The following is a 113,118-nucleotide window of genomic DNA, read 5'->3' on the forward strand; positions in this document are numbered from 1 at the left end:
GATGTGAGGCACCAGGGAAGGAACGCGCGCGCAGAGAGGGGGAACCCCGGGTGGCGGCCCGGGGTTCCGTGGGCGTTTATGCACGGCTTGCCGACCTGCATAGGGTGTCCGAAAGGAGCCTTTCGGAACACATCGCCCAATTTCTATGTAATAACAGGACGGCCTCGAGGTCAACCGGTTTCGGCGATCCGGAATATGTCAAGAATATCAGGGGGCCAGGACGAGCTTTTCGAGGCGGAGGATGCGGGGGTCGTCCTTGGGCAGGAGGAAAGCCACCCCGAGGCGGAAGGGGAAGTCGTCGTCTTCGTCGTTGCGGTCCATCCAGAGGACCTGCACGGGGAGGGCGAAGTTGTCGTCGTCGCCGGGCCCCTCCGCCAGCTCGAGGTGGAGGACCAGGGAGGGGTCGTCTTGGGGGGAATAGAAGACGTGGTAGGTTCCGAGCCGGACCTGGGCGGCCTCGAGCCCGGCGCCCTTCCGGGCGAAGTCCGTGATCCGGGCGCCGACGGGCCCGGCCACCGGCGCCCCGTTCTCCCCCCGCCGCAACTGGAGGGTCACGGTGACGGTACCCGGAACCCGGGCGGCGCTTCGTCGCTCAGCCTTCATCTGCTCCCCTTTCGCCGGGGCGCCGGGCGGCCGCGGGGCCTTCCGGAGCCGTCATTTCTCGGAAGGCCGGAAGCCTTCCGGGTGGTACCCGGGCCGGAGCCGGTAGATCCCGGGAAGATGGCGATAGTGCTCGTCGAAGTCCAAGCCGTAGCCCACGAGGAAACCCCGGGGGACGTCGAAACCGACGTAGTGGACCGAGACATCGGTCTCGCGCCGTTCCTTCTTGTCGATCAGGCAGCAGATGCGCACCGACCGCGGCTTGTGCAGCTTGAGGACCTCTTCAAGGTAGCGCAGCGTGGTGCCGGTGTCCACGATGTCCTCCACCACGAGGACGTCCCGGTCCTCCACGTCCACCTCGATGTCCTTGGTGATATGGACCTCGCCCGTGGACCGGGTCCCGGAGCCGTAGCTGGCCAGCCGGACGAAGTCCACCACCAGGGGGCCCCGGATGTGGCGGACGAGGTCGGCCATGAAGATGAAGGCCCCCTTGAGGATCCCCACCACCACCAGGGGACGGCCCTCGTAGTCGCGGGAGATCTCGTCCCCCAGCTCGCGCACGCGGGCCCGGATCCGGTCGGGCGAGATGAGTTCTTCGAGTTCGTCGGCGTCCTGGTGGATCACTGGTGCTCCTCAGTCGTGTTGACTTCTCCCATAAAATACTTATGTTCAAATGTCAAAAGCCGCTCGGCGGCTGCCATCCCGCACAGGCCATATTCCGGCGCCGTCCGCGCCAGGAACGGAGGACACGTCAAATGCCCATCTACGAGTTCGCCTGCCGCAAGTGCGGCCAGAAGTTCGAGACCTTCGTCCTCTCCTTCAGGGACCTCAAGGAGGTCTGCTGCCCCCACTGCGGGAGCGAGAAGGTCCAGAAGGTCATGTCGGCCTTCAGCCGATGTGCCTCTTCCGGCCTCGGCGGGGGGTGCGGCGGCGGTAGCACCTCCCGCTTCACCTGAGGCTGATCCCGTCCGGCGGTCCGCCGGACCTTGCTGACCCCCGGGCGGCGGCGCTGTGCGCCGCCGCCTTCTTTATCGTGGAGGCGCCCCGCCCCCGGCGGGAAGGGAGAGGTAGAAGAGCCGGAACGACTCCCGGCCTTCCCGGCGCCGGCGGCCGAGGAGGCCGCCGAGGAGGTCCCAGGACCGGTCCCCGGTGTCGTCCGACCATTCCATGTTGAAGAGGAAGGAGAAGGCCACCCGGTGCCAGGACCGGGTCCACGTGTGGCGGTAGAGGCCCCAGAGGGCCTTGGAGCGGCCTGCGCCGTCCGGCCCTTCCCGCGATTCGTAGAGCTTCAGGAAGGGACCGTAGACGCGGTGGAGGCCGGCCTCCTCCGTGGGGAGGATGGCGGGGAAGTAGAATTCCCGGCTGCCGTCGGCCGCCCGCCGGTGGGTGAAGAAGGGCCAGAGGCGGGTGAAGGAAGCCCCCGCGGTCCCGTCACCTTTCCGGTCCCGGACGAGGTGCGAGAGGAGGAGCCACCGCTGCTCGCGCCTCTCCCCCCCCGTCCGCGCGTCCCGCGTCCATTCCCCGGAAAAGATCGGCCAGAGGACGAAGACCGAGGTGGTCTCGGGCTTCCGGGTGCGCCCGAAGAGGGGCCAGAAGCGCCAGCTGTCGTAGGTGGGCCCCTTCGCCCGGGTGACGAAGGGCCACGGCGCATCCCACCGGGTGAAGTCGCGCTCGCCGTTCCGGTAGGTCTGGAAGAAGGGCCAGAGCACGATCCACCGGGACCGCTTCGGGCCCTGGTCCCGGACGACGAGCGGGAACACCATCCTCCGGTGGACCGGGTCGTCGGTCTCGAGGTCGCGCCATTCGTCGATGAATATGGGCCAGAGGGCGTAGCGCCGCTTCATGTGGCCCCGGCTCTCGAAGTCGCCCCAGAGGGGCCAGAGGCGCCAGCCATGGTCCCGGGGGCCGGTGACCCGCTGGAAGATGGGCCAGAGGATCGAGTACTGGTGGTGTCCTTCCCACTCGGAGTGGCTGTAGAGCGGCCAGAGGGCGAAGGTGATGCGCTCCCGGCCGAACCGCTCGAGGAAGGTGCCGTAGAGGGGAAAGAGCCCTCCGTAGCCCCGGCCGTCGGCGGTGGTACCCCAGTAGGCGGGCCAGAGGTGGTGCCGGGTGCCGGCTCCCGCCTTGGCCTCGGCGCCCGACTGCCCGGTGAAGAGGGGGATGAAGCGCCAGCGGCGCCCGTTCTCCGTCTCCTGCCAGTTGCCCAGGGGATAGAGGAACTCGAAGACCCGCTTGCCGGGCGTCCGGCTGTAGGAGCAGAGCGGCCGAAGCGCCCAGCCGGAGGTGCCGGCCCCGGGCCCGGAATAGTGCAGGAAGACGGGCCCCACGGCCTCCGTCTCGGAGAAGTCCCGGCCCGGCCAGGAGAGCCGGTAGAAGAGGGGCGAGAGGTTCAGGATGGCCGGCGGGTCGGCCCGTTCCTCGGCGGGAGAGGCCCCCGCCGGCCCTTCCGGCGCGGCCCCGGCCGCCCCCGCCCAGGCGAGGGAGAGGCACAGGCCGAGGCAGAGGACGGGCAGGCGTCGGCGCATGGCGTCCGCCGGGCGGTCAGCGGACCGCGGTGCCCACCAGGGTGCCGATGATGGTCACGGGGATCTGCTCCTGGACGCCTTCGGCCGCCTTGTTGACGTTCCGGAGCGCCTTCTTGACCTCCACGTAGAGGCTCTCGTCCTTGAGGAGCTTGCCCATGGTGCCGTTTCCGGCCTCGAGGCCCATGGCCACGGCCTGGAGGGTGCGGACGGTGGCCCGGGTGTCCTCGTAGAGGCTCTCGTCGGTGAAGAGGCGGCCCATGGTCCCCTCACCCCGCTCCACCTTGGCGGTGAGGCGGCGGAGGGAGGCCACGGTCTGCTCGGCCTCCCGGTAGAGCCGGTCGTCTTTGACCAGCTTTCCCAGGGTGCCCCGGCCCTGCTCGATGTCCGCGGTGAGGCGCTTGAGCGACCCGGAGGCGGAGCGGAGGTTGGCCAGGGTCTCCCGGACGTTTTCGATGTTCTCCTCGGAGCCCACCACCCGGCCGAGCCCGTTGGCCACCTTCTTGAGGTCTTGGAGCACGGGGCCCATCTCCACGAAGAGCTCGTCGAGGTCCCGGGGCCGGACCACGCGGGCCACCGCCTCCCCGGGCCCGAGGACCCCGGCCTCGAGGTCCCCCTGGCGGATCTCCACGAATTTGTCCCCCAGGATGCCCTTGGTCCGAACCCAGGCCTCCGCGTCGCGGGCCACGGCATAGGGGGCGTAGATGGAAAGATCCACCCGGGCGCCGCCGTCTTCCACCCGGACGGCGGTGACACGCCCGATCTCGACCCCGGCCATCTCCACCCGGCTGTTCGGGGCCAGGCCCGCGGCGGTGTCGAGGTGGAGGACCAGGGGGTAGCCCTCCCGGGGGGCGAAGGCCTCGCCGCCGAGGCGAAGGCTCATGTAGCCGAGCACCAGGAGGGCGAAGAGGACGAACACGCCCACGACCATTTCCGTCTTGTGCCGCCCGCTGTTCATGACACCTCCCCGGCCGGTTCGAGATCGTGCTGCGGCCACGATAAACCGCGGAGGAATCGGTTGACAATGGGGTGGTCCACCTGGGAGAACTCGAAGGGGTTCCCCTCCGCCGCGATGATGCCCTCGTAGAGGAGGGCGATCTTGTGGGCGATCCGGAAGGTGCTCCCGATGTCGTGGCTGATGACCACGCAGGTGAGGCCGAGGCGCTTCTGGGTCTGGATCACCAGGTTGTCGATGGTCTCGGTCATGATGGGGTCGAGGCCGGTGGTGGGCTCGTCGAAGAGGAGGATCTCCGGGTCCAGGGCGATGGCCCTGGCCAGGCCCGCGCGTTTTCGCATGCCGCCGGAGAGTTCCGAGGGCATCTTCCGGCCGTGGCCCTCGAGGCCCACCAGGGCCAGCTTCTCCTCCACGATCTCCCGGATCCGGTGCTCGGGGAGGCGGCGGTGTTCGCGAAGGGGGAAGGCCACGTTCTCTCCCACCGTCATGGAGTCGAAGAGGGCCGCGTCCTGGAAGAGGTAGCCGAAGCGCTTTCGGACCTCGAAGAGCTCCTTTTCCCGGAGCGTGCCGATATCCACCCCGTCCACCAGGATCTGGCCGGCGTCCGGCTGGACGAGCCCGATGATGTGCTTGAGGAGCACGCTTTTCCCGCCGCCGCTGCGGCCCACGATGACCGTGATCTTGCCGGCCGGGACGTGGAGGTTCACGCCCCGGAGCACCGGCTGCCCGTTGAAGCTCTTGTGCAGGTTGGCGATCCGGATCATGCGTGCCGGCCCAGGGCCTTCCGGCTCAGAAGAGCAGGGAGGTCAGGATGTAGTCGCCCACGAGGATGCTGATGGAGCTGAGCACCACCGCCCCCGTGGTGGCCCGGCCCACCCCGCGGGCGCCCTTCTCTGCGTGGTAGCCCTTGTAGCAGCCGATCAATGCAAGCAGGATGCCGAAGACCGCCGACTTGTAGAGGCCGTTGGTGATGTCGCCCAGGACCACGGTCTCTTCCATGCGTTTCACGTAGATCCCCGGGTCGATGCCCAAGAGTTCCACCCCCACCAGGTGCCCGCCGACGATCCCGATGGCGTTGGAGATCCCCGTCAGGAGCGGCAGCATGAGGAAGGCGGCCCAGACCCGGGGGACCACCAGGTAGTGGAAGGGATCCACCGCCATGGCGGCCAGGGCGTCGATCTGCTCGGTGACCCGCATGGTGCCGATCTCGGCGGCCATGGCCGAGCCCGCCCGGGCGGTCACCATGAGGGCGGTGAGCACCGGCCCGAGTTCCCGGGTCATGGAAAGGGCCACCGTGGCGCCGAGCAGGCTTTCCCCCCCGAATTTCCGGAACCCGTAGTAGCCCTGGAGCGCCAGCACCATGCCGGTGAAGAGCCCGGTGAGCAGGACCACGGTGGTGGAGCGGGCCCCGATGAATTCCATCTGGCGCAGAAAGTTCCGCCAGCGGTAGGGCGGCCGGAAGAGGGCGGTGACGGACCGGGCGAAGAAGAGGGCGATGCCGCCCATCTCGCCCAGGGCGCCCAGGACGCGCCGGCCCAGGCCGGAAAGCAGGGCCACCGGCCACGTTCCACCGGCTGGCCTCGATGGGGGCATCCCGCCCTTTGTGCGGTCCGGAATCGGCATGGCGTGGCGGGATCCGTGCCGCCCGCGGCGGCGTTCCCATCTGGTGGCGGCCGGATTCCTTACCCTGTATATTCCACTTTGGGCCGGGGTTCAACGAAACCGGGCATTCCGGCCCCGCCCCGGGCACCCGTCCCGGGCCCGCGCCCGGCCGAAAGGAGACGCCGCCGCCATGCTCCAGGTGGAAGACCTCTGGGTGGACGTACAGGGGAAGGAGGTCCTCAAGGGGATCAACCTCCACATCGGCACCGGGGAGACACACTGCCTCTTCGGGAAGAACGGCTCCGGAAAGACCACGCTCCTCATGACGCTCATGGGTTTTTCCGGCTACCGGGTCAAGCACGGCCGGATCCGCTTCAAGGGGGAGGACATCACCCACTGGCCCACCAACGAGCGGGCGCGGCTGGGGCTCGGGATCTCCTTCCAACGGCCGCCGACCCTGCGGGGCGTGAAGCTCCGGGATCTGCTGGCCTACTGCGGCGGGGCAGCCGGCCCGGCCGAGGAGCTCGCCGAGGCCTACCGCTTCGAGCACTTCCTGGACCGTGAGGTGAACCTCGGCTTCTCCGGCGGCGAGATCAAGAAGTCGGAGCTCCTCCAACTCCTCGCCCAGGACCCGGACCTCACCCTGCTCGACGAGCCCGAGTCGGGCGTGGACGTCGAGAACCTCCAGGTCATCGGCGACATGATCCGGCGCCTCCTCCAGAAGGACCGGCACCGGGGCCGGGAGAAGTCCGGCCTCATCATCACCCACACCGGCTTCATCCTGAACTACGTGACCGCCGACCGCGGCCACGTCATGATGAACGGGCAGATCTACTGCCAGGGTAACCCCCTCGAGATCTTCGAGGGCATCCAGCAACACGGCTACGAGGAGTGCATCCGATGTCGGCGCTGAACCCGCCCAGAGACGGCGAGGAACTGCTCCGGGCCTTCCGGCCCGCCGATGCGGCCCCCCAGGTCCGGGGCCTCGAGGAACTGGGGGCGGCGGAACTCGCCAAGCTCCGCCAGACGGGGTTGGACCTCGACGGCAAGGCCCGCTCCGGCACCTTCGTCCAGGTGAACCGGGGCGTCGCCCACTGCCAGGGCCCTCCGGAGGGGGGGGAACTGCTCCCGGTGACGGAGGCCCTGGAGCGTTACGACGGCCTCGAGGATTACTGGTGGCGGGTGGTCTCCCCGGAGAAGGACGCCTTCACCCGGGAGGCCGACCGCCACCTGGACAACGGCTACTTCATCCGAGCGCTTCCGGGCGAGAAGGTGGTCTATCCCGTCCAGACCTGCCTCTACATCCGCGATTCGGACGTGGCCCAGCGCGTCCACAACGTGATCATCGCGGAGGAGGGCTCGGAACTCCACATCATCACCGGATGCGCCACCCACCCCGACCTCACCTCCGGGCTCCACATCGGGGTCTCGGAGTTCTACGTGAAGAAGGGCGCCCGGCTCGTCTTCACCATGATCCACAACTGGGGCGAGGAGGTCTACGTCCGGCCCCGAACCGGGATCCGGGTGGAGGAGGGCGGGGTCTTCCTCTCCAACTACGTCTCCCTCCACGGGGTCAAGTCCATCGAGACCTACCCCACGGCCGTCCTCGCGGGTCCGGGGGCCCTGGCCCGTTTCCACTCGGTGATCGTGGCGCCGGCGGGGGCCGACATCGACATCGGCAGCCGGGTGCGCCTCGAGGCCCCCGGTACCCGGGCCGAGATCATCTCCCGGAGCATCTCCTACGGCGGCCGGGTCATGGCCCGGGGGCACCTGGTGGGGAAGGCCCCCGGGGTCAAGGCGCACCTCGAGTGCCAGGGCCTCATGCTGGGGGAGGGCGGCGCCATCCACGCGGTGCCCGAGCTGGAGGCCCACGTGGCCGACGTGGAGATGTCCCACGAAGCCGCGGTGGGCCGAATCGCCCGGGAAGAGATCGAGTACCTCATGGCGCGGGGCCTCGACGAGGAGGAGGCCACCTCCGCCATCGTCCGGGGGTTCCTCAACGTGAAGATCGAGGGACTACCGCCGGAACTCGAGCGGGAACTCGAGGACGCGGTGGCCCGCTGCGGCCAGGGGATGTGAGCCCCCGGTCCCGGCGCCGGCCCCGGAGGTGGCCCGAGCCGTGAAGATCGCCCTGGTCCAGTTCAACCCCACGGTGGGGGCCTTCGACGACAACGCGGCCCGCATGGCCCGCCTCTGCCGCGAGGCCGCCGGCCGCAGGTGCGACCTCGCGGTGTTCCCGGAACTGGCCGTGTGCGGCTACCCGCCCAGGGACCTCCTGGAACGGCCGGGCTTCGTCGAGGGGGCCCGTCGCGCCCTCGACGCCCTCGTGGCCGAGGTCCGGGGCATCGGCGTCCTGTGCGGGACGGTGGAACGGAACGAGGCCGGTCGGGGCCGGGCCCTCCAAAACGTCGCCGTCCTCTTCGAGGATGGGCGGCGGCTGGCCCGGTACGCGAAGCGGCTGTTGCCCACCTACGACGTCTTCGACGAGGCCCGGTATTTCGAGCCCGGGACCGGGGGGGAGCCGGCGGTCTTTCGCGGCACCGCCCTCGGGATCACCATCTGCGAGGATATCTGGAACGATCCGGAGCTCTCCACCCGCCATTCCTACCCCGTGGACCCCGTGGCGGAGCTCGCCGCGGCGGGGGCCGAGGTCTTCGTCACCCTCTCCGCCTCTCCCTACGACACCGAAAAACCGGCCTTCCGCCGGGAGATCCTCCGCCACCTGGCCCGGAAGTACCGCCGCCCCTTCCTCTACGTGAACCAGGTGGGCGGTCAGGACTGCCTCGTCTTCGACGGCGGCAGCCTGGCGGTGGACGCGGAGGGCCGGCTTACCGCCCGGGCCGCCGATTTCGAGGAGGATCTGGTGGTGGTGGACACCGGGTCGGGCCGGGGCGATCTCCACCCGGTCTCGGAGGGCCGCGAGGAGGAGGTGATCCGGGCCCTCGCCCTCGCCCTCCGCGACTACACGGCCCGGTGCGGCTTCCGCAGCGTGGTGCTGGGGCTCTCCGGCGGGATCGACTCGGCGGTGACCGCGGCCGTGGCCGCCCGGGCCCTCGGGCCCGAGAACGTCGTCGGCCTCCTCATGCCCTCGCCCTACACCTCGGAGGCCAGCCTGGAGGACGCCGCGGCGCTGGCCCGGAACCTCGGGATCCGCACCGAGACTCTGCCCATAACCGGGGTCTTCGAGGCCTACCGGGAGACCCTGGCGCCCTTCTTCGGCGGCCGGGGGGCCGACCTCGTGGAACAGAACCTCCAGGCCCGCATCCGGGGGGGGCTCCTCATGGCCGTCTCGAACCAGTTCGGCCACATGGTCCTCTCCACCGGGAACAAGTCGGAGATGGCCGTGGGCTACTGTACCCTCTACGGCGACCTGAGCGGCGGCTTCGCCCTGATCTCCGACGTGCCCAAGGGGCTGGTCTACGACCTGGCGCGCCACATCAACCGCGACCGGGAGGTGATTCCCCGACGGATCCTCGAGCGGCCGCCCTCGGCCGAGCTCCGGCCGGACCAGCGGGACCAGGACGACCTGCCGCCCTACGACGTGGTGGACCGGGTGATCCGGGGCTATGTGGAGGAGAACCGGTCCCCCGGGGACCTGGCCCGGGAGGGGATCCCCCCGGCCGTGGTGGGCGACCTCGTCCGGAGGATCCATCGAAGCGAATACAAGCGGTGGCAGGCCCCGCCGGGGCCGAGGATCACCACCCGGGCCCTGCGCTGCGGGCGCCGCTACCCCATCGCCCACGGGTTCCGGGACTGGGAGACAGCCTGATGGAAAAGGGCATCTACATCCGGGACATCCAGCCGAACACCACGGTGGAAGGGACCTTTTGCGTGCAGAGCCGCCGGCTCCTCGAGACCCGGAACGGCGCCCCCTACCTGGCCCTCACCCTCATGGACCGGACGGGGGACATGGAGGCCCGGGTCTGGGACCGGGCCCGGGAACTCGCCCCCGTGTGCGGGGAGGGGAGCTACCTCCGGGTCCGGGCCGAGGCCCAGGTCTTCCGCGATGCCACCCAGCTCAAGGTCCTCGACTTGGAACCCGTGCCGGAGGCCGATGTCACCCCGGCCGACTTCCTCCCCGCGACGCCGGAGGACCGGGAGGCTTTGTGGGAGGAGCTCAGGCGGCTGGCCGGGGAGATCGGCGACGAGGTCCTCCAGGGCCTGGTCCGGGCCGTCTTCTCCGACCGCGACTTCCGCCGGGCCTTCTACGAGGCCCCGGCGGCCAAGCGCATGCACCATGCCTACCTCGGCGGTCTCCTCGAGCACACGGTGGCGGTGGGGAGCCTGGCCCTGGACGTGGCCGGGCGCTATCCCCGGCTCGACCGGGACCTCCTCCTCGCCGGCGCCCTGCTCCACGACATCGGCAAGGTGGTGGAGTTCCGCTTCGACCGCCCCCCGCTGGACTACACGGACCAGGGGCGCCTCATCGGCCACATGGTGCTCGGGACCTCCCTGGTGGACCGCTTCGCCGCGGCCGCCGGCCTGCCCGCCGATCACCACCGGCTCCTCGCCCTGAAGCACCTCGTCCTTTCGCACCACGGGCAGAGGGAGTTCGGGGCCCCGGTGCTCCCCATGATGGAGGAGGCGGTGGCGCTGAACCTCATCGACGACCTGGATGCCAAGCTGAACTACCTCTCAGGCCTCCGGGGCGAGGTGGAGGGCGAGGGCTACGGGTGGACCCCGTACCAGCGGCTGCTCGATCGCTACTTCTTCCTGCCGGGTGCCGCCGAAGAGGCGGCGGAGGCGCCCGCCGCGGAGCTGCGGGGCCGCGGGGCGTGACCCCGGCGGACGGCACCACGGCGGTCACGGGCCCGGCGGCCCGCCTGCTTTCGCGGATCCTCCGCCGGGACCTCCTGGCCCATGCCTACCTCGTGACGGGCCCGGGGGAAGACCGCCGGGAGGCGCTCGCCGCCGGCTTTGCGGGGGTTCTCCTGTGCCGGTCGCCGGGGCTCGACGAGGCGGGACCGGCCCCGTGCGGTACCTGCCCGGCCTGCGGCAAGTTCCGGCGCCGCACCCACCCCGATTTCCTGGAGGTCCGCCCGGACGGCGCCATGATCCGAATCGACCAGGTCCGGGCGCTCTGCGCCGCCCTGGCCTTCGCCCCCCTGGAGGGAGAGCGGCGGGTCTGCCTCGTTCACGGCGCGCACCGGATGAACCCCGAGGCGGCCAACGCCTTCCTGAAGACCCTCGAGGAACCCCCGGCCGGGACCTTCTTCCTGCTTACCGCCCCGACGGCCCGGTCGGTGCTCTCCACCATCGCCTCGCGGTGCCAGCCGGTGCGGACCCGGGCCGCCCGTCCCGCCGAGACCGCGGCGGGGCTCCCCGGGGAACCGGGAGCGGCCCTGGCGGCCGCCGTGCTCGCCGATGGGGACCCGGAGCGGGCCGCGGCCTACCTCGCGCCTCCCGTGGCGGAGATGCGCCGCCGGCTCCTCGATGCGGTCTCGGCCGAGGCACCGGCGGACCCCGCCCGCCTGCTCGAGCTGGCCGCCGGCCTGGCGGAGGACCGGGAGCAGCTGGCCGCCGCCCTGGGCGTCATGCGGGCCCTGGTGCGGGACCTGCTCCTGGTCCAGGGCGGCGGGGGGGTGTCGGACCTGGAACTCGCCAACCCGGACTTCGCCGCCGCCGTCCGATCGGTGGCGGCCCGCCGCGACGCGGCGGACCTGGCCGCCTTCTCGGCCTGGCTGGACCGGGCCGAGGTGTGGCTCGAGCGGAACGTGGCCCCGGACTTCCTGGCCGAGGGGATGCTCCTGGCCTGGTGGGGCGCCGGGGCCGCCTGAGCCCGCCGCGGCCGCTCTTTTGGCCGCTTGCCCGATCTGGTAGTATGGGCTTCCATGCATGCACGGCCGAGGACGGCGTCGCGGCGGTGCGTCCCAGGGTGTCGGCATATCGGCGTTCCTGGAGCCCGCCGCGTTCCTGGAAGGGAGGCCTTGTCCTTGGCGACTTTTTGCGGCGCCATCACCGCTTGACATGACGGACAACGAACACGACAGATCAGCCGGACCAGGGCCCCTCGGAACGGGGGACGAGGACGTCACCGGCGAGGCGGCGCCGGCCACCCGCCGGGTGCGCCTGGTGGCGGTGCGGCGCCGCCCGGGCTGGCCGCCCGCCCACTACGAGGCGGGGGATCTCGATCTCACTCCGGGCGAGTGGGTGGTGGTGCCCACCGACCACGGCCCCGAGGTGGGGGTGGTGGCGGGACGGCCGCTGGAGGTGGAACTTCCCGCCGGCGCCCCTCTCGCCCGGGTGGAACGGCTGGCGAGCACCCGGGAGATCGACCTCTACTACCAGAACCTCGAGGCCGAGAAAGAGGCCCGAGAGGTCTGCCGGGAACGGGTCCGCGCCCTGGGCCTTGCCATGAAGCTCGTCCAGGTGGAGCGCTACTTCGACGGGAGCAAGGTGGTCTTTGCCTACTCCGCCGAGGGCCGGGTGGACTTCCGGCAGCTGGTCCGCGACCTGGTGCGCGCCCTCCACACCCGGGTGGAGATGCGCCAGATCGGCATCCGCCACGAGGCCAAGGCCGTGGGCGGCGTCGGTCACTGCGGCCGGGTGCTCTGCTGCGCCGGTTTCCTCGGCACCTTCGACCCCGTCTCCATCCGCATGGCCAAGGCCCAGAACCTGCCCCTCAACCCCGGCAAGATCTCCGGGCGCTGCGGCCGGCTCCTCTGCTGCCTCAACTACGAGTACGAGACCTACCGCGATCTCCGAAAGGGGATGCCCAAGATGGGCCGCCGATGTCTCACGCCTGCGGGCGAAGGCAAGGTGATCCGCCAGGACGTGCTCCAGCAGACCCTCAAGGTGCTCCTCCCCGACGGGTCCCAGGTGGAGTACACCCTGGACGAACTCCGCCGGTTCCAGAACGGGGAGCCGCCACCCCCGCCGCCATCCCCGGAGCCGCCGCCCCCGCCCGCCGCTCCCGAGCCCCCCGTCTCCTTGCCCGAGACCTCCGCCGCCCAGCCCGAGGGCAAGGCCCGGGGCCGCCGGCGTCCCAAGCGGCGCCGCAAGAAGAAGGCGGCCGCCGAGGCTTCGGCGTCGGCCGGGAAGACGGAGGCAGCGGCCGCCGAGGGGACCCCGCCCGCCCGCCGCGGCCGGTCGAGGCGGCCGGGACGGAAGCGGCCCCGCCGCCGGAAGAAGGAGGAGGGGAGCTGAGGCCCGCCGCGGCGGCTCCCCGGCGTCATGAGCCAGCGTTTCTACGTCACGACACCCATCTACTACGTCAACGCCGATCCCCACATCGGCCACGCCTACTCCACCGTGGTGGCCGACGTCCAGAACCGGTTCCACCGGCTCCGAGGGGAGGAGACCTTCTTTCTCACCGGCACCGACGAGCACGGGGACAAGATCGTCCAGGCGGCCGCCCGGCGGGGGCTCGATCCGAAGGCCTACGTGGACGAGGTGAGCGGCCGGTTCCGCGCCACCTGGCCCCTCCTGGACGTGGCGCCCGACCGCTTTATCCGGACCACCGACCCGGAGCACGTGGCCACGGTGCAGCGGATCCTCCAGGAGGTCTACGACCGCGGCGACATCGTCTTCCGCGAGTACGAGGGGCTCTACTGTTTCGGGTGCGAGCGGTTCTACGTGGAACGGGAACTCGAGGACGGTCGGTGCCCGGATCACGGGACCGAGCCGGTCCGGCTCAAGGAGCGGAACTACTTCTTCCGGATGAGCCGCTACCAGGACTGGCTCATCGACCACATCCGGGCCCACGAGGACTTCATCACCCCGGAACGGTACCGGAACGAGGTCTTGGCCTTCCTCCGGGAACCGCTGGAGGACCTGTGCATCTCGCGCCCGACCTCGCGGCTCACCTGGGGCATCCCGCTCCCCTTCGACCCGAACTTCGTGACCTACGTCTGGTTCGACGCCCTCATCAACTACCTCACCGGGCTCGGGTACCCGGACGACCCCCGCTTCGAGGCCTTCTGGCCCGTGGCCGAGCACGTCATCGCCAAGGACATCCTGAAGCCCCACGGGATCTACTGGCCCACCATGCTCCGGGCCCTGGGGCTCGCCCCCTACCGCCGCCTCCACGTGCACGGCTACTGGCAGATGCAGGAGCGGAAGATGTCCAAGAGCCTCGGCAACGTGGTGCGCCCGGCGGAGCTCGTGGAGACCTTCGGCTGCGACGCCGTCCGCTACTGCCTCATGCGCGAGATGGCCTTCGGCCTCGACGCCAACTACAGCGAGGAGGCCTTCCGGACCCGGGTGAACGCCGACCTCGCCAACGACCTCGGCAACCTCGTCAGCCGCACCCTCACCATGGTCCAGAAGTACGCCGGGGGGCGGGTGCCGGCGCCGGACGGGTCCGAAGGGCCCGAGGCGGAGCTGGCGGCGGCCTGCCGGGCCCTCGCCGCGGACTACGAGCGGGAGATGGCGGCCTTCGCCGCCCACCGGGCCCTGGCGCGGGTGTGGGAGGTCCTGAACCTCGCCAACCGGGTCATCGATACCACCGCGCCCTGGGCGCTGGCCCGGGATCCCGGCCAGGCGGGCCGGCTCGCCTCGGTGCTCTACGCGCTCCTCGAGACGCTCCGGGTGGTCTCGGTGCTCCTGGCCCCCGTCATGCCCGGGACGGCGCGGCGCCTGCGGGAGGGCCTGGGCCTTGCCGCAGGCGGCGATCTCCGCCTGGAAGAGGCCCGGCGGTGGGGCGTGCTCCGCCCGGGGACGGCCACGCTTCGCCTCCCGTCCCTCTTCCCCCGGATGGAGCGGAAGGGACGGGCCGGGGACGCGGCATCCGCCGCAAAGAGGAGGACGAAGACCATGGACAAGGCGGAACGGGCGCCGGGCGAGACCGGTGCCGGACTCATCGACATCGAGACCTTTGGGAAGGTGGACCTCCGGGTGGCGGAGGTGACGGCCGCCGAGCCGGTGGCCGGCGCCGACCGGCTGCTCCGGCTCACGGTGCGGTGCCCGGAGGAGCGGACCATCGTGGCGGGGATCGCCCGGGAGGTGCCCCCCGCCGACCTGGTGGGCCGACAGGTCATCGTGGTGGCCAACCTGAAGCCCGTCAAGTTGCGGGGGGTCCGCTCCGAAGGTATGCTCCTCGTGGCCAAGGACGAAAACGGCCTGCACCTTTCCACGGTGGCCACACCGGCCGCGCCGGGGACCCGGCTCTCCTGACACGCCCCCGTGCCGGGGAGGCCGCACCGCGGCCGGCCGGTGGGTCTCATTTCCCGGCGGCCGGCCCCGGCTCCACCCCGCGCGTTGCACCCATGGACCGCACCGACATCCCCCGACAGCAGACCGTCATCCTCGGCACCGCCGGCCACATCGACCACGGCAAGACCACCCTGGTCCGGGCGCTGACGGGCATCGACACCGACCGCCTCAAGGAGGAGAAGGAGCGGGGCATCACCATCGAGCTCGGCTTCGCCCACCTCACCCTGCCCGACGGGCGGCGGATCGGCGTGGTGGACGTCCCCGGCCACGAGCGCTTCGTGAAGAACATGGTGGCGGGTGCCATGGGGGTGGACCTCGTGGCCCTGGTGGTGGCGGCGGACGAGGGGGTCATGCCCCAGACCCGGGAACACCTCGAGATCACCCAGCTCCTCGGCGTCCGAAAGGGCCTCGTGGTCCTCACCAAGATCGACCTCGTGGACCGCGACTGGCTGGAACTCGTGACCGAGGACGTCCGGGAGTACCTCTCCGGCACCTTCCTGGCCGACGCCCCCATCGTGCCCGTCTCCAGCGTCACCGGCGAGGGGCTGGACGCGCTCCGCGCCCGTCTCGCCGAGCTGGTGGCCGAGGTCGAGCCCCGGATCCCCGCCGGGCCCTACCGGCTGCCGGTGGACCGCGTCTTCACCGTGAAGGGCTTCGGCACCGTGGTGACCGGTACCACGGTGTCCGGGCGGATCCGCGTGGGGGACGAGGCGGTGGTTTATCCCCGGGGTCTCGAGACCCGGATCCGTGGCATCCAGGTCCACGGGGCCGAGGCCGGGGAGGCCCTCGCCGGGCTCCGGACCGCCCTGAACCTCCAGGGGCTGGAGAAGGGGGACCTGGCCCGGGGTGACGTGGTGGCGACGCCGGGGAGCCTGCATCCCACCTACCTCCTGGACCTCGAGTTCCATCACCTCGCCAGCGCCGCCCGGCCCCTCAAGTACCGGAGCCCGGTCCGCTTCCACGTGGGGACGGCGGAGGTCATCGGCCGGGTGCTCTTCCAGGGGGACGAGCTCGAGCCCGGCACCGACGCCTTGATCCAGGTGCAACTGGAGGCGCCGGTGGCGGCGCTCCGGGGCGACCGCTACGTCATCCGGAGCTATTCTCCGGTCCACACCATCGGGGGCGGCCGGATCCTGAACCCGCTTCCCCGCCGGCGCAAGCGGACACGGCCCGAGCACTGGGCCGAGCTTGAGCGGCTGGCCCGGGCCGACGCCGGGGACCTCATCGCCTACCACCTGGAGAAGGCCGGCCTCCGGGGGCTCACCGAGGCCGAGCTCGCCATGCGGACGGGTCTCTACGGGAAGACCCTCCACCGGGAGCTCGAGCGGCTCCTCGGCGCCCGGCGGGTGGTCCGGCACGAGGGCGAGGGCCGCCGCCTCCTCGACGGCGGGCTCTACGAGGACCTCAAGCGGCGGGCCACGGAGTTCCTGGCCCGCTACCACGAGGCCAACCCCCTCCAGGCGGGGGCGCCGAAGGAGGAACTCCGCTCGCGCCTCATGCCGGGGGACGGGGGCGGGCGCATCTTCCAGCGCCTGCTCTCGGACCTCGCCCGCTCCGGCGACGTGGTCCTGGAGCGGGACCGGGTGCGCCTCCCGGGGCACCAGGTGGCCCTGGGGAAGGAAGAGGCGGCCTTCCGGGACCGCATCGAGGTCCTCTTCCGGAAGGCGGGGCTCCAGCCGCCCTCCCGGGCGGAGGTGGTGGGCAAGTTCCCGGGGAAGGAGGAGGCCGCGGCGCGTGTCTTCGACCTCCTCGTCCGGGAAGGGGTCCTGGTGCACCTTCGGGAGGGGCTCTGCATCCACCGCGAGGCCCTGGAACAGGCGCGGGAACTCGTGGTCCGCCACCTCCGGGAGAAGGGGGAACTCTCCGTCACCGACTTCCGGGAGCTGACGGGCGGCCTCTCCCGCAAGTACATGATCCCCCTCCTCGAGTACCTGGACAACCAGAAGGTCACCCTCCGGGTGGGCGACGTCCGCCGGCTCCGCTCCGGTGCCTGAGGCCGCCGTGGGGCGCCTTCACGAGACCTTCCGGCGGGCCTTCGAGGACCGCGAGCACCGGCGCAGCGGCGGCATCCGCACGGCCCGGCCGCCCTCGCGCGCCTTCGCCGCCACCTTCGAGCTGGTGCCGGGGCGGGCCTCCCGGAGCCAGGCCTACGACGCCAGCGTGGCCTTCGCCCGCGACGCCGCCCGCGACGGGCGCCTGGCGGCCCTCTCCATCACCGAGAACGCGGGGGGGCACCCGGCGCTCTCCCCGCCGGTCCTCGGGCGCGAGATCCGGGACCTCGGCATGGAGCCCATCATCCACTTCTCCTGCAAGGACAAGAACCGGAACGAGATCGAGAGCCACCTCTTCGAGCTGGACCGCTACCATCTCCGGAATCTCCTGGTGGTGACCGGGGACTATCCCCGGTTCGGCTACGAGGGGCAGGCGAAGCCCGTCTTCGACCTGGATTCCGTCTTGGCCCTGGGGCTCATCGAGGCCATGAACCGGGGCATCGTCCTGGACCCCCGGGCGCCGGGGGGCGGGCAGCGGCTGCCGCGGCTCGACTTCTACGCCGGGGCCGTGGTCTCGCCCTTCAAGCGCCTCGAGGCCGAGCTCGTCCCCCAGTACGCCAAGCTTCGCCGGAAGGTGGCCGCCGGGGCCCGGTTCATCATCACCCAGATGGGCTTCGACGTCCGGAAGTACGACGAGGTGCTGCGCTTCATGGCCCACGAGGGGCTCCGGGTGCCGGTGCTGGCCACGGTCTTCCTCCCGGACCTGCGCCTGGCCCGGCTTCTCAACCGGGGGGTGGTACCCGGGTGCGTGGTGCCCGACGCCGTGCTCGCCGCCGTGGAACGGGAGACCGGGGCGCCGGACGGGGGGCACGGGGCCCGGATCGAGCGGGGGGCGCGCCTCGTGGCCATCCTCAAGGGCCTCGGGTTCGACGGGGTGCACCTGAGCGGCACCGGCCTCACCTACGACGACGTCTCCCGGGTGCTGGACCGGGCGGCGGAGATCGGGGACGAGTGGCCGGACCTCGTCCCGGAGTTCCTCCACCCCGGCGCCTGGGACTTCTGGTATTTCCAGGAGGACCCGGCCACGGGCCTCAACAGTGACCGGCCCACCCCGTTGCGGCGCCGGCGCCTCCACCCGGCCGCGGCCGCCGGGTTCCGGATCAACCGCCTCGTCCACCGGCTCTTCTTCCGGGCCGAGGGGCCCCTGTTCGGTATGCTCCGGGAGATCGCCCGGAGAATCGAGGGCTCGCCCCTGGAGGGGGCCTTCACCCGCCTCGAGCACTGGGTGAAGGAAGGGCTCTTCGATTGCCAGCGCTGCGGGGACTGCACCCTCGACGCCCTGGCCTTCCTCTGCCCGCAGTCCGGGTGCGCCAAGTTCCTCCTGAACGGCCCCTGCGGGGGCAGCCGGGACGGCTGGTGCGAGGTCTGGCCCGGCCGGCGCCGGTGCATCTACGTCCGGGTCTACCAGCGCCTCCGATCGGTGGGCGGGGTGCAGGCGCTCTCCGCGATGCCGCCGCTTCCGCCTAGGGATTGGTCCCTCTACCGGAAGGCCTCCTGGCTCACCTTCTTCCTCGGCCGGGACCACCACCGGGCCGGGCGCGACGCGGACGGGGAGGGCGGGGGGTAGGAGGTCCCGGGGCCGCCCGGCGGCGCGCCGAAGAATTGGCCCGGCTCTTGCTTCCCCTCGGGAGGAGGGCCCGACCCCGGGCGGCGGGCCCGGCTGTTGACAAGGTCCGGCTTTGGGTGTTCAAGACACAGGAAATGTTCTGGGGAGTGACGCGGCAGATGGGGGAACTCAAGAAGGTCAGGCCGTCGCACCGGACGGAGAACATCGCCTACGCCATCCGTGACATCGTCTGCGTCGCGGAGCGGCGGGCCGAGCAGGGCGGCGACCTCATCTACCTCAACATCGGAGATCCGATCCAGTTCGACTTCCGGACCCCTCCGCACATGATCGAGGCCGCCTACGAGGCCATGCGGGCGGCCCACACGGGGTACTCGAGTTCCCTCGGCGTCCCGGAGGCCGTGGCGGCCATCCGCCGAAAGGCGCGCCAGAAGGGCATCGAGCCCTACGAGATCCTGGTGACCAACGGGGCCAGCGAGGCCATCGACTTCGCCCTCTCGGCCCTGGTGAACAAGGGGGAGAACGTCCTCGTTCCCTCCCCGGGCTATCCCCTCTACAATGCGCTCCTTTCGCGCCTCATCGGGGAGGCGCGGCCCTACGCCCTGGACGAGGCCAACGGCTGGCAGCCTGACGTGGACCACATGGCCCGCCAGATCGACGAGCGCACCCGGGCCATCGTCCTCATCAACCCCAACAACCCCACCGGGGCCGTCTACAGCGAGGAGACGCTCCGCCAGGTCATCGCCTTGGCCCGGGCCCACAACCTCGTGCTCCTGAGCGACGAGATCTACGATCAGCTCATCCTGAACAGCAAGCCCCACATCAGCCCGGCGGCCCTGGACCCGGAACTGCCCATCATCACCTTCAACGGCCTGTCCAAGTGCTACCTCGCCCCGGGTTTCCGGATCGGCTGGGCCGTGGTGAGCGGCGCCCCGGAGCTGGTGGAGGACTACACCGAGGCCATGCGGAAGATGGCCCGGGCCCGCCTCTGCGCCTCGCATCCCAAGCAGTTCGCCATTCCCAGCGCCCTCGAGGGGGATCAGACCCACATCCAGGAGGCGGTGTCAAAACTCCGCCGCCGCCGCGACCTCACCGTGGAACGCCTGAACGCCATCCCCGGAATCTCCTGCCAGCGGCCGGACGGGGCCTTCTATGCCTTTCCCCGCCTCGAGGTCCCGGTCTACGACAAGGACTTCGCCATCGATCTCATCCGCGAGACCGGGGTGGTGGTGGTCCACGGGAGCGGATTCGGCACCCTGCCGAGGACGCCGCACTTCCGGATGGTCTTCCTGCCCCCGGAGGACGTCCTTTCCGAGGCCTTCGACCGCCTGGAGTCCTTCATGCGGCGTTACGCCTGATCCGGGCCGGTCCCGGCCCTCCACTTCCCAAATGCCCGCGCGGAGATCCCGGCCGCGGCCGCCCGGGTTTTCCGCCCCTCCGGCCACCCCGGTTGTGCCTTTCCCCGCCTGCGCGCTCGTGCCGTCCGGCCTCCGTTCCCGGCCGCTGCCCCGGGCTTTTTATCCTATTTCGCCCGTCCGCCGACATTGAAGGTAGGAATATTCCATGTTATAAAAAGAAATGAGCAAAATACCACGATAAATTTCTCCCCTCATGATGAGCGCCGTAAACCTGGTCCCATGAGAGGAAGGCCGGTATGAAAACCCTTCTTTTTCTGTTTTTCTGCGCGATCTTGCTGGCCGGCGGGCCTGCCGCCGCCGGGGGCTACAGCGGCTCGGCCCACGGTGACGCCACGGGCGGCGTCAACCGGGCCTCCACCGCGGCCCTGGGCTACGCCGTGGGCAACTGTGCCCATTGCCACGAGATGCACGCCAGCATGAAGGGCATGGAGCCCGACCCGGCCGGCGGTGGCCCCTCGGTGCTGGCGCTCTTCGCCGCGGAAGAGGCGGTCTGCTACTACTGCCACGGCACCACCAGCCACAACACGCCGCCCCTTTCGCGGGACGTGGAGGCCCAGTTCGCCAAGACCTACCGGCACCCGGTGGAGCGGGCCGGCCGCCACCTGGTGAGCACCCTCGAGCACGGGGCCGACCTCGACGCCGCGAACCGCCACGCCGAGTGCGCCGACTGCCACAATCCCCACACCATCGGGAAGCCCGGGACGGCCTATCACCAGTACAACAGCGCCGCCCCGGCCGACAACAACCTCGTCTCGAACCTCCTCCTCGGGGCCTGGGGGGTGGAGCCCACCTGGCCCGGGGCCGCCTGGACGGTGCCCACCACCTTCACGGAGCTGCGCCCGACGCCCGCCGCCCCGGCCGCCGGCGTCCAGAAGGAATACCAGCTCTGCCTCAAGTGCCACTCCTACTACGCCTTCGGCTCGGCGGAGAACACCGGCACCGGCGTGACCAGCGTCTCCAACGTCTCCGGCGAGTACGTCCTCACGGACCAGGCCCTCGAGTTCGCCCCGGGCAACAAGTCCGGCCACCCGGTGGTGGTCACCTTGAACAACCGCACCGCGTCGGACGCCCCCAGGGCCCTGGTGGCCTCAAAGAACGGCCCCCGGCTCAAGGCCCCGTGGAGCGCGGCCGTCGGGGACCAGACCATGTGGTGCAGCGACTGCCACGGCGACGACGCCGCCGCGGCCCCCGAGGGTCCCCACGGCTCGAACACCCGCTACATGCTGGCCGAGGGCTACACCTGGCCGGTCCGGCCCGACACCGGGAAGTTCTGGACCCTGGGAGACGTGAAAAACGACCAGGGGAGCTGGCCGACGAGACTCCTCTGCGCCAAGTGCCATCCCATCAAGAACAACGGCAAGTTCCTGAACCAGGTCCACGACAAGGGAGATCATCAGGACAAGTACACATTCGGCACCATCCAGTACCAGGGCGCGCCGTGCGTCTCCTGTCACGTCGCCGTGCCCCACGGGTCGAAGCGGGGCCGGCTCATCGCCTACTCGAGCGACCCCGATCCCTATGCCGCCTTCCAGGCGGACGGCACCAAGATGCCCACGCTTTTGGGGTTCCGTAAATCATCGAATCCCGACCAGTACGACAAGAAAAACTGCTACAGCACGGTCAAGGCCTGCGACGACCACAAGGATTACAATCCTCCCTACGATCCCTGACCCGGCGCGGCGGCCGGCCCCCGATCCCTTCACATGACATCCCTTCGCCAGCGGCTTGAAGCGGTCTTTCTCGGGCGGGCGGTGGTCACCACCCTCCTCGGGGCGTGGCTCGCCTGCGCGGTGGTGCAGGCCGCGGTGCCGGAGGGCCCCCTCCCGGGGCGGCTGGCGGCGCTGCGGGCGGCGAACCGCTGGGCCTTTGCGGCCTCGGCCCTCGTGGGCCTCGTCTCGCTCGCCCTGGCCATGGACCGGATCCTCCGGCGGGAGCGGTGCCCCGGGCCCCGCGGGCGGGCCGAGGCGGTGGGGAGGGGCCTCGACGAGGCGGAGTGGCGGCGGCGGCGGGCGCGGATCGCGGCCGGTCTCCGCCGCCTCGGCTACGCCGCCCGGGGCGGGGCCGGGGCAGGGGAGGCGCTCCGGTTCCGGCGGCGGGGCTCGGCGCGGTGGGGCACGCTGGTCCTCCACGCGGGGCTCTTCCTCGTCCTTTCCGCCTTCCTCTACCGGGGGCTCCTCGGCCAGCGGGGCGAGGTCCGGCTCATGGAGGGGGACCGGCTCCCGCGCCTCACCCGCGGCGCCTTCGCGTGGACCGAGACCGGGCTCCTGGCCGGGCCCTTCGACCTGGACTTCGGCCTCGCCCTGAACGAGGTCCGGCCCGTCCCGGATGCGGACGGCGGCCTCCGCGACGTCCGGAGCCGGATCGAGCTCCTGGACCCCGGCGGCGGGAGCACGTCCCTCGAGCTGGATCTTTCGGCCCCGGTCCGGCGGGGCGGGGTCCGCCTCTACCAGACCGACCGCTGGGGGTTTGTCGCCACCTTCTTCCTGCGGGGGGCGGGGCGGTTCCTCGCCACCCACTACTTCCTCGATCCGCCCGGGCGTCCCGGGGGGGGCTTCACCGGGGGCGGGGACTTCCCGGAGACGGGGCTTCGCCTCCGGATGGCCTTCCACCCCGACCTCCTGGACCCCGGCAGCCTGGAACCCCGGCGCCCCGGCGGGCACCTGGTGGTCTGGCAGGGGGGGCGGAAGCGGTTCGAGGGGCGGATCCTCTTCAGCCAGCGGGTCCGACTCGGGGACGAGGGGCTGGTCTTCGGGCGGGTGGCCCGGTGGACGGGGATCGTGGCGGCCCGGCACCAGGGCCGCCTGTTCTTCTACCCGGGGCTCTTCGCCTCGGCCCTGGGAGCGGCCCTGGTCTACCTGGTGCGGCCGCGGGAGATCCACGTGGTGCGCGGCGCGGACGGCCGGGTGGCGGCGTGGTTCTGGGCGCCCTATCCCGGCCGCTTCCCGGCGGCGGAGCGGGCGGCGGCCCGGTCGGCCATCGCGGCGGCCCTGGACGGAGGACGAGATGGCGGCGTGGCCTGAGGCCGACTGGGAGATGCTGCTCAGCTGGGCGGCGGTGGCGGGCTACGCCGTCTCGGCCGTCGCACTCGCCCTCGGCTCGGGCCTCGGGCGGGAGGGGCTCCGGCGGGCGGCGATCTGGCTCCTGGCGGCGGGGTTCGGGTGCCACGGGCTGGCCCTCGGGCTCCGCTGGGCCGTGGTGGGCCATGGCCCCTACACCACCACGTACGAGGTCTATTCCTCCAACGCCTGGGTGATCGCGGCCCTCTTCCTGGCGGCCGCGTGGCGGGCGCCGCGGCTCTTGGCCGCCGGGATCGTGGCGGTGCCCGGGGCCATGTTCTTCCTCATGCTGGGGCTGGCGAAGTACGAGGGCCTTCCCGGGCTCCCCACGGCCTTCCACTACGGGTGGCTCGCGGTGCACGTCCTCTTCGTGAAGCTCGCCATCGCCGCCATCCTGGTGGCCCTGGGATGCAGCCTCTGGCTGCTGCGCCGGCCGGGACGGGGGGCGGCGGCCGGCGAGCTCGACCGCTACAACTACCGGTTCATGGGGCTCGCCTTCTTCTTCTGGACCGTGGCCACGGCCTCGGGGGCCGTGTGGGCGGATCTCCGCTGGGGGCGGTACTGGGGATGGGATCCCATCGAGACCTGGTCGTTCATCGTCTGGATCGGGCTCGGGCTGAATCTCCACCTCCAGCGTTTCTACGGCTGGCGGGGCCGCCGGGCGGCCTGGCTCACCGCGGCCTGTTTCGGCTTCTTCCTGCTCGCCCTCTTCGTGATCCCGCTGGTGGGGGGGAGTCTCCACACCATGTACGTGGTGGGGGAGGGGGCCTCATGAAGCGGGCGGCCTTCTGGGTGGTGAACGGGTTCTGCCACGACCTGGCCACGGGTCTCTGGGCGGGCTTTTTGGCCGTCCTCTTCCTGCTCGCCGCCGGCCTTCCCCCGGCGGCGACCCGGTGGGGCCTCTTCCGGCTCTGCCTCGCGGCGCTCTGCCTGGTGGCGGTCACCGGGGCGCTCCGGCTCGTGGAATACCGCCGGCGCGGGGAGGCGCGCCCGCCCGCCCGGCTGCTCCTCGCCAAGCACGTCCTCCTGGGACTCCTCTTCCTGGGCGGCACCCTGTGGGGCTACTTCCTGGCCGGGAGGGGGGCGCCATGAAGCGGCTCCGCGTCCTCCTCGCCACGCCACCCTACCACTGCGGGATGCTCGAGGCCGCCGGCTCCTGGCTGCCCCTGGGGCTCGTCTACCTCGCCGGGGCGGTCCGGGCGGCCGGCCACGAGGTCCGGATCTACGACGCCATGTCCCGCTACCACGGATGGGAGGAGATCGGCCGGACCCTCGAGGACTTCCGGCCCGACGTGGTGGCCCTGGGGGGCATCACCGCCACGGTGACCGACTGCGTGGACTTCTGCGCCCTGGCCAAGGAGTTCGACCCCCGGGTGGTCACCGTCCTCGGTAACGTCCACCCCACCTTCATGTGGCGGGAGCTGCTCGAGGCGGACCGGGCGGTGGACTTCGTGGTGCGGGGCGAGGGGGAGGCGGCCTTCGCGGACCTCGTGGCCTGTCTCGCCGCCGGGGGCGACCCCGCCCGGGTGGCCGGCATCGCCCTCCGGCGCGAAGGCCGGGCCGAGGCCACACCGGAGCGGCCCTTCGCGGCGGACCTCGACACCCTGGCTCCGGCCTGGGACCTCGTCGATTGGCCGCTCTACACCTACCATCCCCGGCCGGGGTCGCGGCTCGCCATCGTCTCGTCGTCCCGGGGCTGCATCGGGGGATGCCGGTTCTGCTCCCAGCGCCTCTTCTGGCAGGGCCGGTGGCGGGCCCGCTCCCCCGAGGGCTTCGTGGCCGAGCTCGAGCACCTGCGTCGGACCTACGGGGTGGACGTCGCCATGATCAGCGACGAGTACCCGACCCGGGACCGGGCCCGGTGGGAACGGATCCTCCGCCTCCTCGCCGAGCGCGACCTCGGGGTGGAGCTTCTCATGGAGACCCGTGCGGACGACATCCTGCGCGACGCGGACCTCATGGACCTCTACCGGGCCGCCGGCGTCAGCCACGTCTACGTGGGCGTGGAGGCGGTGGACCAAGAGCGGCTCGATCTCTATGGCAAGGACATCAAGGTGGAAGGAGGCCGCCGGGCCATCGAGATCCTGAACGCCGCCGACATCGTCTCCGAGACCTCCTTCGTGGTGGGGACCCCGGACGAGACCCCGGCCTCCCTGGAACGGACCCTGGAACTGGCCAAGTACTACGACCCGGACATGGCCTTCTTCCTGCCGCTCACCCCGTGGCCCTACACCCCGCTCCACGACCTCTACCGGGACCGGATCGAGGACCGGGACTGGCGGCACTACAACCTGGTGGAGCCCGTCATCCGGCCCGAGACCATGGACCGGGCCGAGCTCCGGCGGCGGATGCTGGCCGCCACCGGGGCCTTCTTCGCCCACAAGTTCGCCCGGCTCCACCGTATGACGCCGGCCAAGCGGGCCTTCATGACCACGGTGCTGCGCCTTCTGGTGGAGCGCTCGTATCTCTCAGGCGAGATGGCGGCCACGCTCCTCCCCTTCCGGAAGCTGCTCGGGGCCTTCAAGGAGGCCGAACGATGAGGACGGCGTCGCAAAGAGGCACCAAGCGGGAGGCTTGGCGGCGCTTGGCGGCGGTGCTGCCCATCGCCTCGTCCCTGCGGCGCCCCCCGAGCACACCGCATTCCTCGTCGCCCTCGCACCTGGCAATCGGCGATCTCTGCTCGGCCGTCCACTCATCAAAGGATTTCTGGCGAGGCCGCCGGCGATGAGGGGCGACTACGGGCTGGAATCGGCCTTCGTCCGGCAACTGGACGAGGAGATCGCCGCCTTCGTGGCCGCCGGCCTCGACCACCGGGACGAGGCGGGCTTCAACCGCCTGGCGCTGGCCGAGTTCGAACTCCAGTACCACACCGTGCACCCGTACCGGGACTTCTGCCGCCGCCTGGGCCGCACCCCGGAGACGGTGACCCGCTGGTCCGAGATCCCGCCGGTCCCCTCCCTGGCCTTCAAGCGGTTCGTGCTCACCACCTTCCCCCCGGAGGTGGCGGTCCAGTCGTACATGAGCAGCGGCACCACGGACCCCACCCGCCGGGCCAGGGTCTACAGGGACCGGCGGGCGGTGGAGCTCATGGTGGCGGCCAACGCCCTCCTGGCCCGGAGCTACCTCTTCCCGGACGTGGAGCGGATGCGGATCCTCTTCTTCGCCCCGTCGCCGCGCCTCGTGCCCGGCATGGGCATGGCGGTGGGGCTCGGGGAGGTCGAGCGGATCTTCGGGGCGGCGGGGAGCGCCTTCCTCGTCGGGCGGCGGGGGCTCGACCTCGAGCTCCTGCTCACGGCGCTGCGCGAGGCCGAGGCCACCGGGCGCCCCCTGGCCCTGGTGGGGGCCACCTCTGCCCTCATCTACTTTTTCGCCGCCTGCGAGCGGGAGGGGCTGCGCTTCGTCCTCCCGCCCGGAAGCCGCGTCTGCGACGGCGGCGGCTACCAGGGCCAGTTCGGGGAGTGCAGCACGGCGGAGTTCTGGGAGCGGTGCCGCCGCGTCCTGGGCGTCCCCGAAACCCACTGCGTCAACGTCCTGGGCATGGCGGAGACCAGCACCAACTACTTCGACAACGTGCTCCGGAACCACCTGGACGGGGTCGAACGACCCCGCTACAAGGAGCTTCCGCCCTGGACGCGCCTGGCGATCATCGACCCCGAGACCCTGGAGCCGGTGGCGCCGGGGGAGGCGGGGCTCCTTTGCCACTACGACCTCACCAACCGGGCGCAGATGTTCGCCGTCCAGACCGACAACGTGGGCCTGGCCGTGGAGGACGGCTTCGAGATCCTCGGCCGGTGGCGGAAGCGGGACGGCCGGGTCTACCTCGACCGGACCTTCCGTCACCCCGGCGGCCCGGTGGTGAACAAGCTCACGGAGTTCCTGCTGCGGCGGCGGCTCGACCGGATCGGCCGGGTCCATGCCCGGCTCGCGGCCAAGGCATGATGGCGTCGCAAAGAATTAAAGACAATTAAAGACATGCGGAGGCGGTCCATGGAAGAGAGAGACCTGGAGATCGGCCTGGAGATGATCGGGGCGGACGAGATCGGCGGCGGGTGTTCCACCGTGGCGGACCGGATGTTGGAAGCGGCCGAAGCACAGCCGGCCGAGGCGGACCGGGCGGCGGGGCCGGGGGAGCCCCGGGCGTCCCGGGACGAGGCCGCCGGGCGCTGACGGCGCTTCCGCTCCGGCGGACACCTTTCCCGAGAAATGGTACAGGCCCGGCGCGGGCGCCGGGGGTGAGGGGTCCCCCGTGCGCCGTGTGCCGGGTCGGCAGAGGCCGGCGTGGACCCCGACGACATCACGTGAGGGAGGATGGAGATGAACCTACGGAGATTCTTGGCAGTGACCTTGGCGGCCGTGTTCTGGCTGCCGGCGGCCGTGTGGGCCGGTGAGTGGGGCTACGAGGGGCAGACGGGGGTCTACCCGCCCGACGAGTGGGGCCACGTGGCCCCGGCATGCGACGGGAGCCGGCAGTCGCCCATCGACATCGTGACCGCCGAGGTCCAGCCGGTGGACCACGTGGGGCTCCGCATCCACTACAAGCCGGACACGGTCTCGGTCCTCAACAACGGTCACGCGGTGACCGCCTATCCGGATGACCGATATATAGAGGTGGAGGGCGCCGACGGGACCTGGGAGCGCTACCGGCTGGTGCAGTTCCACTTCCACACCCTGAGCGAGCACACCGTGGACGGCCGGCACTTCGACATGGAGATGCACCTGGTGCACGCCAACGATGCCTACCTGGCGGGGCAGCCGGGCGGAAAGCTCTCGGTGATCGGGGTCTTCATCCGGAAGGGTCGAGAGAACAAGGCCCTCCGCGACATCTTTGACGATCTTCCCGAGGCCGTTCATCACGAGGCGGGCGAGGGGGAGATGCTGACCGCCCGGGTGCCCGTGGACTTCGACAAGCTCCTTCCCCGAAAGAGCGCGGTCTTCGCCTACCCGGGCTCTCTCACCACCCCCGGTTGTGACGAGATCGTCTCGTGGTTCGTCTTCGAGCGGCCCATCCAGATGTCCGTGGCGCAGATCGAGGCCTACCGGGAGCTCTACCGCGACCCGGAGACCGGGGAACGCTACGACACCAACCGGCCCACCCAGCCCTTGAACGGCCGGGTGGTTTCCTACGGCCCGCTGGATTGAACCGGCCCGCCGGGCCGGCCCGGCCGAACCTCGGGCCTCGTAACGAGGCCTTAGGGGGAGGCCGGGGTAGCTTCAGCAAAGACGGCCGGTCCCGGGGTCCCTGGGCCGGCCGTCTTTGCCTCGCCGCCGGGGTGGACGCCCCGGCCGGTTTCGGCTAGCCTGTCCGGGGCGGACACCCGGCCGCGCGCGGCCCGGTGGCGCTTCGGGGCCGCGCGCGGCCCGAGGGAAGAAACGATCGTCATGCCGAGACCTTTCGCACCGAGGCGTTTCGCCGGGCGGGCCGCGGCCGTCCTGGGCCTCGTGGTGCTCTCGGTCCTCGCGGGGGCGCCCCGTCCGGCCCGGGCGGGTCCCGCGGGGGTGGAAGGGGCGACATGGCGCCTCGAGTTCGACAACGACGTCTTCCTCGAGAAGGACAACCAGATCTCCAGCGGGTGGTCCATCCAGCACCACACCGCCGCCGCCCGCCGCTGGGCGGACGTGGGCGGCGGCCATGGCTCCCTCGGCCGCCTGGGCGGCGCGATCCCCACGCTGGGGGGCGAGGGGCTCCTCCGGCGGTCGGGGATCGCCGTGGGCCAGATCATCCAGACCCCGGACGACGTCTCTCGGCGGGATCTCATCCGGGACGACGTGCCCTATGCCGCGGCCCTCACCTTGCAGGCCACCTGGTATGCCTACGACGACGAGGAGTTCCGGGGTTTCGAGGTCACGGCCGGGGTCTCGGGGCCGCCGGCCCTGGGCGAGGAGGTCCAGAAGGCCACGCACCACCTCCTGGGCGACAAGGACCCCAAGGGCTGGAACAACCAGATCGAGACCGAGCCGCTCCTCAACCTCAACTACATGCGCAAGCGGAAGGTGTGGCACGGGGGGCGGCCGGAGGGCTGGTCGGCCGACGCCGCCGTGGACGGCAACGTGGGCCTGGGTAACCTCTTCACCCAGGCCAGCGTGGCGCTGGAGCTGCGCCTCGGGCGGAACATGCCCGGCGGCTTCGTCTACGTGCCCGACCCCATCGGGCTCAGCATGCACTACGTGGCGCTCCTCGAACCGCCGAGGCCGGAGCGGGCGGCCCTCTACGCCTCGCTGGTGCTGCGGGGCACGGCCTTCGCCCGGAACCTCTTCCTCGACGGCACCCTGCTGCGGCCCGGGCCCGGCGTGGACAAGCGGCCGCTGGTGGGCATGCTGATCGCCGGCCTCCACTACGAGCGCCGGGACTGGGGGCTCCACCTCGGCATCTTCCTCACCACCGACGACGTGGACACCGGCCAGGCCAAGGCATCGGAAGGACACGAGCGCCTGGGGACCATCGACCTGGAGTGGCGGTTCTGAGCGGGCGGCCCCCGGCCCGGCGCCCGCGCTGGAGGAAGTGGAATCGGGTATGAACCTCTGCGACCTGGCCTTTTCCTTCGTCTTCTTCTCGCTCCTCGGCTGGCTGCTGGAGGTCGCCTACCGTTCCGCCGGGGCCCGGCGGTTCGTGAACCCCGGGCTGCTCCGGGGGCCGTACCTCGTGCTCTACGGGGCGGGCGCCCTGGTGCTCATGGCGGCGGCGTCCCGGCTCGAGGCGGCGGGGGCGGGGCTGGCCCTGCGGGCCCTGGTCTACCTCGTCCTCACCACGGGGCTCGAGCTGGTCTCCGGGCTCGTCGCGGAGCGGTTCTTCCACGTCCGCCTGTGGGATTACTCGGACCAGCCCCTCCATTTCAAGGGCCTCGTCTGTCCCCTGTTTTCCCTCTATTGGCTGATCCTGGCCTTCGCCTTCGAGTTCCTGCTGTTGCCGCCGTACCGGGTCTGGCTCGCGGGGCTCCCCCAGGGGGCCAAGGGCCTTTCGGCCGGCGTGGGGCTGGCCGTCATGTTGGCGGATTTCCTGGCGGTGGCCGGGCGTGCCTTCCTGCGGGGGGGGGCGGAGGAGGCCGAGGCGGCGGCCGAGGCGTTCCGGGCGGCGGCCGGCCCGGTGCTTGCGATCCCGGAGGTGGCGGCCTTGGCCCGTTATCCCCATCACCGCGGCAAGACCCGCCTGGATCACGTCCGGGAGGTCGCCTGGCTGAGCTTTCTCTGGGGCCGGCGCCTCCGCCTGGACACCGAGGCCATCGTCCGGGGGGCGCTCCTCCACGACCTCTTCTTCTACGACTGGCTGCGGGAGGGCCCGCGGCTCCACGGTCTCCGGCATCACCGGATCGCCCTGGCCAACGCCCGCCGGGTCACCCGGCTCTCCCCGAAGGAGGCGGACATCATCCTCAAGCACATGTGGCCGCTGACCCTGGCGCCGCCCCGCCACCTCGAGTCGCTTGTCGTCTCGCTGGTGGATACCTATTGTTCCTTCCGCGACTACCTGAGTCCCGCCGGTGCCCGCCGCCGCGGGGCCCCGGGGGCGGAACCGCGGGAGACCCGGACATGAATCGAGGGAACGGACAGCCCTATTACGCCGGGATCGATATCGGCTCCACCACGGCCAAGGTGGTGCTCCTCGACGCGGAGGGGGAGGTGGCCTTCGCCCGTTACCGGCGGCACCAGGGCCAGACGGTGGAGACCACCCGGGAGATCTTCCGGGAGGCCGCCCGCGAGCTCGGCGACGTGGAACTCGACCTGGCGGTGACCGGGTCGGCGGGCATGGGCGTGGCCGAGGTCTTCGGGCTTCCCTTCGTCCAGGAGGTGGTGGCCTCGGCCCACTACGTGGGGCGCTTCCACCCGGAGGCCAAGACCTTCATCGAGATCGGCGGCGAGGACTCGAAGATCATCTTCTTCGACACCGGCGGCCGTCCCGACATCCGGATGAACAGCAGCTGCGCCGGGGGGACCGGCGCCTTCATCGACCAGATGGCGGTCCTCCTCGACGTGGACGTCGCCGACTTGAACCGCCTGGCCGAAGGCGCCCGCAAGATCTACCCCATCGCCTCCCGGTGCGGGGTCTTCGCCAAGACCGACGTCCAGGCCCTCCTGAGCCGCCACGCCTCGAAGGAGGACGTCGCGGCCTCCGTATTCCACGCGGTGGCCCTCCAGGTGGTCACCACCCTGTGCCGCGGCCGGGAGGTGGAGCGGAAGATCCTCCTCGGCGGCGGGCCCCTGACCTTCATCCCGCGCCTTGGCCGGGCCTTCGCCGAGGTGCTGGAGATCGACGATCCCTCGGCCTTCCTCCTCCCGGAACGGTCGGAGTTGATCCCGGCCATGGGGGCCGCCATGATCCGGAACGGCGATCCCTTCCGGGCGCGGATCTCCGCCCTCCTGGCCGTGCCCCGTGGCCGCGGCCCCGGCGCCGCCGGGGGGCGTGCCGGCCGGCTGCCGCCGCTCTTCACCGGCCGCGCGGAGTTCGATCGATGGCAGGCGCGGCACGACCGGGCACGGGTTCCCCGGGTCGACCCGGCGCAGGTGGCGGGCCAGGACCTCTTCCTGGGGATCGATTCCGGCTCCACCACCACCAAGATCGCGGTGGTCGACGGCTCGGGGCGCCTGGTCTTCGGCCACTACGGCCCCAACAACGGCGACCCCCTCCGGGCGGTGAAGCAGGGCCTCCGGGCGGCCCGGGAGGCCTTCGATGCGGCCGGCTGGCGCCCGCGGGTCCTCCGGGCCGCCGCCACCGGCTACGGGGAGGGCCTCGTCCGCTCGGCCTTCGGCCTCCATGACGGCGTGGTGGAGACCCTGGCCCACCTCCGGGCGGCCCGGCACTTCGCCCCGGACGTCTCCTTCATCCTCGACATCGGCGGCCAGGACATGAAGGCCATCACCATCGCCGACGGCGCCGTGGCCGACCTCCAGGTCAACGAGGCCTGCTCGTCGGGGTGCGGGTCCTTCATCGAGACCTTCGCCAACTCCCTGGGGTTCAGCGTTCAGGAATTCGCCGAGATAGCCTGCGGCCGGTGTGCCCCCTTCGACCTGGGCACCCGGTGCACGGTCTTCATGAACTCGAAGGTCAAGCAGGCCCTTCGGGAGGGGGCCTCGGTCGCCGACATCTCGGCGGGCCTGGCCTACTCGGTGGTGAAGAACGCCCTGTTCAAGGTGCTGAAGCTCAAGGACCCCGCGCAACTCGGGAAGAAGATCGTGGTCCAGGGGGGGACCTTCCGGAACCCCGCGGTGCTGCGGGCGGCGGAACTCCTGCTGGACGCGGAGGTGGTCCGCCCCGACGTGTCGGAGTTGATGGGGGCCTACGGCGCGGCGCTGCTCGCCCTCGACCGGTACCGGTCCGGCCGCGCCCAGGCCGCGCCGCTGGACGTCTTCGAGGGGATCGAGGCCCAGGCCGCCTACACCCGGCGGGAGCTCCGGTGCCGGGGGTGCGAGAACCGGTGCCGGGTCCTGGAGCTCCGCTTCGGCAACGCCAACCGGTTCTACACCGGCAACCGGTGCGAGCGGCACTTCAGCAACGACCCGGACCGGAAGCGGAAGGGGACCAACCTGGTGGACGAGCAGCTCCGGTTTCTCTTCGACCGCTGCACGGAGCCGGAAGGCGAGCCCCGCCTCACCTACGGCATTCCCCGCTGTCTCAACATGTATGAGAACTTCCCGTTCTGGAATGCCTTCCTCACCACCTGCGGTTTCCGGGTGGTGCTCTCCTCGCCCTCCAGCCTGAGGCTCTACGAGAAGGGCGCGGCCACGGTCATGTCGGAGAACATCTGTTTTCCGGCCAAGCTGGCCCACGGGCACGTCTTCGACCTGGCCGCCCGCGGCGTGGACCGGATCTTCTACCCCACCGTGGTCTACGAGCAGAAGGAGTTCGAGGGGGCCGACAACAGCTTCAATTGTCCGGTGGTGACCGGCTACCCCGATCTCATCAGGAGCGCCGTGGACCCGGAGAAGCGCTTCGGGATCCCGCTGGACAACCCGGCCGTCAGCTTCAAGGACCCGGGGCTTTTACGCGACCAGCTCTACCTCTTCTTCATGCCCTTCGGCGTGGACTACCGGACGGTGTCCCTGGGCGTGAAGCGGGGCCTGGCGGCCCAACGGGCCTACCGGGAGCAGCTCGGGGCCCGTGCCCGGGAACTCATCGACGAGGCGGAACGGGAGGGCCGGACGCTGGTGGTCCTGGCCGGGCGCCCGTACCACGTCGATCCCCTGGTCAACCACGGTGTGCCGGGGCTTCTGGCCGGCCTCGGGGTGGACGTGGTCAGCGAGAACGCCGTCCTGGCGGCCAGCGGCCAGGTCTCCCTGGAGGGGGTCAACGTCCTGACCCAGTGGACCTATGCCAACCGGCTCTACGCGGCGGCCATGTGGGTGGCCCGCCACGCCGGCACCCGGATGGTGCAGTTGACCTCCTTCGGTTGCGGGCCCGACGCCGTGACCGCCGACGAGGTCCGCGACATCCTCCGGCGCAGCGGCAAGATCCACACCGTCGTCAAGATGGACGAGATCGCCAACCTCGGGGCGGTCCGGATCCGGCTCCGTTCGATGCTCGAGGCGGCCCCCCGGGAAGACGGGCGGAGGCAATCCCCGCCGCCCCCCGCGCCGCGGCGTCTCCGGCCTGTTCCGTCCCGGGCCGGCCGAAAGGTCCTCATCACCCCGTATTTCTCCCCCTTCTACTCCCCGCTGCTGCCCGCGGCCTTCCGGCCCCTCGGCTGGCGGCTGGACGTCCTGCCGCCGCAAGACCGGGAGACCGTGGAGCTGGGCCTCAAGATGGTCAACAACGACATCTGCTACCCGGCCGTCCTGGTGGCCGGGGACATCCTGAAGGCCTTCCGGTCCGGCCGGTACGACCCGGAGCGGACGGCGGTGGTCCTCACCCAGACGGGCGGCCAGTGCCGCGCCTCGTCCTACGTCTCGTTGGTGCGGAAGGGCCTGGCGGCCTTCGGCCTGGAACGGGTTTCGGTGATCCCCGTCCTCGCCGAGGGGATCGATCCCGAGGCCGGCCTGGACATCGACTTCAAGGGCCTGGTCAAGCGGCTCGCCCTGGGCCTGGTCTTCGCCGACCCGCTGACCCGGATGTATCTCTCCGTGGTGGTGAGGGAGAAGACCCCCGGGACGGCCCGAAAGCTCCATGCCAGGTATCTCGCCGCCATGGAGCCCGCCATCGAGCGCGCCGACTACCCCGCCCTCCTCGAGGTGCTCCGGGAGGCGGTGGCCCACTTCAACCGGGTGGAGACCTGCGACGGGCCGGTGCCCAGGATCGGGATCGTGGGGGAGATCTTCGTCAAGTACAACTTCTTTTCCAACAACGACCTCATCGACTGGCTTTCCGCCCAGGGGGTGGAGGTGATCCTGCCGGCCCTCCAGAGTTTCTTCGCGCAGCGGTTCATCAACGAGACCTACGACCAGAGGGCCTTCTTCAAGCGATCCCTCGTCGACCGGATCCGGCACCTCCTGCTCGAAATCTACACGAAGTACCACCTGGGGCAGATCGACCGGGTCATGTGCGGCTTCCGCTTCTACCGGAGGCCCCACAACCTCCGGGAGCTGTCCGAGGTCACCGCCGAGGTGGTCAGCCTGGCCAACCAGTTCGGCGAGGGGTGGCTGCTGACGGCGGAGATCATCGCCATGCTCCGCGAGGGGGTGGGCAACATCGTCTGCCTCCAGCCCTTCGGCTGCATCTCCAACCACATCACCGGGCGTGGCATGGAGCGGAAGCTGAAGGAGCTCTATCCCCACCTGCAGCTCCTCTCCCTCGACATGGACGCGGGGACGAGCGAGGTGAACGTCTTGAACCGCCTCCACTTCCTGGTTTCCGGCGCCCGGGAACAGGCGGAGAACGGCGCGGCGCCGGCAGGAGAGGGGCGGACGCTCCGGAGGCTCGCCGTGCCGTCCATGTGGCCGCGGCGGCTGGAGGGGCTCAACAACTACGCCGCGCTGGAGGTCGAGAAGTGGCGGGCCTGGGTCTCCGGGCTCGACCTGCGGGAGAAGGCGCAGGTCATTCGCCGGCGGATGGGGTGGTGAGCGGGGACCGCCGCGCGGGGCGTTCCGCCGAGCGGGGGCGGGCGGAAACGGCGGCCCGGACCGCAGGCGTCACAGTGCCGGGGGTGCGCGTCCCGCCCGGAGCCGGGCCCTCCGGGGGGCATGGGGCCCCAAGGCCCCGGATTCGTGCGGCACCATCCGGGAAACGGGCATGAAGAGATTGGTCGTCCTCACATCCACCTTTCCGAGGTGGCGGGGTGACACGGATCCGCCGTTCGTCCATGAGTTGTCGAAGCGGCTGACCTCCGCGTTCGAGGTGCATGTCATCGCACCCCGCTACCCCGGCGCGAAGGCCGAGGAGGTGATGGACGGGATGCACGTGCACCGTTTCCGTTACTTTCTGGGCCCCCTCGAGCGGCTGGCCGGGGCCACCGGCATCCTGCCCACCCTCCGGAAAAATCCCCTCTACGCCGTGCTCGTTCCCTTCTTCGTCGCGGGGGAATTCCTGGCCCTGTACAGGCTGGTCCGGAGACTGAGGCCGGCCGCGATCCACGCCCACTGGCTCATCCCGCAGGGATGGGTCGCCGCCTGGGTGTCGCGGCTGCTCGAGGTCCCCGTCCTCGTCACCGTCCACGGGGGGGATGTCTTCGGGCTGCGGATGCGGCCGGCCATGGCCGCCAAGCGGATGGCCGTGCGTCGCGCGGCCGCGGTGACCGCCGTCAGCCGCGCCGCGGGAGCGGCGGTGACCGAATTGTGGCCGGCGGCGTCGCCGGCGGTGGTCCCCATGGGGGTCAGCGCCGCCCGCTTCGACGGGAGCGGCGGCGGGGGGGTCCGGGAACGGTTCGGCATCCGGGGGCCGTTGCTCCTGTTCGTCGGCCGGTTGAGCGAGAAGAAGGGGGTTCGGTATCTGCTCCAGGCGATGCCCGCCGTCCTGGACCGTTTTCCCGATGTCCGGCTCCTGATCGTCGGCGGTGGCGAGGAGGAGCAGGCGCTGAAGGAGCTGAGCGCTTCCTTGGGGTTGGCGGACAGGGTGATCTTCGCCGGTCCCCTGCCGAATCCCGAGTTGCCCCCCTTCTATGCCGCGGCCGACATCTTCGTCGGCCCCTCCATCCGGGCCCGGGGCGGCGACACCGAAGGCTTCGGCCTGACCTTCGTCGAGGCCGGGTTGAGCGGCTGTATCCTCGTGGGCAGCGATGTCGGCGGCATCGGTGACATCATCCGGGAAGGCGAGACGGGTTTCCTCGTCCCGGAAAAGGACCCGGAGGCCCTGGCCGCGAGACTCGTCTCCCTGCTGGAGGACCGGCGGGGCTGGGGCCGGATCGCCGCCCGCACCCGGCGGGAGCTGGCGACGCGGTTCGACTGGGGGGTCGTGGCCGCAAGGTACGCCGATATCTTGCAGAAGCTCTCGGTGACGGCCGCGCCGTAAAAAGTTCCCCGGGCAGACGGCGACCGTCCCCGCACGTTCCTCCCCAGGCCGTTTCCTCGGGCCCTGGCCGTGGGGCGAGGAGGGATCCGAATCCTGAGCTGCGCCGCAAGGGCCTCCTCCCCACGCGGGGAGGCCGCGTCGGTCATCGCCGAGGTGCACGCGGCCACGAGCCGGTGGCGGAAGGCGCGCTCGGTCCGGGGCGCGGCGCCCGCCCGGCGCTTCGAAGGGGGCCGGCTCATGCGCGGGCCGCCTTCGGCGAAGGGGAGAAAGAAAAAACCCATCGCCCCGGAGAATCACTCTGGAGAGACGGGTTTGTCTTTTCTAAATGGTGGAGGCGCCGGGAATCGAACCCGGGTCCGAAGGCATTCCACACAGGCTTCTACGTGCGTAGCCGGCGTATCGATGTTCGCCCTCCCCGGCCCACCCCGGCGGGGTCTGGAGGGGCTAGCCCACTGAGATTTCGCCTTTCAGGGGGCGGGCGCCCGTGAAAGGCTAGCCTGCTGAGGTGTCGCCCCGTCCGGCCTTGCAGGCCCGGCCGGATGGGGCGTGGCCGCCTTAGGCGGCCAGTGCGAACTCGTAGTCAGAGTCGGCGTTTGTGTTTGTCCTGCCTTTTAACGAGGTGACAGGGCCTCGGCACGCCACCTGCGCTTCCATACCCCCGTCGAAGCCGGATCGCCCCCATGGGAGACTACGGAAGTTTCGGTACGAAGCTACTTTAAGGTCTCCCCGGGGCGCTGTCAATCGGCGGGCGGTCAGCGGATCTTGTATCTCCGGCGGATCTCCCGCTCCTCCGTCCGCCGCTTGAGGGTCTCGCGCTTGTCGTAGCGCTTTTTCCCCCTCGCGAGCCCCAGTTCCACCTTGGCCTTGCCGTCCCGGAAGTAGAGGCTCAGCGGGACGAGGGAGAGGCCCCGTTCCTGGACCTTGCCCGCCAGGCGGTCGATCTCCCGGCGGTGGAGGAGGAGTTTCCGGGGCCGGAGCGGGTCGAGGTGCTGGTGGTGGGCGGCGAAGGGGTAGGGGGAGATGTGGACGTTTTGCAGCCAGGCCTCGCCCCGCTTGAAGACCACGTAGCCGTCGGCGAGATTGGCCCGGCCCTCGCGGAGGGACTTCACCTCGGGGCCGAGGAGGACCAGCCCCGCCTCGAGGGTGTCCTCGATGTGGTAGGCGAAGCGGGCCTTTCGGTTCCGGGCGACGATCTTGACGTGGTCCTTGGCCATGGCGATGGGGGCGGCGGCCCTGGGCTTCACGGGCGCCAGCCAGCTACCTTAACGGGTCCGGGGGCGCTGCGCCAGTCTCGCGATGATGGCGCGGCGGCCGCCGTTCAGAAGTCCAGGGGCTTGGCGACGATCTCCCGGACCTTGAGGTCGAAGAGGCGGTTGGAGGAGGCGGGCTTGAGGAGGACCACGGTGTCCGCGCCCCGGCCCGTTCCGGCCACGGCCAGGAGGTCGTCCGGGGTGACGAGCCCCGAGTCGGCGGCCATGAGGGCGATCTCCACGCAGACCTTGATCCCCTGGCCGAAGATCCGGAGGGTGTTGGCCACGAGGTCCTGCTGGCTGTAGCCCTGGCGCTCGCGGATGGCGGTGCCGATGCTGCGCAAGGGCATGGTCCCGGTATGCACGCGGGCCCCCAGCTCCTCCAGCTCCCGGCGGGTCTCCGCCGGCATCTCCACCGCGCCGGGTTCCTTGAAGCCCACGTTGTGGGTCACCACCACGAGGCGGAGGCCCCGCGCCGCCAGGCGCCGGGCGGCGGCGAGGCCCGTCCCGCCCCGGGTCGAGGCCACCACCACCTGGGTGACGCCGGTGCGGTCGAGGGCGGCCTCGAGGGCGTCGAGGGCCGCCTCGGTGTTGCCGGGTCCGGGGCTTTCGAAGCCGATCATGGTGCGTTCCTCCTCGTCCGTGTGTCTCAGCGGGCGGCCCGCCGGGGCGCCCGGGTCTCGGCCTCGGGATCCGCCGGGGCCAGGGGTTCGTACTCGATCCGGAGGCCGGGGTAGCCGATCACCGCCTCGATGTCCTCGGTGAGTTCCGGCGACAGGCGGACGTTCAGGTCGTCGGGGAGCGCCACCAGGACCCGGCCCTCACCGGGGAGCACCACCCCGAGCCGCACCGGGTAGGGGCCGGGATGCCGGCGGAGGACCTGCCGCAGGGGCTCGAGGTCCTCCGGCGCCAGCCGGTCGCCCCGAAGCTCCAGGGTGAGGCCGGAGATCCGGCGCCGGCGCGCCTCCTCCAGGGCCTCCACGGTCTCGGCCAGTACCTTGTGGACGCCGCGGTCATCCTCCTTCTTGTAGGTGCCTTGCACCCAGACCGGGCGGTCGCCTTCCAGGAGTTCCGCCGCCCGGACGTAGACCTCGGGGAAGCAGACCACCTCGATGGAGCCCCGGAGGTCTTCCAGGACGATGAAGGCCATCCGGTCGCCCTTCTTGGTGGTGATCTCCTTTCGGCTCCGGATCACCCCGGCCAGGCTCACCGGGGTCCCGTCGGGGAGCTTGGCGACGTTTTCCGTGTGCGCGGTGGTGAGGCGGTCGAGGTCGGCGGCGTACGGGTCCAGGGGGTGGCCGCTGATGTAGAAGCCCAGGGCCTCCTTCTCGGCGCGGAGGCGCTCGAGGTCCGGCCATTCCGGGACGTCCGGGAGGATCAGGAGCCGCGCGGGCTCCGGGGCCGCCGCCCCCGCCGCCATGGCGTCGAAGAGGGACATCTGGCCGGAGAGGCGCTCGGCCTGGCGGGACTGCCCCAGCTCCAGGGCCTGGTCCAGCGCCTCCATGAGCTGGGAGCGGCGGTGCCCAAGGGCGTCGAAGGCGCCGCACTTGATGAGGCTCTCGATGACCCGCTTGTTGACCTTTCGGAGATCCACCCGGCAGCAGAAGTCCTCGAAGGAGGCGAAGGGGCCTTCCCGCCGGGCCTCCAGGATGGCCTCGATGGCGCCGGCCCCGACGTTCTTCACCGCGGTGAGGCCGAAGCGGATGGCGTCGTCCTCGATGGTGAAGTCCAGGTCGCTCCGGTTGATGTCCGGCGGCAGCACCCGCACGCCCTGGGCCTTGGCCTCGCCGATGAACTTCACCACCCCGTCGGTGTTGCCGAGCTCGTTGGTGAGGAGCGAGGCGAGGAACGGGAGCAGGTAGTGGGTCTTGAGCCAGGCCGTCTGGTACGCGATGAGGGCGTAGGCCGCCGAGTGGCTCTTGTTGAAGCCGTAGCCGGCGAACTTCTCCATGAGGTCAAAGATGGTCCGCGCCTTGTCCTCCGGGATGCCCCGCTCCCGGGCCCCGGTGAGGAAGCGGTCGCGCTGGGCGGCCATCTCGGCGGGGATCTTCTTCCCCATGGCCCGGCGGAGGAGGTCCCCCTCGCCGAGGCTGTAGCCCGCGAGCACCTGGGCGATCTTCATCACCTGTTCCTGGTAGACGATGACACCGTAGGTCTCCTGGAGGATGGGTTCCAGCTCCGGGAGGAGGTAGGTGACCTCCATCTCTCCGTGCTTGGCCTTGACGAACTGGTCCACCATGCCGCTCTCCAGGGGGCCGGGCCGGTAGAGGGCGACGAGGGCGATCATGTCGGTGAAGGACGAGGGGCGCATCCGGCGCAGGAGGTCCTTCATGCCGGAGCTCTCCAGCTGGAAGACGCCGGTGGTGTCGCCGCTGGAGAGGAGCTCGTAGGTGGCGGGGTCGTCCAGGGGGATCCGGCCGATGTCGATCTCTTCCCCGTAGTGGTCCCGGATGAGGCGGAGGGCCACGTCGATCACCGTGAGGGTCTTGAGGCCCAGGAAGTCGAACTTGATGAGGCCGGTCTTCTCCACGCACTTCATGTCGAACTGCGTGACGGTCTCGCCGGCCTGGCCCTTGGTGAGCGGGAGGTATTCGTGCATGGGGCGGTCGGAGATGACCACCCCGGCGGCGTGGGTGGAGCTGTGGCGTGGGAGGCCCTCGAGGGCCCGGGCCACTGTGAGCAGCTCGGCCACCTTCGGGTCGTCCTCGGCGAGCTTTGCCAGGCGGGGCTCCATCTGGAGGGCCCTTTCCAGGGTGACGCCCAGCTGTTCGGGGACGAGCTTCGCAATGCGGTCCACCTCGGGGTAGGCCAGCCCCATGGCCCGGCCCACGTCGCGGATCACGGCCCGGGCCTTCATCTGCCCGAAGGTGATGATCTGGGCCACGAAGTCCTCGCCGCCGTACTTCTCCGCCACGTAGCGGAGGACCTCGTCACGGCGCCGCATGCAGAAATCCACGTCGATGTCCGGGAGGGAGGCCCGCTCCACGTTCAGGAAGCGCTCGAAGAAGAGCCCGTAGCGGACCGGGTCGATGTCGGTGATCCGCATCGAGTAGGCCACCAGGGAGCCCGCGGCGGAGCCCCGCCCCGGCCCCACGGGGATCCCCTTGGACTTGGCCCAGTTGATGAAGTCGGCCACGATGAGGAAGTAGGACGGGAAGCCCTTCTCCTTGATGACGGCGATCTCTTCCTCGAGCCGTTCCCGGTAGGGGGCCTGGGCCTCGCCCTCGATGCCGAGTTCCGCCAGGCGCTCCTCGAGGCCCGCACGGGCCATGGCCTCGAACTTCGCCTCGTAGGTCTCGCCTTCTGCCAGGGGATAGACCGGGAAGCGGTGGCGGCCGAGCTCCAGCTCCACGTTGCAGCGCTCGGCGATTTCGGCGGTGGCGGCCAGCGCCTCCGGGTAGTCGCGGAAGCGCTCGGCCATCTCCTCGGGCGAGGTGAAGTAGATCCGGTCGGTGGTGAACCGCATCCGGTTGGGATCGTCCACGGTTCGGTTGGTCTGGATGCAGAGCAGGACGTCGTGGGCCCGGGCGGCCTCGGCCGTGAGGTAGTGGCAGTCGTTGGTGGCCACCAGCGGGAGCCCCAGCTCCCGGGCCAGCTCCGCCAGCTCCCGGTTGATGACCGCCTGCTCGGGGATGCCGTTTTCCTGGAGCTCGATGTAGAAGCGGCCCGGGAAGATCCGGGCGTAGGTCTCGGCCAGCGCCCGGGCCCCCTTGCGGTCGCCGTGGAGGAGGGCCGCCGGGATCTGGCCGTGGAGGCAGGCGGAAAGCGCGATGAGGCCCTCGTTCCAGTCGCGGAGGAGGTCGAGGTCGATCCGGGGCTTGTAGTAGAAGCCCTCGAAGTGGGCCGCGGTGACCAGCCGGAGGAGGTTCCGGTAGCCCGTGGCGTTCTCGGCCAGGAGCACCAGGTGGTAGGCGGCCTCGCCGGCGCTCTTCGCGCTTCGGTCCTTCCGGCCCTTGGGGGCCACGTAGCACTCGCAGCCGAGGATGGGCTTGATGTCGTGCCGGAGGGCCTGCTGGTAGAAGTGCAGCGCCCCGTACATGTTGCCGTGGTCCGTGATGGCCAGGGTGTCGTAGCCCAGCTCCTTGGCCCGCGGGAAGAGGTCCTTCAGGCGGATGGCGCCGTCGAGGAGGCTGTATTCCGTGTGGAGGTGGAGGTGGACGAACTTCTCCATGGCCTCGCCTATTCCCACTCGATGGTGGCGGGCGGCTTGGAGCTGACGTCGTAGCAGACGCGGTTCACCCCCCGGACCTCGTTGATGATCCGGTTGGAGATCCGGGCCAGGAGGTCGTAGGGGAGGCGGGTCCAGTCGGCGGTCATGGCGTCCACGCTGTCCACCACCCGGAGGGCCACCACGTGGTCGTAGGTGCGTTCGTCGCCCATGACGCCCACGGTCCGCACCGGGAGCAGCACGGCGAAGGCCTGCCAGGTGCGGCGGTACCAGCCGGAGGCCTTCATTTCTTCCAGCACGATGGCGTCGGCCTCGCGGAGCACGGCGAGCCGCTCCGGGGTCACGGCGCCGAGGACCCGGATGGCGAGCCCCGGCCCCGGGAAGGGGTGGCGGTGGATGAGTTCCTCGGGCATACCGAGCTGGGCCCCCACCTCGCGTACCTCGTCCTTGAAGAGCTCCCGGAGGGGTTCCACCAGCTCGAGCCGCATGACCTCCGGGAGGCCGCCCACGTTGTGGTGGCTCTTGATGGTGGCCGAGGGCCCCTTGAAGGAGACGCTCTCGATGACGTCGGGGTAGAGGGTCCCCTGGGCGAGGAAGCGGACGTCGCCCAGGCGCCGGGCCTCCTCCTCGAAGACACGGATGAACTCGGTGCCGATGATCTTGCGCTTCTTCTCCGGGTCGTCCACCCCGGAAAGACGCTCGAGGAAGCGGGCCGAGGCGTCCACGTAGCGGACGTCGAGTTCCGACTGCTCGAAGAAGGCCAGGACCGTCTCGGCCTCGTTCTTCCTGAGCAGGCCGTTGTTCACGAAGATGCAGGTGAGGTTTCGGCCTATGGCCCGGTGGATGAGGAGGGCGGCCACCGAGGAGTCCACGCCCCCCGACAGGGCGCAGATGACCCGCTCGCCGCCCACCCGCCGGCGGATGTCCGCCACGGCGGTCTCCACGAAGGAGGCCATGTCCCACGAGGCGCTGCAGCCGCAGACGCGGAAGAGGAAGTTGCGGAGGAGGTCGCGGCCGATCTCGGTGTGGACCACCTCGGGGTGGAACTGGACCCCGAAGATGGGCCGCGCCTCGTGGCGCATGGCGGCCACCGGCGAGGCCCCGCTCCGGGCGATCCGGACGAAGCCGGGGGGCAGGGCCTCGATCCGGTCCCCGTGGCTCATCCAGACCTGGTGGGTGGCCGGCGCCGGGGCCAGGCCGCGGAAGAGGTCCCCGGGCTCGTCGATCTCCAGGGCGGCGGGGCCGTACTCACGGTGATCGCTATGCTCCACGGTGCCGCCGAGGAGGTGGGTGGCAAGCTGCATCCCGTAGCAGATCCCCAGGACCGGGAGCCCCAGGTCGAAGACCTCCGGGGAGATTACGGGCGCCCCGTGGTCGTGGACGCTGGAGGGACTGCCGGAGAGGATGATGCCCCGGGGGGCGAAGGCCCGGATCGCTTCGATCGACATGTCATAGGGGTGGATTTCGCAGTAGACCTTGGCCTCCCGCACCCGCCGCGCGATGAGCTGGGTGGTCTGGGAGCCGAAGTCGAGGACGAGGATCTTTTCGGCGTGGAGGTCGGACATCCGGGGCTCCTGTCGGGGTCAGCGATGGCGCCGCACGGGGCTCGGGGCGCGGGCGGCTTGTAAAAACTAAATTATCACGATTAGATAGAGATCCATGGGCGGCGGCGCCCAACCCTTCATATGTACCCCATCGGGGCCCCGGCGCCAACCGGCGCGGAGGGTCTAGGGGCCGGCCGGTTCCAGCCGACCCTTGGCGAGGGCGCGGCTCCGCCGGGAGCCGTTGGAGACGAAGGTGTCCGGCGGCATCCCGCCCCGGGCGAGGAGGTCCCGCAGCCGGCCGACGTAGCGGTGTTCCTCGGCCCCGCCCCGGGCGAAGCGGGCGTGGAAGGCCGCCCCGGCCGGGCAGCCCGTCTCCACGGCGATGACGAAGCGTCCGGGCCGGGCCACGACGATGAGCGGGTAGAGGCGGCAGGCCCAGGGGGCGGCGGCGTAGATCCGGCAGAGCCCCGTCTCCTCCCGGTAGTGCCGGCAGACGCGTCCCACGTGGTAGCGGCCGTCCGGCGTCCGCCGGAACATGACCGGCAGCAGCACGGGGGTCAGGTTGACGGCGGCGAGGATCTCCCGCGGCGGATAATCCCGTTCCGTGACCATGGCGAGGTGGTCGAACCGGCAGCATTCCCGGCAGCTGTCCGGGCAGAAGAAGGGGAAGCGGGGGAGCGGCGGGGGCGCCGCGGTCTTTCGGGGGGGCGGGGGCATGGATCCCAAGCCGGCCGGACCGCCGGGGCCCGGCGCTATACCTCGATGACCTCTCTCGGGGCTGTGGTCAGGACCTCCGCCCCCGTCTCCGTCACCAGGAAGGTGTCTTCCAGTCCCACAAGACCCCTTCCGGGGAAGATCAGCTTCGGCTCCACGGCCACCACCATGCCCGGGGCGAGACGAGCGGGGTTGTCGCGGCAGAGGAGGGGAAGTTCGTCCACCTCCAGGCCCAGGCCGTGGCCCACGAAGGGGACCCGCTCGGCGCCGCTGCCCATGAAGTGGTCCCCGAGGCCCGCGGCCTCCATGGTCTCCACCGCCAGCCGGTAGAGGTCGCCGCAGACGGCCCCGGGCCGAAGGCGCGCCGCCAGGTCCTCGAGGAGCCGCCGCACCGCCTCGAAGGCGGCGCGGAGGTCGCGGGGGAGGCGCCCCGCCACGAACATCCGCGTCTGGTCGCAGAGGTAGCCGCGGTCCCAGCCGCCGATGTCGACGCTGACGGGTTCGTTGCGTCCGATCCGACGGAAGGAGGCCCCCTGGCCGAAGGCCGGCCCGGGCCCCTCGCCGCCCGCGGGGGTCTGGGTCCAGGCGGGCACGGCCCCGGCCGGGCCCGAGAGGATCTGCCCCATGCCGATCTCCTGGTTCCAGCCCCGCATACGGAAGAAGCCGGGATGGCCGCGGCGGCGGAGGCGGGCCTCCACCTCGGCGGCGAGCTCGAGTTCCGTCATTCCGGGCCGCAGGACGCCCGGGACCGCCGCGACCGCCTCGGCGGCCTGCGCGGCGGCACCGCGGATGCAATCCACCTCCCAGGGGGACTTCACGGCCCGGAGCTCGCGGAGGAGGGGCGTGACGTCCCGGACCTCGGCTTCGGGCCAGACTTCCCGGCTGTAATGGAGGTAGAGCCGGGCCGGCAGGACGTCCATCTCGAGCCCCAGGGTGCGGACATCGTCCCACCCCTCGTTCCGCAGGATGCCGGGCAGGCGGCTCAGGCCGGCCAGGGGCGCGATCCGCTCGAGGGGAGATTCCCGCCGGGCGCGGTCGAGGCACCGCCGGACCAGGAAGAGCGGCGTCCCCCGGGCGGGCACCAGGAGGTGGGCGTCCTGGACCGTTCCGGCGAGGTAGGCCAGGTCGGCGTTCTGCCGGACGAGGGCCAGCTCCACCCCCTCGTGCCGGAGCCGTTCCTGGAACCGGCGGATCCGGTCCCGGGCCTCGGCGGCCGGGACCCGGGCGTCAGCGGACACGGGTCTCCATGTCCTGGAGCCGCTCGGCCACGGCGAGAACGGTCCGGGCGTAGGGCCGGCTCGGGTTGTAGCTCAGGATGACGGCCTCCTGTTTTTCTCGGTCCATCTCGGGCTCCCAGCCGTGGCACCGGAGGTAGTTGGCCATGCTGGCCAGGGCGTCGGGCTTTTCGAAGAGGTCCACCCGCCCGTCGCCGTCCTCGTCCACGCCGAAGCGCAGGGCATTGGTGGGCATGAACTGGCACAGGCCGATGGCACCGAAGATGGAGCCCCGGATGGAGAGGAGGTCTTGCCCGTTCCGGGCGGCGTACTCGATGAGGGCCTTGAGTTCCTCGTAGGCCCAGCGGGCCTTTTTCCGCAGGAGGCGCCGGGTCTTCTCCACCGTCTCCGGGCGCAGGAGGCGCCCGGGGATCCAGGGCCGTACCCGCTCGAGATCCCCGGCGGCGGCCATGCTGGCCAGGATGTTGAAGGCCCGGCCGGCTCCGAGGTACCGGCCGAGGTCCGTCTCCACCAGGAGAATGGCCACCTTGATCTCCTTCGGGACCAGGAACCGGGCCTCGATGCTCACCAGGAGGTCCCGGTTGCGGTCGAGGAAGGCGTGGGCCCGGGCCAGGCGCTCGGGGCGGAGGAAGCGGGCGTAGTCGATGCGGCTCTCGTCGTGGGTGAGCTTGCGGGGCATGACCCTGGGGTCGAACCGGACCTCGGGCCGCTCGAAGAGGCTGTGGACGAAGGCGGGCGGGTAGCCGTCCCGGATGAGCCGCTGGCGCAGCGGGGCGAAGACCGCCTTGCCCGGCGCGGCGGCGGCCGGAACGGCCAGGAGCACCAGGGCCGCCACGAGGAGGGCGAGCACGGGGCGGAGCCCCGCGCCCACGGGATGGCGCGGCCGGGGCGGCCGCCGGCGGGGTTCAGGCGCCAAGACCCTTCACCCAGATCTTGCGGTTTCTCGGCCCGTCGAACTCGCAGAGGAAGACCCGCTGCCAGGTTCCCAGCAGCAGGCGGCCGCCTTCCACCAAGACGTGGACGGAGGCGCCCGTGAGCGTGGCCTTCACGTGGGCGGGGGAGTTGCCTTCCATGTGCCGGTAATCGAAATCCCACGGGACCACGTGGTTGAGCACCTCCATCACGTCGCGCCGAACGGCCGGATCCGCCCCCTCGTTGATGGTGACGCCCGCCGTGGTGTGGGGCACGTAGACCGCCAGGAGGCCGTCGGCGAGGCCGATCTCGCGCCGGGCGGCCTCCACCTCGCCGGTGATGTCGACGAGCTCCGTCCTGGATCGGGTCTGGACCGTGCGGATGACCATGATGCCGTCCTCCTCGGGGGCTTCGCTCATGGCGTTCCCATTCAAAATTACGGCACCCCGGAGGGCCTGTCCAGGGGTGGAGCCCGTCGCCGCCGAGCCCCGTCCGGCCGGTGCGGGGGGAGGGGGGGCGGGTGCTGACAATAAAAAATGTCGATATATTTCAAAATCAAGAGTTAAACTGGGATCCAGTTCCAGTTTGGTGGGCCATGCATCCGAAAATGAGGAAAATTTCAGAAACAATCGAAAACGGCCGATCTTGTGTATCATGCCCGCCCTTGATACAAGAAAATGTGACAGGGGGGACGGAATTACTTGGATAATGTCATCCACCCGGAGGGAAAGGCCGCCCTTCGCGTGAAGGAGGTCCTTCGTCTCTCCTCGCTTCCCCACGTCGTGCTCCGGCTCCTCGAGGCGACGCTGGACGAGGATGCGAGCGTGGCGGATATCGCCCGCGTGGCGGGGAACGACCCCGGCCTCACGGCCCGGATGCTCCGCTTGGCCAACTCCCCCTACTTCGGCGTCAGCCGGAAGATCTCCACCATCGAGGACGCGGCGGTCATCCTCGGCCTCCAGGCGGTCCGGAACCTGGCGGTCACCATCTCCGTCTACGAGTTCTTTTCCGGCGTCCGCGACACCCCCGGTTTCTCCCTGCCCGTCTTCTGGTGGCACTCGCTGGCCACGGCCATCGTGTGCCGGTCCCTCGCCGAGGCGGCCGGGTACCCGGAGCCCTCCGAGGCCTTCATGGCGGGGCTCCTCCACGACGTGGGCAAGCTCGTCATCCTCCAGGCCGACGCCGCCGCCTTCCGGAGCGTGCACCACGGGGCGCACGGCGACCAGCGGCTCGTGGAGGCGGAGCGGGCCGTCCTGGGGATGGACCACGCCGCCGCCGGGGCCGACTTTCTCGAGCAGTCCCGGCTCCATCCCTTCTTCTGCGACGCCGTCCGCTACCATCATCTCTCCCCCGGCGAGGTTCGCGCGGCTTCCGGTCTCGTCCGGATCGTCCACCTCGGCGACCGCTTGGCCCACCGGCTTCCGGCGGCGGACGAGGCGGAACTCCGGGCGCTGGCCGCGGTGCTGGACGAGGCCATGGGCCCGGTCCCGGTGGCCCTGGCCGACCTCCGGGACCGGCTCGAGCGCGAGATCCGGCGCCTCGCCGCCGATCTCGGGGTCCGGGTGCTTCCCCCGGAGGAGGGCGAAGGGCCCCGGGCCGCCGATGCCACGGAGACCCAGGCCCGGCTCCGGGACCGGGTGGAGGACCTCTCCCTCCTGGTGGCGAGTCTCCAGTCCATGGTGGCCGCCACGGACGAAGACCAGCTCTTCTCGGCACTCTTCCAGTCCCTGGCCGTGCTCTTCGACTTCGAGACGGTCTTCCTGGCCACGGTGGAGGACCAGGGCGTCCTCTACGGGCAGCGGGCCTTCGGCTCGCGCCGCGACGACCTGGCCCGCCGGCTCCGGATCGCCTGCGAGCCCGGGACCGTCTGGGAGGCGGCCTTCGAGGCCGACGCGCCGGTCTACAGCGGGGACTACTTCCGGGAACACCCCCCCCGGGTGATCGACCGCCAGGTGGAGGGGCTCCTGGGAACGGCCTATGCCGTCATCCCCCTGGTCGCCAACGGCGAACGGGTCGGGAGCGTGGCCGCGGGGCTGGATCCCTCCGACTGGGACCGGGTCCGCCGGCACGTCTCGCTCCTTCGGCTGCTGGCCCACCAGATGGCGGCCGCCGTCCGCGGCTACCGGTACCGGCTCAAGTGGCGCCGGGAGCGGCAGTTCAACGATACCCTGCTCGAGGCCGTTCCCGTGGGGGTCGCGGTGGTGGACCCGCAGGGCCGCCTGCTCTACGCCAACCCCGAGGCCCGGCGTCTCCTCGCCGGGGGGCCGGGCGAGGCGCCGGCGGAGGGCGGTGACGTCTGGCGGACCCTCGGGGCCGACCCGGGGGTCTGGGACGAGCTCCTGGCCCGCGTGCACGCGGCGGGCACCGGGGAGGTACACTTCCGCGCCGGGGGCGGTGCCCCGGAGGCTCTTCCCCGGTGGTTCCACGCCCGGGCGGCCAACCTCACAGGGTTCGGTGACCGGGGCTACCTCCTGGTGCTCCAAGACGTCACCACCGCCCGGCAGCTCGACGAGGAACGCAAGGGGCGCTCCCGGTGGCTGCGGGAGGAACTGGCGGCCAAGACCCGGGAACTCGAGGAGGCCCAGGCCCAGGCCCTCAAGGCCCAGCGCCTGGCCACGGCGGCGGAGGTGGCCCGGAAGGTGGCCCACGAGGTCAACAACCCCCTCGGCATCATCAAGAACTACCTCCGCCTCCACCGGATGAAGGCCGCCGCGCCGGGGGAGGAGGCCACCTTCGAGGCCATCAACCGGGAGATCGACCGAATCGCCGCCATCGTCCGGCAGCTCGAGGTGTTCTCCAAGGGGGCGCCATCCGCCGGCCAGGGCCGGGAGCCGGCCCAGCCGGGCTCCGTGGTCCGGGCGCTGGACGACTTGGCCCTGCTGCTGGCCGAGCCCATGCGGGAGAAGGGGGTCGATCTCCGCCTGGAGGTCGACGAGGGATTGCCCCCCGTGCAGCTCTCCGACGACGCCTTGAAGCAGGTCCTCATCAACCTCATCAAGAACGCGGAGGAGGCCATTGAGGGGGCCGGGACCATCCGGGTCCGGGCCACCCGGCACCCGGAGGAGGCGGACCGGGTCCTCATCGAGGTGGCCGACACGGGGCCCAGCGTGGACGCCGAGGTGAAGGAACGGCTCTTCGATCCCTTCGTCACCACCAAGGCCGGGGAGAACGTGGGTCTCGGCCTCTCGGTGTGCTACGGCCTCGTCACCGGGGCCGGGGGACGGATCCAGCTCAAGGAGACGCCGGGGGCGGGTGCGGTCTTCGAGATCGTCCTGCCCGCGGCGGCTTCGGGGCGCTAGGAGAAGGGATCCCACAGGGGAGGAGTGTGTCATGGGTGATCACAAGGCCAAGATCCTCGTCATCGACGACGACAGCGGCATGCGCCAGAGCCTCGAGATGCTGCTCTCCTACCTGGGCTACCAGGTGGCCACGGCGGAAAGCTGCCGGGGGGGCATCGAGCTGCTCACCCGCACGACCTTCGACGTGGTGGTCACGGACATCGTCACGGAGGACGGGCTGGGTTTCGAGGTCATGGACTACGTCAACGAGCACTGCCCGAGGACCCGCGTGGTGGCCATGACGGGGTTCTCCTCCGTGGACTCCGTCATCGAGGCCCTCCGCCACGGGGCCTACGACTACGTGGCCAAGCCCTTCGACTTCGACCTTCTGCACCACTCCATCAAGCGGGCACTGGAGCACCTTCGCCTCCAGGAGGAGGTGCGGCGGTCCACCGAACGGTACCAGGCATTGGTGGACGACCTGAACGACGGCTACTTCGTGGTGAGCGGGGGCCGGCTCGTCTATGCCAACTCCACCTTCGGCGACCTCATGGGGCGGCGGCCGGAGACCATGCTGGGGACGCCCTTCCTCGACCTCGTGGCGCCTGCCGACCGGGACCGGATGCGGGCCTTCATGGCCAGCCTCACCAGCGGCGAGGACCGTTCCGTTCTGGAGGACGTGGTCTTCGCCCCCGGCGGCGACCGGGAGGTCACCGTGGAACTCAAGATGAGCCGGGCCCGGACGGGTGCCGGCCGGGAGGAAGGGCTCATCGGCATCTGCCGGGACGTGAGCGAACGACGGGCGCTCTGGGAGAAGCTGGTCCGGTCGGAGAAGCTCGCGCTCCTCGGCGAGATGGTGGCGGGCATCGCCCACGAGCTCAACAACAAGCTGACGCCGGTCCTCGCCTATGCCGACATGCTGGCGGGCCAGCGCCTCGACGAGGAGACCGCCCGCCGGATCGGCATCGTGCGCGACTGCGCCCTCGGCGTCCGGAGCATCGTGGAGTCACTGCTCCTTTTCTCGCGGCAGGAGAAGCCCCGGAAGACCATGGTGAACCTCAACGACGTGGTGCGGACCACCTGCGAGCTGGTGGAGTGTTCCTTCAGCGGTTCCGACGTGCACCTCGACATGGACCTCGACGCGGACCTGCCCGCCGTCCTCCTGGACCGCCAGCAGATCGAGCAGGTGATCCTCAACATCACCAAGAACGCCTACGAGGCCCTTCCGGGCGGCGGCCGCGTCCGGATCGAGACCCGCCGGGAGGCCGACCGGATCCGGGTGTCGGTCACCGACGACGGCCCCGGGATCCCGCCGGAGGTCCAGGCCCACATCTTCGATCCCTTCTTCACCACCAAGGAGCGGGAACGGGGCACCGGCCTCGGACTCAGCATCTGCCATGGGATCGTCCGGTCCCACCAGGGCGAGATCGAGGTCGCGAGCGGTGCCGGCGGCACCACGTTTTCGTTGTATTTTCCGGTGGTCCGGGAGGAGGAGGCGGCGGCCCCGGCCGCCGGGGAGGTGCCGCCGCCGCCCCGGCGGGAGGACGGTCGCCGGGTCCGGATCCTGGTGGTGGACGACGAGCCTCCCATCGCCCAGCTGCTCGGGGAGCTCCTCATGGAGTTCTACGACGTGACCCTGGCAGGCAACGGCCGGGAGGCCTTGGCCCACCTCTCCCGGACGCCCTTCGACCTCATCATCTCCGACATCAAGATGCCGGCCCTGGACGGCATCGAGCTCTACCGGCGCCTGGAACAGGACCGGCCCGAGTACCTCGACCGGATCATCTACGCCACCGGGGTCACCTTCGACGACCGGACCCGGGCCTTCCTCCAGGAGACCGGGGTCCCCTGCCTCAACAAGCCCTTCAAGGCCGACCAGATCCTGGAGATGGTGCACCGGCACCTGGCCCCGGAGACCGGGAAGGCGGTGCCGTCTTCGTTTTCGGCGCGGCTGGCGGCCTGCGGCGCCGGAAACGCTCGATCTGGCTGAGGTAGTAAGCCCGGTCCGGCCCCGCCCGTTCCAGGGCCCGGCGTTCCACCTCCAGGGCCTCCGCCGTCCGTCCGTTCCGGAAGAGGGCCTCGGCCAGGGTGTCGAGGACGTGGGGGGCGGGGGCGATCTTCGCCGCCCGCCGGGCGAGGCGAAGCGCCGCGGCGGGGTCCCGGTAGGCGGGGTCGTCCGCCGTGGCCCGGAGCCAGGCCAGCCCGTTCAGGACCTCCGGGTCGTCCGGGGCCGTCGCGAGCATCCGTTCGTAGAGCCGGAGGGCCCGCCCGTAGTCCCCGACTTCCTGGAGCTCGGCCGCGAGGCGGAGGGTCCAGCCCGGCGGGCGCGCCGCCCGGTCCAGGCGGTCCAGGGCGAGCCGGAAGACGTTGTCCTCGGCCGCCGCCCGCCAGGCGGCGGTCGGGAGGGCCCAGGCCGCCGTCCCCAGGGCCAGGGCGGTCGCCGCGAAGAGGGCCTGGGCCCGGCGGAGCCGGAGCCGGTGCTCCGCCACCAAGGCCGGGCGGCGGGCGGCGGCGGCCAGGAAGGCCACCCGCTCGGCGATGCTGAAGTGGTGCCAGTTGGGGCGGTCCCGGACGCCGCCGGCCAGGGCGGAGACCTTCTCCAGCGCCCCGGCGAGGTGGCGAGGGTCGAGGCCCGCCTCCAGGACGTGGGCATCCGCCTGGCGCTCGAAGTGGCGCATGAAGTAGCCCATCACGAAGCGGAAGTAGCAGAGGAACAGTCCGAGTACCGGCAGGCCGGCGGCGAGGCCGGAAAGGCCGCTTCCGTCTCCCTCCAGGGTCTCCAGGAGCCACGGCCCGGCCGGGCTGGCCAAGAGGCCGGTCCAGGCGGGCTCCGCCCAGAGGTAGAGCAGGGCCCCGAAGGCGGCCAGGAAGGCGAGGTGCCGGAGGAGGTGCCGGTGGCGGACGTGGGCCGCCTCGTGGGCCACCACCGCCTGGAGTTCCGCCGGGGTCAGGGCCTGGAGGAGGCAGGGCGTCAGGAGGAGATACCGCCACCGGGGCACCACGCCCAGCACGGCCGCCGTGCAAATTCCCGGCTCTCCGGGCGGCCAGAGGAGGACCTCGGCGAACCGGAGGCCCTCCCGCCGGAGCACCGCGTCCACCGACGCCCGCCAGGGCCCGTCGGGCAGCGGGCGGCACCTCCAGAAGCGACGGACCAGCTTCGGCACCGCCGCCACGGCCAGCAGGAGGAAGGCGGCGGTGAAGGCCGCCTCGCCCCAGGGACCGCGTAGGGCCCGGTGGAGGGCCGGCCAGGGCAGGGCGTCGAGGATGTCGGCGGCCACGGCCAGTACGGCGTAGGGCACGAAGACGGGCAGGAGGAGGCGGAGGCGGGCCCAGCAGAGGGCGGCGGCGGACGGGAGACCGGGGCCGAGGCGGCGGGCGGCCGCCCGCTCGGCGCCCCACAGGAGGCAGAGGTGGAGGCAGTAGTCCGCCACCCCGGCGAACTCCACCACGGAGGGCCACCGGTCCAGGAAGGGGAGCAGGGCGAGGAGGTGGGCCTTGGCGTCGAGCCAGTAGAAGTCCAGGCCCGCCACGGCCAGGGCCGGGATCTCCAGCCGGGCCGCCGGCCGGCCGGGCACCCCCTCGCCGCGGCCCGCCACCCAGGTGCGGCAGAGCGCCCACCACAGGCCGGCCTTGAGGATCCAGGCCGCCCCCGCCGCGGCCGGGGAGAGGGCGGGGCGGGCCGGGGCCGGGGCCGCGGCGGCGAGGAAGAGGACGGCGACGAGCTGGAGGATCCGGCCGTAGGGCATGGCGGGAGCATAGCACCGGGCCGCGCGGGGGCAAAGGCGCTGCCGGCTCATCCCGCCCGGCGGCCGAAGAAGATGGACTCGGAAGAAGGACGCCGAGTGGGGATGGGCCAGCGAAAAAACGGGGGGCCGTTTCTCCACGGCCCCCCCAGAAGCGGTCGCCCGCCGGCGGTCGCTAGAAGAGGAACTGGTACATCACCCGGAAGCGGTAGTCGTCCTGGTCCCCGGGGCTCAGCTCGGGGGTGACGCCGAAGGCCGCCGCCTCGGCCGCGGTCACCTGGGTGAATTCGCGGCGGCCCCAGGCGACGTCCGCCGTGACGTACTGGTTGAACCCGTGGAGGTAGTAGTTCACCCCCAGGACGTACTGCTGGAGGTTGTCCTCCACGGCCTCGCCCCCGTCCTCGAAGGTGACGAGCCCGAGGCCGCTCTTCAGGGAGGCGGCGGCGTCGTTGTCGCGGATCCGCTCGAAGTAGGCGGCCTTGGCCACCAGCTCCAGCCGCTTGGGAATCACGAAGTAGCCGAGGTTGATCCGGGCGGCCAGGCGGTCCCAGGTCTCCTGGTCGCTGGAGGCCGTGGTGCCCTTGCCGGGATCCTGCACGAACTCCTCCCAGCCGGCCTCGAGATCCAGGGACAGGCCTCGGAACCGGAAGAGCAGGGCGGTGTCGAATCCGTAGTTCCGGGTGTCGTGCCAGGTCTTCGGGTTCGTGGTGGCGGCGTCGAGCTGGTGGTAGGCCTTGACGCGGTCCGTGGAGTGGAAGCCCCCGATCACCAGCGCCGCCAGGGGCCGGGTGTTGTAGCCGTAGTCGCCCTGGCTGAAGTAATTGTTGAACCCGCTCGGGCCCAGGGGGCCCTTGGGGTCGGACCCCGGCAGGAAGTTGATCCCGATCCGGGCCACGTAGAGCATGTCGGCGTCCTGGCTGGACCAGGCCCGGGTGTCTCGGCCGTTGAAGACGCCCACGCGGTAGTCGATGAAGTCCTTCCGGCCGAGGAGGTCCAGGTCGCCGTTCAGGACCACGCCCTGGGAGCGGTAGAGGAGCATCCCCCCGGTGGGGAAGCCGCAGGAATCCCGGTGTTTGCTCACCCGGAGCCGGGCGTTGTCCCCCGGGAAGTCGTAGAGGCGGTTGCCGAAGAGGTCCTTGTCCATCTCGGAATCACCGGTGAAGATGGTCCGGTCCGTGCCGTTCTGGCGGAACCCGGACTGCCAGTACTCCATGCCGAAGGGGATCTTCATGCGCCCGAACTGGACCCGCAGGGCGCGGAACTTCTGCCACTGGACGAAGGCGTCGTGGACGTTGACGGCGCTCTGGGGCTCGAGCTGGACGTGGACGAAGTAGCGCCAGTCCGGGGAGGGGGCGGTGCCGTCCACGAAGAACCGGAGCCGGCGCATCACGAAGGAGCTGTAGTTCTCGTCGTTGTCCGTGACGTCGTCCGCCAGGGCGTCGTCCGGGACGGCGTAGGTGTAGCGGAGCTGGATGCCCGTCCGGAAGCGGAACTTGTAGGAGCTGCCGGAGGCGGGGTCCGTGTACTCGATGCGGAAGCCGTTTTTCCAGTAGGCCTTGGCGGCGCCGGACGGCGCGGCGGCCCGGTCGCGCTCGAGCCGGCCGAGGCGTTCCTGGAGGTCCCGGACCTGGGCCTTCAAGGCCCGGATCTCCCCGTCGTCCGCCGCCCGGGCGGACACGGGGGACCATGGACTCAGGCCTGCGAGGAACGCGAAAAGGGACAGGACGGCGGTCTTCATGGTGTTTTCGATGTGCATGGGGATCCCTCCATACCCTGGGGTCGGACGCCGGATCGGTGCAAAGCCCCGGCGGCCGGCGCCCGTGGAAAAAGGAACTGGTGAAGCGGAACCATCCCTCTTCTCCGCTTATCGGATGCCTGCCGGGGAGCTTGAGCGCCGTGGCCGGACGGGGACGGGGCCCGGAGAGGGGGGATGCTGGTCCGCCCATCAGGACTCGAACCTGAAACCTGCGGATTAGAAGTCCGCTGCTCTATCCAGTTGAGCTATGGGCGGAGGAGAGGCCCGGCCGGCTCCGGACCGTGGTTTCGTCTATAATCTCTTCGGCACACCTTGTAAAGGAAGCCCCCGCGCCGGGCCGGGGTTGCCCGGCGTCCGGTCTCCAGCCTAGAATGGGGATCATGCCCGGCGCGGCCCGGCCGGGCCGCGCCGGAGGAGGCGCATGCCCCACCTTCCCGCCATCTCCGCCGCAATGCCGACGCCGGACTGGCCCCGCGGCGCCATTGTCCGCCGCTCCCCCGGCGCGGCCCGGGGTACCCGGGGCGGGGCGTCCGAGCCGGGGCGCTCGGAGCCGACACCTTTGTCCTTCCCTCGCCTCCATCGGCGGGTGCAACCCTATGCCGCCGCACCGGGGCCGGAAACCGGGCGGATCATCGACGTCTACGTCTAAAGGGGGACGACGTGGATCCGGCGGCGCCGGATCAGTGCAGCTGCCGCGGGTTCCGGAAGAGGCGGAGGCGGCCGTCCGGGGCGATCTCCGCCAGGAGCTTGTGGGCCCGTCGGGCGATCTCCAGCATGTGGCGGGTGCCCTCGCTCTTGCCGTCCCAGAAGCAGATCACCACGTCGGCGGAGCGGAGGATGACCTCGTTGCGCATCATGGTTCCCTTGAGACCGTGTTTTTCCCACTGGGAAGGGATGATCTTGACCTCCAGGCCCGCCTCGGCGCCGTAGCGTTCCCCGAGGCGGTCCGCGCCGGGGGCGTTCCCGGAAAGGATCACGTCGCCCGGGACGAGCAGGTGGTCGAGCACGTCCCGCACCAGTTCATAGGAATCGATGCTCCTCGAACCGCATACCGCTACCTTCGCCACGGGTGCCTCCTTGCGCCAACTTCGGTTGACGCGGCTTCTGGGGGGTGGTTATTGATTGTCACAGTTTCGTCCGCCGCATCCGGTGATCCCGGCAGTCTGGGCGGAGACCGCCTCGCCGATGGGGTGGGACGCGTCACGCACGATCCACCGAAATATAGGCCACCGGCGGACCGGATGTCCACCGGCCGTGAAAGGAAGGAAGACCGACATGACATTGGACGATCTCCGGACCGGGGAGAAGGGGAGGGTGGTTCGCCTCGAGGCCACGGGGCCGTTCAAGAAGCGGCTGCTCGAGATGGGGTTCGTGGCCGGCGCCGAGGTGGAGGTCATCCGCTACGCCCCCCTCAAGGACCCGGTGGAGTTCCGGGTGAAGGGCTACCACGTCAGCCTTCGCCACGAGGAGGCGGCCCGCATCGTGGTGGAACCGGCCTGAGGCGCCGCGCCCCGCGGGCATGCGGCGGCTACTGCTCGTCGGGGCCGGCGATGTGGTCCCGGATGATGTCCTTCACGTTTTCCAGGGTGTAGAGGACGTCGTGGATGGTGGCCTGGGGGTGCTCTTCGCAGAAGTCGTCCACCACCGCCAGGATCCGCTCGGTGAGGTCCTCGAACTGGTCGATGGTGAGGTTGCTGGCGGGTTCGTTGGCGAGCAGCCGGTCGAGGTCGATGCCGTGGTCCCGGATGAGCTCTTCCTTGATCATCTCGAGGCGCCGCACCCGGCCCCGGGTGAGGCGCTTCTTGTCGTTGATGCTGACGATCTTGTCCATGGACGGCCGCTCCTGGGTTTCCTGACCCATTCTAGCGCACCGCCGGGGCCCGGGGCAAGCCTCCGCGGGGGTCAGACCAGCTCCATCCAGACCTGGTTGGCGAGCCGCCGGCCGCGCCGGGTGAGGCGGATCCCGGCGGCGTCCGCCTCGAGGAGCCCGGCCTCCACGAGCCGCACCAACCGCCGCCCGTAGTAGGCCGCCGGGTCCAGGCCCCAGCGCCGCCGGAAGCGTTCCGGGTCGATGCCGTCCCGGGTCCGGAGGGCAAGGACCACCGCCTCGCGGAACCGGGCCTCCGGGTCGAGTTCCTCCCGTTCCTCCCGGGGGTCTTCACCCCGGAGGACCCGGTCGATGTAGGCCAGGGTGTCCGGGACGTTCCGGACGCGGGCCGGCGGAAGGAAGGAGGCGGCGGCGGCGCCGAGGCCGAGGTAGGGGCCTTCGTCCCAGTAGTTCAGGTTGTGGCGGCAGGCCCCGCCGGGCCGGGCGAAGTTCGAGATCTCGTACTGCCGGTAGCCGTGGGCCTCGAGGATGTCTTCCGCCAGGTCCGTGAGCCGGCTCCGGAGGGCCTGCCCCGGCAGGCGGAGCCGCCCGGCCTGGACCGCGGCCGCCAGCGGCGTCCCGGCCTCCACCGACAGCTCGTAGGCCGAGACGTGTTCCGGCCCCAGCTCCACCACCGCCTCGAGCGCGGCCATCCATTCCGCGGGGTCCTGCCCCGGCCATCCGAAGATGAGGTCCACCCCCACCCGGAGGCCAGCCCCGGCGGCGGCCGCCACGGCGGCCCGGCCCTGGCTCGCGTCGTGGGGGCGGCCGAGGACGCGGAGGGCCCGGTCGGACATCCCCTGGAGGCCGATACTCACGCGGTTGACGCCGGCGGCCTTGAGGCGGGCGAGGCCTTCCCGGGTGGTGGACTCCGGGTTGGCCTCCACGGTGACCTCGGGGGCGTCACCCCACGTGAAGGCGGCAAGCAGTTCCCGCACCAGGTCCGCCAGGGCATCGGCGGGGAGGGTGGTGGGGGTCCCGCCCCCCACGTAGAGCGTGGAGAAGGTCAGCCGCCGCACCTCCGGCGCCTCGGCCATCCGCCGGGCCTCCGCCCGCAGCGCCTCGAGGTAGCGCGCCTTCACCCGGCCGGACGCCGGCGCGGAGACGAAGTCGCAGTAGGGGCACTTCGTGGCGCAGAAGGGGACGTGGACGTAGAGGCCGGCCATCAGGCCGTGGAGGCCGCGGTGTCTTCCGCCCGAAGCGCGGTGTAGAGGTCCGTGGCGGCCTCGAAGTCGCCCGGGTAGTGCTGGTCGAGGAAGTCCGCGAGCCGTTCCCGGACCTCCCTCGCCGTGGAGGCCGCGAGCAGGTCCCCCGCCAGGCGGCGGCACGCCTCCTGGTCGGAGAGGCGGATCATCCGCTTCACCCGGGGGATGGCCAGGGCGTTCATGCTGAGCTCGTCGAGCCCCATGCCCAGCAGCACCGGGACGTAGGTGGCCTCGCCGGCCATCTCACCGCACATGGCCACCTCGATGCCCGCCTGGTGGGCGGCCTCGGTGGCCTGGCGGATGAGGCGGAGCACCCCGGGGTGCAGGGGCTCGTAGAGATGGGCCACGTGTTCGTTCACCCGGTCGATGGCCAGGGCGTACTGGATGAGGTCATTGGTGCCGATGCTGAAGAAGTCCACCTCGCGGGCCAGGACGTCGGCCATGGTCACCGCGGTGGGGACCTCGATCATGATGCCCACCGGGAGGTCGTCCCGGAAGGGGACCCCCTCCCGCCGCAGCTCCTCTCGGGTGGCTTCGAGGTGCTCCTTGACGGCCAGGATCTCCATGTGGCCCGAGATCATGGGGAAGAGGATCCGGACGTCGCCGTGGACGCTGGCCCGGAGGATGGCCCGGAGCTGGGTGCGGAAGAGCTTCGGCTCCTTGAGGCAGAGCCGGGTGGCCCGGAGCCCCAGGGCGGGGTTGATCTCGTCGCCCAGCGAGACGGTGGAGACGAACTTGTCGCCCCCGATGTCCAGGGTCCGGATGGTGACGGGGTAGGGGGCCAGGCGCTCGGCCACCTCCCGGTAGGCCCGGTAGAGGGTGTCCTCGGAGGGGAGAGACCGGCTGGCCAGGTAGAGGAACTCGGTTCGGAAGAGTCCGATCCCCTCGGCCCCGTACTCGATCACCGTGGGGATCTCGTCCAGGAGCTCGATGTTGGCCTTGATCTTGACCCGGTAGCCGTCCCGGGTCTCCGCCGGGAGGTGGCTGTGGTGGATGAAATCGAGCCGTTGCCGGATGCACTTTTCCCGCCGCTCGAGGAAGTGGCGGCGCATGGTCTCGTCGGGGCCCACGATGACCTCGCCGGTCATCCCGTCCACGATGACCTGCTCGCCGGGGGCGATGGCCCCGGTGGCGTTCTCGAGGCCCACCACGGCGGGGATGCCCAGGGACCGGGCCATGATGGCCGTGTGGGAGGTGCGGCTGCCAACGTCGGTGAGAAAGGCCAGGATCCGGTCGGGACGCATCCGCGTGGTATCGGCCGGGGAGAGGTCGTGGGCCACCACGATGGCGGGCTCGTCGATCTCGTCGATGTCCGTCTCGCGCTGCCCGGTCAGGAGGCGCAGGAGCTGGCGGCTGACGTATTCCACGTCTTCCACCCGGTCGCGGATGTAGGGGTCTCGGATCTGGCGGAAGAGGCCCCGGACGTGTGCCAGGGCCTTCTCCAGGGCCCACTCGGCGTTGACCCCCTCCTCCTCGATGATCCGGAGCGTCCGGTCGTAGAGCATCCGGTCCTTGAGCATGAGCCGCTGGGACTCGAGGATCCCGGAGTGTTCCCGGAGCTCCTCGGGCAGGTCCTGGATGAGGTCCTCGATGTTGGCGGCGGCCCGGGCGACGGCGTCCTCGAAGCGGGCCTGCTCGGGGGCGACCTCCGCGGGCTCGATGCGCCGCCGCGGGTACCGGAGGCGGTCCCGGTTCAGATGGAAGACGGGGCCCAGGACGATCCCCGGCGAGACGCCGATGCCCTTCAGGACGGTGGGCCGGTGGTTTTCCGGGGGGTGGGCCATCAATCCAGTTCTCCGAAGCTGTCGGTGACCAGCTGGCACAGGGTGTCCACGGCGAGCTGCGCATCGGGCCCCGAGGCCCGGATGATCAGCCGGGTGCCCTTGGGACAGGCCAGGGTGAGGACCTCGAGGATGCTCTTTCCGTCCACCGCCTCTCCGTCCCGGACCAGCCAGACCCGGGAACGGAACCCGCTGGCCATGCGGGCGAACCGGGCGGCGGGACGGGCATGGAGCCCCAGGCGGTTGGATATGGTCACTTCTCGTTCACACTGCATGCAGGCGGCCGTTGGAGCGTCCTGGATCCGTGGCGGCCTTGAGATGCATTGGGCCGGGTTGCCCGGAATTCCAGGCCATGGGCGGGCATGATCCGCCGTGGCGGACTCACCCCGCCGCCCTTCGGGGCGCTCGAGGACGGGCCATCCGCCCAGGTTGGCAACTCGTCGATATACTTGGGAGTATTCATCGACATCGTTGCCGCCTTGCATCCGGCCCGTTCTTGGACGCCCACGGGTCCGGGGCGAAAGACGACTGTTCCCAACATAAAGGTTCGCCCCTTCGCCTTCAAGCACCGGGGCCGGATCCGGCTTGACGGTGGGTTGCGCCATTCAGTATCCTGCAGACTGGCGTGATCCTCAGCGGCGCCCCGTACCGGCCGTTCCGGCCGGGTGCCTCGCCCGGGCGTCCGGTGCCGCCAGGGGGCTTGGCCTTTGCGCGCACGGCCAGGGCCCCGCTCCGTCTCGGTCATCGACAGCAGAGGTCCCGCCCCGGGGCCGGACCCGCCCCGCGGGGAGGACCATCCACAACGGGAGGGGACGACTTATGGACGCAGAGCGGATCCGGAACCTGGCCCTGGTTTCCACCACCGGCGCCGGGAAGACTTCCCTGGCGGAGGCCATGCTCTTTTCCGCCAAGGCGGTCTCCCGCCTCGGGAGCGTGGACGAGGGCACGGCCACCCTGGACTTCGAGGCGGAGGAGACCAAGCGGAAGCTCTCCATCACCACGGCCTTCCATCCGCTCCAGTGGCGGAAGACCACCGTCCAGCTCATGGACACCCCCGGCGAGGACAACTTCGTCGGCGAGACGAAGGTGGCGCTCCGGGTGGCCGACAGCGTGGTCTTCGTGGTGGATGCGGTGGATCCCGTCAAGCCCCAGACCCTCAAGGTCTGGTCCATGGTCCGGGAGCGGGGTCTCCCGGCGGTCTTCTTCGTGAACCGGATGGACCGGGAGCGGGCGTCCTTCGACGCCGCGGTGGAGACCTTGAAGGAGGCCCTGGAACTCCGGCTCGTCCCGGTGGCGGTCCCCATCGGGGCCGCCGAGTCCTTCCGCGGCCTCGTGGACCTCGTCCGGATGAAGGCCTTCCTGGCCAAGGACGACGGCACGGTGGAGGCGGCGGAGATCCCCGCCGAGATGGCCGAGACCGTCCAGGAACTCCGAGGGAACCTGGTGGAATACGCGGCGGAGTCCGACGACGGCCTCCTCGAGAAGTTCCTGGAGGGCGAGGACCTCACCCCGGAGGAGATCGTCCAGGGCCTGCGGGCTGGCATCTCGGGCGGGGGCTTCGTCCCCGTCTGTTGCGGGGCGGCCGTCCGGAACATCGGGGCCTCGACCCTGCTGGACCTGGTGGTGGACTTTCTCCCCTCGCCCGTGGACCGCGGCCCCGTCACCGGCCGGGACCCGAAGACCGGCGAGGAGGTCACCCGGGAGCCCACGGCGGAGGCCCCCTTCTCCGCCCTGGTCTTCAAGACCATCACGGATCCCTACGCCGGGCGCCTGTCGGTGCTCCGGATCTTCTCCGGCACCCTCCGACCCGACGGGAACCTGCTGAACCCCAACTCCGGCGCCACCGAGCGCTACGGCCAGGTCCTCTCCCTGGAGGGGGCCTCCCAGAAGCCCGTGGAGGCGGCGGGGCCCGGGCAGGTGGTGGCGCTCGCCAAGCTCAAGGAGACGGCCACGGGGCACACCCTGTGCGCGCCGGAGGCCCCCATCCGCCTCGAGTTCGTGGAACTTCCCACCCCGGTGCTCTCCTACGCCATAAAACCCAAGAGCCGGGGCGACGAGGAGAAGATCGCCCAGGCCCTCTCCCGCCTCCAGGAGGAGGACCTCACCCTGAAGGTCCGGCGCAACCCCCAGACCCGGGAACTGATCATCTCCGGCATGGGGCAGATCCACATCGACACCCTCGTGGAGCGGATGGCCCGCAAGTTCGGGGTCCAGGTGGCCTTGTCCGAGCCTCGGATCCCCTATCTCGAGACCATCTCCACCACCAAGAAGGGCGTGATCTACCGCCACAAGAAGCAGACCGGCGGGGCCGGCCAGTTCGCCGAGGTGCACTTCGACATCTCGCCCCTGCCCCGGGGCCGCGGTTTCGAGTTCGAGGAGGCGCTGGTGGGGATGAACGTTCCCCGGAACTTCGTCCCGGCGGTGGAGAAGGGGCTCCACGAGGCCATGGAGAGCGGCCCCCTGGCGGGTTACCCCGTGGTGGACGTCAAGGTCCGCTTCTACGACGGCAAGTCCCACGAGGTGGACTCTTCCGAGATGGCCTTCAAGATCGCGGCCATCCAGTGTTTCAAGAAGGGGGTCCTGGAGGCCAGGCCGAAGCTCCTCGAGCCCATCGTCAAGATGACCATCACCGTACCGGACGACGCCGTGGGCGACATCATCGGCGACCTGAACGGCCGCCGCGGCAAGGTCATGGGCATGAAGCCCGGCCACGGGTTCCAGGTGGTGGAGGCCCTGGTGCCCCTGGCCGAGGTCCAGAAGTACGCCCTCGACCTCAATCGCTCACCGCCGGCCGGGGCACCTTCACCATGGAGCCCGCCCACTACGAGGCGGTGCCGCCCAACCTGGCCGAGAAGATCGTCGCGGCGGCCAAGGCGGCCAAGGAAGAGGGCTGACTTGTACCGGGCGGGGGTGCTCACGGTGAGCGACAGCGCCGCCGCAGGTACGGCGGACGACCGCGGCGGCCCCCTGCTCTGCGGGCTGCTCCGGGAGGCCGGGCTGGAGGTGGCCGAGCACCGGGTCGTCCCCGACGAGGCGCCGGCCATATCTGCCCAGCTCGTGGACTGGTGCGACCGGCTTCGCCTCGACCTCGTGGTGACCACGGGGGGGACGGGGCTTTCGCCCCGGGACGTCACCCCGGAGGCCACCCGGCCCCTCCTCGAGCGGGAGATCCCCGGCATCGCCGAGGCCATGCGGGCGGCCGGCCTCCGGGCCACGCCCCGGTCCATGCTCTCCCGGGCGGTGGCCGGCGTCCGGGGCCGGACGCTGGTGGTGAACCTCCCCGGAAGCCCCGGGGCGATCCGGGACGGGATGGCCGTCCTCGCCCCCGTGCTCGAACACGCCATCGCCAAGATCCAGGGCGATCCCTCGCCCTGCACCCCCCGAGGGGTCTCCCCCGTGGGGCGGGGGCCGTCGGCCGAGGAAGCGCCGTGATCCCCATCCAGGACAGCACCCCGCGGCACTGTCCTCCCGTGGCCACCTGGACGCTCATCGGCGTCAACCTCACCATCTTCCTCTTCGAGACCTGGATCCCGGAGCCCCTCCTCCAGCGGCTCTTCTACCTCTTCGGCGTGGTCCCGGCCCGGTTCGTGCACCCCGACTGGGCGGCCTGGAACGGGTTCCCGGCGGATTCCCTCTGGCCTTTCGTGACGGCGCTCTTCCTCCACGGGGGATGGATCCACGTCCTGGCCAACATGTGGACCCTCTGGATCTTCGGCGACAACGTGGAGGACGCCATGGGCCCCTGGCGCTTCCTCGCCTTCTACCTCGCCTGCGGCATCGCGGCGGACCTCGCCCAGATCGTCGCCAACCCGGAGGCCACCGTCCCCATGGTGGGGGCCTCGGGCGCCATCGCGGGGGTCATGGGGGCCTACTACGTCCTCTATCCCAGGGCCCGGATCGTCCTCCTGGTGCCCGTCTTTTTCCTGCCCTTCTTCTTCGAGGTCTCCGCCTTCTTCTACCTGGCGTTCTGGTTCTTCGAGCAGGTCTTCAGCGGGAGTCTCTCCCTCGGGGCCCGGGCGGTGGGCGGCGTGGCCTGGTGGGCCCACATCGGTGGCTTCCTCTGCGGGGTCTTCCTGCACCGGCCCTTCCTGGCCGTGAGACGCCGGTGCGGCCCCGGCCGGGATCCCTACCGGCCCCTGGGGTTTTCCCGTTACTCGGAGCGGTATTGATGCTTCGCGGTCTGCGGCCCGTGCCCGCCGGCCGGGCGGCCTGAAGGAGGAAGCGACATGAGCGGCATGGATGTCTTGTTCCTGTTTTTCGTCTTCTCCGCCCTCCAGCCGGTCCTGCGGCAGAAGATGCTCGAGGCCGCCCGCCAGCGGATGCTCCAGAAGATCGAGCGGGAGCGGGGCTCCCGGGTGATCCTGCTGGTCCACCGACAGGAGACCATGAGCTTTCTCGGCTTCCCCATCATGCGCTACATCGACATCAACGACTCGGAGCAGGTCATCCGGGCCATCCATCTCACCGACGACGACATGCCCATCGACCTCGTGATCCACTCCCCCGGGGGGCTGGCCCTGGCCGCCCTCCAGATCGCCCGGGCCGTGTGCCGCCACCGGGGGAAGGTGACGGCCTTCGTCCCCCATTACGCCATGAGCGGCGGGGCGCTCATCGCCCTCGCGGCGGACGAGATCGTCATGGACGAACACGCGGTCCTCGGCCCGGTGGATCCCCAGATGGGGGAATTCCCCGCGGCCTCCCTGGTCCGGGTGCTGGAGGAGAAGCCCGCAGAACGGATCGACGACCGGACCTTCATCCTGGCGGACGTGGCCCGCAAGGCCCTCAGCCAGATGCGGCAGAACGTCGAGGACCTTCTCCGGCACCGGTACGACCCGGACACGGCCGGCCGCATCGCCGAGGCCCTCTCCCAGGGGCGCTGGACCCACGACTATCCCATAACCGCCGGGGAGGCGCGGGAGATGGGACTGCCGGTGCGGACGGACATGCCCCAGGACATCTACCGGCTCATGGAGCTCTTTCCCCAGCCGCTTCGCCGGGAGCCGTCGGTGTTCTTCTCCCCCGTGCCCTATCGGGGCCAGGACGGAATGCCGGGGAAGGCGGCGTGAGGAGGGGCGGAAGGCGCGGGCGGCGGGGGTTGCCACGGTTCGGCGTATCCAGTATATAGGAAGCGCCTTTTGCGCCCGTAGCTCAGTTGGATAGAGCGCCGGACTACGAATCCGTAGGTCGGGAGTTCGAATCTCTCCGGGCGCGCCAGAAACGTCGAAGGGGCTTTCTGCCGGCCGGCCGAAGGCCCCTTTTTTCTCAGGGCCCGGGCCGGATCCCGGGTCGGAGGATCACATGAAGGTCGACATCACGAAACAGGAATTCCGACTCTTGCTCGACATGCTCTCCGTGGCCGGGTGGATCATCGATTCCTACCGCGACCGGGACGACCCGGCGATCCAGCCCTACGACATGCTGATCCAGAAGTTCCTGTCCCTGGCCGAGGGTTTCGGGTTCGGCGACCTCGTCGAGTACGACCGGCGGGAAAAGAAGTACTATTTCTCATCCGTCTACGAGGACATCGGGACCGACACGGCCTTCGTGAACGACTTCGTCGACATGTCCTTCTGGGAGGAGCTGGCCGTCCGCCTGGCCCGGCGGGACCTCCTCGAGGAGGTGGGGGGCGAGGCGGCCCTGGAGGAGATGGAGCCCGACGAGGCGGCCCGCCGGGAGGACGAGTTGGCGGACCGCTACTACGCCGAGTTCGAGCGCAGCGGGCTCGATCGCCTGCGCCTCGTCCGGACCCAGTAGGCCGCCGCCGTCAGGGGGCGGCCTTTCGGAAGCGGGCCTCCGCCCGCGCCCTTCCCCCCGGGTCGAGGAGGCTTGCCGCCGCGATGGCCGCCGCGGAGAGGACGAACCCGGGCACGATCTCGTAGAGGTCGAAGAGCCCTCCATGGAGGCGGCTCCAGACCACCACGGTGAGGCCCCCGGCGGCGATCCCGGCCAGGGCGCCGTTACGGGTCATCCGCGACCAGAAGAGGGAGCCGAGGAGGGCCGGGCCGAAGGCCGCCCCGAAGCCCGCCCAGGCGTGGGCCACGAGGTCGAGGACCGATCGGCCGGGGCCCAGGGCGATCCAGGTAGCCGCCGCAGTGACGGCCGCCACGGCGGCCCGGCCGATCCAGACCAGTTCCCGCGCCCCGGCGCCGGGCCGGGCGAGGGCCTTGTAGAAATCCTCCGTGAGGGCCGAGGCGGCCACCAGGAGCTGGGAATCCGCGGTGCTCATGACGGCGGCCAGGATGGCGGCCAGGCAGATGCCCGCGGGCAGCGGGTGGAGCAGCCGGCCGACCAGGGCGATGAAGACCTGCTCGGCGTCGGCCAGGGCCACGGGGAAGACGATCCGCCCGGCCCACCCGGCGGCGAGGGCGCCCGCCAGGCAGAGGGCCGCCCAGGTGGTGGCGATCCGGCGGGCCCGGGGCGCCCCCCGGGGGGATTCGAGGGCCATGAACCGGGCGAGGATGTGGGGCTGGCCGAAGTAGCCCAGGCCCCAGGCCGCCAGCGAGATCACCTCGATCAGCCGGGCGGGGTCGGCGGGCGCCGGGGGCCAGGGCAGGTGCCCCGCGGGCGCCCGGGCCAGCGCCACCGCGGGGACCACCGCCAGGGCCAGGAGCATCAGGAGGGCCTGGAACACGTCGGTCCACGAGACCGCCAGGAAACCCCCGAGGAAGGTGTAGACCAGGATGGCGGCGGCCCCGGCGGCCACGGCCCATCGGGCGGGGAGGTGGAAGACGGCCTCGAAGAGCTTGCCCCCCGCCAGGAGGCCCGAGGCGGTGTAAAACAAAAAAAAGAAGAGGATGAGCAGGGCCGAGGTCACCCGGAGGAGGCGGGAGCCGTCGTCGAAGCGTCGTTCCAGGTATTCCGGGATGGTGAGGGCCCCGGCGGCCACGGTGAAGGCCCTGAGGCGAGCGGCCACCAGGCGCCAGTTGAGCCAGGTGCCCGCCAGGAGCCCCAGGGCGATCCAGGCGGCCCGCGGCCCCGCCGTGTAGGCCAGGCCCGGCAGCCCCAGGAGCAGCCAGCCGCTCATGTCCGAGGCACCGGCGCTGAGCGCGGCCGCGAGACTGCCCAGGCGCCGTCCACCGAGGAGGTAGTCCTCCAGATTCCGGGTGCGGGCCATGGCGAAGAGGCCGATGGCGAGAACCGCCGCCAGGTAGGCGAAGAAGGTGAGCCAGATGGTCTCGTCCCGGGTCATCTTCCAATGCCTCCTCCGGTGCCAAGGGGCACTCCAGGATACCGTGCAGGGGGGCGGCGGGGCAACGCCCGGGCGGAACGGGCACGGACGCGGTGAAGGCGGGGCCGGCGGCCGTCCTCCGGGCGGGGCTTTTTCCCGCCCGGGGTGCCTGCTATAATCGCGCCCGGGGCCCGGCATCGTGCCCGGCCGACGGCCGCGTTCCATCTCACAGCAGGAGGTGCCGCCATGCAGGCCAAGATCTCCGCCGCTCTCCCCACCGGGGTCTACGTGGTGACGGTCCGCCACGGAGACCGCATCAACGGCATGACCGCGGCCTGGGTGACCCAGGTCTCCTTCAAGCCGCCCATGGCCGGCGTCGCCGTGGCCCCGGCCCGCTACACCCACGACCTCATCCAGGAGGCGGGCCGGTTCTGCCTGAACGCCCTTCCCGAGGGGGCCGCAGACCTGGCCCGGCACTTCGGCTTCAAGAGCGGCCGGAAGGTGGACAAGTTCAAGGCAGTGGCCTACTCCAGCGCCCTCCGGGGGTCGCCCGTCCTCGAGGCGGCCTGCGCCTACGTGGAGTGCGAGGTGGACGGCAGCTGCACCACGGGGGATCATACCTTCTTCTACGGCACCGTGATCGATGCCGGTGTCCTCAAGGAGGGGACCCGCCCCCTGGTCTTCCGGTGGGAGGATTTCTTCGGCGGCAAGTAGGACGGCGCCGCGACAATCACCAAGCGAGACGCTTGCACGACGAAAGGACGAAAGGAGGCGGCATGCAGGAGGAGACGACGGCAGCGGGACCCCGGCGGGGCCGGCCGGAGGAAGAGGGCACAGGGCTCATGGACGAGATCCTCTCGGCCTTGCCGGACGGGGCGCGGGTCTACGCCGAGCGATACGGCCGCGAGGCCCTGGCCGCCCTGAGCCTCTGTCTCCTGGGGGTCATCCTGTGGGCCGGGTTCTCCACCTACCGCCAGCGCCAGGAGGACCGGGCCGCCGCCCTTGTGGGCCAGGCCCTGGTGGAGCGTGAGCCCGGTCGGCGGGCCGGGGTCCTGGAGCGGCTCGAAGCCCGGTGCCCGGGGACGGACGCGGGCCGCCAGGGCCTCCTCCTCTTGGCCGGCGCGCTGCGCGAGCAGGGCATGGACGAAAAGGCCCGGGAGGCCTTCGAGAAGGCGGCCCGGGTGTACGACGCCGACCACCCGCTCGGGGCGGCCGCGCGGATGGGACTTGCCGGTCTCGCCGAGGCGGGGGGGCGGCCGGCGGCCGCGCGGCGGCGCTACCGGGAAGTGGTCGAGGCCGAAGTCCCCGGCTTCGGCGAGGTGGCGCTCCTCGATCTCGCCCGGCTCGAGGCCGCGGCGGGCGACGTCGAGGCCGCCCGCCGGCACTACCAGGCCTTTCTCGAGAGCGGCGGGGATGGCACAGCGCTCCGGGACTTCGCCCGCTATCGTCTTGCCACCCTGCCGGGCGGCGGAGTGGAGGCCGGGGACCGCGGGGCCACCCCCGGTTCCTGACCCGCCGGGGCGGTGGTGCACCGGCTCAGGCGGCCAGGGGTTCCCCCGCCGGGTAGGATCCCAGCCACTTGAGGGAGGCGCAGCCCTCTTCCACCGCCGCCACGCCGTCCCGGATGTCCGGGTCCGAAAGGTGCCCCGCCAGGTCCACGAAGAAGAGATAGCGCCAGGGTTCGTTCTTCACCGGCCGGGACTGGATCTTGGTGAGGTTGATGGAACGGTCCGCCAGGGGCTTTAGCGTCCGGTAGAGGGCGCCGGGGCGGTTTTCGAGGCTGAGGAGCAGGCTCGTCTTGTCGTTTCCCGTGGGGCCGGGGCAGTTTCGGCCGAGCACGAGGAACCGGGTGGTGTTCCCGGCGTAGTCCTCGATGCCCTCCGCCACGATACGAAGGCCGAACCGTTCGGCGGCGGCGGGGGCTGCGATGGCCGCCGCCCCCGGGTCCTCTGCCGCCCGGGCGGCCGCCTGGGCGGTGCTCCCGACCGCCTCCACGGGGATGCCCGGGAGGTTCCGCCGCAGCCACATGCGGCACTGGGCCAGGGACTGGGCATGTGAGAGAACCCGCCGGATGTCCTCGAGCCGGCCGGACCGGTTCATGAGGGCGTGGGAGACGGGGAGAAAGACCTCGCCGCAGACCTTGACGTCGAACTCCACGAGGCCGTCCAGGGTCTGGGCCACCGAGCCCTCCACGGAGTTCTCTATGGGCACCACCCCGTGGTCCATCCGGCCCCTGGCCACCCCGTCGAAGACCTCCGTTATCTCCGGTACCGGGAGCAGCTCGGGGGCATGCCCGAAGAAGCGGGTCGCCGCCAGGTGGCTGAAGGTGCCCTCCGGGCCCAGGTAGCCGACACGCTCGGGGCGCTGGGCGTTTCGGCAGGCCGAGATGATCTCCGTGAAGACCGCCTTGAGGCTCTCGGCCGGGAAGGCCCCGCCGTTGCGGGAGAGGATGTTCCGGATGACCTCCTGCTCCCGGGCGGGGTCGAGGGGATCCTGGCCGGCTTCCGCCTTGGCGCGGCCGATCTCCAGGGCCACGTCGAGCCGCTCCTTGAGGAGCCGGACGATCTCCCCGTCGACGGCGTCGATGCGGGCCCGCAGCTCCCGAAGGCGTTTCGAGAGGTCGGTTTCGGTCGTCATGGAGAGGGTTTCCTTTCCTATTCCCGCGGCCATGAAGGCCCACGGGCCCCGGGCGTCTTTTCGTCCCCGGCCGCCAGCGAATCCCGAAGGTCTTGCAGGGCGGACCGGATCTCGCGGAGCGCCTCGATGAATCGCCCGGCGGGGGCCTGCTCGGGCGCGGCTTCGGCCGCCGCCTCCTCCCGGAGGCGTCTTCGGGCGCCGGAGATGGTGAGCCCCTCCTCGTAGAGGAGTTGCTTGATCCGGAAGACGAGGCGGATGTCTTCGTTCCGGTAGAGCCGCCGCCGGGCGACCCGCCTCGGGCGGATCTGGTGGAACTCGCCTTCCCAGTACCGCAAGACGTGGGGAGCGACGCCGGTCATCCGGCTGACCTCCCCGATGCGGTAGTACTTCTTGGCGTTGTCCAGGGCCTGACTCACCCGTACCCGTCCCCTCGGCGGCGGAGGGCTGAAGGTGCCGCCGGCCGTCTCCGGCACGGCGGCCAGTCACCGTCGCCCGTGGGTTATGGTAGCGGATTTTCCCGCGGAGCGGAACGGTCCGTGCCGGAAAGGCCGCCTCGGCCGTTGACGGCGGCCTTGAGGTTCCGGCTGGGATGGAAGACCACCGTCCGCCGGGGCGCGATGAGGATGGGTTCCCCGGTGACGGGATTGATGCACCGGCGCGCGCCCTTTTCCTTCGCCGAGAAGGTGCCGAACCGGACGATCTTGACCTTCTCCTCCGACCGGAGCGCCGCCTTGATCTCCCCGCACAGGGCCTCGACCAGTTTCAGGCTGCAACGGACGGAGAACCCGAGCCGCTCGCTGACGGCCTCCGCGATCTTGCGCTTGGTGAGCGTGGTCATCTTCAGGTCCTCAACCGGGCCTCGAAGTGTTCGAGCAGGCGCGCCACGAGGGGATCGTGGACGCGGGAGACCTCGTCTTCGGTGAGGGTCCGGTCCGGGGCCCGGTAGCGGAGCCGGAGCCCCACGCTCTTGGCCCCCCGGGGTATGGGCGGGCCCGTGTAGAAGTCGAAGACCTCCACCCGCTCCAGGGCCGGGACCTCGTGCCGGGTGACGAAATCCACCAGCGCCCCGGCGGGGACGTCCGCCGGCACGATGACCGCCAGGTCCCGCTCCACGGCGGGGTGGCGCGGGATCGGGGCGTAGCGGCGCACCGTCCCGAAGCCGCCGCGGGCCACGGCCTCCGCCGAGACCTCGAACAGGAAGACGTCCTGGCGGATGTCCCATGCCGCCAGGACGTCGGGATGGACCTGGCCCACGTGGCCGTAGGGGTGCCGGCCGGAAGGATCGACAAAGGCCGCTGCGGTTCCCGGCGCGAGGTAGGGGACGTCGACCTCGAGGGAGAGCCGCCACGGGCAGCCGAGCCCGTCCAGGAGGGCCTCCACCACGCCCTTGACGTCGTGGAGGTCGACGGGATCCGGGGGGAAGGCCCATCCCGGGGGATGACGCCGCCCGGTCCAGAGGCCGGCGATCTGGAGGTGTTCCTCGGGCTGCCGGCCGTCTCCTACCGCCCAGAAGACCTTCCCGACCTCGAAGAGGCGCAGGTCCAGGCACCGGCGGGCGATGTTGCGGGAGGCGGCGCCGAGCAGCGAGGGCACCAGGGAGGTCCGGAGGATGGACTGGTCCTCGCTGAGGGGGTTGCGGAGCCGGACGGGACGGCTGCGGGGATCTCCGGGCGGCAGCCGGAGTCGGCCCGGAGAATCGGGGGCGTCGAAGCTGTAGGAGACGATCTCGTCGAGGCCGCAGGCGGTGAGGAGCCGGCGGGTCTCCGTCGCCAGGCGCTGGAGGTCGCCGGCGGGGCGGGTCTCCAGTGCCCCTGCCGGGGTCCGGGTCCGGATCCGCCCGTAGCCGTGGAGGCGGGCGATCTCCTCCACGAGATCCACCGCCTCCCGGACGTCGTGTCGGAAGGACGGAGGCCGCACCCGGAGGGTCTTTCCGCGGCCGGTGCCGGCCGCCTCCACCTGCATGGAGGCCCGGCGGAGCAGGCGGGCCATGGTGGCGGCGGAGAGGTTGGTCCCGAGGAGGCGGTTTGCCCGCGAGGGCCGGAGCGCGATCTCCGGGGGCGCAAAGGGCGCGGGATAGAGATCCACCGGGGGGGCCGCCACGCGGGCGCCGGCCACCTCCGCCAGGAGGCGCACGGCCCGCCCCAGGGCCGCCGGGACGCCTTCCGGGTCGGTCCCCCGCTCGAAGCGGTAGGAAGACTCGGTGGAGAGCCGGAGCGCCCGGGCGGTGCGGCGGACCTGGCGCGGCTCGAACCAGGCGCTCTCCAGGAGGATCCGCGTCGTGGCCCCGGTGACCTCGCTTTCGGCGCCGCCCATGACCCCGGCGACGGCCACCGGCCTCCGGCGGTCGGCGATGACCAGCATGCCGGCCTGGAGGGCGCGGACCTTCCCGTCGAGGGTGGCGATGTGCTCCGCCTCGGCGGCGGGCCGGACGACGATGGCGGGTCCGTCCAGGCGGTCGAGGTCGAAGGCGTGGAGGGGCTGGCCCGTCTCGAGAAGGACGTAGTTGGTGACGTCCACCACGTTGTTGATGGGGCGGATGCCGCCGGCCCGGAGGCGGCGCTGCATCCACGCCGGGGAGGGGCCGACGCGGATTCCCTCGAGGACGGCGGCGGCGTACCGTCCGCAGGCCTCGGGGGCGTCGATGCGCACCGGGATCACCGGGCCGCCGGCGCCCGCCGCGGGAGCCGGCGGCGGGGAGAGGTCGGGACCGCCCGGTTCCAGGCCGTAGACGGCGGCGACCTCCCGGGCCACGCCGAGCACGCTCAGGCAGTCGGCACGGTTGGGGGTCACCCCGATCTCGAGGATCCAGTCCTCGAGGCCCAGGAGGTCGGCCAGCGGGCGGCCGGCCAGCGGGCGGCGCCCGGCGGCGGCCAGATCCACGATGCGGTCGGCGACCTCCCCGATGCCCAGCTCCGCCTCCGAGCAGAGCATTCCCTCGGAACGCGCCCCGGCGACGGTGGCCGCCGCCACCCGCCGCTCGTCCGGGAGCACGGCGCCGGGGAGGGCCAGGGCCGTCCAGAGGCCCGGGGCGGCGTTGGGCGCCCCGCAGACCACCTGGAGCCGGCGGTTCCCGGCGTCCACCCGGCAGAGTTTGAGGCGGCCGTCTTCGGCCAGGGGCCCGGCCTCGATCACCCGGACGGCCACCACTCGGGCGAGCCCGTGCCAGGCGTCCTCGACGCCTTCCACCTCGAGGCCCGCCATGGTGAGGTCCGTCGCCAGGCGCTCCACGCCGACGCGGAACGGGACGAACTCTTTGAGCCAGGAGGTGAGGACGCGCATGACCGGGTCTTTCTCAGAACTGGTGGAGGAAGCGGACGTCGTTGTCGTAGAAGAGGCGGATGTCGTCGATGCCGAACTTGAGCATGGCGATCCGTTCCACCCCGAGGCCGAAGGCGTAGCCGCTCACCTCTTCGGGGTCGTAACCCACGTTTCGAAACACGGCGGGATGGACGAGGCCCGCCCCCAGGATCTCGAGCCACCCGGTCTGGGAACAGACCCGGCAGCCCTTTCCCCGGCACATCACGCATTGGATGTCCACCTCGGCGCTGGGCTCGGTGAAGGGGAAGAAGCTCGGCCGGAACCGGACCTCGGTGGCGGGGTCGAAGACCCGGTGGAGGAAGTGGGTGAGGGTGCCCTTGAGGTCCGCGAAGGAGACGGCCCTGTCCACCATGAGGCCCTCCACCTGGTGGAACATGGGCGTATGGGTCACGTCCGAGTCGCAGCGGTAGACCTTGCCCGGGGCGATGATGCGAAGCGGCGGCCGCCGCCGTTCCATGGTCCGGATCTGGATGGGGGAGGTATGGGTCCGGAGCAGGACGTCGTCGTCCACGTAGAAGGTGTCCTGCATGTCCCGGGCCGGGTGGTCGGGGGGGATGTTCAGGGCTTCGAAGTTGTAGGAGTCGAGCTCCACCTCGGGGCCTTCCTCCACCGCGAAGCCCATCTCCGAGAAGATGGCGCAGATCTCCGCCATCACCTGGGTGATGGGGTGGAGCCGCCCGAGGTGCGGCCGGCGGCCGGGGAGGGTGGGGTCGACACCGCCTCGGAGCCGGTCGGCGGCGGCCGGGGCGGCCGCGGCGAGTTCCGCTTCCCGGTCCCGGAGGGCGGTCTCGATGTCCTTCTTGAGGAGGTTCGCCTCCCGGCCGGCCGCCGGGCGCTCCTCCGGGGGGAGGGCGCCGAGGCCCTTCAGCAGGCGGGTGAGCTCTCCCTTCCGCCCGAGGTAGCGGACGCGGACGGCTTCGAGGTCTTCCGGGGTGCGGGCGTCCTGGACGGCGGCGAGGGCGGCCCGGCGTATCTCACCCAGGCGTTCACGCATCTTTGGCCATGCCGGCCAGGGTGGAGAAGGCGGTGGCATCCGTGACGGCGAGATCGGCCAGGATCTTGCGGTCGATGCGGACCCCCGCCTTGTTCAGCCCCCCGATGAAGCGGCTGTAGGACAGGTCGTTGGCGCGGCAGGCCGCGTTGATCCGCACGATCCAGAGGCGGCGGAAGTTGCGTTTCTTGGCCCGCCGGTCGCGGTAGGCGTAGCAGAGACCCTTCTCCACGGTCTCCTTGGCCTGCTTGAAACACCGGCGGCGGGCCCCCCGGTTCCCCTTGGCCATCAAAAGGATCTTGCGCCGACGGCGGCGGGCCTTGAAACCTCTCTTCACTCGTGGCATGACGTGTGGACTCCTTGATCGATGGCCTTTCGGGAGGCCGCCGGCGGCGGGGTCCTTCGGGGCACCGCCTCATCCCTCGAAGTCTCCGCGCCGTGGGGCCTGCGCCTCGCGTGCGGCCATCTCTAATCTTGTCTGGTTCAGCGTCCTCTCGGTTGACGGCGTCGCAAAAATCGCCAAGCGGGACGCTTGACGGCGGTGCCTCCCATCGCATCGTCACTGCGGCGTACCCTTGCGTACGCCTCGGTCCTCGCGAGGGTTGCGCCTTGCGTTTGGCGATTCTCGCTTAGCCCTCCACTCAGAGACCTTTTGCGACGCCTATCAGAGATAGGGCACCATGCGCTGCACGGAGCGGACCCGGGTCTCGTCCACCAGCTGGTCCTGGCGGAGACGGCGCTTCCGCTTCCGGCTCTTGTGGGTCAAGAGGTGGCTCTTGCCCGACTTGAAGTGGGCGTACTTGCCCGACCCGGTCTTGTGAAAGCGCTTGGCGGCGGCCCGCTTTGTCTTGATCTTCGGCATCTTCAGTTCTCCCCGTGGCGGTGCGTGTTCGCCGGACGTCCTCCCTGCCGGGGACGGTGGGCTGGCGCAAGATGTACCCTGTCCGGGCGCTTTTTTCAATCCTGATGGCGTCGCGACAATCGCCAAGCGGGATCCGAGCCCCTCGAGCCCCCGGGTACGCCTCGTTCCTCGCGAGGGGCTCGCCTTGCGTTTGGCGATTTTTGCCGAGCCATCCACTCAGAGGACTTTTGCGAGGCCATCTTCAACTTCCGCCGGCAAAGCACTCTGAAGCCCCGGCACTTCGCACCCGGCGCCCGGCATCCCTTCCGGGAGCGGTGGGCGTGTTCCGATCCGGCCGCGCCCCGCCCGGCCGGGTGCTAGTTTTCCTTGAGGGGCGCCAGGATCATGTGCATGATGCGCCCCTCCATGTTGGGCATATGCTCGACGCGGGCGACGTCGGCGAATTCCTCGGCCACCCGTTCCAGTATCTCCCGGCCGATGTTGCTGTGGACGATCTCGCGACCGCGGAAGGTCATGGTCACCTTCACCTTGTTGCCTTCTTCCAGGAAGCGCCGGATCCGGCCCTTCTTGACGTTCATGTCGTGGACGTCCGTCCGGGGCCGCATCTTGACCTCCTTGAGCTGGATGAAGGTCTGCTTCTTCCGGGCCTGCTGGGCCTTCTTGCTCTGCTCGTACTTGAACTTCCCGTAGTCCATGATCCGGCAGACCGGCGGTTCGGCGTTGGGTGCCACCTCCACCAGGTCCAGGCCGGCATCCTCGGCCGTGGCCAAGGCCTGTTCCAGGGGCACGACCCCCAGCTGCTGGCCGTCGGCGGCGATGAGCCGAACCTCCAGGGCCCGGATGGCCCGATTGACCCTGACACGTTTTTCCTGAGCGATATCACACCTCCCGCTTGGCGTCCGCGGCCCGGCGGGGGCTGTCGGCCACCCCGGCGCCGCTGTGATGCATGGTTCCTCTCGACCCCTTATAAACCGTTTCCGATCTGCGTGTCCATGGCGACGCGGCGGAGAAGACCCCCGGCCGGCCGCTGCTCACCCCTCCGGGCCCCTTGCCGCCGCCGGCCCCGTTGCCTCCACGAGTCGCTCACGCGGCGGCCGCCTCCGTGAAGGGCCGCCGGCATTCCGTCTCGAGGAGGGAGACGAACTCGTCCAGGGAGAGGGCTTCGAGGGTCTCGCCCTTGTGCCGGCGGGGGCTCACCGTCCGATCGGCGGTCTCCCGGTCGCCGACGACGAGCATGTAGGGCACCTTCTCCACCTGGGCGTCGCGGATCTTGCGGCCGAGTTTCTCGTTTCGCAGGTCCGTCTCGGCGCGGAAACCCGCCGCCGTGAGCCGCTCGGCCACCTCCGCGGCCCAGGCGTCGTGGCGGTCGGTCACGGTGAGGACCCGGCACTGGACCGGGGCGAGCCACAGGGGAAAGGCCCCGGCGTAGTGCTCGATGAGCACCCCGATGAAGCGCTCGAGGGAGCCGAGCAGCGCCCGGTGGATCATGATGGGGGCGTGGGGTCGGCTGTCTTCCCCCGCGTAGCGGACCTCGAAACGTTCCGGCAGGTTGAAGTCCACCTGGATGGTGGAGCATTGCCAGGAGCGGTCCAGGCAGTCGCGGATCTTGATGTCGATCTTGGGCCCGTAGAAGACACCCTCGCCCGGGTCCACCTCGAAGGCGAGCCCGCGCCGCTCCAGGGCGCTTCGGAGGGCGCCCGTGGCCCGTTCCCAGTTGTCCTCGGTGCCGACGTATTTCTCCGGACGGGTGGAGAGGTAGATGTCGTAGCGGTCGAAGCCGAAGACCCGGAGCATGTAGAGGGTCATGTCCAGGATGGCGTCGATCTCCCCCTCCAGCTGGTCGGGGCGGCAGAAGACGTGGGCGTCGTCCTGGGTGAAGCCGCGTACCCGCATGAGGCCGTGGAGGGTCCCGGTCCGCTCGTAACGGTAGACGGTGCCCAGCTCGCACCAGCGGAGCGGCAGCTCCCGGTAGCTCCGGCGCCGGGAGTTGTAGACCGCGATGTGGAAGGGGCAGTTCATGGGCTTGATCTGGTAGCGGACCTCGTCGATCTCCATGGGCGCGTACATGCTCTCCGCGTAGAAGTCGAGGTGGCCGCTGGTCTTCCAGAGGTCGCGGCGGGCGATGTGCGGGGTAAAAAGCATGCCGTAGCCCCGGCGCCGGTGCTCTTCGCGCCAGAAGTCCTCGATGGCCCGCCGGAGCGCCGCGCCCCGGGGATGCCAGAGGATGAGGCCGGGGCCGACCTCGTCCTGGATGGAGAAGAGGTCGAGCTCCTTGCCGAGGCGGCGGTGGTCCCGCTTCCGGGCCTCCTCCAGGTGCTTCAGGTGGCGCTTGAGGGCCTTGGCGTCGAAGAAGGCCGTGCCGTAGATCCGCTGGAGCATGGGGCGCTTCTCGTCCCCGCGCCAGTAGGCCCCGGCGGTGTGGAGGAGCCGCACCGCGGCCACGTGGCCGGTGTGGGGCAGGTGCGGCCCCCGGCACAGGTCCGCGAAGCCGCCCTGTTCGTAGACCGAGACGGATTCGTGCCCCTCGCGGGCGAGATCGTCCAGGAGCTCCAGCTTGTAGGCCTCGCCCCGACCGGCGAAGAAACGCCGGGCCTCGTCCATGGAGAGGTCGCGCCGGGTGACGGGCTCCCCGGCCCGTATGATCTCCGCCATGCGCTCTTCGATGCGCTCGAGGTCTTCGGGCGTGAACGGGGTCTCGCGGTCGAAGTCGTAGTAGAAGCCGTTCTCGATGGCGGGGCCGATGCCGAGCTTCGTCCCGGGAAAGAGCTCCTGGACCGCCTGGGCGAGGACATGGGCGGCGGTGTGGCGCAGGGTTTCCAGGGCCGCCTCGTCGCCGGCGAAGACCCCCTCCACCGCGGCGCCGTCGTGGAGGGGGGCGGCGAGATCGCGCAGCTCGCCGTCGACCCGGGCCAGGACCAAGCGCTTGGCCCGCTTCGGCCCGAGGGCTTCCTCGAGGAGGCGGCCCGCCGGGGTGCCGGCCGGGATCTCGCGGCGGGCACCGTCGGGAAGGGTCACGGTGATGGTCTCTGCTGCGGATGTCACGTCCTGGCCCTGCCTCTCGCGCCCGATCGCCGTGCCGGCTCCAAAAAGGAAAGAAAGGCACCTTCCACCCGGGAGAGGCGGAATGGATGCCTTTCGGACCCCGGAGGGCCGGATGGAGGAAGATCGATAATTAAAAATGGTAGGCGCGGGCGGGATCGAACCGCCGACTTCTACCGCGTCAAGGTAGCGCTCTCCCCCTGAGCTACGCGCCTTTGCTTTCGGCCCTTTCAAGTGTAAACCTGAAGCGATGCTGTTGATAACAGGATTCCCTGGGGCTGTCAAGGCGGCCGCCCCCCGGAAACGACCTTGATTCCGGGGCGTTCCGGCGGATCGGGCGGCGAGGGCGCGGGGGTGCGGCACGTGGGCATGGAGCGGTTTCGGGCGGCCACCTTCAACGTCAACTCAGTGCGGGCGCGCCTGCCGGTGGTCCTCGGCTGGCTGGAGCGGCACGGGCCGGACGTCCTGTGCCTCCAGGAGACCAAGGTCTCCGACGCGGACTTCCCCGCCGGGGCCTTCCGGCGCCTGGGTTACGAGGTCGTCTTCCGGGGCATGAAGGGCTACAACGGGGTGGCGGTGGCCGCCCGCGGGCCCGTGGAGGCGGTCCGGACCGGGTTCGGAGATCCGGAGGACACCCCCGAGGACCATGCCCGGCTCATCCGCCTTCGGGTCCGGGGGGTGGACGTGGTGAACACCTACGTCCCCCAGGGCCGGGCCGCCGATCATCCCCTCTTCCGGTACAAGCTCCGGTGGTTCGACCGCCTCCTGGACCTCTTCCGGCGGGAATACCGGCCGGAGCGCCCGCTCCTCTGGTGCGGTGACCTCAACGTGGCCCCGGAGCCTGCCGACGTCTACGCCCCGGAACGGCTCGCCGGCCACGTCTGCTTTCACCCCGAGGCCCGGGCGCGCCTGGCCCGGGTCACGGCCTGGGGGCTCGTGGACGTCTTCCGGAGGCACGTTCCCGGGCCCGGGCACTACACCTTCTTCGACTACCGGGTCCGCGGCGCCCTCGAGCGGAACCTCGGCTGGCGGATCGACCACGTGCTGGCCACGCCGCCCCTGGCGGCGGCCTCCGTGGCCGCCTTCATCGACCTGGAACCGCGGCGCGGGCCCCGGCCCTCGGACCACGCCGTTTTGGCCGCGGACTTCGAGGGGGTGCCGGCCGGGGATCAGGCGGGCACCAGCCCCACGAGGTCGCGGGCCGCGTAGAAGGCATCCAGGGATCGGGCGATGCACCGGTCGAGGCTCTCCCCGGAGAGGCCGAGCCGCTCGGCCAGGTCCGGGGCGATCCGGTAGCGGAAGGAATCGCCGTGGACGCCCATGCCGAGGGAGACGGCGAGGATGTTGCTGAGCGCCATGATCGCCGACAGATCGTCCTGGACGTAGAGGTCCGGGTCGTGGTGGTTGCGGACCGCCCGGCAGATCCCCGGGGGGAAGTTCCACTGGTGGAGGAGCTCGTAGCCGATGACGGCGTGGTCCGCGCCGAGGACCCGCCACTCCGCCTCGTCGAAGGGCAGGCGCTCCCGTTCCACCAAGAGCCGGATCTCCTCGAGGCGGATCCCGAGGTGGAGGTCGAGGACGATCTTGCCGAGGTCGTGGAGGAGGGCCGCCGTGAAGGGGAGCGAGGGCTCCCCGTGGCCCAGTTCCCCGGCCAGGATCTCGGCGGTCACGGCGCAGCCGATGGCGTGGGCCCACAGCTCCCGGGCCGTGAGGCCGTAGCCGTTCAGCGGGCGCGAGAGGTAGGGAAGGCTGGCGCTCACCATGAGGATCTGGCGGATTTGGTCCGTTCCGAGGAGGGCCAGCGCCGTCTGGAGGTTCGAAACCTGCTGGGGCAGGCCGAAGTGGGCCGAGTTGGTCACCCGGAGGATGTTGGCGGTGATGGCCTGGTCGTAGCGCAGGAGTTCCTCCACGTCGGCCATGGTGGCCATGGGATCGTCGAGGAGGGCCAGGGCCTTCTGCACCACCTCCGGGAAGGTGGGGACCTCGGTCAAGGTGTCGAAGACCCGCTCGAGGGTCATGTCGATCTGGAACACGCCGCCGGTGTCGTTCACAGCCGCACCTCCCGGCCCTTGTCCACCGTCACCGTGACCCCGCCGGTCCTCGTGTCCAGCCGGATGTCACGGTTGGCGGCACCCCCCACGTGCTCGGCCGCCACGGCGACCCCGTTCTGCTCGAGGACCTTGCGGACCGCCCGGCGCAGCCTGGCCCCGAGGTTCAGGGCGTCCGGCGCCGAGAGGAATTCCGCCGTCCCGGCCAGGTAGACCTTGAGCCTTGCGGGCTGGGCCGCCTGGTCCACGAGCTCGGCGAAGAAGGCCTTGAGCCCGCGCTCCGTGGATTCCAGGGGTTCCGGGCCGGCCGGGGCGAAATCCCCGGGGGTCTTCAGGAAGGCGCACACGAGGAGACCGCCGACGCCGGCGGCCTCGTCCCAGGCCGCCACCGCCAGGGTGGCGCCGAGGGAACGCGCCTCGAGGATCGTGTCGCGGCCGGCGGCGACGGCGTGGGTGCCGGGATGGACCTCTAGGGTCTCCATGTGGCGGGTGTGGCCTCCTCGTCCTTCCTCACTCTCTTGCGCCTCGGTCCCTTATTCCCTGTTCGGGATTGCGGGGAATTTCTTGAATGGATCGGCACCGGCGGCCCCGCCCGGGGGGTGCTGACATCCGGCACGAAAAGCTTATCATGGAAGCAGGCGGCGGTGTCAAAACCGGCGTGACGGCGCGGGATGCGAGACGAGGGGGCGGCCATGAAGGAAGCCATGTTCTACGAAAGGCTCGACGGGGCGGAGGTCCGTTGCCGCCTCTGCCATCACCACTGCCGGATCCGTCCGGGGCGGCGCGGCCTCTGCGGGGTGCGGGAGAACCGGGAGGGCCGGCTCGTGAGCCTGGTCTACGGCCGGCTCGTCTCCGAGAACGTGGACCCCATCGAGAAGAAGCCCCTCTTCCACTTCCTGCCCGGCACCACGTCTTATTCCATCGCCACCGTGGGCTGCAACTTCTCCTGCGCCCATTGCCAGAACTACGAGATCTCGCAGTATCCCCGCGTCCACCCGGACATCATCGGCCGGGAGCGTACCCCGGAGGCGGTGGTGGAGGCGGCGGAGCGCTCGGGCTGCGCGAGCCTCAGCTACACCTACGTGGAGCCCACCGTCTTCTACGAGTTCGCCTGGGACTGCGCCGGGCTCGCCCGCCGGCGCGGCCTCCGGAACGTCTTCGTCAGCAACGGCTACATGGAGGCGGAGGTCGCGCGCCACCTCGCCGGGGTCCTGGACGGGATCAACATCGACGTCAAGGCCTTCACCGAGGACTTCTACCGGAAGGTCTGCAAGGCCCGCCTGGCCCCGGTGCTGGACAACGTCCGCCGTTTCCGCGAACTGGGGGTCTGGGTGGAGGTGACCACCCTGGTCATCCCGGGATGGAACGACTCCACGGAGGAACTGCGGGGGATCGCCCGCTTCATCCGGGAGGTGGACCCCGCCATCCCGTGGCACGTGACCGCCTTCTTCCCCACGTACCAGATGCTCGACCGCCCCCCGACCCCGGCCGACACCCTGCGGCGGGCCCGGGAGATCGGCCTGGAGGAAGGCCTCCGCTTCGTCTACGAGGGGAACATCCCGGGCGGGGGCGGGGAAAACACCTATTGCCCGGGCTGCGGCCGGGTGCTCATCCGCCGCCACGGCTTCCGCATCCTGGAGAACCGGCTGGAAGACGGCCGGTGCCGCGATTGCGGCGAGGTCGTCGAGGGCGTCTGGGGGGCCGGGTCCGCCGCGCCGCCGGCCTGAGCGTTCCGCGCCGCCCGTTTCCTCCCCGGCGTCCCGCCGCCGGTCCCCTCCCCCTTGACAACGATTCCATGTTGCTTCACGCTGAAAATCCCGGGGGATGCAGAAATATGGTGTTTGGGTCGATTCTCTCGGATTGACATTTCATCATCTTCTATTTTCCCTGGAAAGTGTTTCTGAAAAGGGAATCAGGTCATCTTTGATGGCCTCGTCAAAAGGCCTCCGAGCGGATGGCTCAGCAGGAATCGCTAAGGACAAGGCGCGACCATCTCGGGGAACGAGGCGTACCCGGGGGGTCGAGGGGCCGAGGGGCTTGAACCCCGCTTGGTGATTTTCGCGGCGCCATCGAGGAATGAGGCGTACTTGGGTACGCCGCAATGACGATAACATCCGAAGCAACGCCGCAGCCCGCGCATTTTTGCAACACCATCATCTTCCGGGCGCCGGCCGGAGGAGGGAGATGGTCCTCGAATGGAGCCAGGGCGGGAAGGGGGTCGCCGGTCACGGCGACCCGGAGCCCGGCTCGTTTCCCCCGGGGCGGCGGCTGCCGGCATCGGCCCGGGCCCGGCAGCAGGGCCTGGCCAGGCGCCTCCGGTACGAGTTCGAGCGGCGGGGCCTCGGCGCCCAGGAGGCCTCCGAGGCCTCCGGGGTTCCGGCGGGCACCGTGGAGGCCTTTCTCTCCGGCCGCGGCGGTCGCTTCCGGGACCTTCGGGTCTTGTGCCGTTCCCTCGGCCTGAATCCCTTCCGCCTGGTGGCCGGCTCCTACGAGCCCTTCCGGCTGCGGCTGCATCACCTGCGTCCGCGGGATTGGCTCCTCCAGGGGGCCCTCGAGGAGGTCTTCCGCCTGGTGGAGCCGGGTCTCCCCCGGCCGGCGCACCCCGGCGCCGCCGGGGCGGTGGATGCGATGCCCCCGGAGGCCCTGGCCGCCGCCTGCCGGCTGACCGTCTTCCCCTTCCGGTGCCGGTCCGAGCTCGCCGCCGGGTTCCTGGCCCTGGGGCCGCGGGCGGCCGTCTTCCTGAACACCCTCGGTCCGCCGGAGCGGGTGCGCCTCGCCCTGGCCCACGAGCTGGGCCACTTTCTCTGCGGCCACGGCAGGGATGTGGCGGCGGACACCCCCGCCACCCTGGCCGACGAGGCGGACCCGGCGGAGGCCGCCGCCACCCGCCTGGCGCGAAGGCTCCTGGAGGTGCCCGTCCGCGACCCGGAGGCCGCCCTGGAGCGGCTCTTGGCCGAGGGGCGCGCCACCATCCTCGAGGCCGTGGGCGCCGTGGCGCCGAGGCTTCCCGCCGCCGCGTTCGTCGCCGTCCACTCCCTGCTCTACCGGGAACTCCGCTAGCGCCGCGCCCCGGTTCCGCCCCCTCCGGCCGCCGGCGGGGTTAAAGGTGGCCCCGGAAGCGGCCGAAAAATGTAGGGGTGAGACAGGGGGGACGGCCGGCGCCGAAGCCAAGGGGAGGCCATGGCCTGTATCAGCGTGGACGAGCTCAAGCCCGGGATGGTGCTCGCCCGGAGCGCGGTGGACCGGAACAACCGCGTCCTCCTCGCGGCCGGGACCACCCTCACGGAAGACCACATCAAGATCTTCCGGGCCTGGGGGGTCACCGAGGTGAGCGTGGAAGGCCGGGTTCCCGGCCCGCCCGAGACCGAGGCGGCGGCCGCGGCGGACCCCGAGCGGATCCGGGAGGTCCGGGAGCGGCTCGAGGAGCGGTTCCGGCACGTGGACCTGGAGGACCCCGTGGCCCGGGAGGTCTTCCGCCTGCTGGCCGTCCGGGAGCTGGGCAGGGAAGGCCGCGAGGAGCGAGAAGATGGCCCGCCATCCTGAAGACCTGGTCCTCGGGGCCGACGTCTCCTCCCTGCCCGACATCTACCAGCGCATCAGCCGGGCGGTGGACGATCCCCTCAGCACCAGCGCGGACATCGGCCGCATCATCAGCGAGGACACGGGGCTCTCCGCCCGGCTCCTCCGCATCGTCAACAGCCCCTTCTACGGATTTCCGTCCAAGATCGAGACCATCTCCCGGGCGGTCACCATCATCGGGACCCGCCAGCTCCGGGACCTGGCCCTGGCCACCTCCATCGTCAAGATGTTCGAGGGGGTCTCCAGCGACCTCGTGGACATGGAGAAGTTCTGGCGCCACAGCGTGGCCTGCGGCGTGGCCGCCCGGATCCTCGGGACCTACCAGCGCTATCCCAACGTGGAGCGGCTCTTCGTGGCGAGCCTCCTCCACGACATCGGCCGCCTCATCCTCTACCTCCAGGTGCCCCAGGAGGCCCGCCGGGCGCTGACGGCCGCCCGGGAAGAGGGCCGCCTGGTCCGGGATGTGGAGGAGGAGGTCCTCGGCTTCGATCACGCCGACGTGGGCCGCGCCCTCCTCAAGTTCTGGAAGCTGCCGCCCAGCCTGGTGGAGGCGGTGACCTACCACCACCGCCCCCGGCGGGCCATGCTCTTCCCCGTGGAGGCCGCCACCGCCCATCTCGCGGATTTCATCGTCAACGCCCGGCAGCTCGGCACCAGCGGCGAGCGCTTCGTCCCGCCCCTCGACGCCGACGCCTGGCGCACCCTGGGGCTCTCGGTGAACGTCCTGTCGCCGGTCCTGGCCCAGCTGGAGCGGCAGTACAAGGACGTGGTGGCCATGATCATCCCGGTCTACTGTTCATGAAGCGGGAAACGCCCGACCCGGAGAAGGAACTGGCGGCCCTCAGGGCCCGGCTCGAACGCCTGGAGGGGCAGTACCAGTGGGCCATGGACTCCCTGGCCCTGGTGGCCTCCATGGGCGACTTCCCCACCGGGGTCAAGACCGGGGGGGACGCCGCGACGCTCTTCGCCGAGACCCGGCTGCGGCTCCGGAAGCTCCTCGACTTCGAGCTCACCGCCTTCGCCACGGTGGACGAGGCGGACTCGAGCTTCCGCCTCGCCGACTGCGATCCCGCCGCCCGGACCCGCTTCATCCAGGCCGAGATGGACCGGTGCATCGAGGAGGGGACCTTCGCCTGGGCCCTCTTCCGGAACCGGGCGGTGATGGTACCTCTCCAGGACGGCACGCGGACGCTGCTCCTCCATGCCCTGGCCACGCCCTCTCGGGTTCGGGGCATGTTCCTCGGGATCTTCAAGGGCACCTCGGCGGAGGTCAAGGAGGCCACCCTGAACCTCCTCTCCATCGTGCTCCGCCACTGCGCCAATTCCCTGGAGAGTCTCGAGCTCTACCGGTGGATCCGGGAGCAGAACCAGAACCTCGAGGAGACGGTGCGGCGCCGGACCGCCGAGCTCGAACGGGCCCGGCGGCAGGCGGAGGAGGCCAGCCGCGCCAAGAGCCGTTTCCTCGCCAACATGAGCCACGAGATCCGGACCCCCATGAACGGGGTCATGGGGATGCTCGAGCTCCTCAAGGCCACCCCCCTCACCGAGGAGCAGCGCGGCTACGTGGAGACCGCCTACGCCTCGGCCGAGATGCAGCTCGCCATCATCAACGATCTCCTGGACCTGTCCCGGATCGAGGCCGGCAAGCTCAGCCTCGAGTCCGTGGAGTTCGACGTGGCCGAGGCCGTGGAAGACGTGGTGGCGCTGTTGTCCGAGGGCGCCCACCGCAAGGGCATCGAGACCGCCTGTTACATCGGGCCCGCGGTGCCCCGGCTCGTGGAAGGGGACCCGGTCCGGTTCCGGCAGGTCCTGGCCAACCTCGTGGGCAACGCCGTGAAGTTCACCGAGTCGGGGAGCGTGGTGGTCCGCGCGGGGCGGGAGGTCGGCGACGGCGGCTCCGGCTGGCTCCGCGTCGAGGTCCGGGACACGGGGATCGGCATCGCCCCGGAACTCCAGCCCCAGCTCTTCCGCCCTTTCACCCAGGGGGACGAGAGCACCACCCGCAAGTACGGGGGGACGGGGCTGGGGCTGGCCATCTCCCGGGAACTGGTGGAGATGATGGGCGGCACCATCGGGTTCGAGAGCCGGCCGAGCCGGGGCTCCACCTTCTGGTTCCGCCTGCCGCTCCGGAGGCCCTCCGCCCCGGAGGAGCGGCGGCCGGCCCTCGAGGGGGAGCGGGTCCTCCTGGTGGCCCCGCCCGGGCCCGCCCGGTCCGTGACGGAGGACTACCTCGACGACTGGGGGATGGACTGGGCGGGGGCGGAGACCGCGGACCAGGGGCTCCTGTGGCTCCAGGCCGCTGCGGCCCAGGGACGGCCCTATCGCCTCCTCCTCCTGGACGCCCGGGTGCCCGGGGTCTCGGATCTCTCCCTGCCCCACGTGGTCAAGGATGACCCGGCCCTGGAGGGGGTGCGGATGGTCCTCCTCGACGTCCAGGGATCCCGGGTCCTCTCGGGCGAGGGCGCCCGGCTCTTCCATGGCCTCGTCGTCAAGCCCCTCCGAAGGTCCACCTTGCGTGGCGGCCTGCTCATGGCCCTGGGCCACCCCGAGCAGGAGGAGTCGGCGGCGGACGTCCCGGCCGTGAGGGACCGGTTCTCGGGCCGGGTGCTCCTTGCCGAGGACAACGAGGTCAACCGGGTGCTCGGCATGGCCATCCTCGGCCGGTTCGGCCTGGATGTGGAGACGGCGGCCAACGGCCGGGAGGCCGTGGAGGCCGTCCGCCGGGGCCGCTTCGACCTGGTGTTCATGGACTGCCAGATGCCGGAGATGGACGGCTACGAGGCCACCCGACGCATCCGCGACGAGGAGGAGGCCGCCGGCGACGGTCGCCGGATTCCCATCATCGCCATGACCGGCAACGTCATGGCCGGGGACCGGGAGCGGTGCCTCGAGGCCGGCATGGACGGCCACCTCGGTAAACCCTTCACCATCCGCCAGGTGCGGGACATCCTCGCCCGGTATCTCTCTCCGCCCCGGGGGTGACGGCGCCGCACAGACCGCCGGCCGCTGCGGTGGACATCTCCCCCTCCCGGATATACATTCGGATATCGTCCCGCGCGTGCGGGGCCCGGCCGCCGTCCGTGTGGCGCCGGTCAGCCCAGACAGGAGGTCTCCCGATGAACGTCGTCCGCCTCGTCATGGTGTCCGCCGTCGCGGTGCTCGTGCTCGCCGCCTGCGCCAAGAAGGCCCCCGAGGTTCCCAGCGCCTACGCCCCGGGTGCTCCCGAGTGGGTGGTGAAGGGGAGCGGCGCCTTCGAGTCCGATCACGGAAAGGTCTTCTACGGGGTGGGATCGGCCTCCGGCATCCGGAACGCCTCGCTGCTCCGGATGACCGCCCAGAACCGGGCCCGGAACGAGCTGGCCAAGATCCTCCAGGTCTACACCGCTTCCCTCATGAAGGACTACATGGCCTCCACCACCGCCGGCGAGCCGGGGATCTCCTCCGAGGAACAGCACGTGGAGGCGGCCATCAAGACCGTGACGAGCCAGACGCTGTCGGGGGTGGAGATCGTGGATACCTGGATGGACCCCCGGACAGGGGAACTCTTCACCCTGGCCCGGCTCGACCTCGACGCCTTCACCGATGCCATCGAGAAGTCGCGGGATCTCGACGCCAAGGTGAAGGACTACATCCGGCGGAACGCGGAACGGCTTCACGGCGAGCTCGATCGCGAGCTCGAGCGGATGGGGGGGCGGTAGGACCGCCGACCCGGCGCCGTGCCGGGGGATTCGGATGAGGAGACGTCGCTGCCTTTTCGCCGCCGTGGCCTGGATGCTGGCGGCCCCGGCCCTGGCTGCGGCCTTCCCGGCCGAGGCCGTCTACGAGCGCTGCGCCCCGAAGGTGGTGGCCGTCTGGTGCACCTCCGGGTCGGCCAAGGGGGTCATCGGGGCCGGCTCCATCGTGGCCCCCGGGCGGGTCCTCACCAACGCCCACGTGGTCTTCGTGGCGGGGACGGGCCGGCCCTACCCGAGGATCCGCGTCTACCTCAAGCCGGACCGCCTCACGGGCGACGTGCGGCGCGACCTTCGCCGGCCCCTGGCGGCGCGGGTGGCGGCGGCGGACCCGGCCCTGGACATCGCCCTGCTCGAGGTGGAGGGTCTCCCCGCCGGCCGGGGGACCATCCCCCTCGCCCCTCCCGGCGAGATCCATGTGGGCGAGGAGGTGGTGGCCATCGGACACCCGGAACAGGGCGGCTTCTGGTCCCTCACCTACGGGCGCCTGAGCGGGGCCTTCATGGATTTTCGGGGGGTGGCGGGAAAGCACATGTACCAGACCGACACCAGCGTGAACCGGGGCAACTCCGGCGGCCCGCTCCTGGACGCCGAGGGCCGTATGGTGGGGATGAACACCAGCATCGCCCGGAAGGGCGCGGGGGGTGTGGCCATCACCGGGGTCAACTTCGCCTTGCAGTCCCGCGTGGTGCACGACTGGCTGGCCGGCCGCGGCCTGCGCCTGGCCTACGCAGCCGGCGGGGAGGGGGCCGCCCGGCCGCCCCGTATCGCCGGCGGGGCGAAGCCCACCCGGGAGGCCCCGGGCGCACCTGCCTCGCCCCGGAGCGGGAGCGGGGTTAGGACGGCACGAAGGCCTCCGGTCCGGAGCGGGCCGCCCCCCGTGACCGGGGAGGCGGCGGCCAATGCCACGGCCCCGGCCCGGCCCTTCCTCACCCCGGCCCGGCCCTACGACTACGACGATCTCACCCGCGTGGAGGCGGAACTCGAGGAGATGATGCACGAGATGCGGGGGCGGATCCGGCACTGAAACGATGCCGCCGCACCCGCCGGGCCGCCGCGCACGTCCCTGGCACCGATGCAGCCCACCATCCTCTTCGACATGGACGGGGTCATCCTCGACAGCATGCCCTGGCACGTCCGGGCCTGGCAGGCGGCCCTGGCGGAATTCGGTTTCTCCGTCCCCGAGGCCGTGCTCTACCTCCACGAGGGGGCCATCGAGCCGGAGACCGCCGTGGCCATCTTCGACGGCGAAGGCTGCCGCATGGACCCGGCGGACTTCCACCGCGTCCTCGAGCGCCAGAAGGCCGTCTTCGCCCGGGAGTACCGGCACCGGGTTCGGCCCTACCCGGAGGTGCCCGGGCTCCTCGACCGCCTCGAGGCCGAGGGTTGGCGCATGGGGCTCGTGACCAGTTCCCACGCCGAGATCCTGGACCAGGTGCTGCCCGGGGAGATCCGGCGCCGGATGCGCTGCATCGTCACCGGGGAGCGGGTCGCGCGGCGAAAGCCCTTCCCCGATCCCTATCTCGCGGCCATGGAGGCCCTGGGCATCGGCCCCGGCGGCTGCTGCGTGGTGGAGAACGCGCCGGCCGGCATCCGGGCGGCCAAGGCGGCGGGCCTGGCCTGCGCGGCCATCACCACCACGCTCGCGGCCGAGCACCTGGTCGAGGCCGACGTGGTGGTGACGTCCCACCGGGCACTCCCGGACCGGCTGGCCGGGCTCCTCGCCCTCCCGGGCGAGGCGGCGGGATGCGGCGTGCCGGCCGGGGCCGCCGGCGGGAAGGCGGCGGCCGGCTGATACGGCGCCACGTTGTTGACACTCCGCGGGGGCTCCACTATCCTCGTTAGACCCGGGGCCATAGGGGCGGCCGGCCACGGATCTCAGGGGGCCGGGGCGGGGGCCGTCTCCCGCCGCAGGTGACAAAAAGGAGGCATGGCATGAAGGGACACCGGTTTTCCATCTTCGTCTTGATCCTGGCGGGGCTCATGTTCGCGGCGGGGTGCCGCGGCGGGGGCACGGCCGGCGCCGCGGCCGGGCCGCCGGGGCCGAGCATCAAGTCCTACGCCGATCACACCTTCGACGTCCGCGGCTACGTCCGCGGCATGGTCAAGGGCGGCCACAACCTCCTTATCTGGCAGGACCCGGCCGTGGATCTTTCCCGGTACCACGAGGTCCAGGTCGTGGGCGAGAAGAAGGGACGGTGGCTGCCGGTGCAGAACCGGTTTGCCTACGGGCCCTTCATCAACACCTTCGAGTCCGCCTTCAAGAACGCCCTCACCGTGAAGCGGGGCAGCGGTGCCGGCGCCCTCCGGGTGGAGTGGGCCGTGGTGGCGTGTAACCCCGGCAACCGGGCGGCCCGGTACCTCGTGGGCATGGGGGCCGGCAGGGCCACCGGCGCGGTGGTCTGCGAGGTCTTCGCCCCCGGAAAGACCGATCCCGTCATCCGCGTCTTCGCCAAGGACACCGCCTCGGCCGGCGGCTTCGGGGGTGATTCCGCGGCCATGCTCACCTACATCTTCCAGCAGCTGGGCTTCCGGGTGGGCACGGTCCTCAACGCCCGCATCGGCGGCTAGGGGGAGGGGCGATGCCGGAGCCGGCGCACGACGCACTCAAGGCGGAGCTCAAGCGGCTCATCGTGGACACGCTCCGCATGGAGGACGTCCGCCCGGAGGAGATCGTCGACGACGCCCCCCTCTTCGGAGAGGGCCTGGGGCTCGACTCGGTGGACGCCCTGGAGCTCGTGGTGGCCCTCGAGAAGACCTACGGCATCGAGATCGAAGACGAAGAGGTGGGGCGGACGGCCTTCGCGTCCATTGAGGCGCTGGCCGACTTCGTCCGGCAGAAGCGCCCCCGGCCCTGAAGGCCATGCGCTGGTTCGAGACCACCTTGCGGGTCCGCTTCAACGAGGTGGACCCGTGGGGTGTCGTGTGGTACGCGAACTACTTCGCCTACGTGGAAGCGGCCCGGGCCGAGCTCCTGGACCGCTTCCGGCTTCTCCCGGGGGAGCTTCGGCGGCTGGGGTTCACCGCCCCCGTCATCCGCGTCCGGGCGGACTACAAGGCCCCGGCCCGTTTCCACGACCGGCTCCGGGTCCGGCTCGGCCTCCGGCCCTCCGAGGCGGCCAAGCTGGTCTTCCGGTTCCGGATCGACCGGGAGGCGGACGCGGCCCGGATCATGGAGGGCGAGACGGAGCAGGTCCTCCTGCGGGACGGTTCGATCCTGGTGTACAAGCTGAAGGGCCCGCTCAAGGAGCGCATCGAGGCCATGTCCCGCTGGTTCGAAGGGGATGTGACGGCGTGAGGGGCGACATGCGGCGGCCCTGCGTGGTGGTTCCGGCCTACAACGCGGAGGCGACCCTCGGGCCGCTCCTCGAGCGGCTCCTCCCCCTCGCCGGGCGGGTGGCCGTGGTGGACGACGGCTCCGCCGACGGGACCGCCCGGGTGGCCGCCGCCTTCGCCCCCCGGGGCGTGGAGCTCCTCTGCCACCCGAGGAACCGGGGAAAGGGGGCCGCGCTCCGGACGGGGTTCCGCTGGGCCATGGCGCAGGGGTGCCGGGCGGTGGTGACCCTGGACAGCGACCTCCAGCACGCCCCGGAGGATCTGCCGGCCCTGCTGGCGGCCTTCGACGAGACCGGGGCCGACGTCCTGGTGGGCTCCCGGGTCCACGAGCGGGACCGGATGCCGGGGGCCCGCCGGTTCGGCAACTGGATCAGCAGCTGGTTCGCCGGCCGTTTCTGCCACCGGCCCGTTCCGGATTCCCAGTGCGGCTTCCGCATCTACCGCCTGCCCGAGTGCGCGGGGCTCCTGGCCGATCTCCGGGCCGACCGCTTCGACGCCGAGACCGAGGTGCTCCTCAAGGCCGCCGTCCGGGGGCTTCGGATCGCCTTCGCCCCCATCACGGTCATCTACCCGGAGGGAGGGCGTCACCGGAGCCACTACCGCGCCTGGGTGGACACCCTGCGCATCATCCGGCTCTATTTCCTGGAACTCTGCCGGCGGACCTTCACCCCCCGGGGGCGGAGGGACGTGAGGGAGCTCAGGCGCCATGGACCGGGCGGCTGTCACGGGTCTGGGTATCGTCTGCTGCCTCGGGAGTGGTAAGGAGGCCGTCTGGCGCCGGCTGCTCGCCGGGGCCGACGGCTTCGGGCCCCTCCGGCGCGCCGGGTTCGAGGACTTCGGCGGCGCCGTGGCCGGCGAGGTCCCGGACGAGGCCCTGGCGGCCTTCTCGGCGGCCGCGGACCCCCGCTGGTCCCGCTTCGAGGCCCTCGGGATGCTGGCCGCCGGCGAGGCCCTGGCCGACGCCGGCTGGTCCGGGTCCGGGCCCTACCCGCCGGACCGCGTGATGCCCGCGGCCGGGGTGGGGGCGGCCGGGATGCTCGAGGCCGAGGCATGGCGCGAGGCGGTCCTCCGGGGCGATGCCCGGGTGCCCGCCCGGCAGCTTCACGGCTACCCGGTCTCGTCCCTTGCCGACCTCCTCGCCATGACCCACGGCTGGTCCGGCCCCCGGTTCTCCATCGCCACCGCCTGTTCCTCCAGCTCGGTGGCCTTGGGGCTCGCGGCCGCCGCCGTGGCCTCGGGGCGGGTCGACGCCGCGGTGGTGGTGGGGAGCGAGGCCCTCAGCCGGCTGACATTCGCAGGTTTCCACAGCCTCCGCTCCATGGACCCGGAGACCTGCCGGCCCTTCGACCGGCGCCGCCGGGGGCTCGTCCTCGGGGAGGGGGCGGCGGCCCTGGTCCTCGAACGGGCGCCCGAGGCGCTTCGCCGCGGGGCCCGGGTCTATGCCGAGGTGCTCGGCTGGGGGTTCGCCGCCGACGCCTACCACATGACGGCGCCCCCGCCCAACGGGGAAGGGGCGGCCCGGGCGGCCCGGGCGGCCCTGGACCGGGCCGGCCTCGCCCCCGGGGACATCGGTTACGTGAATCTCCACGGCACCGGGACCCGGGCCAACGACCCGGCCGAGACCCGGGCCATGGAGGCGGTCTTCGGCGCGGCGGCCCCGGACGTCCCCATGTCCTCCACCAAGTCCGTGACGGGCCACTGCCTCGGCGCCGCCGGGGCCGTGGAGTCGGTGATCACGGTACTCGCCCTCCACCACGAAACGGCCCCGCCCACGGCCCACCTCGAGGAACCCGACCCGGAGTGCGGGCTCGACTACGTCCCGGGCGCCCCCCGGCCCATCCCCGGGGTCCGGGCGGCCTTGAACAACGTCCTGGCCTTCGGCGGCAACAACGCGGCCCTGGTCTTCGGACGCCCCGGGGCGGCCTAGCATGGAGCGCGGCGTCGTGCACGTGACCGGCCTGGGGTGCGTCTCGCCCCTGGGCGCCGGCGTCCCGGCCCTCGTCGCGGCCCTCGCGGCCGGGGAGGGCCGGATCCGGCCCTTGCCGCTCCCGCCGGGGGCCGGCCGGGGGGCCTGCCTCGCCGGGGCTGCGGCGGACTTCGGCGAGATGGCCCGGAGGTACCTCCCGCCGGGCCTCAGGCGGAAGATGGCGCGTTTTTCCCTCCTGGCCGCGGCGGCGGCCGGGGAGGCCCTGGAATCGGCGGGCCTCGAGCCGGGGGCCGGGGCCCGGACCGGGGTGGCCTTGGCCACCGCCTTCGGGAGCACGGGGCGGAGCGACGAGTTCTTCCAGGACTTCCTCCGGGAGGGCCCGCGGCACGTGAACCCCGGCCTCTTCCCCGAGACGGTCCCCAACGCCCCCGCCGGCCAGTGCGCCCTGGCCTTCGGGCTCCTCGGCCCGAACCTCGCCCTGTGCCGGCTCTCGCTCTCCTCCGAGCTCGCCCTGGCCGCGGCCCTGGACCTCCTGGCCGCGGGGGCGGCCGACCGGGTCCTGGTGCTCGGGGTGGAGGAACTGGCCCCGGCGCTTCTGGCCGGGCTCGCCGCCGCCGGCGTCCTCAAGCGGCCGGAAGAGGCGGCGGGGGACGGGGTGCGGCTCTCCGGCCGGACCCTCCCCGGGGAGGCCGCGGCGGCCCTGGTGCTCGAGCGAGGGGAGGCCCTCCGCGGCCGGGGCGGGCGGAGCCTCGCGGTGATCGAGCAGGTCGAGGCCCTCGGCGGCGGCCTGCGCGCCCCCCGGTTCCACCGGGTGGAGGCGGCGGCCGGGGCCGTTCTGGACCGGCTGCTCGCCGGGTCCCCGCCGCCCGCAGTGGTGGCGGCCGGGACCTTCGTGGCCGCCGCCGACCGGGGCCTGGCCTCGGCGCTGGCCCGGCGCCTTCCGGGGCAGACTCCCGTGGCGGTCCCGGAGTACGCCACGGGTCACCTCTTCGGCGCGGGGCTCCTCCGGGTGCTCGTCGCCGTCCTGGCCCTCGGCGGGGCCGAGGTGCCCGCCCGGGTGCTGGAGGCGCTTCCGCCCGACCCGGCCCCTCCCGGCGGGGACCGGATCCTGGCCGCCGGCGGGCCGGGAGGGGGCGTGCTGGTGCTGGCGGCCTCGGCGGGGGGCGGGGCCGCCGGGGTCCGGCTGGGGCCGGGGGAGGGGGGGGCGTGAGGATCCTCCTCGTCTCTCCCAACGAGGAACTCCTGCCGGACCCCGTCTTCCCCCTGGGGCTGGCCTGCCTTGCCGGCGCCCTCCGCGCCCGCGGCCACGAGTGCCGGGTCTTCGACCTCTGCGTGGAACCCGAGGCGGAACTCGATGCCCTGGCAGCGGCCTTCGCCCCGGAGCTCGCCGCGGTCTCCATCCGCAACGTGGACAACGTCGCCTGGCCCCGGACCGTCCGGTACCTGCCCCGGTACCGGGAGCTGTGCGCCCGGCTCCGGGCCGCCGCCCGCTGCCCCCTGGTCCTCGGCGGGGCGGGGTTCTCGCTCTTTCCCCGGCAGCTCATGGCGGCCCTCGGGGCCGACTTCGGCGTGGTGGGGAGCGGGGAGGTCCCCCTCGCGGCCCTCGCCGAGTCCCTCGAGGCCGGGGGGCGCGGGCTGGAGGCGGTGCCGAACCTCCTCTACCGGGCCGGCGGCCGCATCCGCGCCACCGGGCGGCGGACCCTGCCGCTGCCGGAGACGGCCCCGGACCGGGCCGGCTTCCGCCTGGACCGGTACCTGGCCGCCGGCGGCATGGCCAACGTCCAGACGCGCCGGGGGTGTCCCTTCCGGTGCGTCTACTGCGGCTACCCCCTCATCGAGGGGCGGCGCCAGCGGCGGCGGCCGGTTCCGGAGGTGGTGGCGGAGCTGGCGGGTCTCGCCGAGCAGGGCATCGACGAGGTCTTCTTCGTGGACAGCGTCTTCAACCACCCGGTGGACTATGCCAAGGCGATCTGCCGGGGTATCCTGGCCGCCGGCCTGCGCCTTCGCTGGACGTGCTACGGGGCGCCGCGGGATCTGGACGCCGAGGCGGTGGACCTCTTCCTCCGCTCCGGCTGCATGGGCATCGAGTTCGGGACGGACACCCTCTCGCCCCGCATGCTGGGCGCCATGGGCAAGGCCTTCACGGCGGCGGAGGCGGCCCGGGTCTCGGCGCTCTGCCGGCGGGCGGGGCTCCCCTTCTGCCACGCCATCCTCGCCGGCGGTCCCGGGGAAGACCGCGAGAGCCTCGAGGAGACCGTGGACCGCCTCGAGGCCCTGGAACCCGACGCCGTGGTCTTCATGACCGGGATCCGGATCATCCCCGGGACCCGCCTCCACGAGATCGCCCGGGCGGAGGGACTCCTGGAGCCCGGGGCCGACATGCTGGAGGCGCGTTTCTACCTCCCGCCGGGCCTGGCGGAGACCCTGGACGAGCTGGTCCCCCGGCTCGCCCGGCGGCACAAGAACTGGATCTTTCCCGGCCATGCCGTCCGCTGCTCGCCGGAGCTGGCGGCGCGGCTGCGCCGGCAGGGTGTGAGGGGGCCCCTGTGGCTGAACCTCGGGAGATGACCGGTGCGCGGTGCCCGCTCTGCGGGTCGCCGGAGATTCCCTTCTTCTACGAGGAGGGCGGCTTCCGGTACCGGCGGTGCCGGCGGTGCCGGCTCGTCTTCTTGCGGCCGCTGCCGGGGCGGGACTTCCTCGAGGCCCACTACCAGGGCTACCTCGAGACCACCGAGGCCGGGGAGCGGGCCTGGGGCCGGGAGATGGAACCGGTGGTGCGGGCGGCCGCCGACGCCCTTTCCGGGATGTTCCCGGCCCCCGGGCGGCTCCTGGACGTGGGGTGCGGTTACGGGTTCTTCCTCGCAGAGATGCAGCGGCGGGGCTGGGAGGTGGAGGGGCTGGAGCTGTCCAAGGGGGCGGCGGAGCTGGCCCGGCGCCGGACCGGGGCGCCCGTCCGATCCCTGTCCGTGGAAGCGGCCGAGTTTCCCGCGGCCTTCGACGTGGTCACCCTCTTCTACGTCATCGAGCACCTCCCCGATCCCATCTCCGTGCTCCGGAAGATCCGGGGGGTCCTCCGGCCCGGCGGCGTCCTGCTCCTCCGTTACCCCAACACGGCACCCCTCATCCGGCTCGTCGGCCCTCGCCTGGCCCGGCGGCTCCGGCTCATGCAGGCCCCCTCCCACCTCTACGACTTCTCGGCGGCGGCCATGGACCGGATGCTCCGGATGGCGGGGTTCGCCGAGACCCGGACCACCCTCCTCGGCAACACCCGGCCCCGCCGCCTTGTGAGCCGCCTCGTCTCCTGCTATATAGGAGGGCTGGCGGAACGGGCGGCCCGCTGGACCGGGGGCCGCCTGCTCCTCCCCGGCGTCAGCCGGGTCACCTTCGCCTCCGGCGCGCCGGGCCGCCTCCCGCGGCCCCGCAGCCGGCGGCGCCTCTGAGGACGGACGAGCCATGGCCGACTTCGAGATCCCCGCCGCCGTCTCCAACCAGATCCTGGGGATGGCGGGCAAGCTGTCCAACCAGAACCTGCTGCGCATCGTGGGGCTCCTCGAGCGTTTCGCCTCCATCGACTGGCACCACCGCGGCATCGCCGCCATCAAGCGCATGATCGAGGAAGACCACCAGGGCATCGAGGCGGTCCGGCGCATCGTCCAGCGGGCCAATCCCCAGGCCCGATCGGCGCTGGTGAACGCCTTCTTCCTGGGGGCCATCCTCCTCGGCTACAAGCGGCGCTACGCCTTCTGGCAGCGGCACCAGGTGGCCCCCCCGGGGACCCTCATGATCAGCCCCACCGTCCGGTGCAACCTCCGCTGCTACGGCTGCTACGCCGCCCACCACGAGCCCCGCCAGGAGCTGACCCGCCAGGAGGTGGAGGGGGTGGTCCGCGAGGCCACGGCGGCCGGCACCAACTTCATCATGTTCATGGGGGGGGAGCCCTTCGTGGTGCCGTGGCTCCTGGACGTCATCGCGGCCTTTCCGAAGACCGCCTTCCTGATCTACACCAACGGGCTCCTCATCGACGACGCCAAGGTCCGGCGCCTGGCCGAGCTCGGCAACGCCGCCGTGGCCATCGGCATCGACGGGCTCGAGGCCGAGACCGACCGCCGGAAGGGCCCCGGGGCCTTCCGGGGGGCCGTGGCCGTCATGAAGCGGCTCTCCGACGCCGGGGTCATCACCGGCTTCTCCACCATGGTGAGCCGCCGCAACTACGACGAGATCTACTCCGACGCCTTCATCGACACCATGATCGAGCACGGGGCGGGGTTCGGCTGGATGGCCGTGGCGCTCCCCCAGGGCAGGGCCTGCGAGGAGCCCGACCTCATCCCCACCCCAGAGCAGAAGGCGGGCATCAAGGCGCGCATCCAGCGCCTCCGGCAGCGCAAGCCCATCCTCCTGGTGGACTTCTACAACGACGCCGAGATCACCGAGGGCTGCGGGGCGGCCAGCCTCACCATGCACGTCAACGTGAACGGTGACGTGGAGCCCTGTGTCCTCATGCCCTTCGCCGTGGACAACATCCGGGAGAAGCCCTTCACCGAGATCCTCTGCTCCGACTTCTTCAAGGGTCTCCGCCGGATCCGCGAAAGCCATCCCCCGGGCGAGCAGACCTGCATGTGGGTGTACTGCCCCCGCGAGGTCCGGGACGTGGTGCACCGCTCGGGCGCCCGGCCCACCTCCCGCGGGGTCATGGAAAAGCTGGATGAGCTGGCGGACGCCCAGGACGGCTAGGCGGCGGGCGCTCTTCATATTTCCCCGGACGCCGGGGGCGGTCACCGCCAACGACGCGGTCTTTCCCTTTCCCCTGGTGGGGTTGTCCCAGCTGGCCGCCTACTTCGAGCCCGACTTCGAGGTCCGCATCCACGACGAGACCCGGGCCCCCCTTCGGCGCCTTCCGGCGGCGGACCTCGTCCTGGTGACCACCCTCACCTCCACCGCGGCGCGGGCCTACGAGATCGCCGACGCCTACCGGGCCGCCGGGGTGCCGGTGGTGCTGGGCGGGGTCCACGCCACCATGCTCCCCGAAGAGGCCGCCCCCCACGCCGACGCGGTGGTGGTGGGAGAGGCCGAGCCCGTCATGGAGCGCCTCGTGGCCGACGCCGCCGCCGGGCGCCTGCGGCCGGTCTACCGGGCCGAGACGCGGCCGGACCTGGACGACCTTCCCGTGCCGGCCGTGCACCTCCTCAGCCGGCGTCACCGTTTCTTCATGGGCGGCATCCAGACCAGCCGGGGCTGCCCCCAGCGCTGCAACTTCTGCTCGGTGCCCGCCACCTTCGGCCGACGGCTCCGGGTGAAATCCCTCGGGGCCCTCGACCGGGAGCTGGCGGCCCTGGCCCGGGTCACCCGCCGCCGGCTCTTCGTGGTGGACGACAACTTCACCCTGGCCCGGGAGCGGGCCCTGGCCATCCTGGAGCTCTTCCGGCGCCACGGCTTCCGCTGGATGGGTTTTTCGAACCTGGCCGTGAGCGAGGACGAGGACTTCCTCCGGGCCCTGCGCCGGAGCGGCTGCCTGTCGCTCTTCATCGGCTTCGAGTCGCTGCACGCCCACGCCCTCTTTCACAAGAACGACCGCTATCACGACCCGGCGGAGATGCGCCGGGCCGTGGCGCGGATCCACGCCCACGGGATCGGCATCCAGGGCTCCTTCATCTTCGGCTTCGACGGCGAGGGGCCGGAGGTCTTCGAGGAGACCGCGGCCTTCATCCAGGAGACGGGGATCGAGCTGCCCGCCGTGAACATCCTGACCCCCTTCCCGGGCACGGCCCTCTTCGACGAGATGGAGCGGGCCGGGCGGCTCCTCCACCGCGACTGGTCCCGCTACGACATGAGCCACGTGGTCTTCGAGCCCCGGGGGATGACGCCGGCGGAGCTCCAGCAGGGCTACGCCTGGACCCTCAAGTACCTCGCCTCTCCCACCTCCATCCTCCGGCGTCTGGGTCGGCGGACGGTGGACACCCCCTACTTCCTGGTGGCGAACTTCGCCCTCCGCAACGCCCAGACCCGGCTCGCCCGCCGCCTCTGGAACCCGCCGGTGCAGGCGGATCTCGAATCCAGGGGGTTGCTGTGCCGCTCGTGACCAAGGTGGGGATCGTGGTGGCGGCCTACCTCGCCACCGGGCGGACGGGGGGCATCTTCGCCTGCCTGGCCCTGGGGGCCTCGCCCCTGGCGGCGCTCCTCATGGCCCTCTTCATGGACTTCGTCCAGATCCCCCTTTACGGGGTGGTGCTCGAGGCCTCGCGCCGCCACGTGCGCGCCTTCGACCGGGCGGGCCGGTGGGTCCGGGCGCGGCACGAGCGCTGGCAGGCCCGGCTCGCCGAGGAGCGGGGCGTCTGGGCCCGGCTCGCCCGCCACCATCCCCTGGCCGTGGTGGCGGTCTCCATGGTGCCCTTCCGGGGCTGCGGGGTCTTCTCCGCCGCGGTGCTCGCCTTTCTCCTGGGGATCGGCCGTCTCCGGGGAACGGCCCTCATCATGGCGGGGTCGCTGTTGGGCTCGGTGCTGACCCTCCTCGTCTTCTTCTACCCGGTCCGGTGGCTCCATGGCGGCTAGGGTACGGGTCCCGGAGGGGCGGGAGGTGGACGCCGGGGCCTTGGACCTCTTCGCCCGGGCCGCCGCCCTCGGCGCCCCCATGGCCGCCTTCCGCGTCCGGCGGATCCTCGGCGGGGCGCTCCGGCCCGGGGCCCGCCTCCTCGACGTGGGGACTGGGCCCGGGACCATCCCGCTGCGCCTGGCCCGGGCCTGCCCGGGGCTGGCCGCCGTCGGGCTCGACGTGAGCCTCGGGATGCTCGGGCGGGCCAGGCGGTTCCGGCGCCGGGCGGGGGCGGCCCTGGACCTCGTGGCGGCCGACGCCGCCCGGCTGCCCTTCCGGGATGGCACCCTGGACGTGGTGATCTCCCTCTTCGCGTTGCATCACCTCGACCGGGTGGATACCCTTCTGGCCGAGGCGGACCGGGTGCTCCGGCCCGGGGGCGTCTTTCTCCTCATCGACTTCCGCCGGGACATGCCGGGGGTGTGCTTCCGCCTCGCCGATGCCGCCTGGCGGGCCGCCTTCTGGTGGGGCCCCGGCCGGAGCGGGTTCGCCGATTCCGTTCGGTCGGCCTGGACGCCGGGGGAGGCCGCGGAGGCCATCGCCGCGGCGGAGCTCGAGGGGTACGAGGTGCACGCCAATTCCATGGAACTCTGGATCCACCGGAACCTCGGGGGGGCGCGGTGAGGGGCCGTCTCCTTTCGGCCTGCCTGGTCTGCCTGGTCTTCCTCGGCCCGTGGGGCGCCGCGATCCGCGCCGCGGACCCGTCGGGGTGGCGCCGGCTCCAGGGGGCGGAGCGGGCGGCGGTGCTTCGCCGCCTCGCCGAGGCCCGGCGGCGGGTGCGGACCTTCCAGGCCGACTTCGTGGAGGTCCGCCGCGTGCCGCCGCTCGCCCGCGAGCTCCGTTACTCGGGGCGCCTCTACTACCGGGCGGAGGGCTTCCTCCTTCTCCGGTACCGGGAGCCCCTGGACCACGTCATCCGGGTACGGGGGGGCGAGGTCCTCTTCTACGTCCCCGGAAGCGGCACCGCCGACGTCGTGGCCCTTTCCGAGGCCCGGGGGATGGCGGGCCGGCCGGACCTCTTCGGGGGCGGCCCCGCCGCCTTCACGGGGGAGGTCTGGGCCGGTTCCGGGGCCTACCGGCTGGTGGAGGGTGATCCACAGTCGGGGCGGCGTGTGGAGATCGACCTGGACGGCGGGTCTCTCTTGGCCCGGCGGATTCGGATCGAGGCCGACGGCGGCGCCGTGACGGAGATCCGCCTCGCCCGGTCCCTGGAGAACGCGCCGCTTCCGCCGGAGGTGGCGGATTTCGCGCCGCCGCCGGGCACCGAGATCCACCGGGTGGGGGGGCCGTGAGCACCCGGGGCCCGGCAGGCGGAGCCGGAGCGGCCACCGTGGTGGCGGGGCTCGGGGCGGTCTCGCCCCTGGGGGCCGGCCGGGCGGCCCTCTGGGCCGGGGCGGCCGCCGGCCGGGCCGCCTTCGGCCCCATCCGCCTCTTCGACACCACCGGGCACCGGACCGGCGCGGCCTCGGAGGTGACGGCGCCGCCCGAGCCGCCCCGCCGGCGCCTGCCGGCGGCGGAACTCTCCCGGGCCGACCGCTTCGCCCTCGCCGCCGCCGCCGAGGCCCTCTCGGACGCGGGGCTCCTCGACCCGGAGACGGGTCTTGCCGCCGACCCGGACATGGGGATCGTGGTGGGGACCGCGGCCGGGGGGATCCTCGGCCTCGAGGCCTTCTTCCGGGCCCGGTTCGAGGGCCGGGTGCCCGAACACCCCCGCCGGATGCTGGCCTCCTTCGCCCTCTCGGCCGTCGCCGCCAACCTCGCCCGGGAGTTCGGCATCCGGGGCCCGAGGCTCACCACGGCCACGGTCTGTTCCTCCAGCGGCCTCGCCCTCGCCGCCGCCCACGAGCTCCTCCGGTGGGGAGCGGCGGCCCGGGTGCTGGTGGTGGGGGCGGAGGGCCTCTCCGAGGTCACCCATGCCGGCTTCAACAGCCTGCGCGCCGTGGCCCCCGACCGGTGCCGTCCCTTCGACCGGGACCGGCGGGGCCTGGTCCTGGGCGAAGGCGCCGGGGCCGTCGTCCTGGAGCGCCGCCCCGCCCGGCCGGGGGAGGTGGTGCTGCGCGGCTACGGCCTCACCACGGACCTCCATCACTTCACCGCCCCGGAGCCCAAGGGAGAGGCGGTGGCGGCGACCCTCCGCGCGGCCCTCGACTCGGCGGGTCTCGGCCCGGCCGACGTGGACTACGTGAACGCCCACGGGACCGGGACCCCCTTGAACGACGCCGCCGAGGCCCGGGGGATCGCGGCCGTCCTGGGGAAGGTCCCCGTCTCGTCCTCGAAGTCCGTCTTCGGCCATGCCCTCGGGGCGGCCAGCGCCCTGGAGGCGCTGGTCACGGCCCGGGCCCTCCGGGAGGAGACGGTGCCCCCGACGGCGGGGCTCGAGGCGCCGGACCCGGCCTGCGCGGGGCTGGACCTCGTGCGCGGGGAGGCCCGCCGGGCGCCGCTCCGCCACGCCCTCTCCAACTCCTTTGCCTTCGGGGGGAGCAACGTCGCCCTGGCCTTCTCCCGGGAGGCGGGGGCCGAGGCCGCCCCCGCCTCGGCCGGCCGCCCGGTGATCACCGGCATGGGGGCGGTCTCGCCCTTCGGGCCCGGGGTCGGCCCGCTGGCCGAGGCCTTGCGGGAGGGGCGGACGGGGCTCCGGGACCTGGCCGCCTTCGGGGCGGAATGGGGCGGTTTCCTCGGCGGGGCCGTGGACCTCGAGGCCGTGAAGGGCCGGGTGCCCCCGGCCCGGCGGCGGCACCTCAACCGGATGGGCCTCTTCCTGGAGGCGGCGGTGGACGAGGCCCTGGCGTCGGCGGGGATCGAGCCCCGGGGGCTCGGCCCGGTGCCCCTGGTCTACGGCTCGGCCTTCGGGTGCGCCGGCAACGTCCACGGGTTCTTCACCACGCTGCTCGCCGAGGGGCCGAGGGCGGCATCGCCCCAGGATTTCAAGCTCTCCGTCACCAACGCCCCGGCGGCGCTGGCGGCCCAGCGGCTCGGGATCCACGGCCCGGTCTGGGTCTTTTCCGCGGACGAGGCCTCCTGGGAGGCCGCCCTCCACTGGGGGTGCGACCTCGTCCGCCGGGGCGGGGCGCGGCGCGTGGTGGTGGCCGCGGCGGAGGAACTGGGGGATGCCATCCTGGCCATCCACCGGGCCCTGGGCTTCGTGGCGCCCGGCCCGGGCCCCGGCTATCGGCTGGGGGAGGGGGCGGTGGCCGCCGTGGTGGAGGCGGAGGCGGCCGCCCGGGAGCGCGGGGCGAGGGTCCTGGGGCGGGTGGCCGGCTGGGCCGCAGCCCGGGACGCCGCGTGCGGACCCCAGGAGTTCCCGGCGGATCCGGCGGTGGTGGAGACCCTCTGTCGGGGTCTCTTCGGTGCCGAAGCGACGGGGCTTTCCGGGCGGGGGGTCCTCCTCGTTCCGGGGGGCGGACACCCCGCGGCGGAGGGGATCCTCGACCGGGCCGCGGCCCGGCTGGCCGCCGAGCTCCCCGGCTGGGAGGTCCTCCGGCCCCGGGCCCCCTTCGGCGAGTCGGGGGCGGCCGGCGGCCTGGGCCTTACGGCCTTGCTGGCCGGGGAGCGTCCCGGGGGAGCCCTGGTCCTCACGGCGGCCCGGGGAGGCACCCTTGCCGCCACCCTGGTGGCGCCTGGGAGGGGGCATGCCTGAGCGGGCCGACGTGGTGGTGGCGGGCGCGGGGCTCGGGGGGCTGAGCTGTGCGGCGCTCCTGGCCCGGGCGGGCCGGCGCGTGGTGGTCCTCGAGAAGAACCGGCGGCCCGGGGGTTATGCCGCCACCTTCGAGTCGCGGGGCCACCGGTTCGACATCGCCACGCAGGCCCTGGGAGGGTGCGAACCCGAGGGCCCGGTCCGGCGTCTCCTCCGGGACGTCGGGGCGGAGGCGGCGGTCCGGTTCCTCCCCTGCGAACCGGCCCGGGTCTACTTCTTCGAGGACGGGCAGGCGCCCTACGTCCAGCACGGGAGCTGGACCGCCCAGATGAGGGCCCTCGCCGCGCGCTTCCCGGAACACCGGGCGCTGCTCGAGGCCTGCTATGGGGTCTTCTCGGGCCTCCTCGACGAGCTCACCCGGGTCGGCCTCGAGGGACGGCGCGACGTCCCCTTCGGTTTCTCGCGCCGCTACCCCCTCCTGGCCCGCTACGGCAAGGCCAGCGTCCGGGACTTCCTGGAAGAGCGGGAGGTCCCGGCGGCTCTCGGCCGCCTCCTCACCGCCCGGGCGGGGTACTGCCTCCTTCCCCCGGAACGCCTCTCCCTGGTGGGGTTCGCCTGCACGGAGATGACCTACGGCCACGGGGCCTGGATGGTGGCGGGCGGGGTGGCCCGGCTCGTCTCGGCCCTGGCCGACGCCCTCCGGCGCCACGGGGGGCGGCTCCTCGCCGGCCGGGCAGCCGCCGCCATCCTCACCCGGGACGGGCGCACCCGCGGGGTGCGGACCCGGGACGGCGCCGTGGTGGAGGCCCCGGCCGTGGTGGCGGCCGCCGCCGCGGGCCCTGCGCTCACCCGGTGGCTGGACGACCCGGGGCTCCTCCCGGCGGGCTACCGGCGCAAGCTGGCCCGCCTGCGGCCCAGCGGTTCCTACTTCGTGGCCTACTACTCAGTGCCCGAGGAGGCCGTGGCGGATCTCTGGCCCAACATGGAGATCCACGGCCGGGGGCCGGCCGAGCCCTCGGTCTTCTACGTCCTGGTCCCGTCCCTGGTGGACCGGGAGGCGGCGCCCGAGGGCCGGCACTGCCTCTGCCTCAGCGTGCCGCTGGAGGGGGGCGCACGGCCCTCCGCCGGGGAGCGCCGCGCCCTCCGCGCCCGGGTGGAGGGGGCCCTCGTGGCCCGCTTCCCCAGCCTGGCGGGCCGGCTGGAGCCCCTCTTCGAGCTTGGGCCCGACCACCTCGCCCTCATGACGGCAAACCCCGGGGGGGCGGCCTACGGGTGGGACCAGATTCCCGAACAGGCGGGGATCTACCGATTGAATCTCAAGACGCCGGTCCCGGGCCTGTACCTGGCCGGGCACTGGACCATGCCCGGCGGGGGCATCGCCGGGGTGATGACATCCGGGCGGCTCGCCGCCCGCGCGATCCTGGAGGAGATGGCATGAGCCGAGCCACAGCGAACCCGAAACCCGTCAAGTTCCTGCTGGTGGACCCCCCGCACCGGATCTGGGACATCCTGAAGGCCTGGGTCCCGAGCCCGGGATGCCTCCAGCTGGCCGCCTTCCTCGAGGACGAGTTCAACCTCGACTTCATGGACTGCACCCTGAACCGGCGGCCCTGGCACGACCTCGAGGCCAAGCTCCGGGCCGACCGGCCCGACGTGGTGGGCATCAGCATCGGCTGCACCTACTTCACCTACGACGGCTACAACGCCGCGGCCCTGGTGAAGGACGTCCTCCCGGATGCCGTGGTCGTCGTGGGCGGCGCCCATCCCACGCTGAACGCCGAGGAGTGCCTGGCCGAGTGCCCCGAGATCGACTTCATCTGCATGGGGGAGGGGGAGCTCACCATGCGGGAATTCCTCCGCACCGTGGCGGACGGGAACCCCGACTTCTCCCGCGTGAAGGGGCTCTGCTACCGGGGGCCCGACGGGCGTCCCGTCTTCACTGGAAAGCGGGAGCTCATCGAGGACCTCGACACCCTCCCCATGCCCGCCTACCACCTGGTGGACATGGAGCATCCCTACATCGGGCTCCCCTCGGAGGGGGACCGGGCCTTCCTGGTGAACTTCGCCCGGGGCTGCGGCTTCCGGTGCAAGTTCTGCTCGGAGTCCGTCTTCTGGGAGCGGCGGTGGCGGGGCCGGAGCCCGGAACTCATCGGCGAGGAGCTCGAACTCCTCAAGAAGAAGTACAACCGGGACACCTTCTACGTGGGGGACAACATCTTCAACTTCACCCGGGAGCGGGGCATCGGCTTCATCGAGGAGATGAAGCGGCGCCGGCTCGGGCAGCACTTCTGGCTCCAGAGCCGCGCCGACCTCGTGGTGCGCGACGAGGACCTCATGCCGGGGTTCAAGGAGGCCGGGGTCTACCAGTTCATGATCGGCGTGGAGTACACGAAGCAGGAGACCCTGGACGAGCTCAACAAGCAGGTCTCCATGGAGACGGTGGAACGGGCCATGCAGATCCTCAAGCGCCACGGCTTCATGATCATGGCCACCCTCATGATCGGCCACTGGGACGAGACCAAGGAGGACCGGGAGCGGCTCTTCGACTTCTGCACCCGGTACGTGAACCACTTCGGGCTCAACGTGGTGACGCCGCTGCCGGGAACGGAATTCTACAAGGAGATGAAGGCCCTCGGCCGCATCAAGGACTTCGACTACCGGAAGTTCGACTACATCCAGGCCGTGATGCCCACCCGGGAGATCGACGACCTGGACAAGATCACCGAGCTCCACCTGGGCATGATCCGGCGCTTCTACTGGCGGCCCATCGAGCTGTGGCGGATGTTCTTCTCGCCGAACCCCATCCTGCGCCACCACCACAAGTATTTCATGAAGTACGGCTTCGAGGTGATGATGCACGAGGTCTTCGGCCGTCCCCTCTGGACCCAGGACAACTACCAGACCTTCGAGAGCTTCCTCCGGGAGCGGGGGAGGCCCATCCGGGGCGGGTTCCGGGGCTACGAGCCCGACGAGACCGTGGAGCTCTAGTCGGAGAGGCCGTTTCGTTCAGGCCGCGCCGGCAAGGCGCCGCCAGGCCGCCTTCCAGGCCCGGGCCGTGGCCAGGGCGCGGCCGCGGCGGAGGAAGACCCGGATCTCGAAGGCCACGGTCCGGGGCGTGCCGTCGGGCTCCCTCCAGGCCACTTCCACCACGTAGAACGTGGAGCTGTAGGTCTTCTTCTGGTAGGCTCGGACGTTGTCGATCCGGTCGAGGGGGACGGCGATCTCCGTGGCCGGGATGCCTTCTTCGGGCTTGGGCGACAGGCGCAGGCGGAAGCCCCGGGGCGACAGCTCCGCCTGCCCGAGCTGTTGGCGCTCGGGAAGGCCGAGGGAACTGGCGTGAAAGATGACCCGGGTCTTGAGGCGCGGGGCCCCGGAACGTTTCAGCAGGCACATATGACCGACTCCACCCAGCGGATCCTCTTCATCTCCCCCGCCCGGCGGCGGCTGCCGGGGGAGGACTTCGTCTTCGACCTCGGCTTCCTGAACCTCCCGTATCTCGCCGCCGTGACGCCGCCGGGGTACCAGCTCGAGATAATAGATGAAGAACACCGCCCCATCAACTTCGAGGCCCCGGCCCGGCTCGTGGCGCTCACCGCCCAGACCCCGGTGGCGCCCAGAGCCTACGAGATCGCCGACGCCTTCCGCGCCCGGGGCGTGCCGGTGGTCATGGGCGGGGTGCACGCCTCGACGCTGCCCGAGGAGGCCCTGGCCCACGTGGACGCGGTGGTGGTGGGGGAAGGGGAGTTCGTCTGGCCGGAACTCCTGGCCGACCTCGAGCGGGGCGGTCTCCGGCGGATCTACCGGGGCGGCACCGACCGCGACCTGGCGGGGCTGCCGCCGCCGCGCCGGGACCTCCTCGACGCCCGGCACTACCTCCCCCTCACCTTGGTGGAGACCACCCGGGGATGTCCTCACCGGTGCGATTTTTGCGGGGTCTCGCGTTTCTTCGGCCACCGGTACCGGAAGCGGCCGGCGGCGGAGGTCGAGGCGGAGCTCCGGGGGCTCTTCGGAGCCGGGTTCCGGCACCGGGCCTCGCGGTGGCTGGCGCGGCTCGGGCTCGATCTCCCCTACTTCCTCGAGCGGCGGCTGGTCTACTTCATCGACAGCAACTTCTGCGCCGACCGGGGCTACTGTCTCCGGATCATGGAGACCCTGGAGGCGATGGACGTCCTCTGGTGGTGCCACGCCACGGTGGACATCGCCCGGGACGAGGAGCTCCTCGGGCGCATGGCCCGGAGCGGGTGCATCGCGGTGAACATCGGCTTCGAGTCGCTCTCGCCCGAGAACCTCGCGGCCATGCGCAAGTCCTTCGCCGGTCGGTTCGACTACGCCGAGGCGGTCCGGCGCCTCCACGCCCACGGGATCGGTGTCATGGGGACCTTCGTGGTGGGGTTCGACGGCGAGGACGCCGGGATCTTCCGGCGGGTGGAGGCCTTCGTCCGGGAGAACCGGCTGGACTGGGCCCTGGCCTTCATCCGGACCCCGTACCCGGGCACACGGCTCTTCGAGGAGATGGAGGCCGCGGGCCGCATCCGCCACCGCGACTGGGAGCGATACGACACCCTGAACTGCGTCTTCACCCCGCAGGGTATGACGGTGGAGGAGCTGGAGCAGGGGCTGCGCGCCCTCTGGCGCCGGATCTTCTCCCTCGCCTCCATCCGCGACCGGATCCTTCGCGGCCCCCGGGTCCACCCCCTCTTCTACCTCGGGATGAACCTCCAGTTCCACGCCATGACCCGCCGCTGGCGGCCGGCCTTCGACCCCTTCGGCGGCGGCGCCTGAGGCCGTCCCGCGCCGGTCAGGGCGATCGGCGCTCGGACCGGGCCATGACGTCCGCCATGGCCTCGGCCACGGCGGAGAACCCCTGGAAGACACCCGGTGCCGGCCGGTGGGGGACCTCCGCCACGACGAGGTCCATGCCGAGCCGGGGCCGGAGGTCCGCCTCCCCGTCCAGGATCCAGAGCGTCGTCCCCGTCCGGGTGCTGGTCACCCGGAGGCGCAGGGCGACAAGGCCCGCCGTGACGTCCGAGGGGAAGAGGAGGGACGGGATCCCGCCCCGGATCACCAGGTCGTAGCCCTCCGCGGCCGCCCGTTCCAGGAGTTCGGGCCCGCCCTCCGCCGGGGCGTCGGTCTCCCGGAGTTCCACCACGGCGCAGAGGCGGCGGCGGAGGAGGACGTCGCGGAGCTCGCGGGAGAAGGCGAGCCGCCACCGCCGGTCGGTGACCCCCGGCCCCTCGAGGGGGAGGAGGAGGGCCCGCTTCCCGGCAAGGCCCGCCGGGGCCGTGGGCGCCACCGCCACCCGGACCCGGGGTTCGGGCGGCGGCGCCGCCGAGCGGGAGGCGGGCACCGAGGGGAGGCAGCCCGGGAGGCAGAGGGCCAGGGCCGCCAGGAGGGCCGCCGCCCGGCCGGTGCCGTGTCCTGGAGGCGGGGCCGCCCGCATCACTTGGCGGCCGCCCCGCCCCGCGGCAGCCGGTCGTAGGCCGTGGGGGGCGGCTCCTCCGTGCCCAGGAAGAGGGCGTCGAGGTCCGGGGTGCGCGGGACCTCCACCCGGGCCGCCGAGACCACCCGCCGGTCGGTGAGATCCACGAGGCGGACGGTGACGCCCACGGTCCGGGGGCCGGCGGTGTAGGTCCCCACCACGGCCCGGGGGACCCGGACGGCGGGGGGCAGCTCCGCCGCCTGCCGGGTGAGGAGGAATTCCCCCCCGCGGGGCCGCAGCCGGAAGGCCGTCCCGGGGCGGATGTCCACCACCCGGCCGCCCCGGCGGAAGATCTCGACGCCGAGGGCCTCCGCCACCGCGCGGCCGAAGGGGGAGGTCCGGTCCAGGTCGTCGAGGTCGGCGAGGCAGGTGACCACGCAGGGCCGATCGTGCCAGGTCTCCTCCTGCATGCCGGCCTCGAGCTGGGCCGCGAGCCGCCGGGCCAGCTCGCCCACGGAGGTGGCGGCCGGCCGGGGGGGCGCGGCGGCGGGGGAGGGGCCAGGGGCCGGCCGGGGGACGGCCGTGGGCCCGCCGGCGCAGCCGGCGGCCGTCCAGGCCAGGGCGAGCAGCGGGACGAGGGCCCGGGCGAGGCGCCGCCCGGCGGCCCGGCCGCCCTCAGGGACCGGTGAGGATGCGCACACTGGGGCTCTCCCCGTAGCCCTTCACGGGCATGCTGACCGGCGGCTGCTCCTTGGGGTCCGAGGCGGGCCAGAGCATCCGGTCGAGGAAGGTGTCGCGCTGGAGGGCGGCGGCCGCAGAGGAGACCACCACGCTGTCGTCGTTGGAGACGAGCCGGGCGTTGAGGAGGATGTGGCCGCCCCGGGCCACGTAGGTGCCCACCAGAACATGGCGGGCCGAGGCCTTTCGGGCGATCTCCCGGACGTCCCGCGAGAGACCGTACTCGCCGTGGTCCTCGGAGACGATGATGGAGGCGGTCTTTCGGACCTCGAGCACCCGGAACCCGGCCCGCTGGAGCTCGCCCATGAGCTGCTCGGCCACGTAGCGCCCGAAGGGGGTGGTGCGGTAGAGGCGGTTGAGGTCCACGAAGGTGGCCACCACGATGGGGTTTTCGGGGTTGGCGCCGTGGTCCAGGTTCTGGAGGAGTTCCGCCGCCAGCTCGTGGATGCGGCGGTTGAAGTCGCGGGCGGGGTCGGGCGGCGGGGCGGGCGCCGCCCGGACCCCGGGCGCCGGGGCGGCGGCCGGCGGGGCGGGTTGGGCCGCCACAGTGTCGGCGGGATGACGGGCGCTGCAGGCGGCGGGGGCGCCGCAGAGGGCGGCCGCCGCGAGGAGGGCCGGTATCGCTCGCAGGTTCCGGTTCATCGGGGCGCTCCTTTGTCCTCGGGGCCTTTCGGCATGGCGTCTCGGCCAGGTTTAAGCAGATATCGTGCCAGGCCTCGGGGCCGGGCGGACCGGCCGCGGATCCCGGGCCGGCGGGGCGTTCCGGGCGCCGGGTCGTCGCGGCGGGGGTCAAAAGGTGCCGGGGCTGGGCAAGGTCTGCCGCCGGTCCCCGGCGATCGGCGCCCTGAGGGAGGAGGGGGGCGGTGTCGTCACGACCTCGCCAGGAAGGCCGCCCAGTCCCGGATGGCCCGCTCGGCGTAGGCCGCGCCCCGCTGCCGCTTCGGGAGGCGCCGGCCGAGGGGCGCGAAGAGGCCGAAGTTGACGTTCATGGGCTGGAAGTGGTCCGGGTCCGCCTCGGTGAGGTGGCGGATCAGGGCGCCGTGGGCGGTGGTGGGCGGGGGGACGAGGCCGGGGAGGCCGCGGGCGAGACGGGCCGCGTTCCGCCCGGCCAGCAGCCCCATGGCGGTGGACTCCACGTAGCCCTCCACGCCGCTCAGCTGGCCCGCGAGGAAGATCCGGGGGTCCGCCCGGAGCCGGAGCGCGGGGGTGAGGACCCGGGGCGCGCAGACGAAGGTGTTGCGGTGGATGCTGCCCAGGCGGACGAACTCGGCCCGCTCCAGGCCGGGGATCATCCGGAAGACCCGTTCCTGCTCGTGCCACTTGAGCTTGGTCTGAAAGCCCACCATGTTCCAGAGGGTGCCCTCGAGGTCTTCCCGCCGGAGCTGCACCACGGCGTGGGGCGTCCGGCCGGTCCGGGGGTCCACGAGGCCCACGGGCTTCATGGGGCCGAAGCGCAGGGTCTCGGGGCCCCGTTCCGCCATGACCTCGATGGGGAGGCAGCCCTCGAAGTAGGCCGCGCGCTCGAAGTCGCGCAGGGGGACCTTCTCCGCCGCCAGCAGGGCCTCCACGAAGCGCCGGTAGGCGGCCTCGTCCATGGGGCAGTTGAGGTAGTCGCCTCCCCCCTCCTGGTAGCGGGAGGCGGCGAAGACCACGGTGCGGTCCAGGGACTCGCCCAGCACGATGGGGGCGATGGCGTCGTAGAAATGGAGGTACCCGGTGCCGATGCGGGCCCGGAGCTCGGCTGCCAGGGCGTCCGAGGTGAGGGGGCCGGTGGCCACGATGACCCAGCCCGTGTCCGGCAGGGCGGTGGCCTCGTCCCGGACGATCTCCACCCGGGGGTGGGCCTCCAGGGCGGCGGTGATCTCGGCGGCGAAGCGGTTTCTATCCACGGCCAGGGCCTTCCCGGCGGGGACCCGGGTCCGGTCGGCGGCGGCCATGACCAGGGACCCCGCCCGCCGGAGTTCCTCCTTGAGGAGGCCCACGGCCGAGTCCGGGGCGTCGGACCGGAGCGAGTTGCTGCAGACGAGTTCGCCGAGGAACGGCGACTTGTGCGCGGGGGAGAACCGGCGGGGCTTCATCTCCACGAGGCGGACCCGGCAGCCGGCCTCGGCGGCCTGCCAGGCGGCCTCGGAACCGGCCAGGCCCCCGCCGATCACGGTGAGGTCGAAGGTGTCGGGCGATTCGGCGGCTCGGTCCATGGGCACGGGGCGGCGGGGCCGGGGCTCCACCCGCCGCGGAATAAGGGTATAGTAATCGGCATGGAACCGCGCCGCATCCAGGACGGGACCGGGGGGCCGGTGGCGCTTCCGCCCCTCGAGGACTGGGAGGCGGCCGGCGCCCGCCTCCGGCACTTCACCCGGTGGGGCGGGGTGAGCCGGCCGCCCTTCGAGGGCCTCAACCTCGGCGCCGGCGTGGGGGACGACCCGGCCGCCGTGGCCGAGAACCGCCGCCGGGTGGCGGCGGCCGTGGGCGCCCGGCGCCTGGTCTCCGCCCGGCAGGTCCACGGCGTGGAGCTGGCCGTGGTGGGGGACGATACGGCGGCAGAGGTGGACGGCGTGGACGGGCTCCTCACCGACGCCGCCGGGGTGGCCCTCATGATCCGGCACGCGGACTGCCAGGCCCTGGTCCTCTTCGACCCGGTGCGGCGGGCCGTGGCCAACGTCCACTGCGGCTGGCGGGGGAGCGCCGCTGGGCTCCCCGGCCGGGCGGTGGCCGCCATGAACGCGGCCTTCGGCAGCCGGCCGGGGGATCTCCTCGCCGCCGTGGGTCCCGCCCTGGGGCCCTGCTGCGCGGAGTTCCGGGACTGGGAACGGCTCCTGCCCCCCGGGCTGCACCGGTTCCGGGTGGGGGCGCGGCACGTGGACTTCCGGGCCGCCACCCGGTGGCAGCTCGAGGCGGCGGGCGTCCGCCCCGAGCGGATCACCGTCTGCGAGACCTGCACGGCCTGCTCGCGGGACTTCTTCTCCTACCGCCGGGAGGGGCGGACGGGCCGGGCCGCCACGGTGGTGATGCTGGCGGGGGCGGTCCATGGGCGCTGAGCCGGCCCGTCTTCCCTGCCAGCTCTGCCCGGAGCCTTGCTGCCCGGCGGTGAAGCGGCTCCCCTACGCGGGCGAGACGCACCCGGTCCTCTTCGGCCGGCTGCTGCTCGGCGCCTTCCCGGACGTGGAGGCCCCGGGGCCCTGGCCGGTCCCGAGGCGGCCCTTCGTGGTGGAGTGGGTGGTCCCCGGCGAGGCCGGGGCCTGTCCCGCCTTCACCTCCGAGGGCCTCTGCGGGGTCCATCCCGTCCGTCCCGCCGCCTGCCGCCGCTTTCCCCGGACCCGCTTCGGCCTCTTCCACCCGAGGTGTCCCCTGGGAGCCGCCGTGCGGGGCGAGGCCGTCGCCGAGCCGCGCTTCCTCCACCGGCAGGCGGCCCTCGACGCCCATCTGCTGAATCTCTCGGCCCGGGAAGGGGCCGGGGCCATGGCGGCCTTCCTGGGCGAGGCGGCCCCGGACCGGATGCCGCTCCTCTACAACGGGTACTGGCTGGCCGCTGTGCTCCTGGCCGGCGTGGACCTCCAGGCCGCCCTGGCGGGCCAGGAGGCGGTGCTCGAGGCCTACCGGGAGGCCGGTTTCGCGGAGCTCACCTTCCTCGTGCCCGACACCGACTTCGAGGCGGGCGGGCCGGTGGACGGCTGCCTCGCCAACCTCCGGTGGCTGCGCCTCCGGGTGGAGGAGGGGCTGGCGGCGGCCCTCCGGGAGCGGCTCCGCGCCATCGGCGCGGCCCCGGGGGGCGCGGCGGAGGCGGCGACATGAGGGGGGCGGGGGGGCTCCGCCTCGCCGCCGCCCTCCTGTGGGCCCTGGCGGCCGCCGGGTGCGCGGCGTCCCGCCCGGCGGCCCTCCGCCCCGGGGCGGCGGACTGCCGGTCCCTGCTCGAGGGGCTCGACCGGGCCGCCCGCGCCGCCGGCTGCGTGGACGCCGCCGCCGCGCGGGTGCCGGGGCTGCCCTTCCTTCGCGTGACCCGCTTCTGGACCGCCTTTTCGCCGGGGGAGATGGACGGCGCCTCCCTGCGGTTCTATGCCGGGGAGTTGGCCCGGCTCGACCGGGAGGGGCGGGAGCGGGAACTGGCGTGCCTCGGGAAACCGGAGCTGGCCCCCCGGGCGGCCGCTTGCGGGGAACGGCTGCTCGGGGCCGCCCTCGAGGCCCCGGAGGCCTTCCGGCGGCGGCTGGCGGGGCTCCGGGTCCCCGACGACTACCGGCTTTCCATGCGGGTCCTCGGGCTCTATCCCCTGGTGCGCTGGCCCTTCGCCCTGGCGGTGGCCCATGCCTACGCCGAGCGGCGGGAGTGGTTCCGGGAGGACCTCGGGGCCCTGGTCCGGGACGGCGGTT

At 71.7% G+C, this 113,118-nt stretch carries 98 protein-coding genes, 3 tRNA genes, 1 other RNA gene and 1 pseudogene (1 of these 103 only partly in view); 62 read left to right on the forward strand and 41 right to left on the reverse strand.

What is annotated here, in order from left to right:
- Nucleotides 1–207: 207 nt before the first annotated feature.
- Together HCU62_RS07010 and hpt are read right to left on the reverse strand one after the other, a co-directional pair.
- Nucleotides 208–603 (reverse strand): PilZ domain-containing protein, encoded by a 396-nt coding sequence (locus HCU62_RS07010; protein ID WP_163298694.1) that lies wholly within the window; start codon nucleotides 601–603, stop codon nucleotides 208–210.
- A 51-nt stretch (nucleotides 604–654) separates the two neighbouring features.
- Complete coding sequence (gene hpt / locus HCU62_RS07015) at nucleotides 655–1,221, reverse strand: hypoxanthine phosphoribosyltransferase (RefSeq protein WP_163298695.1); 567 nt, start codon at nucleotides 1,219–1,221, stop codon at nucleotides 655–657.
- Between the two features lie 134 nt (nucleotides 1,222–1,355).
- Here hpt and HCU62_RS07020 point away from each other — a divergent pair, with 134 nt between their 5' ends.
- Nucleotides 1,356–1,556, forward strand: coding sequence for an FmdB family zinc ribbon protein (locus HCU62_RS07020; protein WP_163298693.1), 201 nt, complete (start codon nucleotides 1,356–1,358; stop codon nucleotides 1,554–1,556).
- A gap of 72 nt (nucleotides 1,557–1,628) precedes the next feature.
- Here HCU62_RS07020 and HCU62_RS07025 read toward each other — a convergent pair whose 3' ends face one another.
- From HCU62_RS07025 to HCU62_RS07040, 4 genes are read right to left on the reverse strand one after another with little or no spacing between them, the layout of a single operon-like run.
- On the reverse strand, nucleotides 1,629–3,125 hold the full coding sequence (locus HCU62_RS07025) for a hypothetical protein (RefSeq protein ID WP_163298692.1): 1,497 nt from the start codon (nucleotides 3,123–3,125) through the stop codon (nucleotides 1,629–1,631).
- 16 nt (nucleotides 3,126–3,141) lie between these two features.
- Nucleotides 3,142–4,080, reverse strand: coding sequence for an MlaD family protein (locus HCU62_RS12610; protein ID WP_163298691.1), 939 nt, complete (start codon nucleotides 4,078–4,080; stop codon nucleotides 3,142–3,144).
- Nucleotides 4,077–4,841: an ABC transporter ATP-binding protein gene (locus tag HCU62_RS07035; RefSeq protein ID WP_163298690.1), complete on the reverse strand. Its 765-nt coding sequence runs from the start codon at nucleotides 4,839–4,841 to the stop codon at nucleotides 4,077–4,079. The genes HCU62_RS12610 and HCU62_RS07035 overlap by 4 nt, the downstream gene beginning before the upstream one ends.
- Before the next feature lie 25 nt (nucleotides 4,842–4,866).
- Nucleotides 4,867–5,670 (reverse strand): MlaE family ABC transporter permease, encoded by an 804-nt coding sequence (locus HCU62_RS07040; protein WP_163298689.1) that lies wholly within the window; start codon nucleotides 5,668–5,670, stop codon nucleotides 4,867–4,869.
- A gap of 199 nt (nucleotides 5,671–5,869) precedes the next feature.
- Between HCU62_RS07040 and HCU62_RS07045 the strand changes: the two genes are divergently transcribed.
- The 22 genes from HCU62_RS07045 to HCU62_RS07150 all read left to right on the forward strand — a co-directional run bounded on the left by HCU62_RS07045 (nucleotide 5,870) and on the right by HCU62_RS07150 (nucleotide 36,287).
- A complete protein-coding gene (locus HCU62_RS07045; protein WP_163298688.1) occupies nucleotides 5,870–6,592 on the forward strand; it encodes an ABC transporter ATP-binding protein in 723 nt (240 codons plus the stop codon).
- Nucleotides 6,580–7,758 (forward strand): SufB/SufD family protein, encoded by a 1,179-nt coding sequence (locus HCU62_RS07050; protein ID WP_163298687.1) that lies wholly within the window; start codon nucleotides 6,580–6,582, stop codon nucleotides 7,756–7,758. The genes HCU62_RS07045 and HCU62_RS07050 overlap by 13 nt, the downstream gene beginning before the upstream one ends.
- Before the next feature lie 40 nt (nucleotides 7,759–7,798).
- A complete protein-coding gene (locus tag HCU62_RS07055; RefSeq protein ID WP_163298686.1) occupies nucleotides 7,799–9,448 on the forward strand; it encodes an NAD+ synthase in 1,650 nt (549 codons plus the stop codon).
- Nucleotides 9,448–10,458, forward strand: coding sequence for a 3'-5' exoribonuclease YhaM family protein (locus HCU62_RS07060; RefSeq protein WP_163298685.1), 1,011 nt, complete (start codon nucleotides 9,448–9,450; stop codon nucleotides 10,456–10,458). Before HCU62_RS07055 ends, HCU62_RS07060 begins: the two co-directional genes overlap by 1 nt.
- On the forward strand, nucleotides 10,455–11,456 hold the full coding sequence (locus HCU62_RS07065; protein WP_163298684.1) for a DNA polymerase III subunit: 1,002 nt from the start codon (nucleotides 10,455–10,457) through the stop codon (nucleotides 11,454–11,456). The genes HCU62_RS07060 and HCU62_RS07065 overlap by 4 nt, the downstream gene beginning before the upstream one ends.
- Before the next feature lie 190 nt (nucleotides 11,457–11,646).
- A complete protein-coding gene (locus tag HCU62_RS07070) occupies nucleotides 11,647–12,825 on the forward strand; it encodes a PSP1 domain-containing protein (RefSeq protein WP_169755523.1) in 1,179 nt (392 codons plus the stop codon).
- A gap of 27 nt (nucleotides 12,826–12,852) precedes the next feature.
- On the forward strand, nucleotides 12,853–14,793 hold the full coding sequence (metG, locus tag HCU62_RS07075) for a methionine--tRNA ligase (protein WP_163299162.1): 1,941 nt from the start codon (nucleotides 12,853–12,855) through the stop codon (nucleotides 14,791–14,793).
- Between the two features lie 92 nt (nucleotides 14,794–14,885).
- Nucleotides 14,886–16,826 carry a selenocysteine-specific translation elongation factor gene (gene selB, locus HCU62_RS07080; protein WP_163299163.1) on the forward strand — a complete coding sequence of 647 codons (1,941 nt, stop codon included), beginning with the start codon at nucleotides 14,886–14,888 and terminating at the stop codon, nucleotides 16,824–16,826.
- A complete protein-coding gene (locus tag HCU62_RS07085) occupies nucleotides 16,819–18,450 on the forward strand; it encodes a methylenetetrahydrofolate reductase C-terminal domain-containing protein (RefSeq protein WP_169755524.1) in 1,632 nt (543 codons plus the stop codon). Before selB ends, HCU62_RS07085 begins: the two co-directional genes overlap by 8 nt.
- Nucleotides 18,451–18,566: 116 nt before the next feature.
- Complete coding sequence (locus HCU62_RS07090; RefSeq protein ID WP_343066726.1) at nucleotides 18,567–19,805, forward strand: aminotransferase class I/II-fold pyridoxal phosphate-dependent enzyme; 1,239 nt, start codon at nucleotides 18,567–18,569, stop codon at nucleotides 19,803–19,805.
- A gap of 332 nt (nucleotides 19,806–20,137) precedes the next feature.
- On the forward strand, nucleotides 20,138–21,535 hold the full coding sequence (locus tag HCU62_RS07095; RefSeq protein WP_169755525.1) for a hypothetical protein: 1,398 nt from the start codon (nucleotides 20,138–20,140) through the stop codon (nucleotides 21,533–21,535).
- 33 nt (nucleotides 21,536–21,568) lie between these two features.
- Nucleotides 21,569–22,885 carry a cytochrome c biogenesis ResB family protein gene (locus tag HCU62_RS07100; protein ID WP_169755526.1) on the forward strand — a complete coding sequence of 439 codons (1,317 nt, stop codon included), beginning with the start codon at nucleotides 21,569–21,571 and terminating at the stop codon, nucleotides 22,883–22,885.
- Nucleotides 22,869–23,696 (forward strand): cytochrome c biogenesis protein, encoded by an 828-nt coding sequence (locus HCU62_RS07105; protein ID WP_169755527.1) that lies wholly within the window; start codon nucleotides 22,869–22,871, stop codon nucleotides 23,694–23,696. The genes HCU62_RS07100 and HCU62_RS07105 overlap by 17 nt, the downstream gene beginning before the upstream one ends.
- Nucleotides 23,693–24,013 carry a hypothetical protein gene (locus tag HCU62_RS07110; RefSeq protein ID WP_163298041.1) on the forward strand — a complete coding sequence of 107 codons (321 nt, stop codon included), beginning with the start codon at nucleotides 23,693–23,695 and terminating at the stop codon, nucleotides 24,011–24,013. Before HCU62_RS07105 ends, HCU62_RS07110 begins: the two co-directional genes overlap by 4 nt.
- On the forward strand, nucleotides 24,010–25,461 hold the full coding sequence (locus tag HCU62_RS07115) for a B12-binding domain-containing radical SAM protein (protein ID WP_163298042.1): 1,452 nt from the start codon (nucleotides 24,010–24,012) through the stop codon (nucleotides 25,459–25,461). Before HCU62_RS07110 ends, HCU62_RS07115 begins: the two co-directional genes overlap by 4 nt.
- A 184-nt stretch (nucleotides 25,462–25,645) precedes the next feature.
- Nucleotides 25,646–26,860: a LuxE/PaaK family acyltransferase gene (locus HCU62_RS07120; protein ID WP_163298043.1), complete on the forward strand. Its 1,215-nt coding sequence runs from the start codon at nucleotides 25,646–25,648 to the stop codon at nucleotides 26,858–26,860.
- A gap of 48 nt (nucleotides 26,861–26,908) precedes the next feature.
- Complete coding sequence (locus HCU62_RS07125; RefSeq protein WP_163298044.1) at nucleotides 26,909–27,088, forward strand: hypothetical protein; 180 nt, start codon at nucleotides 26,909–26,911, stop codon at nucleotides 27,086–27,088.
- A 147-nt stretch (nucleotides 27,089–27,235) separates the two neighbouring features.
- Nucleotides 27,236–28,060, forward strand: a complete 825-nt coding sequence (locus HCU62_RS07130) for a carbonic anhydrase (RefSeq protein ID WP_163298045.1) — start codon at nucleotides 27,236–27,238, stop codon at nucleotides 28,058–28,060.
- Nucleotides 28,061–28,300: 240 nt separating this feature from the next.
- Nucleotides 28,301–29,383 carry a lipid A deacylase LpxR family protein gene (locus HCU62_RS07135; protein ID WP_163298046.1) on the forward strand — a complete coding sequence of 361 codons (1,083 nt, stop codon included), beginning with the start codon at nucleotides 28,301–28,303 and terminating at the stop codon, nucleotides 29,381–29,383.
- Between the two features lie 49 nt (nucleotides 29,384–29,432).
- A complete protein-coding gene (locus HCU62_RS07140; RefSeq protein ID WP_163298047.1) occupies nucleotides 29,433–30,446 on the forward strand; it encodes a putative ABC transporter permease in 1,014 nt (337 codons plus the stop codon).
- Nucleotides 30,443–34,903 carry an acyl-CoA dehydratase activase gene (locus tag HCU62_RS07145; protein WP_163298048.1) on the forward strand — a complete coding sequence of 1,487 codons (4,461 nt, stop codon included), beginning with the start codon at nucleotides 30,443–30,445 and terminating at the stop codon, nucleotides 34,901–34,903. Before HCU62_RS07140 ends, HCU62_RS07145 begins: the two co-directional genes overlap by 4 nt.
- A 169-nt stretch (nucleotides 34,904–35,072) precedes the next feature.
- Nucleotides 35,073–36,287, forward strand: coding sequence for a glycosyltransferase (locus HCU62_RS07150; protein WP_163298049.1), 1,215 nt, complete (start codon nucleotides 35,073–35,075; stop codon nucleotides 36,285–36,287).
- Nucleotides 36,288–36,613: 326 nt separating this feature from the next.
- On the opposite strand, the gene ssrA is transcribed toward HCU62_RS07150, so the two are convergent.
- The 9 genes from ssrA to HCU62_RS07195 form a co-directional block, all read right to left on the reverse strand.
- Nucleotides 36,614–36,967: a transfer-messenger RNA gene (ssrA, locus tag HCU62_RS07155) on the reverse strand.
- Between the two features lie 72 nt (nucleotides 36,968–37,039).
- Nucleotides 37,040–37,501, reverse strand: a complete 462-nt coding sequence (smpB, locus tag HCU62_RS07160; RefSeq protein WP_163298054.1) for an SsrA-binding protein SmpB — start codon at nucleotides 37,499–37,501, stop codon at nucleotides 37,040–37,042.
- A 104-nt stretch (nucleotides 37,502–37,605) separates the two neighbouring features.
- Entirely contained in the window at nucleotides 37,606–38,160 is a 555-nt protein-coding gene (locus tag HCU62_RS07165; RefSeq protein WP_163298050.1) for a hypothetical protein, read from the reverse strand.
- 26 nt (nucleotides 38,161–38,186) lie between these two features.
- Nucleotides 38,187–41,708, reverse strand: a complete 3,522-nt coding sequence (gene dnaE, locus HCU62_RS07170; protein ID WP_163298051.1) for a DNA polymerase III subunit alpha — start codon at nucleotides 41,706–41,708, stop codon at nucleotides 38,187–38,189.
- Between the two features lie 8 nt (nucleotides 41,709–41,716).
- Nucleotides 41,717–43,270, reverse strand: a complete 1,554-nt coding sequence (gene guaA / locus HCU62_RS07175; protein WP_163298052.1) for a glutamine-hydrolyzing GMP synthase — start codon at nucleotides 43,268–43,270, stop codon at nucleotides 41,717–41,719.
- A gap of 162 nt (nucleotides 43,271–43,432) precedes the next feature.
- Nucleotides 43,433–43,966, reverse strand: coding sequence for a YkgJ family cysteine cluster protein (locus HCU62_RS07180; RefSeq protein WP_169755528.1), 534 nt, complete (start codon nucleotides 43,964–43,966; stop codon nucleotides 43,433–43,435).
- A 35-nt stretch (nucleotides 43,967–44,001) separates the two neighbouring features.
- Complete coding sequence (locus HCU62_RS07185) at nucleotides 44,002–45,201, reverse strand: M24 family metallopeptidase (RefSeq protein WP_163299849.1); 1,200 nt, start codon at nucleotides 45,199–45,201, stop codon at nucleotides 44,002–44,004.
- The gene (locus HCU62_RS07190; protein WP_163299853.1) at nucleotides 45,191–46,069 is read right to left on the reverse strand and encodes a lytic murein transglycosylase; all 879 of its coding nucleotides are present in this window, start codon (nucleotides 46,067–46,069) and stop codon (nucleotides 45,191–45,193) included. Before HCU62_RS07190 ends, HCU62_RS07185 begins: the two co-directional genes overlap by 11 nt.
- Nucleotides 46,070–46,103: 34 nt before the next feature.
- Entirely contained in the window at nucleotides 46,104–46,529 is a 426-nt protein-coding gene (locus tag HCU62_RS07195; RefSeq protein ID WP_246325357.1) for a secondary thiamine-phosphate synthase enzyme YjbQ, read from the reverse strand.
- A gap of 282 nt (nucleotides 46,530–46,811) precedes the next feature.
- On the opposite strand from HCU62_RS07195, the gene HCU62_RS07200 reads away from it, so the two are divergent.
- Together HCU62_RS07200 and HCU62_RS07205 are read left to right on the forward strand one after the other, a co-directional pair.
- Nucleotides 46,812–49,409 carry an HDOD domain-containing protein gene (locus tag HCU62_RS07200; protein WP_163299389.1) on the forward strand — a complete coding sequence of 866 codons (2,598 nt, stop codon included), beginning with the start codon at nucleotides 46,812–46,814 and terminating at the stop codon, nucleotides 49,407–49,409.
- Nucleotides 49,410–49,440: 31 nt separating this feature from the next.
- On the forward strand, nucleotides 49,441–51,378 hold the full coding sequence (locus HCU62_RS07205) for a hybrid sensor histidine kinase/response regulator (RefSeq protein ID WP_163299390.1): 1,938 nt from the start codon (nucleotides 49,441–49,443) through the stop codon (nucleotides 51,376–51,378).
- 217 nt (nucleotides 51,379–51,595) lie between these two features.
- Here HCU62_RS07205 and HCU62_RS12125 read toward each other — a convergent pair.
- From HCU62_RS12125 to HCU62_RS07220, 4 genes and pseudogenes are all read right to left on the reverse strand, one after another.
- Nucleotides 51,596–53,185, reverse strand: a pseudogene (locus HCU62_RS12125) (M48 family metallopeptidase); the annotation flags it as partial.
- 121 nt (nucleotides 53,186–53,306) lie between these two features.
- Nucleotides 53,307–54,887 (reverse strand): porin, encoded by a 1,581-nt coding sequence (locus tag HCU62_RS07210; protein WP_163298805.1) that lies wholly within the window; start codon nucleotides 54,885–54,887, stop codon nucleotides 53,307–53,309.
- A 178-nt stretch (nucleotides 54,888–55,065) separates the two neighbouring features.
- Nucleotides 55,066–55,142 (reverse strand) — tRNA-Arg (locus tag HCU62_RS07215).
- Between the two features lie 425 nt (nucleotides 55,143–55,567).
- Nucleotides 55,568–55,954 (reverse strand): DUF2493 domain-containing protein, encoded by a 387-nt coding sequence (locus HCU62_RS07220; protein ID WP_163298806.1) that lies wholly within the window; start codon nucleotides 55,952–55,954, stop codon nucleotides 55,568–55,570.
- A gap of 208 nt (nucleotides 55,955–56,162) precedes the next feature.
- Between HCU62_RS07220 and HCU62_RS07225 the strand changes: the two genes are divergently transcribed.
- On the forward strand, nucleotides 56,163–56,387 hold the full coding sequence (locus HCU62_RS07225) for a FeoA family protein (protein ID WP_163298807.1): 225 nt from the start codon (nucleotides 56,163–56,165) through the stop codon (nucleotides 56,385–56,387).
- A 28-nt stretch (nucleotides 56,388–56,415) separates the two neighbouring features.
- Here the strand turns inward: HCU62_RS07225 and HCU62_RS07230 are convergent, their stop codons facing one another.
- The 4 genes from HCU62_RS07230 to HCU62_RS07245 all read right to left on the reverse strand — a co-directional run bounded on the left by HCU62_RS07230 (nucleotide 56,416) and on the right by HCU62_RS07245 (nucleotide 59,997).
- Nucleotides 56,416–56,718 (reverse strand): hypothetical protein, encoded by a 303-nt coding sequence (locus HCU62_RS07230; protein ID WP_163298808.1) that lies wholly within the window; start codon nucleotides 56,716–56,718, stop codon nucleotides 56,416–56,418.
- A gap of 71 nt (nucleotides 56,719–56,789) precedes the next feature.
- On the reverse strand, nucleotides 56,790–57,920 hold the full coding sequence (gene hemW / locus HCU62_RS07235; RefSeq protein ID WP_163298809.1) for a radical SAM family heme chaperone HemW: 1,131 nt from the start codon (nucleotides 57,918–57,920) through the stop codon (nucleotides 56,790–56,792).
- On the reverse strand, nucleotides 57,920–59,743 hold the full coding sequence (gene ptsP / locus HCU62_RS07240; RefSeq protein ID WP_163298810.1) for a phosphoenolpyruvate--protein phosphotransferase: 1,824 nt from the start codon (nucleotides 59,741–59,743) through the stop codon (nucleotides 57,920–57,922). The genes hemW and ptsP overlap by 1 nt, the downstream gene beginning before the upstream one ends.
- Complete coding sequence (locus tag HCU62_RS07245; protein WP_309474808.1) at nucleotides 59,743–59,997, reverse strand: HPr family phosphocarrier protein; 255 nt, start codon at nucleotides 59,995–59,997, stop codon at nucleotides 59,743–59,745. The genes ptsP and HCU62_RS07245 overlap by 1 nt, the downstream gene beginning before the upstream one ends.
- A 562-nt stretch (nucleotides 59,998–60,559) precedes the next feature.
- Between HCU62_RS07245 and fusA the strand changes: the two genes are divergently transcribed.
- The 5 genes from fusA to HCU62_RS07275 all read left to right on the forward strand — a co-directional run bounded on the left by fusA (nucleotide 60,560) and on the right by HCU62_RS07275 (nucleotide 65,494).
- Nucleotides 60,560–63,172 carry an elongation factor G gene (fusA, locus tag HCU62_RS07250; RefSeq protein ID WP_343066727.1) on the forward strand — a complete coding sequence of 871 codons (2,613 nt, stop codon included), beginning with the start codon at nucleotides 60,560–60,562 and terminating at the stop codon, nucleotides 63,170–63,172.
- Entirely contained in the window at nucleotides 63,169–63,909 is a 741-nt protein-coding gene (locus tag HCU62_RS12615; protein ID WP_163298814.1) for a rhomboid family intramembrane serine protease, read from the forward strand. The genes fusA and HCU62_RS12615 overlap by 4 nt, the downstream gene beginning before the upstream one ends.
- 57 nt (nucleotides 63,910–63,966) lie before the next feature.
- Entirely contained in the window at nucleotides 63,967–64,806 is an 840-nt protein-coding gene (locus HCU62_RS07265; protein ID WP_163298815.1) for an SDH family Clp fold serine proteinase, read from the forward strand.
- A 71-nt stretch (nucleotides 64,807–64,877) separates the two neighbouring features.
- A tRNA-Arg gene (locus HCU62_RS07270) sits at nucleotides 64,878–64,954 on the forward strand.
- A gap of 84 nt (nucleotides 64,955–65,038) precedes the next feature.
- Nucleotides 65,039–65,494, forward strand: a complete 456-nt coding sequence (locus tag HCU62_RS07275) for a hypothetical protein (RefSeq protein ID WP_163297402.1) — start codon at nucleotides 65,039–65,041, stop codon at nucleotides 65,492–65,494.
- A 10-nt stretch (nucleotides 65,495–65,504) separates the two neighbouring features.
- Here the strand turns inward: HCU62_RS07275 and putP are convergent, their stop codons facing one another.
- Nucleotides 65,505–66,929, reverse strand: a complete 1,425-nt coding sequence (putP, locus tag HCU62_RS07280) for a sodium/proline symporter PutP (protein ID WP_163297404.1) — start codon at nucleotides 66,927–66,929, stop codon at nucleotides 65,505–65,507.
- A 225-nt stretch (nucleotides 66,930–67,154) separates the two neighbouring features.
- Between putP and HCU62_RS07285 the strand changes: the two genes are divergently transcribed.
- Nucleotides 67,155–67,622 carry a flavin reductase family protein gene (locus HCU62_RS07285; RefSeq protein ID WP_163297406.1) on the forward strand — a complete coding sequence of 156 codons (468 nt, stop codon included), beginning with the start codon at nucleotides 67,155–67,157 and terminating at the stop codon, nucleotides 67,620–67,622.
- Nucleotides 67,623–67,684: 62 nt separating this feature from the next.
- Complete coding sequence (locus HCU62_RS07290) at nucleotides 67,685–68,419, forward strand: tetratricopeptide repeat protein (RefSeq protein WP_163297408.1); 735 nt, start codon at nucleotides 67,685–67,687, stop codon at nucleotides 68,417–68,419.
- A gap of 25 nt (nucleotides 68,420–68,444) precedes the next feature.
- Here HCU62_RS07290 and pheA read toward each other — a convergent pair whose 3' ends face one another.
- The 10 genes from pheA to HCU62_RS07340 form a co-directional block, all read right to left on the reverse strand.
- Entirely contained in the window at nucleotides 68,445–69,545 is a 1,101-nt protein-coding gene (gene pheA / locus HCU62_RS07295; RefSeq protein ID WP_163297410.1) for a prephenate dehydratase, read from the reverse strand.
- Between the two features lie 17 nt (nucleotides 69,546–69,562).
- Nucleotides 69,563–70,018, reverse strand: coding sequence for a MerR family transcriptional regulator (locus HCU62_RS07300; RefSeq protein ID WP_343066728.1), 456 nt, complete (start codon nucleotides 70,016–70,018; stop codon nucleotides 69,563–69,565).
- Nucleotides 70,019–70,044: 26 nt separating this feature from the next.
- On the reverse strand, nucleotides 70,045–70,383 hold the full coding sequence (locus tag HCU62_RS07305) for an integration host factor subunit alpha (protein WP_163297412.1): 339 nt from the start codon (nucleotides 70,381–70,383) through the stop codon (nucleotides 70,045–70,047).
- A gap of 2 nt (nucleotides 70,384–70,385) precedes the next feature.
- Nucleotides 70,386–72,824 carry a phenylalanine--tRNA ligase subunit beta gene (gene pheT / locus HCU62_RS07310; RefSeq protein ID WP_163297414.1) on the reverse strand — a complete coding sequence of 813 codons (2,439 nt, stop codon included), beginning with the start codon at nucleotides 72,822–72,824 and terminating at the stop codon, nucleotides 70,386–70,388.
- 13 nt (nucleotides 72,825–72,837) lie between these two features.
- Entirely contained in the window at nucleotides 72,838–73,857 is a 1,020-nt protein-coding gene (pheS, locus tag HCU62_RS07315) for a phenylalanine--tRNA ligase subunit alpha (protein WP_163297416.1), read from the reverse strand.
- Entirely contained in the window at nucleotides 73,850–74,200 is a 351-nt protein-coding gene (rplT, locus tag HCU62_RS07320) for a 50S ribosomal protein L20 (protein WP_163297418.1), read from the reverse strand. Before rplT ends, pheS begins: the two co-directional genes overlap by 8 nt.
- A gap of 318 nt (nucleotides 74,201–74,518) precedes the next feature.
- On the reverse strand, nucleotides 74,519–74,716 hold the full coding sequence (gene rpmI / locus HCU62_RS07325) for a 50S ribosomal protein L35 (RefSeq protein ID WP_163297420.1): 198 nt from the start codon (nucleotides 74,714–74,716) through the stop codon (nucleotides 74,519–74,521).
- 356 nt (nucleotides 74,717–75,072) lie between these two features.
- Nucleotides 75,073–75,594: a translation initiation factor IF-3 gene (infC, locus tag HCU62_RS07330; RefSeq protein WP_163297462.1), complete on the reverse strand. Its 522-nt coding sequence runs from the start codon at nucleotides 75,592–75,594 to the stop codon at nucleotides 75,073–75,075.
- Between the two features lie 205 nt (nucleotides 75,595–75,799).
- Nucleotides 75,800–77,758, reverse strand: coding sequence for a threonine--tRNA ligase (thrS, locus tag HCU62_RS07335; RefSeq protein WP_309474747.1), 1,959 nt, complete (start codon nucleotides 77,756–77,758; stop codon nucleotides 75,800–75,802).
- A gap of 137 nt (nucleotides 77,759–77,895) precedes the next feature.
- Nucleotides 77,896–77,970: transfer RNA gene (locus HCU62_RS07340), tRNA-Val, on the reverse strand.
- 139 nt (nucleotides 77,971–78,109) lie between these two features.
- On the opposite strand from HCU62_RS07340, the gene xth reads away from it, so the two are divergent.
- On the forward strand, nucleotides 78,110–78,964 hold the full coding sequence (xth, locus tag HCU62_RS07345) for an exodeoxyribonuclease III (RefSeq protein ID WP_309474748.1): 855 nt from the start codon (nucleotides 78,110–78,112) through the stop codon (nucleotides 78,962–78,964).
- On the opposite strand, the gene HCU62_RS07350 is transcribed toward xth, so the two are convergent.
- A complete protein-coding gene (locus tag HCU62_RS07350; protein WP_163297422.1) occupies nucleotides 78,925–79,806 on the reverse strand; it encodes an HDOD domain-containing protein in 882 nt (293 codons plus the stop codon). The genes xth and HCU62_RS07350 overlap by 40 nt on opposite strands.
- Nucleotides 79,803–80,285 carry a chemotaxis protein CheD gene (locus HCU62_RS07355; protein WP_163297424.1) on the reverse strand — a complete coding sequence of 161 codons (483 nt, stop codon included), beginning with the start codon at nucleotides 80,283–80,285 and terminating at the stop codon, nucleotides 79,803–79,805. Before HCU62_RS07355 ends, HCU62_RS07350 begins: the two co-directional genes overlap by 4 nt.
- 210 nt (nucleotides 80,286–80,495) lie before the next feature.
- On the opposite strand from HCU62_RS07355, the gene amrS reads away from it, so the two are divergent.
- From amrS to HCU62_RS07475, 24 genes are all read left to right on the forward strand, one after another.
- Nucleotides 80,496–81,530 (forward strand): AmmeMemoRadiSam system radical SAM enzyme, encoded by a 1,035-nt coding sequence (amrS, locus tag HCU62_RS07360; RefSeq protein WP_163297426.1) that lies wholly within the window; start codon nucleotides 80,496–80,498, stop codon nucleotides 81,528–81,530.
- Nucleotides 81,531–81,987: 457 nt separating this feature from the next.
- Complete coding sequence (locus tag HCU62_RS07365; RefSeq protein WP_163297428.1) at nucleotides 81,988–82,863, forward strand: ImmA/IrrE family metallo-endopeptidase; 876 nt, start codon at nucleotides 81,988–81,990, stop codon at nucleotides 82,861–82,863.
- A 120-nt stretch (nucleotides 82,864–82,983) separates the two neighbouring features.
- The gene (locus HCU62_RS07370) at nucleotides 82,984–83,346 is read left to right on the forward strand and encodes a DUF3391 domain-containing protein (protein WP_163297430.1); all 363 of its coding nucleotides are present in this window, start codon (nucleotides 82,984–82,986) and stop codon (nucleotides 83,344–83,346) included.
- On the forward strand, nucleotides 83,330–84,184 hold the full coding sequence (locus tag HCU62_RS07375; protein ID WP_163297432.1) for an HDOD domain-containing protein: 855 nt from the start codon (nucleotides 83,330–83,332) through the stop codon (nucleotides 84,182–84,184). Before HCU62_RS07370 ends, HCU62_RS07375 begins: the two co-directional genes overlap by 17 nt.
- Nucleotides 84,181–86,364 carry an ATP-binding protein gene (locus tag HCU62_RS07380; protein ID WP_163297434.1) on the forward strand — a complete coding sequence of 728 codons (2,184 nt, stop codon included), beginning with the start codon at nucleotides 84,181–84,183 and terminating at the stop codon, nucleotides 86,362–86,364. Before HCU62_RS07375 ends, HCU62_RS07380 begins: the two co-directional genes overlap by 4 nt.
- A gap of 134 nt (nucleotides 86,365–86,498) precedes the next feature.
- Nucleotides 86,499–87,080, forward strand: coding sequence for an LPP20 family lipoprotein (locus HCU62_RS07385; protein WP_163297436.1), 582 nt, complete (start codon nucleotides 86,499–86,501; stop codon nucleotides 87,078–87,080).
- A 34-nt stretch (nucleotides 87,081–87,114) separates the two neighbouring features.
- Nucleotides 87,115–88,140, forward strand: coding sequence for a S1C family serine protease (locus HCU62_RS07390; protein ID WP_163297438.1), 1,026 nt, complete (start codon nucleotides 87,115–87,117; stop codon nucleotides 88,138–88,140).
- Between the two features lie 48 nt (nucleotides 88,141–88,188).
- On the forward strand, nucleotides 88,189–88,908 hold the full coding sequence (locus HCU62_RS07395; RefSeq protein ID WP_163297440.1) for an HAD family hydrolase: 720 nt from the start codon (nucleotides 88,189–88,191) through the stop codon (nucleotides 88,906–88,908).
- 140 nt (nucleotides 88,909–89,048) lie between these two features.
- Complete coding sequence (locus HCU62_RS07400) at nucleotides 89,049–89,684, forward strand: DUF4410 domain-containing protein (RefSeq protein WP_163297442.1); 636 nt, start codon at nucleotides 89,049–89,051, stop codon at nucleotides 89,682–89,684.
- 11 nt (nucleotides 89,685–89,695) lie between these two features.
- Nucleotides 89,696–89,971 (forward strand): phosphopantetheine-binding protein, encoded by a 276-nt coding sequence (locus tag HCU62_RS07405; protein WP_163297444.1) that lies wholly within the window; start codon nucleotides 89,696–89,698, stop codon nucleotides 89,969–89,971.
- 5 nt (nucleotides 89,972–89,976) lie between these two features.
- Nucleotides 89,977–90,411 (forward strand): acyl-CoA thioesterase, encoded by a 435-nt coding sequence (locus tag HCU62_RS07410; protein WP_163297446.1) that lies wholly within the window; start codon nucleotides 89,977–89,979, stop codon nucleotides 90,409–90,411.
- 8 nt (nucleotides 90,412–90,419) lie between these two features.
- Nucleotides 90,420–91,211 (forward strand): glycosyltransferase family 2 protein, encoded by a 792-nt coding sequence (locus tag HCU62_RS07415; RefSeq protein WP_169755529.1) that lies wholly within the window; start codon nucleotides 90,420–90,422, stop codon nucleotides 91,209–91,211.
- Nucleotides 91,156–92,376 carry a beta-ketoacyl-[acyl-carrier-protein] synthase family protein gene (locus HCU62_RS07420; RefSeq protein WP_163297450.1) on the forward strand — a complete coding sequence of 407 codons (1,221 nt, stop codon included), beginning with the start codon at nucleotides 91,156–91,158 and terminating at the stop codon, nucleotides 92,374–92,376. Before HCU62_RS07415 ends, HCU62_RS07420 begins: the two co-directional genes overlap by 56 nt.
- Nucleotide 92,377: 1 nt before the next feature.
- Complete coding sequence (locus tag HCU62_RS07425; protein ID WP_169755530.1) at nucleotides 92,378–93,586, forward strand: beta-ketoacyl synthase N-terminal-like domain-containing protein; 1,209 nt, start codon at nucleotides 92,378–92,380, stop codon at nucleotides 93,584–93,586.
- Nucleotides 93,583–94,944, forward strand: coding sequence for a B12-binding domain-containing radical SAM protein (locus tag HCU62_RS07430; protein ID WP_163299232.1), 1,362 nt, complete (start codon nucleotides 93,583–93,585; stop codon nucleotides 94,942–94,944). Before HCU62_RS07425 ends, HCU62_RS07430 begins: the two co-directional genes overlap by 4 nt.
- On the forward strand, nucleotides 94,923–95,816 hold the full coding sequence (locus HCU62_RS07435; protein ID WP_163299233.1) for a class I SAM-dependent methyltransferase: 894 nt from the start codon (nucleotides 94,923–94,925) through the stop codon (nucleotides 95,814–95,816). The genes HCU62_RS07430 and HCU62_RS07435 overlap by 22 nt, the downstream gene beginning before the upstream one ends.
- A gap of 13 nt (nucleotides 95,817–95,829) precedes the next feature.
- Nucleotides 95,830–97,107, forward strand: a complete 1,278-nt coding sequence (locus tag HCU62_RS07440) for a radical SAM protein (protein WP_163299234.1) — start codon at nucleotides 95,830–95,832, stop codon at nucleotides 97,105–97,107.
- Nucleotides 97,079–98,452: a B12-binding domain-containing radical SAM protein gene (locus HCU62_RS07445; RefSeq protein ID WP_163299235.1), complete on the forward strand. Its 1,374-nt coding sequence runs from the start codon at nucleotides 97,079–97,081 to the stop codon at nucleotides 98,450–98,452. The genes HCU62_RS07440 and HCU62_RS07445 overlap by 29 nt, the downstream gene beginning before the upstream one ends.
- Nucleotides 98,440–98,922 (forward strand): small multi-drug export protein, encoded by a 483-nt coding sequence (locus HCU62_RS07450; RefSeq protein WP_163299236.1) that lies wholly within the window; start codon nucleotides 98,440–98,442, stop codon nucleotides 98,920–98,922. Before HCU62_RS07445 ends, HCU62_RS07450 begins: the two co-directional genes overlap by 13 nt.
- Complete coding sequence (locus HCU62_RS07455) at nucleotides 98,912–99,586, forward strand: class I SAM-dependent methyltransferase (RefSeq protein ID WP_163299237.1); 675 nt, start codon at nucleotides 98,912–98,914, stop codon at nucleotides 99,584–99,586. Before HCU62_RS07450 ends, HCU62_RS07455 begins: the two co-directional genes overlap by 11 nt.
- Complete coding sequence (locus HCU62_RS07460) at nucleotides 99,583–100,254, forward strand: LolA family protein (protein ID WP_163299238.1); 672 nt, start codon at nucleotides 99,583–99,585, stop codon at nucleotides 100,252–100,254. Before HCU62_RS07455 ends, HCU62_RS07460 begins: the two co-directional genes overlap by 4 nt.
- Nucleotides 100,251–102,599 carry a beta-ketoacyl synthase N-terminal-like domain-containing protein gene (locus HCU62_RS12855; protein ID WP_169755531.1) on the forward strand — a complete coding sequence of 783 codons (2,349 nt, stop codon included), beginning with the start codon at nucleotides 100,251–100,253 and terminating at the stop codon, nucleotides 102,597–102,599. Before HCU62_RS07460 ends, HCU62_RS12855 begins: the two co-directional genes overlap by 4 nt.
- A complete protein-coding gene (locus HCU62_RS07470) occupies nucleotides 102,592–104,034 on the forward strand; it encodes a phytoene desaturase family protein (protein WP_169755532.1) in 1,443 nt (480 codons plus the stop codon). The genes HCU62_RS12855 and HCU62_RS07470 overlap by 8 nt, the downstream gene beginning before the upstream one ends.
- Nucleotides 104,031–105,584, forward strand: coding sequence for a B12-binding domain-containing radical SAM protein (locus tag HCU62_RS07475; RefSeq protein WP_163299434.1), 1,554 nt, complete (start codon nucleotides 104,031–104,033; stop codon nucleotides 105,582–105,584). Before HCU62_RS07470 ends, HCU62_RS07475 begins: the two co-directional genes overlap by 4 nt.
- 18 nt (nucleotides 105,585–105,602) lie before the next feature.
- On the opposite strand, the gene HCU62_RS07480 is transcribed toward HCU62_RS07475, so the two are convergent.
- Entirely contained in the window at nucleotides 105,603–105,989 is a 387-nt protein-coding gene (locus HCU62_RS07480; protein WP_163299435.1) for a hypothetical protein, read from the reverse strand.
- Here HCU62_RS07480 and HCU62_RS07485 point away from each other — a divergent pair, their 5' ends adjacent.
- On the forward strand, nucleotides 105,990–107,378 hold the full coding sequence (locus tag HCU62_RS07485) for a B12-binding domain-containing radical SAM protein (protein WP_163299436.1): 1,389 nt from the start codon (nucleotides 105,990–105,992) through the stop codon (nucleotides 107,376–107,378).
- Nucleotides 107,379–107,394: 16 nt separating this feature from the next.
- On the opposite strand, the gene HCU62_RS07490 is transcribed toward HCU62_RS07485, so the two are convergent.
- The 4 genes from HCU62_RS07490 to trmFO all read right to left on the reverse strand — a co-directional run bounded on the left by HCU62_RS07490 (nucleotide 107,395) and on the right by trmFO (nucleotide 110,951).
- Nucleotides 107,395–108,039, reverse strand: coding sequence for a hypothetical protein (locus HCU62_RS07490; protein ID WP_163299437.1), 645 nt, complete (start codon nucleotides 108,037–108,039; stop codon nucleotides 107,395–107,397).
- Entirely contained in the window at nucleotides 108,036–108,716 is a 681-nt protein-coding gene (locus HCU62_RS07495; protein WP_169755533.1) for a FlgO family outer membrane protein, read from the reverse strand. The genes HCU62_RS07490 and HCU62_RS07495 overlap by 4 nt, the downstream gene beginning before the upstream one ends.
- Entirely contained in the window at nucleotides 108,691–109,395 is a 705-nt protein-coding gene (locus HCU62_RS07500) for a FlgO family outer membrane protein (protein WP_169755534.1), read from the reverse strand. Before HCU62_RS07500 ends, HCU62_RS07495 begins: the two co-directional genes overlap by 26 nt.
- Before the next feature lie 227 nt (nucleotides 109,396–109,622).
- On the reverse strand, nucleotides 109,623–110,951 hold the full coding sequence (trmFO, locus tag HCU62_RS07505) for a methylenetetrahydrofolate--tRNA-(uracil(54)-C(5))-methyltransferase (FADH(2)-oxidizing) TrmFO (protein ID WP_169755535.1): 1,329 nt from the start codon (nucleotides 110,949–110,951) through the stop codon (nucleotides 109,623–109,625).
- A gap of 60 nt (nucleotides 110,952–111,011) precedes the next feature.
- On the opposite strand from trmFO, the gene pgeF reads away from it, so the two are divergent.
- The 3 genes in view from pgeF to HCU62_RS07520 are tightly spaced (each overlapping or abutting the next) and all read left to right on the forward strand, a layout consistent with a single transcriptional unit that may run on beyond the window.
- Complete coding sequence (gene pgeF / locus HCU62_RS07510; protein ID WP_163299865.1) at nucleotides 111,012–111,791, forward strand: peptidoglycan editing factor PgeF; 780 nt, start codon at nucleotides 111,012–111,014, stop codon at nucleotides 111,789–111,791.
- Nucleotides 111,781–112,545 carry a YkgJ family cysteine cluster protein gene (locus HCU62_RS07515; protein WP_169755536.1) on the forward strand — a complete coding sequence of 255 codons (765 nt, stop codon included), beginning with the start codon at nucleotides 111,781–111,783 and terminating at the stop codon, nucleotides 112,543–112,545. Before pgeF ends, HCU62_RS07515 begins: the two co-directional genes overlap by 11 nt.
- On the forward strand, nucleotides 112,542–113,118 hold the beginning of the coding sequence (locus HCU62_RS07520) for a hypothetical protein (RefSeq protein ID WP_169755537.1). It continues 905 nt past the right edge of the window; the window shows 577 of its 1,482 coding nt (coding positions 1–577); the start codon lies at nucleotides 112,542–112,544; its stop codon lies beyond the right edge, outside the window. Before HCU62_RS07515 ends, HCU62_RS07520 begins: the two co-directional genes overlap by 4 nt.

The organism is Dissulfurirhabdus thermomarina (assembly GCF_012979235.1).
GTDB classification, from domain to species: Bacteria; Desulfobacterota; Dissulfuribacteria; order Dissulfuribacterales; family Dissulfurirhabdaceae; genus Dissulfurirhabdus; species Dissulfurirhabdus thermomarina.

Coding starts and splice junctions, on each gene's coding strand:
- HCU62_RS07515 (WP_169755536.1), top strand. CDS start 111,781: ATGGGCGCTGAGCCGGCCCGTCTTCCCTGCCAGCTCTGCCCGGAGCCT.
- rplT (WP_163297418.1), bottom strand. CDS start 74,200: ATGCCACGAGTGAAGAGAGGTTTCAAGGCCCGCCGCCGTCGGCGCAAG.
- HCU62_RS07400 (WP_163297442.1), top strand. CDS start 89,049: ATGAAGGGACACCGGTTTTCCATCTTCGTCTTGATCCTGGCGGGGCTC.
- HCU62_RS07150 (WP_163298049.1), top strand. CDS start 35,073: ATGAAGAGATTGGTCGTCCTCACATCCACCTTTCCGAGGTGGCGGGGT.
- HCU62_RS07285 (WP_163297406.1), top strand. CDS start 67,155: ATGCAGGCCAAGATCTCCGCCGCTCTCCCCACCGGGGTCTACGTGGTG.
- HCU62_RS07470 (WP_169755532.1), top strand. CDS start 102,592: ATGCCTGAGCGGGCCGACGTGGTGGTGGCGGGCGCGGGGCTCGGGGGG.
- pgeF (WP_163299865.1), top strand. CDS start 111,012: ATGGAACCGCGCCGCATCCAGGACGGGACCGGGGGGCCGGTGGCGCTT.
- HCU62_RS07180 (WP_169755528.1), bottom strand. CDS start 43,966: ATGCCCCCGCCCCCCCGAAAGACCGCGGCGCCCCCGCCGCTCCCCCGC.
- fusA (WP_343066727.1), top strand. CDS start 60,560: ATGGACGCAGAGCGGATCCGGAACCTGGCCCTGGTTTCCACCACCGGC.
- HCU62_RS07035 (WP_163298690.1), bottom strand. CDS start 4,841: ATGATCCGGATCGCCAACCTGCACAAGAGCTTCAACGGGCAGCCGGTG.
- HCU62_RS07440 (WP_163299234.1), top strand. CDS start 95,830: ATGGCCGACTTCGAGATCCCCGCCGCCGTCTCCAACCAGATCCTGGGG.
- HCU62_RS07105 (WP_169755527.1), top strand. CDS start 22,869: ATGGCGGCGTGGCCTGAGGCCGACTGGGAGATGCTGCTCAGCTGGGCG.
- HCU62_RS07395 (WP_163297440.1), top strand. CDS start 88,189: ATGCAGCCCACCATCCTCTTCGACATGGACGGGGTCATCCTCGACAGC.
- HCU62_RS07230 (WP_163298808.1), bottom strand. CDS start 56,718: ATGGACAAGATCGTCAGCATCAACGACAAGAAGCGCCTCACCCGGGGC.
- putP (WP_163297404.1), bottom strand. CDS start 66,929: ATGACCCGGGACGAGACCATCTGGCTCACCTTCTTCGCCTACCTGGCG.
- HCU62_RS07380 (WP_163297434.1), top strand. CDS start 84,181: ATGAAGCGGGAAACGCCCGACCCGGAGAAGGAACTGGCGGCCCTCAGG.
- HCU62_RS07385 (WP_163297436.1), top strand. CDS start 86,499: ATGAACGTCGTCCGCCTCGTCATGGTGTCCGCCGTCGCGGTGCTCGTG.
- HCU62_RS07290 (WP_163297408.1), top strand. CDS start 67,685: ATGCAGGAGGAGACGACGGCAGCGGGACCCCGGCGGGGCCGGCCGGAG.
- HCU62_RS07275 (WP_163297402.1), top strand. CDS start 65,039: ATGAAGGTCGACATCACGAAACAGGAATTCCGACTCTTGCTCGACATG.
- metG (WP_163299162.1), top strand. CDS start 12,853: ATGAGCCAGCGTTTCTACGTCACGACACCCATCTACTACGTCAACGCC.
- HCU62_RS07410 (WP_163297446.1), top strand. CDS start 89,977: ATGCGCTGGTTCGAGACCACCTTGCGGGTCCGCTTCAACGAGGTGGAC.
- HCU62_RS07455 (WP_163299237.1), top strand. CDS start 98,912: ATGGCGGCTAGGGTACGGGTCCCGGAGGGGCGGGAGGTGGACGCCGGG.
- HCU62_RS07040 (WP_163298689.1), bottom strand. CDS start 5,670: ATGCCCCCATCGAGGCCAGCCGGTGGAACGTGGCCGGTGGCCCTGCTT.
- HCU62_RS07010 (WP_163298694.1), bottom strand. CDS start 603: ATGAAGGCTGAGCGACGAAGCGCCGCCCGGGTTCCGGGTACCGTCACC.
- HCU62_RS07130 (WP_163298045.1), top strand. CDS start 27,236: ATGAACCTACGGAGATTCTTGGCAGTGACCTTGGCGGCCGTGTTCTGG.
- HCU62_RS07500 (WP_169755534.1), bottom strand. CDS start 109,395: ATGAACCGGAACCTGCGAGCGATACCGGCCCTCCTCGCGGCGGCCGCC.
- HCU62_RS07265 (WP_163298815.1), top strand. CDS start 63,967: ATGAGCGGCATGGATGTCTTGTTCCTGTTTTTCGTCTTCTCCGCCCTC.
- HCU62_RS07050 (WP_163298687.1), top strand. CDS start 6,580: ATGTCGGCGCTGAACCCGCCCAGAGACGGCGAGGAACTGCTCCGGGCC.
- HCU62_RS07165 (WP_163298050.1), bottom strand. CDS start 38,160: ATGATCGGCTTCGAAAGCCCCGGACCCGGCAACACCGAGGCGGCCCTC.
- pheA (WP_163297410.1), bottom strand. CDS start 69,545: ATGACGACCGAAACCGACCTCTCGAAACGCCTTCGGGAGCTGCGGGCC.
- HCU62_RS07445 (WP_163299235.1), top strand. CDS start 97,079: ATGAGCTGGCGGACGCCCAGGACGGCTAGGCGGCGGGCGCTCTTCATA.
- HCU62_RS07110 (WP_163298041.1), top strand. CDS start 23,693: ATGAAGCGGGCGGCCTTCTGGGTGGTGAACGGGTTCTGCCACGACCTG.
- HCU62_RS07045 (WP_163298688.1), top strand. CDS start 5,870: ATGCTCCAGGTGGAAGACCTCTGGGTGGACGTACAGGGGAAGGAGGTC.
- pheT (WP_163297414.1), bottom strand. CDS start 72,824: ATGCGCGTCCTCACCTCCTGGCTCAAAGAGTTCGTCCCGTTCCGCGTC.
- HCU62_RS07205 (WP_163299390.1), top strand. CDS start 49,441: ATGGGTGATCACAAGGCCAAGATCCTCGTCATCGACGACGACAGCGGC.
- HCU62_RS07120 (WP_163298043.1), top strand. CDS start 25,646: ATGAGGGGCGACTACGGGCTGGAATCGGCCTTCGTCCGGCAACTGGAC.
- HCU62_RS07475 (WP_163299434.1), top strand. CDS start 104,031: ATGAGCCGAGCCACAGCGAACCCGAAACCCGTCAAGTTCCTGCTGGTG.
- HCU62_RS07415 (WP_169755529.1), top strand. CDS start 90,420: ATGCGGCGGCCCTGCGTGGTGGTTCCGGCCTACAACGCGGAGGCGACC.
- HCU62_RS07020 (WP_163298693.1), top strand. CDS start 1,356: ATGCCCATCTACGAGTTCGCCTGCCGCAAGTGCGGCCAGAAGTTCGAG.
- HCU62_RS07365 (WP_163297428.1), top strand. CDS start 81,988: ATGGTCCTCGAATGGAGCCAGGGCGGGAAGGGGGTCGCCGGTCACGGC.
- HCU62_RS07370 (WP_163297430.1), top strand. CDS start 82,984: ATGGCCTGTATCAGCGTGGACGAGCTCAAGCCCGGGATGGTGCTCGCC.
- HCU62_RS07145 (WP_163298048.1), top strand. CDS start 30,443: ATGAATCGAGGGAACGGACAGCCCTATTACGCCGGGATCGATATCGGC.
- selB (WP_163299163.1), top strand. CDS start 14,886: ATGGACCGCACCGACATCCCCCGACAGCAGACCGTCATCCTCGGCACC.
- HCU62_RS07425 (WP_169755530.1), top strand. CDS start 92,378: ATGGAGCGCGGCGTCGTGCACGTGACCGGCCTGGGGTGCGTCTCGCCC.
- HCU62_RS07485 (WP_163299436.1), top strand. CDS start 105,990: ATGACCGACTCCACCCAGCGGATCCTCTTCATCTCCCCCGCCCGGCGG.
- pheS (WP_163297416.1), bottom strand. CDS start 73,857: ATGCGTGAACGCCTGGGTGAGATACGCCGGGCCGCCCTCGCCGCCGTC.
- HCU62_RS12610 (WP_163298691.1), bottom strand. CDS start 4,080: ATGAACAGCGGGCGGCACAAGACGGAAATGGTCGTGGGCGTGTTCGTC.
- HCU62_RS07060 (WP_163298685.1), top strand. CDS start 9,448: ATGGAAAAGGGCATCTACATCCGGGACATCCAGCCGAACACCACGGTG.
- amrS (WP_163297426.1), top strand. CDS start 80,496: ATGAAGGAAGCCATGTTCTACGAAAGGCTCGACGGGGCGGAGGTCCGT.
- HCU62_RS07100 (WP_169755526.1), top strand. CDS start 21,569: ATGACATCCCTTCGCCAGCGGCTTGAAGCGGTCTTTCTCGGGCGGGCG.
- smpB (WP_163298054.1), bottom strand. CDS start 37,501: ATGGCCAAGGACCACGTCAAGATCGTCGCCCGGAACCGAAAGGCCCGC.
- guaA (WP_163298052.1), bottom strand. CDS start 43,270: ATGTCCGACCTCCACGCCGAAAAGATCCTCGTCCTCGACTTCGGCTCC.
- HCU62_RS07390 (WP_163297438.1), top strand. CDS start 87,115: ATGAGGAGACGTCGCTGCCTTTTCGCCGCCGTGGCCTGGATGCTGGCG.
- dnaE (WP_163298051.1), bottom strand. CDS start 41,708: ATGGAGAAGTTCGTCCACCTCCACCTCCACACGGAATACAGCCTCCTC.
- HCU62_RS07070 (WP_169755523.1), top strand. CDS start 11,647: ATGACGGACAACGAACACGACAGATCAGCCGGACCAGGGCCCCTCGGA.
- HCU62_RS07195 (WP_246325357.1), bottom strand. CDS start 46,529: ATGAGCGAAGCCCCCGAGGAGGACGGCATCATGGTCATCCGCACGGTC.
- HCU62_RS07135 (WP_163298046.1), top strand. CDS start 28,301: ATGCCGAGACCTTTCGCACCGAGGCGTTTCGCCGGGCGGGCCGCGGCC.
- HCU62_RS07405 (WP_163297444.1), top strand. CDS start 89,696: ATGCCGGAGCCGGCGCACGACGCACTCAAGGCGGAGCTCAAGCGGCTC.
- hemW (WP_163298809.1), bottom strand. CDS start 57,920: ATGGCCGGCCTCTACGTCCACGTCCCCTTCTGCGCCACGAAGTGCCCC.
- trmFO (WP_169755535.1), bottom strand. CDS start 110,951: ATGGACCGAGCCGCCGAATCGCCCGACACCTTCGACCTCACCGTGATC.
- HCU62_RS07125 (WP_163298044.1), top strand. CDS start 26,909: ATGGAAGAGAGAGACCTGGAGATCGGCCTGGAGATGATCGGGGCGGAC.
- HCU62_RS07025 (WP_163298692.1), bottom strand. CDS start 3,125: ATGCGCCGACGCCTGCCCGTCCTCTGCCTCGGCCTGTGCCTCTCCCTC.
- HCU62_RS07225 (WP_163298807.1), top strand. CDS start 56,163: ATGACATTGGACGATCTCCGGACCGGGGAGAAGGGGAGGGTGGTTCGC.
- HCU62_RS07140 (WP_163298047.1), top strand. CDS start 29,433: ATGAACCTCTGCGACCTGGCCTTTTCCTTCGTCTTCTTCTCGCTCCTC.
- HCU62_RS07210 (WP_163298805.1), bottom strand. CDS start 54,887: ATGCACATCGAAAACACCATGAAGACCGCCGTCCTGTCCCTTTTCGCG.
- HCU62_RS07305 (WP_163297412.1), bottom strand. CDS start 70,383: ATGACCACGCTCACCAAGCGCAAGATCGCGGAGGCCGTCAGCGAGCGG.
- HCU62_RS07420 (WP_163297450.1), top strand. CDS start 91,156: ATGGACCGGGCGGCTGTCACGGGTCTGGGTATCGTCTGCTGCCTCGGG.
- HCU62_RS07480 (WP_163299435.1), bottom strand. CDS start 105,989: ATGTGCCTGCTGAAACGTTCCGGGGCCCCGCGCCTCAAGACCCGGGTC.
- HCU62_RS07115 (WP_163298042.1), top strand. CDS start 24,010: ATGAAGCGGCTCCGCGTCCTCCTCGCCACGCCACCCTACCACTGCGGG.
- ptsP (WP_163298810.1), bottom strand. CDS start 59,743: ATGGCCCACCCCCCGGAAAACCACCGGCCCACCGTCCTGAAGGGCATC.
- HCU62_RS07375 (WP_163297432.1), top strand. CDS start 83,330: ATGGCCCGCCATCCTGAAGACCTGGTCCTCGGGGCCGACGTCTCCTCC.
- HCU62_RS07355 (WP_163297424.1), bottom strand. CDS start 80,285: ATGGAGACCCTAGAGGTCCATCCCGGCACCCACGCCGTCGCCGCCGGC.
- rpmI (WP_163297420.1), bottom strand. CDS start 74,716: ATGCCGAAGATCAAGACAAAGCGGGCCGCCGCCAAGCGCTTTCACAAG.